At 57.0% G+C, this 115343-nt stretch carries 93 protein-coding genes (1 of these 93 running past the window's edge); 42 read left to right on the forward strand and 51 right to left on the reverse strand.

The window, feature by feature from the left end:
• Positions 1-1410 (forward strand): chromosomal replication initiator protein DnaA (dnaA, locus tag FAES_RS00005; protein ID WP_015329115.1); only part of this gene is annotated, 1410 nt, incomplete at its 5' end.
• A 65-nt stretch (positions 1411-1475) separates the two neighbouring features.
• Positions 1476-2465: a GNAT family N-acetyltransferase gene (locus FAES_RS00010; RefSeq protein ID WP_015329116.1), complete on the forward strand. Its 990-nt coding sequence runs from the start codon at positions 1476-1478 to the stop codon at positions 2463-2465.
• Between the two features lie 26 nt (positions 2466-2491).
• Here the strand turns inward: FAES_RS00010 and FAES_RS00015 are convergent, their stop codons facing one another.
• Both FAES_RS00015 and FAES_RS00020 read right to left on the reverse strand, forming a co-directional pair.
• Positions 2492-3286, reverse strand: a complete 795-nt coding sequence (locus tag FAES_RS00015) for a DUF3108 domain-containing protein (protein ID WP_015329117.1) — start codon at positions 3284-3286, stop codon at positions 2492-2494.
• A gap of 13 nt (positions 3287-3299) precedes the next feature.
• Positions 3300-4349 carry an aminopeptidase gene (locus tag FAES_RS00020; RefSeq protein WP_015329118.1) on the reverse strand — a complete coding sequence of 350 codons (1050 nt, stop codon included), beginning with the start codon at positions 4347-4349 and terminating at the stop codon, positions 3300-3302.
• A gap of 169 nt (positions 4350-4518) precedes the next feature.
• On the opposite strand from FAES_RS00020, the gene FAES_RS00025 reads away from it, so the two are divergent.
• The 3 genes from FAES_RS00025 (at position 4519) to FAES_RS00035 (ending at position 7881) form a co-directional block, all read left to right on the forward strand.
• Positions 4519-4806, forward strand: a complete 288-nt coding sequence (locus tag FAES_RS00025) for a YtxH domain-containing protein (protein WP_015329119.1) — start codon at positions 4519-4521, stop codon at positions 4804-4806.
• A gap of 247 nt (positions 4807-5053) precedes the next feature.
• Positions 5054-6472, forward strand: coding sequence for an inorganic phosphate transporter (locus FAES_RS00030; protein WP_015329120.1), 1419 nt, complete (start codon positions 5054-5056; stop codon positions 6470-6472).
• A 74-nt stretch (positions 6473-6546) separates the two neighbouring features.
• On the forward strand, positions 6547-7881 hold the full coding sequence (locus FAES_RS00035; protein ID WP_015329121.1) for a putative porin: 1335 nt from the start codon (positions 6547-6549) through the stop codon (positions 7879-7881).
• Between the two features lie 100 nt (positions 7882-7981).
• Here FAES_RS00035 and FAES_RS00040 read toward each other — a convergent pair whose 3' ends face one another.
• The 3 genes from FAES_RS00040 to FAES_RS00050 form a co-directional block, all read right to left on the reverse strand.
• Positions 7982-8374, reverse strand: a complete 393-nt coding sequence (locus FAES_RS00040) for an ExbD/TolR family protein (protein ID WP_015329122.1) — start codon at positions 8372-8374, stop codon at positions 7982-7984.
• A 50-nt stretch (positions 8375-8424) separates the two neighbouring features.
• A complete protein-coding gene (locus FAES_RS00045) occupies positions 8425-9378 on the reverse strand; it encodes a nitrilase family protein (RefSeq protein WP_015329123.1) in 954 nt (317 codons plus the stop codon).
• An 87-nt stretch (positions 9379-9465) separates the two neighbouring features.
• Entirely contained in the window at positions 9466-10194 is a 729-nt protein-coding gene (locus FAES_RS00050) for a MotA/TolQ/ExbB proton channel family protein (protein ID WP_015329124.1), read from the reverse strand.
• Between the two features lie 258 nt (positions 10195-10452).
• On the opposite strand from FAES_RS00050, the gene FAES_RS00055 reads away from it, so the two are divergent.
• Positions 10453-11550, forward strand: coding sequence for a mechanosensitive ion channel family protein (locus FAES_RS00055; protein ID WP_015329125.1), 1098 nt, complete (start codon positions 10453-10455; stop codon positions 11548-11550).
• 66 nt (positions 11551-11616) lie between these two features.
• Positions 11617-12555: a fructosamine kinase family protein gene (locus tag FAES_RS00060; RefSeq protein WP_015329126.1), complete on the forward strand. Its 939-nt coding sequence runs from the start codon at positions 11617-11619 to the stop codon at positions 12553-12555.
• Positions 12556-12561: 6 nt separating this feature from the next.
• Here FAES_RS00060 and FAES_RS00065 read toward each other — a convergent pair whose 3' ends face one another.
• Positions 12562-13098: a hypothetical protein gene (locus FAES_RS00065; protein ID WP_015329127.1), complete on the reverse strand. Its 537-nt coding sequence runs from the start codon at positions 13096-13098 to the stop codon at positions 12562-12564.
• Positions 13099-13226: 128 nt separating this feature from the next.
• On the opposite strand from FAES_RS00065, the gene FAES_RS00070 reads away from it, so the two are divergent.
• Positions 13227-14555 carry an alpha-L-fucosidase gene (locus tag FAES_RS00070; RefSeq protein ID WP_015329128.1) on the forward strand — a complete coding sequence of 443 codons (1329 nt, stop codon included), beginning with the start codon at positions 13227-13229 and terminating at the stop codon, positions 14553-14555.
• A 98-nt stretch (positions 14556-14653) separates the two neighbouring features.
• On the opposite strand, the gene FAES_RS00075 is transcribed toward FAES_RS00070, so the two are convergent.
• Positions 14654-15190, reverse strand: coding sequence for a hypothetical protein (locus tag FAES_RS00075; protein WP_015329129.1), 537 nt, complete (start codon positions 15188-15190; stop codon positions 14654-14656).
• A gap of 117 nt (positions 15191-15307) precedes the next feature.
• On the reverse strand, positions 15308-16093 hold the full coding sequence (locus FAES_RS00080) for a YdcF family protein (protein WP_015329130.1): 786 nt from the start codon (positions 16091-16093) through the stop codon (positions 15308-15310).
• 79 nt (positions 16094-16172) lie between these two features.
• Here FAES_RS00080 and FAES_RS00085 point away from each other — a divergent pair, with 79 nt between their 5' ends.
• The 3 genes from FAES_RS00085 (at position 16173) to arfB (ending at position 19282) form a co-directional block, all read left to right on the forward strand.
• Entirely contained in the window at positions 16173-17645 is a 1473-nt protein-coding gene (locus tag FAES_RS00085; protein WP_015329131.1) for a thioredoxin-like domain-containing protein, read from the forward strand.
• A gap of 144 nt (positions 17646-17789) precedes the next feature.
• Positions 17790-18728: a 3-oxoacyl-ACP synthase III family protein gene (locus FAES_RS00090; RefSeq protein WP_015329132.1), complete on the forward strand. Its 939-nt coding sequence runs from the start codon at positions 17790-17792 to the stop codon at positions 18726-18728.
• Between the two features lie 146 nt (positions 18729-18874).
• Positions 18875-19282 carry an alternative ribosome rescue aminoacyl-tRNA hydrolase ArfB gene (arfB, locus tag FAES_RS00095; RefSeq protein WP_015329133.1) on the forward strand — a complete coding sequence of 136 codons (408 nt, stop codon included), beginning with the start codon at positions 18875-18877 and terminating at the stop codon, positions 19280-19282.
• A 49-nt stretch (positions 19283-19331) separates the two neighbouring features.
• Here arfB and FAES_RS00100 read toward each other — a convergent pair whose 3' ends face one another.
• From FAES_RS00100 to gcvT, 9 genes are all read right to left on the reverse strand, one after another.
• Complete coding sequence (locus tag FAES_RS00100) at positions 19332-20252, reverse strand: rhomboid family protein (RefSeq protein ID WP_015329134.1); 921 nt, start codon at positions 20250-20252, stop codon at positions 19332-19334.
• A gap of 2 nt (positions 20253-20254) precedes the next feature.
• Positions 20255-21043: a rhomboid family intramembrane serine protease gene (locus FAES_RS00105; protein ID WP_015329135.1), complete on the reverse strand. Its 789-nt coding sequence runs from the start codon at positions 21041-21043 to the stop codon at positions 20255-20257.
• An 87-nt stretch (positions 21044-21130) separates the two neighbouring features.
• A complete protein-coding gene (gene mutL, locus FAES_RS00110) occupies positions 21131-23152 on the reverse strand; it encodes a DNA mismatch repair endonuclease MutL (protein WP_041258465.1) in 2022 nt (673 codons plus the stop codon).
• Between the two features lie 139 nt (positions 23153-23291).
• On the reverse strand, positions 23292-24110 hold the full coding sequence (locus tag FAES_RS00115) for an enoyl-CoA hydratase-related protein (protein ID WP_015329137.1): 819 nt from the start codon (positions 24108-24110) through the stop codon (positions 23292-23294).
• Between the two features lie 129 nt (positions 24111-24239).
• Positions 24240-24686, reverse strand: coding sequence for a GNAT family N-acetyltransferase (locus tag FAES_RS00120; RefSeq protein ID WP_015329138.1), 447 nt, complete (start codon positions 24684-24686; stop codon positions 24240-24242).
• Positions 24687-24703: 17 nt separating this feature from the next.
• A complete protein-coding gene (locus tag FAES_RS00125) occupies positions 24704-25195 on the reverse strand; it encodes an NADH-quinone oxidoreductase subunit C (protein ID WP_015329139.1) in 492 nt (163 codons plus the stop codon).
• Between the two features lie 124 nt (positions 25196-25319).
• A complete protein-coding gene (locus FAES_RS00130; protein ID WP_015329140.1) occupies positions 25320-26030 on the reverse strand; it encodes a 2-phosphosulfolactate phosphatase in 711 nt (236 codons plus the stop codon).
• A 54-nt stretch (positions 26031-26084) separates the two neighbouring features.
• Complete coding sequence (locus FAES_RS00135; RefSeq protein WP_015329141.1) at positions 26085-26441, reverse strand: four helix bundle protein; 357 nt, start codon at positions 26439-26441, stop codon at positions 26085-26087.
• 58 nt (positions 26442-26499) lie between these two features.
• A complete protein-coding gene (gene gcvT, locus FAES_RS00140; RefSeq protein WP_015329142.1) occupies positions 26500-27633 on the reverse strand; it encodes a glycine cleavage system aminomethyltransferase GcvT in 1134 nt (377 codons plus the stop codon).
• A 417-nt stretch (positions 27634-28050) separates the two neighbouring features.
• On the opposite strand from gcvT, the gene FAES_RS00145 reads away from it, so the two are divergent.
• On the forward strand, positions 28051-28464 hold the full coding sequence (locus FAES_RS00145) for a hypothetical protein (protein ID WP_148289267.1): 414 nt from the start codon (positions 28051-28053) through the stop codon (positions 28462-28464).
• 57 nt (positions 28465-28521) lie between these two features.
• On the opposite strand, the gene FAES_RS00150 is transcribed toward FAES_RS00145, so the two are convergent.
• Entirely contained in the window at positions 28522-29844 is a 1323-nt protein-coding gene (locus FAES_RS00150; RefSeq protein ID WP_051053995.1) for an energy transducer TonB, read from the reverse strand.
• Positions 29845-30117: 273 nt separating this feature from the next.
• On the opposite strand from FAES_RS00150, the gene FAES_RS00155 reads away from it, so the two are divergent.
• Entirely contained in the window at positions 30118-30906 is a 789-nt protein-coding gene (locus tag FAES_RS00155; RefSeq protein WP_041257284.1) for a transglutaminase-like domain-containing protein, read from the forward strand.
• Positions 30907-30909: 3 nt separating this feature from the next.
• Here FAES_RS00155 and FAES_RS00160 read toward each other — a convergent pair whose 3' ends face one another.
• The 4 genes from FAES_RS00160 to FAES_RS00175 form a co-directional block, all read right to left on the reverse strand.
• Positions 30910-31650, reverse strand: a complete 741-nt coding sequence (locus FAES_RS00160) for a dioxygenase family protein (RefSeq protein ID WP_015329146.1) — start codon at positions 31648-31650, stop codon at positions 30910-30912.
• Positions 31651-31685: 35 nt separating this feature from the next.
• Positions 31686-31856, reverse strand: a complete 171-nt coding sequence (tatA, locus tag FAES_RS00165; RefSeq protein ID WP_041257285.1) for a twin-arginine translocase TatA/TatE family subunit — start codon at positions 31854-31856, stop codon at positions 31686-31688.
• 120 nt (positions 31857-31976) lie between these two features.
• On the reverse strand, positions 31977-32699 hold the full coding sequence (locus FAES_RS00170; RefSeq protein WP_015329147.1) for a LytR/AlgR family response regulator transcription factor: 723 nt from the start codon (positions 32697-32699) through the stop codon (positions 31977-31979).
• Positions 32696-33823, reverse strand: coding sequence for a sensor histidine kinase (locus FAES_RS00175; protein ID WP_015329148.1), 1128 nt, complete (start codon positions 33821-33823; stop codon positions 32696-32698). The genes FAES_RS00170 and FAES_RS00175 overlap by 4 nt, the downstream gene beginning before the upstream one ends.
• Positions 33824-33984: 161 nt before the next feature.
• Between FAES_RS00175 and FAES_RS00180 the strand changes: the two genes are divergently transcribed.
• Positions 33985-34815, forward strand: coding sequence for an NAD(P)-binding domain-containing protein (locus tag FAES_RS00180; protein ID WP_310589895.1), 831 nt, complete (start codon positions 33985-33987; stop codon positions 34813-34815).
• Here FAES_RS00180 and FAES_RS00185 read toward each other — a convergent pair.
• From FAES_RS00185 to FAES_RS00195, 3 genes are all read right to left on the reverse strand, one after another.
• Positions 34760-35848 (reverse strand): hypothetical protein, encoded by a 1089-nt coding sequence (locus tag FAES_RS00185; RefSeq protein ID WP_015329150.1) that lies wholly within the window; start codon positions 35846-35848, stop codon positions 34760-34762. The two genes, FAES_RS00180 and FAES_RS00185, sit on opposite strands and share 56 nt — an antisense overlap.
• A 48-nt stretch (positions 35849-35896) precedes the next feature.
• The gene (locus FAES_RS00190) at positions 35897-37345 is read right to left on the reverse strand and encodes an MBOAT family O-acyltransferase (protein WP_015329151.1); all 1449 of its coding nucleotides are present in this window, start codon (positions 37343-37345) and stop codon (positions 35897-35899) included.
• A gap of 387 nt (positions 37346-37732) precedes the next feature.
• Entirely contained in the window at positions 37733-38422 is a 690-nt protein-coding gene (locus FAES_RS00195; protein ID WP_041257286.1) for a lysoplasmalogenase, read from the reverse strand.
• Between the two features lie 239 nt (positions 38423-38661).
• On the opposite strand from FAES_RS00195, the gene FAES_RS00200 reads away from it, so the two are divergent.
• Both FAES_RS00200 and FAES_RS00205 read left to right on the forward strand, forming a co-directional pair.
• Positions 38662-39996 (forward strand): PQQ-dependent sugar dehydrogenase, encoded by a 1335-nt coding sequence (locus tag FAES_RS00200; protein WP_015329153.1) that lies wholly within the window; start codon positions 38662-38664, stop codon positions 39994-39996.
• A 14-nt stretch (positions 39997-40010) separates the two neighbouring features.
• Positions 40011-40616, forward strand: coding sequence for a 2,3-bisphosphoglycerate-dependent phosphoglycerate mutase (locus FAES_RS00205; protein ID WP_015329154.1), 606 nt, complete (start codon positions 40011-40013; stop codon positions 40614-40616).
• Positions 40617-40674: 58 nt separating this feature from the next.
• Here FAES_RS00205 and FAES_RS00210 read toward each other — a convergent pair whose 3' ends face one another.
• Positions 40675-41535, reverse strand: a complete 861-nt coding sequence (locus FAES_RS00210) for a hypothetical protein (RefSeq protein ID WP_015329155.1) — start codon at positions 41533-41535, stop codon at positions 40675-40677.
• Positions 41536-41731: 196 nt separating this feature from the next.
• Positions 41732-44392 (reverse strand): alanine--tRNA ligase, encoded by a 2661-nt coding sequence (alaS, locus tag FAES_RS00215; protein WP_015329156.1) that lies wholly within the window; start codon positions 44390-44392, stop codon positions 41732-41734.
• A gap of 220 nt (positions 44393-44612) precedes the next feature.
• Between alaS and FAES_RS00220 the strand changes: the two genes are divergently transcribed.
• The 3 genes from FAES_RS00220 (at position 44613) to FAES_RS00230 (ending at position 49012) form a co-directional block, all read left to right on the forward strand.
• Complete coding sequence (locus FAES_RS00220) at positions 44613-44942, forward strand: MerR family transcriptional regulator (RefSeq protein WP_041258466.1); 330 nt, start codon at positions 44613-44615, stop codon at positions 44940-44942.
• 588 nt (positions 44943-45530) lie between these two features.
• Positions 45531-48488 (forward strand): TonB-dependent receptor, encoded by a 2958-nt coding sequence (locus FAES_RS00225; RefSeq protein WP_041258467.1) that lies wholly within the window; start codon positions 45531-45533, stop codon positions 48486-48488.
• A 14-nt stretch (positions 48489-48502) separates the two neighbouring features.
• Positions 48503-49012: a hypothetical protein gene (locus FAES_RS00230; RefSeq protein WP_015329160.1), complete on the forward strand. Its 510-nt coding sequence runs from the start codon at positions 48503-48505 to the stop codon at positions 49010-49012.
• Positions 49013-49090: 78 nt separating this feature from the next.
• On the opposite strand, the gene FAES_RS00235 is transcribed toward FAES_RS00230, so the two are convergent.
• Positions 49091-50437 (reverse strand): T9SS type B sorting domain-containing protein, encoded by a 1347-nt coding sequence (locus FAES_RS00235; protein ID WP_015329161.1) that lies wholly within the window; start codon positions 50435-50437, stop codon positions 49091-49093.
• Between the two features lie 162 nt (positions 50438-50599).
• Here FAES_RS00235 and FAES_RS00240 point away from each other — a divergent pair, with 162 nt between their 5' ends.
• Entirely contained in the window at positions 50600-52099 is a 1500-nt protein-coding gene (locus tag FAES_RS00240; protein ID WP_015329162.1) for a pyridoxal phosphate-dependent decarboxylase family protein, read from the forward strand.
• Here the strand turns inward: FAES_RS00240 and FAES_RS00245 are convergent.
• Positions 52082-54181, reverse strand: a complete 2100-nt coding sequence (locus tag FAES_RS00245) for a T9SS type B sorting domain-containing protein (protein ID WP_015329163.1) — start codon at positions 54179-54181, stop codon at positions 52082-52084. The two genes, FAES_RS00240 and FAES_RS00245, sit on opposite strands and share 18 nt — an antisense overlap.
• A gap of 229 nt (positions 54182-54410) precedes the next feature.
• Here FAES_RS00245 and FAES_RS00250 point away from each other — a divergent pair, with 229 nt between their 5' ends.
• From FAES_RS00250 to FAES_RS00270, 5 genes are all read left to right on the forward strand, one after another.
• The gene (locus FAES_RS00250; RefSeq protein WP_041257291.1) at positions 54411-54698 is read left to right on the forward strand and encodes a YciI family protein; all 288 of its coding nucleotides are present in this window, start codon (positions 54411-54413) and stop codon (positions 54696-54698) included.
• 88 nt (positions 54699-54786) lie between these two features.
• Positions 54787-55542 carry a hypothetical protein gene (locus FAES_RS00255; RefSeq protein ID WP_015329165.1) on the forward strand — a complete coding sequence of 252 codons (756 nt, stop codon included), beginning with the start codon at positions 54787-54789 and terminating at the stop codon, positions 55540-55542.
• Entirely contained in the window at positions 55539-56378 is an 840-nt protein-coding gene (locus FAES_RS00260; protein WP_015329166.1) for a PhzF family protein, read from the forward strand. The genes FAES_RS00255 and FAES_RS00260 overlap by 4 nt, the downstream gene beginning before the upstream one ends.
• Positions 56379-56506: 128 nt before the next feature.
• Entirely contained in the window at positions 56507-57370 is an 864-nt protein-coding gene (locus FAES_RS00265; RefSeq protein ID WP_015329167.1) for a TspO-related membrane protein, read from the forward strand.
• Between the two features lie 125 nt (positions 57371-57495).
• Positions 57496-58944 (forward strand): M61 family metallopeptidase, encoded by a 1449-nt coding sequence (locus FAES_RS00270; protein ID WP_015329168.1) that lies wholly within the window; start codon positions 57496-57498, stop codon positions 58942-58944.
• Here the strand turns inward: FAES_RS00270 and FAES_RS00275 are convergent, their stop codons facing one another.
• On the reverse strand, positions 58945-59940 hold the full coding sequence (locus tag FAES_RS00275) for a glycoside hydrolase family 43 protein (protein ID WP_015329169.1): 996 nt from the start codon (positions 59938-59940) through the stop codon (positions 58945-58947).
• A 208-nt stretch (positions 59941-60148) separates the two neighbouring features.
• Between FAES_RS00275 and FAES_RS00280 the strand changes: the two genes are divergently transcribed.
• From FAES_RS00280 to FAES_RS00290, 3 genes are all read left to right on the forward strand, one after another.
• The gene (locus FAES_RS00280; protein WP_041257292.1) at positions 60149-62530 is read left to right on the forward strand and encodes an ABC transporter permease; all 2382 of its coding nucleotides are present in this window, start codon (positions 60149-60151) and stop codon (positions 62528-62530) included.
• 73 nt (positions 62531-62603) lie between these two features.
• Positions 62604-63044 (forward strand): DUF5990 family protein, encoded by a 441-nt coding sequence (locus tag FAES_RS00285; protein ID WP_041257293.1) that lies wholly within the window; start codon positions 62604-62606, stop codon positions 63042-63044.
• 111 nt (positions 63045-63155) lie between these two features.
• Complete coding sequence (locus FAES_RS00290) at positions 63156-64241, forward strand: OmpA family protein (protein WP_041257294.1); 1086 nt, start codon at positions 63156-63158, stop codon at positions 64239-64241.
• Positions 64242-64257: 16 nt separating this feature from the next.
• Here FAES_RS00290 and FAES_RS00295 read toward each other — a convergent pair whose 3' ends face one another.
• The 9 genes from FAES_RS00295 to FAES_RS00335 all read right to left on the reverse strand — a co-directional run bounded on the left by FAES_RS00295 (position 64258) and on the right by FAES_RS00335 (position 75113).
• Positions 64258-65010 (reverse strand): SDR family oxidoreductase, encoded by a 753-nt coding sequence (locus tag FAES_RS00295; protein WP_015329173.1) that lies wholly within the window; start codon positions 65008-65010, stop codon positions 64258-64260.
• A 93-nt stretch (positions 65011-65103) separates the two neighbouring features.
• Positions 65104-66636: a carboxypeptidase-like regulatory domain-containing protein gene (locus FAES_RS00300; RefSeq protein WP_015329174.1), complete on the reverse strand. Its 1533-nt coding sequence runs from the start codon at positions 66634-66636 to the stop codon at positions 65104-65106.
• Positions 66637-66696: 60 nt separating this feature from the next.
• The gene (locus FAES_RS00305; protein ID WP_015329175.1) at positions 66697-68151 is read right to left on the reverse strand and encodes a CsgG/HfaB family protein; all 1455 of its coding nucleotides are present in this window, start codon (positions 68149-68151) and stop codon (positions 66697-66699) included.
• Positions 68152-68172: 21 nt separating this feature from the next.
• Positions 68173-68601: a curli production assembly/transport component CsgF gene (locus FAES_RS00310; protein WP_015329176.1), complete on the reverse strand. Its 429-nt coding sequence runs from the start codon at positions 68599-68601 to the stop codon at positions 68173-68175.
• Between the two features lie 64 nt (positions 68602-68665).
• Positions 68666-69229 (reverse strand): hypothetical protein, encoded by a 564-nt coding sequence (locus FAES_RS00315; RefSeq protein WP_015329177.1) that lies wholly within the window; start codon positions 69227-69229, stop codon positions 68666-68668.
• Positions 69226-69741 carry a hypothetical protein gene (locus FAES_RS00320; RefSeq protein WP_015329178.1) on the reverse strand — a complete coding sequence of 172 codons (516 nt, stop codon included), beginning with the start codon at positions 69739-69741 and terminating at the stop codon, positions 69226-69228. The genes FAES_RS00315 and FAES_RS00320 overlap by 4 nt, the downstream gene beginning before the upstream one ends.
• Positions 69742-69912: 171 nt before the next feature.
• The gene (locus FAES_RS00325) at positions 69913-72258 is read right to left on the reverse strand and encodes a beta strand repeat-containing protein (protein WP_015329179.1); all 2346 of its coding nucleotides are present in this window, start codon (positions 72256-72258) and stop codon (positions 69913-69915) included.
• A gap of 87 nt (positions 72259-72345) precedes the next feature.
• Positions 72346-74763, reverse strand: a complete 2418-nt coding sequence (locus FAES_RS00330) for a beta strand repeat-containing protein (RefSeq protein WP_015329180.1) — start codon at positions 74761-74763, stop codon at positions 72346-72348.
• A 20-nt stretch (positions 74764-74783) separates the two neighbouring features.
• Positions 74784-75113, reverse strand: a complete 330-nt coding sequence (locus FAES_RS00335; protein WP_015329181.1) for a hypothetical protein — start codon at positions 75111-75113, stop codon at positions 74784-74786.
• A gap of 448 nt (positions 75114-75561) precedes the next feature.
• Here FAES_RS00335 and FAES_RS00340 point away from each other — a divergent pair, with 448 nt between their 5' ends.
• The 5 genes from FAES_RS00340 (at position 75562) to FAES_RS00360 (ending at position 83453) form a co-directional block, all read left to right on the forward strand.
• On the forward strand, positions 75562-78018 hold the full coding sequence (locus FAES_RS00340) for an ABC transporter permease (RefSeq protein WP_015329182.1): 2457 nt from the start codon (positions 75562-75564) through the stop codon (positions 78016-78018).
• Between the two features lie 78 nt (positions 78019-78096).
• Complete coding sequence (locus FAES_RS29465) at positions 78097-78459, forward strand: DUF2237 family protein (protein ID WP_015329183.1); 363 nt, start codon at positions 78097-78099, stop codon at positions 78457-78459.
• A 53-nt stretch (positions 78460-78512) separates the two neighbouring features.
• Entirely contained in the window at positions 78513-80078 is a 1566-nt protein-coding gene (locus tag FAES_RS00350) for an ATP-binding protein (protein WP_015329184.1), read from the forward strand.
• 150 nt (positions 80079-80228) lie between these two features.
• Complete coding sequence (locus tag FAES_RS00355; RefSeq protein ID WP_015329185.1) at positions 80229-82589, forward strand: ABC transporter permease; 2361 nt, start codon at positions 80229-80231, stop codon at positions 82587-82589.
• 81 nt (positions 82590-82670) lie between these two features.
• On the forward strand, positions 82671-83453 hold the full coding sequence (locus FAES_RS00360) for an ion transporter (RefSeq protein WP_015329186.1): 783 nt from the start codon (positions 82671-82673) through the stop codon (positions 83451-83453).
• A gap of 93 nt (positions 83454-83546) precedes the next feature.
• Here the strand turns inward: FAES_RS00360 and FAES_RS00365 are convergent, their stop codons facing one another.
• Positions 83547-84704, reverse strand: coding sequence for a pyridoxal phosphate-dependent aminotransferase (locus tag FAES_RS00365; RefSeq protein WP_015329187.1), 1158 nt, complete (start codon positions 84702-84704; stop codon positions 83547-83549).
• 381 nt (positions 84705-85085) lie between these two features.
• Here FAES_RS00365 and FAES_RS00370 point away from each other — a divergent pair, with 381 nt between their 5' ends.
• Positions 85086-86237, forward strand: coding sequence for a zinc-dependent alcohol dehydrogenase (locus FAES_RS00370; RefSeq protein WP_041257299.1), 1152 nt, complete (start codon positions 85086-85088; stop codon positions 86235-86237).
• 11 nt (positions 86238-86248) lie between these two features.
• Positions 86249-86812 (forward strand): hypothetical protein, encoded by a 564-nt coding sequence (locus tag FAES_RS00375; protein WP_015329189.1) that lies wholly within the window; start codon positions 86249-86251, stop codon positions 86810-86812.
• A 180-nt stretch (positions 86813-86992) separates the two neighbouring features.
• On the opposite strand, the gene FAES_RS00380 is transcribed toward FAES_RS00375, so the two are convergent.
• The 6 genes from FAES_RS00380 to FAES_RS00405 form a co-directional block, all read right to left on the reverse strand.
• Positions 86993-87427, reverse strand: a complete 435-nt coding sequence (locus FAES_RS00380) for a putative toxin-antitoxin system toxin component, PIN family (protein WP_015329190.1) — start codon at positions 87425-87427, stop codon at positions 86993-86995.
• Positions 87405-87605 carry a hypothetical protein gene (locus FAES_RS00385; protein ID WP_041257302.1) on the reverse strand — a complete coding sequence of 67 codons (201 nt, stop codon included), beginning with the start codon at positions 87603-87605 and terminating at the stop codon, positions 87405-87407. Before FAES_RS00385 ends, FAES_RS00380 begins: the two co-directional genes overlap by 23 nt.
• Positions 87606-87712: 107 nt before the next feature.
• Positions 87713-90373, reverse strand: a complete 2661-nt coding sequence (gene clpB / locus FAES_RS00390) for an ATP-dependent chaperone ClpB (protein ID WP_015329191.1) — start codon at positions 90371-90373, stop codon at positions 87713-87715.
• A gap of 221 nt (positions 90374-90594) precedes the next feature.
• Positions 90595-91230 carry an LEA/WHy family protein gene (locus FAES_RS00395; protein ID WP_041257303.1) on the reverse strand — a complete coding sequence of 212 codons (636 nt, stop codon included), beginning with the start codon at positions 91228-91230 and terminating at the stop codon, positions 90595-90597.
• Between the two features lie 193 nt (positions 91231-91423).
• Positions 91424-93199 carry a RagB/SusD family nutrient uptake outer membrane protein gene (locus tag FAES_RS00400; protein ID WP_015329193.1) on the reverse strand — a complete coding sequence of 592 codons (1776 nt, stop codon included), beginning with the start codon at positions 93197-93199 and terminating at the stop codon, positions 91424-91426.
• A 64-nt stretch (positions 93200-93263) separates the two neighbouring features.
• Positions 93264-96533 (reverse strand): SusC/RagA family TonB-linked outer membrane protein, encoded by a 3270-nt coding sequence (locus FAES_RS00405; protein WP_015329194.1) that lies wholly within the window; start codon positions 96531-96533, stop codon positions 93264-93266.
• 295 nt (positions 96534-96828) lie between these two features.
• Between FAES_RS00405 and FAES_RS00410 the strand changes: the two genes are divergently transcribed.
• Both FAES_RS00410 and crtD read left to right on the forward strand, forming a co-directional pair.
• Positions 96829-97698 (forward strand): YjiK family protein, encoded by an 870-nt coding sequence (locus FAES_RS00410; RefSeq protein WP_041257305.1) that lies wholly within the window; start codon positions 96829-96831, stop codon positions 97696-97698.
• 109 nt (positions 97699-97807) lie between these two features.
• The gene (gene crtD / locus FAES_RS00415) at positions 97808-99289 is read left to right on the forward strand and encodes a 1-hydroxycarotenoid 3,4-desaturase CrtD (RefSeq protein WP_015329196.1); all 1482 of its coding nucleotides are present in this window, start codon (positions 97808-97810) and stop codon (positions 99287-99289) included.
• 68 nt (positions 99290-99357) lie between these two features.
• Here crtD and moeB read toward each other — a convergent pair whose 3' ends face one another.
• Positions 99358-100497: a molybdopterin-synthase adenylyltransferase MoeB gene (moeB, locus tag FAES_RS00420; protein ID WP_015329197.1), complete on the reverse strand. Its 1140-nt coding sequence runs from the start codon at positions 100495-100497 to the stop codon at positions 99358-99360.
• Between the two features lie 297 nt (positions 100498-100794).
• Between moeB and FAES_RS00425 the strand changes: the two genes are divergently transcribed.
• The 4 genes from FAES_RS00425 (at position 100795) to FAES_RS00440 (ending at position 106032) form a co-directional block, all read left to right on the forward strand.
• Positions 100795-102276, forward strand: a complete 1482-nt coding sequence (locus FAES_RS00425) for a DUF1800 domain-containing protein (RefSeq protein ID WP_310589897.1) — start codon at positions 100795-100797, stop codon at positions 102274-102276.
• 73 nt (positions 102277-102349) lie between these two features.
• Entirely contained in the window at positions 102350-103579 is a 1230-nt protein-coding gene (locus tag FAES_RS00430; RefSeq protein ID WP_015329199.1) for a DUF1501 domain-containing protein, read from the forward strand.
• Positions 103580-103720: 141 nt separating this feature from the next.
• A complete protein-coding gene (locus FAES_RS00435) occupies positions 103721-104626 on the forward strand; it encodes an OstA-like protein (RefSeq protein ID WP_015329200.1) in 906 nt (301 codons plus the stop codon).
• 11 nt (positions 104627-104637) lie between these two features.
• Complete coding sequence (locus FAES_RS00440) at positions 104638-106032, forward strand: tetratricopeptide repeat protein (protein ID WP_015329201.1); 1395 nt, start codon at positions 104638-104640, stop codon at positions 106030-106032.
• A 12-nt stretch (positions 106033-106044) separates the two neighbouring features.
• On the opposite strand, the gene FAES_RS00445 is transcribed toward FAES_RS00440, so the two are convergent.
• The 3 genes from FAES_RS00445 to FAES_RS00455 form a co-directional block, all read right to left on the reverse strand.
• Positions 106045-106338 carry a hypothetical protein gene (locus tag FAES_RS00445; RefSeq protein ID WP_015329202.1) on the reverse strand — a complete coding sequence of 98 codons (294 nt, stop codon included), beginning with the start codon at positions 106336-106338 and terminating at the stop codon, positions 106045-106047.
• Positions 106339-106447: 109 nt separating this feature from the next.
• Positions 106448-108817 carry an ABC transporter permease gene (locus FAES_RS00450; protein WP_015329203.1) on the reverse strand — a complete coding sequence of 790 codons (2370 nt, stop codon included), beginning with the start codon at positions 108815-108817 and terminating at the stop codon, positions 106448-106450.
• A 13-nt stretch (positions 108818-108830) separates the two neighbouring features.
• Positions 108831-111257 carry an ABC transporter permease gene (locus FAES_RS00455; protein WP_015329204.1) on the reverse strand — a complete coding sequence of 809 codons (2427 nt, stop codon included), beginning with the start codon at positions 111255-111257 and terminating at the stop codon, positions 108831-108833.
• Between the two features lie 291 nt (positions 111258-111548).
• On the opposite strand from FAES_RS00455, the gene FAES_RS00460 reads away from it, so the two are divergent.
• Entirely contained in the window at positions 111549-112772 is a 1224-nt protein-coding gene (locus tag FAES_RS00460) for an ABC transporter permease (RefSeq protein ID WP_015329205.1), read from the forward strand.
• A gap of 5 nt (positions 112773-112777) precedes the next feature.
• Here the strand turns inward: FAES_RS00460 and FAES_RS00465 are convergent, their stop codons facing one another.
• Positions 112778-115343: the 3' portion of an ABC transporter permease gene (locus FAES_RS00465; protein ID WP_015329206.1), read on the reverse strand. It continues 50 nt past the right edge of the window; 2566 of the gene's 2616 nt are visible here — the last part of the coding sequence; its start codon lies off the right edge, out of view — the gene reads right to left on this strand; it ends in the stop codon at positions 112778-112780.

Consider the following 115343-nt stretch of genomic DNA (forward strand, 5'->3'; position numbering starts at 1 on the left):
ATGCAACGCGAGGTTCAGCTAGTCTGGGCCAACTGCCTGCGCGTTATCCAGGAAATTGTGCCCGAAGCCAGCTATAAAACCTGGTTCGAGCCCATTGTGCCGCTGCATCTGTACGGGAAGGTGCTCACCATTCAGGTCCCCAGCGTGTTCTTCTACGAATGGCTCGAAGAAAACTTCGTGCATGCCATCCGGAAGGCACTCGACGCCGCCATTGGGCGCGACGGGCAACTCGAATATTCGATTGTGGTGGATCAGGGCGATGAAAAAAACCGCCCCATCGCGGTGAACATGCCCACCACCAAAAGCCCGCAATCGGCCAAACCCGACAACGTCAGCCCCGATATTTTGCGGTCACCCTTTCAGCTTAAAGACCTCGATTCGCTCACGCTCGACTCGTACCTCAATCCGTCGTACACGTTCGACAACTACGTGGAAGGCGACTGCAACCGGCTGGCGCGCAACGCGGGCTATGCGGTGGCGGCCCGGCCCGGCGTGACCTCGTTCAACCCGCTGATGATCTACGGCGGCGTAGGGCTGGGAAAAACGCACCTGGTGCAGGCAATTGGCAACTACATCAAGAATACCAATCAGGACAAGTTTGTGCTGTACGTGACGTCGGAGAAGTTCACGAACCAGTTTCTGAACGCCATTAAAGGCGATTCAATGCGCGATTTCAGCCAGTTCTACATGCAGGTCGATGTGCTGGTGATCGACGACGTGCAGTTTTTGCAGAAGAAAGAGAAAACGCAGGACATCTTTTTCCACATCTTCAACCACCTGCATCAGTCGGGTAAGCAGATCATTATGACGTCGGACCGGCCTCCGCGCGCGCTCGACGGCCTCGACGACCGGTTGCTGTCGCGCTTCAAATGGGGCCTCACCACCGACCTGCAAACGCCCGATCTGGAAACGCGCATCGCCATCATCCAGAAGAAGTTGCAGGCTGAAGGTGTTTATATCGACGACAGCGTGATCGAATACCTGGCGCACAGCATCAACACCAACGTACGCGAGCTGGAAGGCGTAGTGGTGTCGCTGATGGCGCAAGCCTCGCTCAACCGCCGCGAAATCGACCTGGATCTGGCCAAAATGACGCTCCGCAACATCGTGCAGAACGACGAGAAGGAGATCAACATCGACACGGTGCAGGAACTGGTGGCCGATTTCTACAACATTTCCATTGCCGACCTGAAAGCCAAGAGCCGCAAACGTGAGGTGGTCTACCCACGGCAGGTAGCGATGTACCTGGCCAAAGAGCTCACCGAGCTGTCGCTGAAGTCGATTGGTTACCATTTCGGCGGGCGTGACCATAGCACCGTCATCCACGCCATTCAGATCGTTAATGATCTGTTGAAGGAGAAGCCCGACACCAAAGAAGAAATCGCCAAGCTGAAGGCGTATTTCAAGTAAGGCGGTTGACGCCTGCCGTTTCGCGTTGATCATTGGTACGCCTATTCGACTGTGCCTAACCCGATATGGCTCTTGTTTTCCTCAACCGCGACCAAATCAACGTACCTGAGTGGGATCGGTGCGTGGCTGCGGCTCACAACGCGCTGCTCTACGGCCATAGCTGGTACCTCGACGCCGTCACGAACGTACCTGAGGGGCCCCGCTGGTGCTGGGAAGGGCTGGTAGCGGTAGATACCGATGGGCACTATACGGCCGTGTTGCCGGTGCCGCTCCGCCGTCGTTGGGGCCAGTGGGTGGTGTATCAGCCGCTGTTTTGCCAGTTCGTGGCGATTTTCTCAGCGCAGCCCGTCGACCCGGTGCCTTTTCTCGAAGCCCTCCTGAAGCGCTATCGGTATGCCAGCCGTCTTTGCCTGGCATTGACCACCCTACTTCCCAACGTACCTGGCTATGTGCAGCAGCGGCTGTTACAGACGCACGTGCTTGCTCTTGATGGCGCCGTGCCAAACTACACCGCCGACCGCCGCATGAACCTGCGCCGGGCGCATCGACGCGTCGCCCAGACGCCGGGCTGGCGCGTAACGGAATCGACCGACGTGCAACCGTTGCTGACCTTGTTTCGGGAAAACCACGCCGCTGCTATCGGCGTTGGCAAATGGGCTTATCCGCTGTTTACTCGGCTGTTTGTGGCCTTGCAAGCGCGTGGCCTGGGTACGTTGCACTATGCTTACGCGGATAACGTACCTGTAGCGGGCGCGTTCTTTGCCGAACAGCACGGGCGCATGATCTACCTCTTCAATGCAGCCGATGCCGAGGGGCGTCGCCTCAACGCCCGCACGATTTTGATCGACCAGTCCATCCAACGCGCAATAAGCCGGCTGAGTCCAACCGGCTTGTTTGATTTCGAAAGCCCTGATCAACCAGGCGTCGTGCAGTTTTACGAAAGCTTTGGCGCTACGCCTGCCCCCTACCTGCAACTTAGCTGGAACCGGCTGACAGCGGTGGAGCGGTGGACTCGGCTACTTCGCCAGACGATATTCAAACCTTATAGGTTTTGAAAACCTATAGGGTTTACTAGGGCTTATTAGTTGAAGCGCATGGGCTGTTTCAGGCCGCCGTAGCTTCGGATATCCATTTCGAGCGAGCCGATCGCCAGTTCCACTTCTACCTTGAGGGGCACCTTATTGCCATCGTCGGATACCCAGACCAGCAGCGCATCTTCCCCTTTAAAGAAGCCGTTCGTGGCCATAATCGGGCTTAGCTTGATGGAATTGATCTTGCCAAATTTGGTCTTGATCCGCTCTTTTCCCCGGTACCGCACTTTCATGTTATAAACCGTATCGTCGTAGAACGCCGGTACTTCGATCGTCGAGCCGACAGGTAGGCGGTTGAAATCGATGGTGCGCAGGAAATAGTAGCTACTGACCACATCGTGCACATTATCAGGCACTTTGAACAAGTCTTTCTCCGTGCGTTCCTCGGCTTTCACCGTGTTGGCGCTGTGGTTGAAGGTCATGTTTTCCTCCTTCCGGTACTTGTTCTCCTGAATGTTGGTGTAAAACTTCTGCGGCAGAATCGCCGATGTATCAATGTAAGACCGCCAGGTGTCGCGTACCCGTGTAACGAGGTCAAACGCGCCGGTTGTACGCCCAAACACGTTGACCTGATAGCAGGGTCGGCTGTTGACGTTATAGAGCGCCGGCGCCACGTCAACAACGGCTTCGGCGGCATTGATGAATCCGTAGTGGACCCGATATTCGATATGTTCGCCCGGTCCGAAACTTGTGTTCACTACCCGGCGGTAAGTATGGGCCGTCGTGAACGCAACGACGGCCAGTAACAAGGCGGAAAGACTCAGAATGATTCCTGTTTTTTTCATGGCAATCAGTCCGTTACAGCGAAGGATAGGTTTGTTTCAGGTGTCGTAAATAACGCGGAAAGTCGCTGTTAAATTGAGTAACAAACTCTGTTTTGAAGCGGTTCTGCTGTTTTCGATACGTTAAATAACTAACAAAATAAGCGTTGTTGGGCAGTTTGCTTTGTGTAGAGACCCGTCTTTGCGGCAAACGGTTGGCCGATCGTTCGTCGGTAATGGTGTCGGCGGCCGTCACGATTTGCCCGATGGTTTTCCACTTCATTGCTTCTTTGACAGCCACGGGCGTCGTCGGTTTAAACGCTCTATAAATCTTGTCGAGTAGCTGGCTACCCCGCACCACATGTTGCGTATACCGTTCCCAAAAGGCCAGCCCGGCCCGATAATCGCGGTATACAGCCGACGTATCGCCGTACTTGTAGGCCATGAATCGCTCGGCACCGTAGTCACCTACGAAATCTGCGAGGTTTTCGTTGTACTCCAGGTTATCTTTTATGAATAACGTACCGTGCGTTAGCTCATGAATGATCAACTGAGCCAGATCGCCTTCGTTGCGGCTCAGCATGCTCGACAGAATCGGGTCTTTGAAAAAACCGAGCGTTGAGTAGGCCGCGATGCCGCTGATGCGGGTGTCATACCCTTGCTTCCGCAGCAGACTATCAGCTTCCAAAAGTCGGGTTTTATCGAAAAAGCCCCTATAGGCAAACGTGCCAAGCAGCGGAATTGAGAATTGAACTGGCGTTAACGCGTACCGATCCGACCCGACCAGCATCCACATGAGCGGTTTACCTTCCTGATCATGAAAAGTGGTGAAGTTCTCCGACGGGTCAAGGCCGAGCGAATCCTGCGCAAACTGCTTGATTTCGCCAATCAGCCGGATCTTCACTTTGGCCGAGTCAGGTACGTTGGCGTCGGCCAGTACCTCGGCTACGGGGCGGGTGTTGAGCATGATATGCAGTTGCCCTTTGGCCTGCATGTAGCCGTAACTGATGAGTTCGTGTTGCCAGATAGCGAGGCCCAGCAGGGCAACGAGCAAGACCAGGCCAATTCGTTTAAGGATGCGTTTCATGGACACTACCCACAACCGGGGTTCGGCGCAAAGGTCGCAAAGAAGTGATTCAATAACTTTTATGCCACCCAGTGGCCCAATTCCCTCTGTTTGGGGCGACGTCACAGTTAGTCATTGCGACTTTGCCCCGAAACGCCTAGGTTCGTACTAAACTAAACAGGAACACACTATGTCCGTCAACGCCAAACACTTAGCCACGTTCATTTTGGGAGCCGCCGCCGGAGTTGCCCTTAACAAATACCTGCAAACCGAAGAGGGTGAAAAAATGATGAGCGATCTGAAAGCAAAAGGGTCGGAACTGAAGGCTGAAGCGGAAACCGCCATGGACAATGCCCCTGAGTATTTCGACAAGCTCAGAGCACAACTCGCCGAGGTGTTCAAAGCCAACTTCCCCAACGCCGAACAAGCCATTGACGATGTATTGGGCAAAAAGCCCGAAACTGATCAGCCTGTGTAAAGCCAGCTACTTTATTGCCTTACAACGTCCCTGCCACGCCCTATACGACGACGTGGCAGGGATTTTTGCGTTACATCGTATTACTACTCAAGCCTTTGAGTAATCAGCGTACATTATTATCGAAATATTACCCTAATGTTAACAACATAACAATTTCTTAATGCTTCGTGATTTTATAGCCCGACTATTCCCCTGAACTTTGCGGCACAAGTACACCAATATATCATTTAACTAATTGTCAGTCAGTATGTTCGGCTTAGAAACCGGCGTTTTTATTCTGCTTGCTTTCTGTTTTTTAGCAGCCCTCGCATTTGAATTCATTAACGGCTTTCACGACACCGCCAACGCCGTTGCCACCGTCATCTATACCAATTCGCTCCAACCCACGCAGGCCGTTGTGTGGTCGGGCATCGTCAACTTTATCGGTGTAATTACCGGGGGCGTCGGGGTTGGTATGAGCATCGTCAACCTGCTTCCGGTCGAGTTGCTCATCGATCAGAATGTGTATCACAGCATCGCCATGGTGCTGGCGCTGCTCTTCTCAGCCATCATCTGGAACTTCGGCACCTGGTATTTTGGCCTGCCCGCTTCCAGCTCTCACACACTCATCGGCGCCATTCTGGGCGTAGGGTTGGGCTATGCGCTCCTGCCTGAGAACACCACGGGTGTAGCCGCCGTCAACTGGGACAAAGCCAAAGAGATTTTCATGGCGCTGTTTCTGTCGCCGCTGGTTGGCTTCAGTATGGCGGTGGTGCTCATGTTTATGCTGCGCCGCGCCCTCAACAAGCAGGTGCGGAAGCAGATTTTCGACGAACCGGTGCCGGGCGAACAGCCACCGATGTGGATTCGGGGCCTGCTCATTACCACCTGCACGTTGGTTAGCTTCTTCCACGGGCGCAACGACGGCCAGAAAGGCATCGGGCTGGTGATGCTCATCCTGATTGGGGTGCTGCCCGCCTTCTTCGCCATCAACAACAAAATCGACATTGCCGAACTGAAGCCCGATCTGGTCAAGGTACAGCAGATTGTCGCCCGGATTGACACGACCCAGCTCTCGGATAGTGATTTGGAGCGTTTCCAGAAGATCAACACGAGCATCGCCAACCTCACGCCGGTAGTCGAGGCCAACCAGTTCGAGCAAAAAGACGCCCTCCTGATCCGCAAAGCCCTGCTGACCATCAGCAGCAACAGCAAAAAGCTGATCGCCAGCGAAGACGTGAAGCTCAGCGAGGCCGACAAAGAAGCCTTGCAGGCTACGGCGGTTAAGGAAGAAAAAGGCATTCGCCGCTTCACCGACCACGCACCCTTCTGGGTCATTCTGGCCATCTCGCTCTCGCTGGGCTTTGGCACAATGGTGGGCTGGAAACGCATCGTGGTTACGGTGGGGGAGAAGATTGGTAAGTCACACCTTACTTATGCGCAAGGTGCCTCCGCCGAACTCGTGGCGGCAACCACCATCGGTCTGGCGTCGTGGTTTACGTTGCCGGTGAGTACCACGCACGCACTGTCGTCGGGGATTGCCGGGTCAATGGTGGCCAGCAAAGGCATCAAAAATCTACAGGCCAAAACGATCCAGAGCATTCTGCTCGCCTGGGTGCTCACGCTCCCGATGGCCATCCTGATCTCGGCTACGTTGTTCATGCTGTTCCGCTGGCTGCTGGGTTAATCGCCGAACGTACCTGACCCACTGACCGGGCAAGCGGGCGGGGGGCGAGCAGGGACCTCTTTATCTGATTCACTATGATTTTGTCCGGGAAACGTACCTGTTCATACCTGCTTACTGGCTGGTTCTGGCTGCTGACAGCCGGGTACGTAGCGGCCCAACAACGTGGGGGACTCACCGAAAGTCAGATCGACACCACCCAACGGCTGATCGGCCTGCTGCGGCGTTATGAATTCCTGAATATTTCGGGCTATATCCAGCCGCAGTTCCAACTCGGCCAGACTGAGGGGCAGCGCAGCTTCAATGGCGGCGACTTCCCGGCGGGGGTCGATGACCGATTCAGCGTACGGCGGGGGCGGCTCCGACTCGATTACGCCCGCTACACGCCCGAGGGTCAGCCCAAAGTGCTGTTCGTCTTTCAGTTTGACGGCACCGAGCGGGGCATGCAAACCCGCGATTTCTGGGGCCGTCTGTACGACAACCGGTTTAACCTCTTTCATCTGACAGCCGGTCTGTTTGCCCGCCCGTTTGGCTTTGAGGTCAACTACGGCTCGGGTGACCGCGAATCGCCGGAGCGGGGGCGTATGTCGCAACTGCTGATGCGTACCGAACGCGACCTGGGCGCGATGATCAGCTTCGAGCCGCGCGTACCGGGGCATCCACTTCGGCAGTTCAAGCTGGACGTTGGCCTGTTCAACGGTCCCGGTCTGGCCAGCGTATCAGATTATGATACCCGCAAAGACGTCATCACGCGGCTGGCGCTCAAACCCCTGCGTCTCAACAAGTCGGGCACAACACTGGCGGGTAGTGTGTCGGGGTATTTCGGGGGCATTGCCCGGTACACCAACAACTCATACCGGATGGCTAATGTGGAGTCGACAGCCCCTCTTTTCGTGCGTGACACCTCGGCGGTAATCGGGCGGCAGTTTTTGCCGCGTCAGTACTACGGAGCCGATCTGCAACTGCGCATTCCTAACCGGAAGGGGTTTACCGAGTTCAGGGCTGAGTACATTGGCGGCTGGCAAACCAGTACACAGGCCAGCACCGAAACGCCGGGCGTTATTCCTAACCCGGTGTCGGCACCGGGGGCAGCGCCGTTGTATGTGCGCCGGTTCGATGGGGCCTATTTTTACTACCTTCAGCACCTCGGCAGCCTCAAACACCAGCTTGTCGTCAAATATGACTGGTACGACCCCAACAAACAGGTATCGGGTCAACAAATCGACAACAAGTTCAGCTGGGCCGACCTGCGCTACGATACCATCGGCTTCGGGTACCTGTATTACATGAACGAAAACCTCAAGGTTGTCTTCTGGTACGACGTACCTATCAACGAATCGTCGCGCCTGACCGGCTACACGCAGGACGCACCCGACAACCTCCTGACGATTCGAACGCAGTATCGGTTTTAACGAGCGAATGAGTGGACAAGTGACTGGCTGACGCCAGATTGTGTTTGCGTCAGCCAGTCACTCGTCCACTCATTCGCTCGTTCACTCTTTACCCTACTCTTTATTTCGACGTCGCCATCACCATTTTGATGTTGAGCTTGGCGCCGGTTTGCAGTACGTCGACCAGATCCTGCACGGACAGCGTCTTGTCAAACCGAACCACGATGGTGGGTTCATCGATCCCCGTCATGATCGTCTTGAGTTCTTCCTCGAGGTTCTCGCTCGAGACGGGTTGTTTATCGATAAAATACTGCTTGTTGGCATCGACCGACAGCGTTACCTGCTTCTTGCTCAATTGCTGCGACGACGACGCTTTGGGCAATAACAACTTGATCACGTTGGGGTTGGCTACCGTCGAGATGATCAGGAAGAACAGCAGCAGGAAGAACATAATGTCGTTCAGAGACGACGTGGCTACCTCGGCGGCAAATTTGCGTTTCCGGCGGAGTTTCATGGATAATAGAGTCAGTGGCTGCGCATCGTTAACGGGCAGCCGGTTCAATGCTATTCGTTGGCGTCGAGCCAGACAACTCGCTGTTCGGGCCGGTGCTCTTTGCCGATAATATCGCGGTACAGGTCTGGGCGGCGGGCTTTGATGTACCGGTGGCCACCCGCCTGAATCAATTTCTGCGGTATCAGCGTCGCCGTTACAAAACTGTCATCGAAGGTGCGGCACTCGGCCAGAATATCGCCAAACGGGTCGATAATCATCGAGCAGCCGTTTTTCAACTGATCGTCGTCCATCCCGATCGGATTCGAGAATACGGCGTAGATGGCGTTGTCGTAGGCGCGGGCCGGCAGCCACTTCATCAGCCAGTCGCGGCCCTTCATCCCGTCGAATTCGAGCCGTAGCGAGGTAGGGTCAGCTTCGCGGTTTTCCCAAAGCGACGGTTCCACAAACCCTGCGCCCGGCCGGGTCGAGGGCGTGCACATGGTTACGTGGGGCATGAAGATGACCTGCGCACCCAGCAGCTTGGTCGCCCGCACGTTTTCGATCACGTTGTTGTCGTAACAGATCAGTATGCCGCATTTCCAGCCATACAGGTCAAATACGCAGTAGCTGTCGCCGGGCGTGATGTGCGGGTTAATAAACGGATGGAGCTTCCGGTACTTGGCTACCAGCCCGTTTTTATCCACGCAGACATAGGCCTTGTAGATTTTGTCGGCGTCGTCTTTCTCGAACAGCCCGGCCAGCACGGCAATGTTGTGGCGTTTGGCAATGTCCGTCAGCGCTTCGATGCTTTCGCCACCGGGAATAAACTCAGCCAGATCAAGCAGTTGGCGCTTGGTCAACTGCCGGGCAAAGGTATAGCCGGTGATGGAACACTCATGAAACGCGATCACCTGCGAGCCTTCTTTCGACGCCTTCTCGGCCAGCCGATTGATAACCGACAGGTTGTATTTCTTGTCGCCGCTGCGGTGCTCAAACTGCGCGGTCGATACTTTCAGCTTATCCATGTGTCGTTCGGAATAGAATCGCGCTCAGCCTCGGGCCAAGCAACCCGTGACCGTGATCGGTACTGGGTACGTGTCCGAATGAAGCGTTTACCGAACGCGGGCCGTTTCGGTTGGCTTTTGCAACACTTCCATGAAATCGAAAGCGGCCATTTCGAGCTTGAGCGTAAACCGTTCGATGTTCATATTGAGCAGGTGGTAGCCCGTGTAGGCAATAACCCCCACGATCAGACCGCCGCCCGAGGTAATCATTTTTTCGTACAGACCACCGGCGATGATCCCCACGCTGATGTTGTCGGATAACGAAATGTCGTAGAAAATGCGGATAATCCCGGAAATGGTACCGATAAACCCGAGCATCGGCGCGATACCAGCGATAACCCCCAGGTAGCCCAGATTTCGCTCCATGCGCGCGATTTCAATCTGCCCAACGGTTTCGATCGTGCCTTCGATTTCTTTGTTCGACGCGACTCCTACCCGACCAACGGCTTTTTCAAACACGCGCCCAACGGCGTTGCGTTGATTTTTGCAGAACGATTCCGCCGATTTGATATTTCCTTGCAGGAGCATATCCTTGACGTTGTCGACGAAACCCTCATCGATGTGGCTTTGCTTCCGAATCAGGATCAGGCGTTCGATAATCAGGTACAGAGTGGCGAAGAACAGGAAGGCAATCGGGACCATAACCCACCCCCCTTTCGCTACCAGATCAAACAGACCCAGACTTTGTGTAACGGTAGCGGCTCCGTTGGCAGCGTTGGCGGTCGAGTCGGCCACCGCTGAGGCCGAAGTGGTTGGAACCTGAAGCAGGATGGTCATAGACAGAAGATAACGGAAGCGTTTAGTGGAAAACAGTCAGCAATCAGAACGTGTAAGTCGGATTGAATCGTATGCCAAAGATAACAAAGCCCCCGTTGGACGGGTTGGAAAAATGAGTTAGCGACCAGAAGACAACTGGGAATGTGGTCATCTGGCTTCGCTGCCATTGGTGGTCATTCGTCGTAAAACCATCAATGACGGCGAAGCCAGATGACCATGAATGATCACCAACGACCATAAATTTTCCACCTTTACGCTATGCAACAACAAATCGATGTCTGGATACGCGCCGTTATTCGCTGGTTTGGGTACGTACCCAACCGCGACCTATCGGGCTGGATCCTGCTGATCATCTCCGTCATTGCAGGGCTGGCAACCACATTTGTGCTCACGCAGATTATCCGGCTGATTGCCCGGCGCAAGAATAACCAGGTTTTGGTCTTGCTGCGCCGGTATGTCAGAACGGCTTTTTATTTCTGGCTACCCTCTCTGTTTTTCCTCACCGGCACCAACATTCAGCCCGAACGATTCTTGCGGCGGCATCCCGTAGCTGACAAAGCCGCCGAGGTGTTATTTCTGCTCACCAGCACCTGGCTGGCGTTGCGGCTGCTGAAACTGGGCGAACTGCTGATGGTCCGCAGTTACGACATCAGCAGCGACACCAACCTCTCGCAGCGCAAGTTTGTTACGCAGGTGCAGTTTATCCGGCGGATCATCTCGACGATTCTGGTGCTGGTCAGTTTCTCGCTGCTGCTGCTCAATTTCCAGGGAAGCCGTAAACTCGGGGCCAGCGTGCTCACCTCAGCCGGTATCGTATCGGTGGTGGTGGGCTTTGCCGCCCAGAAATCGCTCGGCAACCTGCTGGCGGGCATCCAGATCGCCTTCACGCAGCAAATCCGGCTCGACGACGCCGTGGTGGTCGAAAACGAGTGGGGGCGGGTGGAAGAAATCAACCTGACCAACGTGGTGGTTCGGCTCTGGGACCGACGACGGCTCATTCTGCCGATCACGTATTTCGTGGAAAACCCGTTTCAGAACTGGACCCGCTCCGACGCCAGCATTACCGGGGCGATTCTGCTCTACCTCGACTACAATACCCCGATCGACAAAGTGCGCGACAAAGCGAAGCAGATTGCCGAAGCCGACCCGCTCTGGAACGAACAGGTGTTTGTGGTGCAGATCACCGACACCACCCCGACGGGCATTGTGCTCCGCGTGCTGGTGTCGGCCAACGATGCTCCGTCGGCCTTTGACCTGCGCTGTCACCTGCGCGAGGCGCTCATCACGTACCTGCGCGACGAACATCCGCAAAGCCTGCCTCAGGTACGTATCCAGAGCGGAGCCGGGCTGGCTTAGTGGCACCATCGCCCCTGTTCAGGCCCTACGAGGCCACAGCTAACCATTCATCCGTCACACTAACCTATGTTTTGGGGTAACGAGCAAGCCGATTTTTTCGAGACCATTCTGTATCAGCACCTGGGCCAATCCGTGGAAGTGCTCGATACGCAGTTTCTGAGTGGCGGCGATATCAACACGGCAGCGCGGGTGTTTTCGTCGGAAGGCACCTTCTTCGTGAAGTGGAATCACGCCCGAAGCAGCGACCTGGGCCGCCAAACACCCGACGGGCAGTCGGTAGAAGGGAGTGACCTGTTTGGGGCCGAAGCCGAAGGGCTTGAGCGCCTGCGCCAGACGCATACCCTACGCGTCCCGAACCTGATCGGGTATGGCCAACAAGGCGACAAAGCGTATCTGATTCTTGAGTTTATTGAGTCGGATGGGGCCGGGCTGCGCAACGCCAGCGCCGCCTACTGGACGCAGTTGGGGCAGCAACTGGCCGAGCTACACGCCCACACGCAGCCACTGTTTGGCCTCGACCACGACAACTACATCGGCTCGTTGCCCCAACGCAACACGCTTACCGAAAACGGCCACACCTTCTTTTTCGAGCAGCGGCTGCTGCCGCAAGCTGGTCAGGCGCTCTACAACGGCCTGCTCGACAAACAGACCTACGAAGCGCTGTTTCGGCTCCGCGATCGCCTGCCCGACCTGCTACCACCTGACCGGCCGGCCTTGCTTCACGGCGACCTTTGGACAGGCAACGTGCTCCTAACGGAAGAAGGCCAGCCGGCGCTGGTCGATCCGGCGGTGTACTATGGCTTTCGCGAAGCCGAACTGGCTTTCACGCACCTGTTCGGTGGATTCGACACCCGTTTTTACGAAGCCTACGACGCGCTTTTTCCGCTTGAGCCGGGCTTTGCCGATCGCATCGCCATTTATAATTTATACCCCCTGCTGGTACACGTCAACCTGTTTGGGGCCGGGTACGTCCCCGGCGTCGAACGGGTACTGAATCGGTTTTAAGCGCGATTACTGTTTTGTCAGCGTCATGGTATAGGTCGTCTGAACGCCCTGATTGCTGAGGTCCTGGTCTTTCCACTGTAGTGTGACCAGATTACCCGGCGCATACGCTTTTGTCAGAAGCAGGCTAGTCAAATTACCGGCTCCGATCAGTTTCAGTTGGTTGGCCGATTCAACGTACGTCCCGTTCGGGTCGACCAGGTAATCGACAATAAACGTCGAGTTAGGGCCGTTGGCGCCGCAGGTGGGCAGGCTTTCCTTGTTGGTGGTGTAGCGGCCGTCCTGCGCAAACGTCCAGGTTACATCGGTCAGACAGGTCTCGTTGATGCGCTTAAGGTATTGGAGGTAATCGGTAAATTGCTCGGGGGAGCCGTTCACCACTTTTGGCCAGGCAGGGTCCAGCTTGAAAGCCGTCACCTTCCAGTTACCCACCAACGATGTGGGGGTTGTGTCGGTGGTTCCCGAGCCAGGGTCATCGGTCTTTTTACAGCCCATGACAAAGACCAGACTCAAACCAACCAGCGCCGAAAGCATTCGTGTTACCATATTGTTGAAGCAAATAAGTAAAGGTTTCTATATAGACTTTATATGTTTTGAAAAGTAACTCCCGCTGCGGTGTTAAAAGTAAGTCGAACCGCGCGCCGGCTTTTCAGCGCAAAGCCAATCCCATTGTTATGCGCACGTTACTTGTCCTGCTAAGCCTGTGGTCGCTGTCGGCCGCCGCCCAATCCTACCAGCCTACGGCCGATAATCTGGCCGCCCGTAAGGCCTTTCAAGACGACAAATTTGGCCTCTTCATTCACTGGGGCGTCTACAGTCAGCTCGGTGATGGCGAGTGGGTTATGAACAACCAGCAGATTCCGATCAAAGACTACGAGAAGTTACCCACCTTTTTCAACCCGACGCAATTTGATCCTAAAGCCTGGGTAAGTATGGCCAAAAATGCGGGCATGCGCTACATCACCATCACCAGCAAACACCACGACGGCTTTGCTATGTGGCACTCCAAAGTGAGCCCGTACAACATCGTCGACGCTACGCCCTACAAGAAAGACGCCCTGAAGATGCTGGCCGATGAGTGCAAGGCCCAGGGCATCAAGTTGTTCTTTTACCACTCCCACCTCGACTGGCACCACCCCGACTATTTCCCCCGTGGTAAAACCGGCGGCACCTGGACTGGCCGCCCCGAAAAAGGCAATTTCGACACGTACCTGCGCTACATGGACGCCCAGCTGACCGAGCTGCTAAGTGGCGACTATGGTCCCATTGCCGGTATTTGGTTCGATGGCTGGTGGGATCAGGCGAGAGACGAGATGAACAAAAGCACCCGCGACACCAAAGTCGACTGGCAATTACGACGTACCTACGACCTCATTCACAAGCTGCAACCCGCCGCCCTGATCGGCAACAACCACCACGTGGCCCCGTTTGACGGCGAAGATTTCCAGATGTTTGAGCGCGACCTGCCCGGCCAGAATACCTTCGGCTACAACACCAACGAAGTGAGCCAGCTTCCCCTCGAAACCTGCGAGACCCTCAACGGGGCCTGGGGCTTTAACCTGCGGGACAACCATTATAAGTCGCCCAAAGAGCTGGTTCGGTACCTGGTGAAAGCCGCTGGGCGTAACGCCAATTTCCTGCTCAACGTGGGCCCGATGCCCAACGGCAAAATTCAGCCGGAGTTTGTCAACGCGCTGGCCGAAGTGGGTAAATGGACGCAGCAGTTTGGCGAAACCGTCTATGGCACCCGCGGCGGGCCGGTTGGTCCACGTCCCTGGGGCGTCACAACGGCCAACGGTAAGCGGGTCTTCGTGCACATCCTCGATTGGAACGACGCCCAACTGACGCTGCCCACCCTGCCAACCCGGGTCAAATCAGCCCGGATTTTCGGGAGTAAACAGGCCGTGAAAGTAAGCCAAACCGCCGACGGCGTGCTCCTGACCATGCCCACCGCCCCCGCCGCCAACGCTATTGACACCATCGTCGAGTTGGAAACGGAATAGCCCTGCTAGTAAACAGTGCGTGGTGCGGGATGAACGATACATTGGCTTTTAGGGGCCTTGTTTATTCATCCCGCACCACGCACTGTTTACCACACAGTCTATTGCTGCTTCGTCAGCACCATCGTGTAGGACGTTGGTGTTGGCTGGCCTAGCGGGTCTACATTCAATTGGGTTACAAGTGTCGCCGTGTTCGTTCCCAACGTTTTGGTAGCGGTCACCGTTTGGGTTCCTTTAAGCACCACCTGGGTTTCAGTCTCCGTGTACGTAGTTGAGGGGCCGAAAAAAGTGTTAAATAGCAGTTTCGACTGAGTCGCGTTGGCGCAGGCCGATACTGATGCGGCGTTACTCGTCACGGTATTGTTATTGAACGATAACGTAGTGTTGGCCACACAGCCACCCTCCAACCCATTCAACCCACTAACCAACTCTGATATCGGAAATCCCTGATAGATTAAAGCAGGGTTAATGTTGAGCGCCGTCAGGCGCCAGTTACCTTGTATCGTGGTCAGGTTAGAAGAGCCGCCGGTGCCGGGGTCTTCGGTTTTCTTACAGCTCACCACCAGCGCGAAAACGAGCGAAAGAGCAATAGCATTGGTTAGCAAAAAAACAAGAATTGGACGTTTCGAGGCGATCATATACAGGTAGTTTTTAGTCGAACAGACAACGGCAAAAATGCGTCAAATTGTCTAAATCGCCTGTTTTGAGGCAATTTTGTAATTAAGCGGTTTTGCTCCGTCCCACTCAGCACTGATTCAGACGTACCCCATCGCGGCGTATGTAACGTACCCAACCCATTCTTTGAGCAGGTGCATGGCGTCGGCAAAGGCCTGCTCGTGGGGCACCAGCACGTCGGCCAGCACCAACTGCCCCGGCTGCTGCATGTAGGCCCCGGCAAAGGGCGTAGCCGTAATGCCTTCCCGCGCAAAGCAGGCCAATGCCCGCCGCATATGAAACGCTGACGTAACCACCACGCATTGGCCCGTTTTGTAGTGCTGGCGAAGCAGCCGGGCCGAAAAGAGCGCATTTTCCTGTGTGTTGCGGGAGCGCGTTTCCCAGAGCAGATCGCGGGTGGGTACGCCCGCCAGGTGCAAAAACTGCATGGCCGCTCGCCCTTCCTGCACGGCACCGGTTCCGTAGAAAAACAGACCGCTCTCGCCCCCGCTGATCAGAATCTTCTGCACCCGCCCGGTTTTGTACAGATAGAGCGCCTGCGCCAGCCGGTCGGCCTGCTGCCCCAGCAGCGGACGAGCGGGCGTAACCGTCAGTTTGGTGTTGATCATCCCTCCCGTCAGTACCACGGCAACGGTTGGGCTGCCTTCGACTGGCTGGGGCACCGGTTGAATCGGGCCAACTTCCCAGCGAGGAGCCAGTTGATTATAGACTAAATAGCTGTTTCCCAACACACAAAACAGCAACAGCGACGTACCTACGAGCCGACGGCGATACCGGGGCAGCAGCCACGCACCCACCAACGTACCCAGCAACCACCCCGCCGGTGTCAGAAAATAACCAATCGATTTGGAGAGAATGTAAAACATGGAATGAATATTGACGACTGGTCACTTACGGCAGGGTACTCTTCAATATACAGCGCCCAATATCCGTTAACTTTGTGCTATGAACGTACGTAACTACTGCATGCTGTTGCTAGGGCTGGGCCTGGGGGTTGTCTCCCTGTTGGCGTCGGCCCAATCACCCGAGGGGCATCGGATCGCTGGCCGCATTCGGGGCCTGAAAGATACCACCGTTGTGTTGGCGCATTACCAGTATGATGCGACTCACTACGTGCCGAAAGATACCGCCCGCGTCGATGCCGGTGGCAATTTCGTGTTCCAAAGCCGCAAGAAGCTTCCCGAAGGCCTCTATCTGGTTGTTCTGCCCAAAGGCCGATACTTCGACCTGATGCTGGCCGAGCAGCAATTCAGCTTCGAGACCGACACGACGGACCTGATCGGTAGCCTGAAAAGTGCCGGCTCCGTCGAGAATGCAGCGTTTTATGGGTATCAGCATAAGCTCAAAAGTATTTTCGACCAGATGGGTAAGCTCGATAAGCTACCCAAATCGGACGTAACGGCGCAGCAGATGAAAGCCCTGCAAACGGAAGCAGCTACGTATCGAAAAGAGTTTCTGGCCAAGAACCCCAAACTCCTGACCAGCAAAATTCTGCTCGCCTCGGCCGACCCCGACGTACCTGCGCCGCCCAAAGCCGCCAACGGCCGCCCCGATTCGATCTGGCAGTTCAACTACTACAAGAATCACTTCTGGGATAACTTCGACCTCACCGACGATCGGATGCTGCGCACCTCGCTGTTGCAGCCCCGCATCGATCGCTACATCAAAGAGCTGACCTTCCAGCAGGTAGACTCGCTCACCAAGGAGGCCGACATGCTCATCAAGCGGGCAGGCCCCAGCAAAGACATGCGTAATTACCTCATCTGGTACCTGACCAGCCAGTATGAGCGCCCCAAAGTGCTGGGCACCGACGGCCTGTTTATTCACCTCGTGGAGAATTACTGGCTGAAAGGGCAGTTTGATAACCTCGACTCCACCACGCGCAAAACCCTAACCGAGCGCGTCGCCATCCTGAAGCCGTTGCAAGTGGGTAAGCCGTTCCAGATGCCCGTCGTAGGCGATACGCTCACCCGGCCCATCAACCTGGCGCAGGCTACCACCGGAGCCGACTACACGGTGATGTTCTTCTACGCCCCTCATTGCGGTCACTGCCGCGAAGCTGCCCCTAAGGTGAAGCAGTTTACCGACTCGCCCGCGGGCAAGGGCGTGAAGGTCGTAGCGGTGGCCATCGAGGACTCGGCCGACGACTGGAAGAAGTTTATCCGCGAGTTCAAGCTGACCAATTGGGTCAACGGTTATGATCACAGCCAGCGCATCGACTTCCGCCGCCAGTATGACGTATACAGTACTCCGACGGTTTATGTATTGGATAAGAACCGGAAAATTATTGCCCGCGCCCTGCCCGCCGAAGACATTGGCAACTTTATCGAGTTCAGCCGGAAGCAGGCAGCCAGCAAAGCACCGGCGGCCAGCGCCACCACCAAGCCTGCGCCTAAGCAAAAGGTAAGTGGCCGGTAACGAATGGACCGCTCAATCGGATTGATGGCATTTTACCTATTCCTTATAGGACAATACCTATTATACATACCACGTTTTCTTAGAAGCCTTTAACTTTCGCTTTCAATTCAGTTGTTGGCTTTGTAGGCCAAGTTAAATCGGCTCATGTTTATTCACGCAGTTAGCCACTATTTGCCTGCTCAAGTAGTTGGTAACGATCATTTTACCCGGCTCAACGGGCTATCAGACGAATGGATTACTACCCGAACAGGTATTAGTGAACGCCGGAAAGCCGCACCGGGCGAGAACACGAATACAATGTCGATCGAGGTGGTCAACCACCTCATGGCCAAAGCCGACTTAAGTACCGTTGATCTGATTGTAGGCGCGACGTACACCCCGCATGATACCATCGTGACGCTGGCTCACGTGGTGCAGAACCACCTCAACATTGCCGATATCCCGACGGTCTCGGTGTCATCGGCCTGCTCGTCGCTGCTCAATGCCATCGAGATCGTAGAAGGCTATTTTGCGTTGAACAAAGCTACCCGGGCGCTGGTGGTCGTTTCGGAACACAACACCGGCTATTACAACGAAGACGATACGGTGTCGGGCCACCTGTGGGGCGATGGCGCGGCGGCTCTGCTAATCACGCGGGAACGGCAGTCGGACCGGGATCTGACGATCAAAGGTCTGCTCACCGGGGGCGCGGCGCATGCCGGTAAAGCCGTCGAAGCGGTTGTGTTGCAGCCGCTGGAACGGGGCGTGATCATGCCCTATGGCCGCGACGTCTTCCAGAATGCCTGTGTCTATATGCCCAAAGCCAGCCTCCAGATTCTGGCCAAATTCGGCCTAACCGCCGCCGATGTCGATTATGTGTTGCCGCATCAGGCCAACCTGCGCATCAGCCGGAACGTGATGCAGACACTGGGCCTACCCGAAGAAAAACTCATTTCAAACATTCAATACCTCGGCAATACGGGCTGCGCCGGTTGCGCCATCGCCCTGTCTGAGCGTTGGGACTCGTTCCAGCCCGGTGAACGCATCGTGGTTACGGTCTTCGGTGGAGGCTATTCCTACGGCGCGATGCTGGTAGAGGTATAATTTTTTAATGAGCACGCGGATGACGTGGATTTTGGCGATGATCGCGGATTTAAAAGAAGTCTGAACCGCAAAGCCTGTTCGTTCTAATCAATCAAAAAATTCGCGACTATCCCAGGAAATCTGCGTCATCCGCGTGCCAAAAAACCATGCTTTTCGATCCCCGCAGTTTACATTCCGATCTTCGCTTTCAGTTTGCGCGCAGTGGCGGTGCGGGCGGGCAGAACGTCAACAAAGTAGCCACTAAGGCCGAACTCCGCTTCAGCGTGCGCGAATCGACCTTGCTGACCGACGAGCAGCGCGCCACCCTACTCGATAAACTGGCCAACAAACTCACCACCGAGGGCGAGCTCGTCCTGACGCACCAGACCGAACGTACCCAGCTTGCCAACCGCGAGAAGGTGATCAAGAAGTTCGACCGGTTAATCGCCAAGGCCTTCGAGGTACCCAAGCCCCGCAAAGCAACTAAGCCCAGCGCCGGCATGATTGCCCAGCGGCTCGACCAAAAAAAACGCCGGAGCGAGGTTAAAGCCTCACGCCGGCGCATTGATGATTGATTCTTCTATAAACCTTATAGGTTTTCAAAACCTATAAGGTTTGCTGTCTTCATGACTTCTGGCTTGCCCGGAACAGTTTCTGTTTCTCTTCGCGGGTGAGGCTTTCGTAGCCTGAGCGGCCAATCTTATCCAGAATTGCATCGACTTCGTCCTGATCGGGAATCCCGACGTGCGTGGCGGAACTGCCCGCAGCCGCATAGGCGCTGGGCGTCGTTTGCGCGCTACGCTGGCGCTGCGACACCTTCACCGGTGGTTTTGCCCGGAACAAATTGCTCCAGATGTCCATCACCCAATAGACTGGGCGGCCCATGTCGCTGCCGTTTTGCAGCAGCTTGATGTAAACAAACCCAACCAGCGCCCCGCCAATGTGAGCCAAGTTGCCACCAGCGTTGTTACCAACCGAGTTGAAGAAGGACAGTACCACGAAAAACAGCACGATGTATTTGATGCGCACTGGCCCGATGAAGAGCAGGTGGAACGTGTAGTTCGGCAACAGCGTAGCCGCACCCACGGCTACCGACAACGCCGCGCCCGACGCGCCCAGCAGCACCTGCCCGCCAACCTGATTATTGAAATACGGCACCAGGTTATAGGCTACGAAATAGCAGAGCCCGCCGCCCAACGCACCCATGATATACAACCCAACCAGCCGACGGCTGCCGAGGTATTCTTCGATGAGGCGGCCAAACCAATACAGGAAGACCATGTTCCACAGAATATGGAACGGATCGTAATGCGTGAAGGAATAGGTCAGCACGGTCCACGGTTTGCGCAGTAGCGCACCCGGTTGCCAGGGCATCATGAGCTGGTCAAGCGTCCACTGGTAGTATTCGGTGTGGTTGGTGAGTTTCGAGACGACCAGCACCAGAATCACAGCCAGGAAAATGACCGTGTTAATCAAAATCAACTGCACCAACGTGTTGTTGGGCTTGTTGAATTCGGACTTGAAATCATCTAGTAGTCCGCTCATTGTTAGTAAAATGTTTTTCGTTGAGATTCCCAGACCTTAATGATGATATAAGCGAAAAGCATACCACCAATGTGCGCAAAATGGGCCACCCCGTCGGCCTGCGCCCGATACACGCCCGTGTAAATCTCCCAGAGGGCATAGGCCCCTACGAGGTACTTGGCTTTGATCGGGATAGGGGGAAACAGCAGGAACAATTGCGTGTTCGGGAACAATAGGCCAAACGCCATTAACACCCCGAAAATTGCCCCCGAAGCCCCCACCATCGGCGTGTTGACCTGCGTGGCTACATAAGCGGTTAAAATCTTGCGCCCTCCCTCAATATACGCCGGATTTTCCGGGTCAGCATCGAATTTCTGAATAAACGGCTCGATGTTATCGTAGATCGAAGAAGCGTACCCATTGATAAACCCAATAAACTCACCGTTGGTTGGGTTGGCCCGGTAAGTTTCGAACGCCTGCACCAGCCCGGCGGTCTCGTAATAGTTCACAGCGAGGTATAACGCCGCTGCGCCCAGGCCCGTGAGCAGGTAAAAAGTTAGGAAACGGCTCGCGCCCCACGTCTTTTCGAGCAGCGGCCCGAAGACCAGCAACCCCAGCATGTTACTGAACAAATGGCTAAAGTTGCCATGCATGAACATGTGGGTGATGAGTTGAATAATGTTGAACTGTTGCGACAGCAGGGAGTGCAGCGCAAACTGATCGATCACCTCTTCGCGCACCGACGAGGTTAAAAAATAGACCAGTACGTTAACCAGCAACAGCGTGCGAACGGCAGGAGTAAACGAAAACATAAGTTGTAGACCGAAGCTGACACCCCGGCGGGTCACTCGTAGTGGGGCAATACGTATCGAAGCGGGTGCCTCAACATACCTAACTCATTACGGTTTAAATAATTCAGCTAATTTATCCAATGTCAATACCGTGGTGATCGCCTCACCACCCGGCGTGTAACTAGGGCTGGCCGATCCAAACAGTTGATCGACGAGCGCCCGCCGTTCGGCCTGCGTCATCGGTTTCAGATGGCGACTTGCCGACCGACGCGCCAGCGAACGAGCCAGCGCTTCGAGCCGGTCCAGTTTAAGCCGACCCGTATCTTCCCGCAGTTGCGCCAATAAATTGGCAAATAATTCTTCCTCGCGTTCCTCGCCGATCTGCACCGGCACGCCCCGGATCAGGAACGTGTTGGGGCCCGCCTCGTCGAACTGAAAGCCGACGCTCTCCAACTCCTCGCGTACGTCGAGCGCCAACTGAAAATCAACGGCCGACACAGTGACGGTTTTGGGGAACAACAGTTGCTGCGACGACCCACTCCGCTTGGTCAGCGCTGAATGAAACTGATCGTACAGGATGCGTTCGTAGGCGCCGCGTTGATCGATGAGCAGCACCCCCGATTTGACGGTCGTCAGCAGGTAGCGGTTCTTCACCTGAATCACGGCCGTTTCTACGTCGTCGGGAATGGCCTGTCCAGGTACGTCGCCACTCAGCTGGTTGGCCCGGCTGCCCATCTTCGTCACCATATCCGTAACTACGTCGGCAACGGGCGGTTGGCTTTCCGTAGCGCCAGCAACCGGGTTTGACACGACCGGCTGGGGCGTAGGCGCTACGCTGGGCTCGATCCAGCTGACATCGTGCGTCAGCGGTTTGTCGGGCTTTGGTTTGGCTTTGGCTGGTGCACCGGCGCCTTCAAAAAGCGCCTGCCAGTTTTGGGGTGTTGGCTTCCGGTACGCCTCAGCGGGTGGCGGCGTTGGGTTGCTACGTGGCGTGTCGGCCGCTGGGGTCGCCGGTTTGGCCCAGGAAGGCGTAACCGGTTTAGGGGCACTAGCCGCCTGAGCGGCCGCAATCGACAGGGCATCGCGCCCACCCCGATTCAGGAAATTAACGTCTGACTCAAAGTTGAGCGACGGCGACAAGTTATACACCCCCATCGCCTTCCTGACGGCGGCCATTACAATGGCGTACACCGACCGTTCGTCGTCGAACTTGATCTCGGTTTTGGTGGGGTGAATATTGATGTCGATATGCGACGGGTCGATTTCGATGAACAGCACGTAAAATGGGTGGTGTCCTTCAGGAATCATGCCCTCGTAGGCCCCCACCACGGCATGGTGGAGGTAGTTGTGCTTAATGTAGCGATTGTTGACAAAGAAATACTGCTCGTTGCGCGTCTTGCGGGCCGATTCGGGCTTGCCGATATAGCCGTGCACCGACACGTAGGGCGTTTCTTCGTCGCACGACGCCAGTTGCTCGCGGTAGGCCTTGCCAAACATGTCTACGATGCGGCGGCTCAGCTTGCCCGCGGGCAGGTTGAACACCTCCTGATCGTTGTGAAAGAGCGAAAAGGCCACTTCAGGGTTGGCCAGCGCAATGCGCTGAAACTCGTCGATGATGTGGCGCATCTCGACGGAGTTGGATTTGAGGAAGTTACGTCGAGCCGGTACGTTAAAAAACAGGTTCTTGACGAGCAGATTCGTCCCCGGCAGGCACGAGACCGCCTCCTGCGCCTTTATTTCCGAGCCTTCAATGCGCACCAACGTACCCAGCTCGTCGTCGGCGCGGCGGGTACGCATTTCCACTTGCGCCACGGCGGCAATCGACGCCAGCGCCTCGCCCCGGAAGCCCATCGTCCGGATCTTGAACAGATCGTCGGAGGTGCGGATCTTGGACGTGGCGTGCCGTTCAAAACTCATCCGGGCATCGGTCTCGGTCATGCCCTTTCCGTCGTCGATCACCTGTACCAACGTCCGGCCGGCATCCCGCACCACCAGTTGCACCGATTTGGCACCCGCATCGACGGCGTTTTCCAGCAACTCCTTCACCACCGACGCCGGGCGTTGCACTACCTCACCAGCGGCAATCTGGTTGGCAATCGAATCGGGTAGGAGTTGAATGATATTCTGCATACTAAAAGGGCGTTCGTCAGTAGCCATCTAGCAATAGTGGCGTCAGCCGAAAGAGCCGGATGGCGTATCCGGTGCGGTTGAGGCAAGGCAAATGACTACTGACCTAACAGCAAAAAGCCCAAAATAGTGGCCTGCAACCCTACTGATTTCGCCAGTTTGGCGCGCGTTTTTCCAGAAAAGCAGCCATGCCTTCGCGGGCGTCGTCGGTTTGTTGGATCTGCCCAAACTGATCGTGCAAAAAAGCCTGCTGCTGGCTCTGAGGCAGGTTTTTGAGTTGCTCGTAGGCCTTCAGCCCAAACCGCAAAGCCGTGGGTGAAACGGCCGTCAGGTCGGCCACGAGGGTCGCTACCGTCTGGTCAATTTCTGCCGCAGGCACGGCATGTGTAACCAGCCCGTTGGCCAGCGCCTCGGCCGCGCTCAGCGACTGCCCGCGCAGGCACAGATCGAGTGCCTTGCGGGCGGGCATGAGGTCGAGCAGAATCGCCAGCACCTGAAACGGAAACAGGCCTCGCTTCACTTCGGGCAACGCAAACACCGCCGACTCGGCCGCGACGGCATAAGTAGCGCCCCCCACCAGCAGAAAGCCACCGGCGTAGACACTCCCCTGCACCCGCACGATACTTGGTTTGTGCAAACCCACCATCAGCTCCCCCAGCCGAACCGGCCCGGCGGGCAGCGGCACTGTATCGCCCCTGGTCTCGCCCGCCTGCAACGCTTTCAGGTCCATCCCCGCGCAGAACGTGTCGCCCGCCGCGGCCAGTACCACCACCCAAACGGCGGGCGTATGGTGCGCGTAGGCGAGCGCGTAGGCCAGTTCGTTGAGCAGCGTGGGATTGAGGGCGTTCTTTTTCTCAGGCCGGTTGAGGGTCAGCGTGAGCACGTGGTCGCGCTCGTCGACCAGCAAATGCCGCAGCGGGCGCGTGCGCAAATTAGCAACCTGATCGGGTGTGTAGAGCATAGGAGCTTGGTAATGAATAATGGACGATGTACAATGAATGATGTATAGTGCGGTCCGCCGCTGCGGTATAATGAGCCGAGTTACGGGCCCGCATCATTTATTGTACATTGTACATCATTCATTATACATTCATAAACTTTTCCGAAAGCAGATACTATCGGGCATACCGACGTACTGGCCGTAATTAGGTGTGCGTTCGTAGCCCCACTTTGTGTAGAGTTGAACGGCGCCGGGCAGTTTCACGCTCGTTTCGAGCACACAGGCCGTGTATCCTTCTTCGTGGCTCCACCCTTCCAGTTCAGCCAGGATGGCTTGGGCGATACCCTGCCCGCGGTGGGCGGGATCAACGAACATTCGTTTGATTTCGGTTGCCTGTTGGTCAAACGGTTTAAAAGCCCCGCACCCCACAGGTACGTCGTTTACGTAGGCCACGACCACGTACCTGAGCGCATCGATGGTGTTGAACTGCCGGTAATACGCGTCGTCGCTCCCGTTCACGCCCGTCAGGTACGTGTCGAGCGCCAGCACGAGCCTCTGAAAATCAGTATGATCCGACGTGGTTCGTAGCAACGTCATGGCGAAGGGGGCAGTCGTTATTTGGTTGAAATGCCGTGGTACCGGTCGGGTTCTTGGTAGTCGGTGCGGAGCGGGTGGCCCTCCCAGTCGGTGGGGAGCAGGATGCGGCGCAGGTCGGGGTGGCCGGTGAAGTGAATACCGACCAGGTCGAAGGCTTCGCGCTCGTGCCAGTCGGCGGTGCGCCAGACGCCCGACAGGCTGGGTACGTTCGGCAGGGCTTGGGCATCCGCCGGATTCTGACGCGGGATGGTCAGCTTCAGCATCAGATCGTGCCCGTAGGGAATCGACGTCAGGTTGTAGATGACCTCCATTGTGTTCTTTTCCAAGCCGTTATCGATGGCGGTTACGCAGGCGAGCAAGTCGAAGAACAGGCGTTCATCATTCCGCAGAAACTGGCCGAGCGCCACCAGTTCCTCGGCCTGCACGGTCAGGTAAGGCAGGAAGTTGGCCGTGACGGCCTCCACCGTGAAGCGTTCGGCCAGGTACGTATGGAGTTCGGAAAACGTCATAGGGCGTAATCGATTGGCACGCAGATGAAACGAATTTAGGGGATGATCGCGGCTTACAGAACGTTAATCGACGTGCTATGGGCGTCAGTGCTTTGAATCCGTTTCATCCGCGTTCCTACCTTCTTTACACGTCCATTCGCACGAGCGCGCTACCGCGCAGGACGGGCACAACATCGTACAGATCGTGCTGGAGACAGTAAGCAATGTCTTTCTGGATACCCAGCCGCTGCAACCGCCGGATGTGCGACGCATTGGCCAAGTAGTTGATCAGGTTGTCTTTACCATCGACATACAGGCGGTGGGCCATCAGGGCACCGTCTTCGTTCAGTGCGTATTCATCGCGGAGCCGGTCGGCGAGAGCACCGGCGAAGAGCGTATCCTCGAGGTTCACGCGCCCTTTCCAGCCTGCACACAGCACGAGCACGTCGTAGGGCTGGGTACGTAGGTACCGGGCCACCGCTTCCAGGTTCAGAAATGACCCAACAAGCACCTTCACCGCCGCCCGCGACTTGGTGATGGCGAGTGTACCGTTGGTGGTGGTCATGGCAATATCGGCTCCCTGCAACCGCTCGTCCATGTAGCTGAAGGGCGAGTTGTCGAGGTCGAAGCCTTCGACCGTGCGGGCGTTGCGCTCGGCGGCAGCCAGGTAGCCTCGCTGTTGCAGGTCGCGACACTCGTCGACGGTGGCGACGGGGATGATGCTGCCTACACCATAGGCAAAGGCCGTCACCATGCAGCTCGTCGCCCGGAATACGTCGGCCACCACGACAATGGTGTTATCAACGGTATGGAGATGCAGTAAATCAGGCGTTAAGCAAACGTCAAGGTTATTCATACAAAAAGTCTGGAAAGTCGTTCAGGAGCAGTCCAGAGTCTGGAAAGTCGTTAGTTAATAAGCTTTGTTAAGTTTATTGATCAACCCGGAAAGTATCCGCTTGATCTCTGTGCATAAAAGCAGTGCTTCGTTGAGGCTTTGATCATCCATAAAATTCAGACGATACGCTAAGTAGAGCATTGATTTTACCTCTGCGTTCGAGCCTTTGGCAATGTAAAGAAACCGGCAAAAATCGGCGTCTGAGCCTCGCTCAAATCCCTCAGCTATGTTATTCGATACCGAAACAGCCGCCCGGCAGATTTGATCCTTGAAGCTATAATCCTTCAACAGGTGAAACTTATCGTAGACCAAAACGGCTAACCCCTGCGCTTTCTGCCAGGCAATAATATCCTCAAACTGGTTGATAGTCAAATGTGTAGGTGGATACCCGAACCAACGAACATACGACTTTCCAGACTTCGACTATCACCTAAACCGACTTTCCAGACTTTAGGAATGGCATTTTAACAACCTCGGCTTTGAGGAGCTTGTCGCGGACTTTCACGAAGATTTCGGTGCCAGGCTTGCTCAGGTCGGTGGGTACGTAGCCCATGCCGATGCCCTTGCCCAGCGTCGGCGATTGGGTGCCCGAGGTTACCTCGCCCACCACGGTACCGTCGGCGGTGCAGAGCTCGTAGTGGCTGCGCGGAATGCCCCGGTCGATCATCGAAAAACCAACCAGCTTGCGCGTCAGGCCGGCCTCTTTCTGCGCTTTCAGGGCGGGGGCGTTCACAAAATCATGCGAGCCCGAACCGGTGGTAAATTTAGTAACCCAACCCAGCCCGGCTTCGAGCGGCGAGATGTCGTCGGTGATGTCGTTGCCGTAGAGACAGAAACCCGCTTCGAGGCGGAGGGTGTCGCGGGCACCGAGGCCAATGGGCTTGATGCCATAGGGCTTACCAGCCTCCAGAATGGCGTTCCAGACGGCTTCAGCCTGATGGTTGGACACGTAGATTTCAAAGCCCCCCGCGCCGGTGTAGCCCGTTGCCGACACGATCACGTTGGCCATCCCGGCAAAATCGGTTTTCTCGAAGGTGTAGTAGCTCATCGAGTCGAGCAGGACGTTGGTCAGCGGCTGTAACGCCTTGGCGGCCAACGGCCCCTGCACGGCAAAGAGGCACATGTCGTCGGAGACGTTGACCATCTCCAGCGGGGCGCCGGGCCGGTCATACTCGGCGGCGTACTGGCTGATCCAGTTCCAGTCTTTTTCGATGTTCGAGGCGTTGACCACGAGCATGTATTCAGTGGCTGAAATCCGGTACACGAGTAGGTCATCGACGGCACCGCCACGGTCGTTGGGCAGGTACGAATACTGCACCTTCCCATCATAGAGCGCGCTGGCGTCGTTGGCCGACACGCGCTGAATGAGGTCGAGCGCGCCTTCACCTTTCAGGATGAACTCACCCATGTGCGAGACGTCGAAAATACCGACGGCGTTGCGGACGGTGTTGTGCTCGTCGAGATCAGAGCTATAACGAACGGGCATTTCATAGCCCGCAAAGGGAACGATCTTGGCTCCCAACGCCCGATGAACGGCGTCGAGCGGTACGGTTTTCAGCGACATGTTGACGGTTTTGATGCCGCAAAAGTACGGGAAAGCGGGTGAGGATGGATGCTGAGTTTACGTAAACAAAAACAAAGCAAATGGTCGCTTTATAAAAATACAGACACATCAAGTGCCGTTATTTCGAGTAAAGCTTACTTATTCAGCTTATCATCTCCGCTTACCAAACGTCTCTCAGTCGTGCTCAACGGTCCTTCATACAAAACAGCGCTTATGCTGCTGATACTATTTCTGGCATCATCTCAGGCCAAAAGCGCTGCTCCATGGGCTGTTAAACAGAACCGTTCTGACCACGGGCGGGCTTTATCCGCCCACTCTACCGACACGCTTAGCCGTCATGGCATGCGGGAAGAATCAAGCAGACGACAGTTAGCCATCATGAGATTAGATATCCCTTTTGCCGTAAATGGCCAACTTATGACCTTATGCGGCCAGATCGTGTGCAATGTTACTTCGCAGACGATCGTCTCATCGGAGTTGTTCCTGTATGGCCCGGGCGCTCCCGACAAACAGACAAACTATGTACCTCCCGTCGCGGCTTACAATCCCGACGGTTCTATCGAGTTTATCGGGAACCTGGGTTTTCAGTACAAGGCAACGCTTGAGCGAAAACTGGTCGACCATGCCGGTGCAGCGATCACCCTCGGTACAGGGTCTCCAGCTCAGTTAGTCAGTGAGCATAGTCGGGAACAAGCCTATACGCTTTATCCGGCCGACATTCTCTACATCCGCTTTACGATCGATGACAAGGCTGGGCGTGGTCAGGGTGAAGTCCAACTGGGTGGAACGAAGGGGGCCGTTTACCGGTATCGGATCATCCCCCGCAAATAAGGGGGCGGCGGCTATCCAGTTAACTCTACGTCATCCGCGTTCCCAGATGGTTCCCAACTAGCCCAGCTGAAACGCAATGGGCAGGCTGTATTTTACCCGAATGGGTTTGCCACGCTGACTGCCGGGCTTCCACAGCTTATTCATGCGCTTCACCACCCGCAATGCCTCCCGGTCGAGCGACTTGTGTACGCCACGCAACAGCTTGAAATCGCACAGCGACCCGTCGGTACAAACGGTGAAGCTGACAAACACTTTACCCATAATACCTGCCCGTTGCGCATCGACTGGGTACGTTATGTTCTGCGCCAGAAAGGCATACATCTCTTTCTGTCCCCCCTCGAATTCGGGGCTTTTCAGTGCTTCGCTATACGTCGTTGTTTGTCCGTTGATCGTGGTTTTACCGCCCAAACACTGGCCCTGCTCATAACGCTCTTCGTACTGGTAGGAACCGTCGGCGGTCTGCCCTTTCCATACGCCGTGCTGAAAGCCGTTCAGGTAATCCCCTTCTTCGGTCAGCAGGGTTTGTTTAGCCTTATCCTGCGAAGAGGCGACCCACTGATGATTGATCGAATGGCCGTTTCCGTTGGTTACCAGTTGCCGGCCGGTGCTGTCCCACTCCATATCAACCCGGTACGAGCCAACCATCTTATCGTTCGGGTCATCGATGACCCACTGCTGCGTTCGTTTCAGTAAACCACTTGAGAAGTAGGCCACGCGGCGCTTCGTCATATTATCTTCCTGCAAAGCCACTTGCCCGTTCCGGTGGTAGTAGGTAGTCGGGCTTTCATTCCGGTCGGCCGATTCGGTTTTCAAGAGGCTACCGTCCAGCCGTAGTGTGTAGATCATGCCGATCCAATCGCCGTCGGGCTGTTTGTGGCCGATCATAACCGTCGAGTCCATGTCTTCCGATTCGGAATGAACGCGCGTGAACGGAAAACGAGCTACTTCTTTGCCAGGCACCCCTTTGCTGGCCTTGCAGATGCGCAGATCGCCAGTTGGGAGGCCGGTGGTTGTATCAACGGGCAGAATAATCACTTTATCAGCCGTGGCGGGGTCGGCCGAAAGAACATCATCTTTATAATACATCATCGAATTGCCCTGCGCGTAATAGACGGGGGCATTCGCCTGAAACGTGACCGGGTACGTCACCGCCTGCCGAACTGGTTTGCCGCCTTTCAGGGCAGGGCGCCAGAAATTGGCGTGGCGCATTACCCGAAGAGCTTCCTGATCGCAATCGGGCCGCAGGCCACGCAGAATTTGTACGTCGGAAAGCCGACCGTCTGTCTCAACGATCCCTTTGACCGTCACCCGCCCCGTTGCATTGGCAACGCGGGCCATAAATGGCTTGTCGAGATGCGTTTTCAGGAATGAATTGAGCATCGGCAGCCCACCGCGGGGCGCGGCTACGGAGTCTACCTCAAACGGTTGATATACAGGTTCCTGCGCCCAGGCACTGAAAAAACATGAGCTAGTAAGGAATAAGGTTAGGCAGCTTGATACGATAGAACGCAACCACATAGCGAATCAGGACTCGTTTTTTGTAGCCCAATATAGCCAATAAGACGACAGTAGCTAACAATTTTCAGTTACATCAAGTTGAGCACAGTTGTTATCTTTGATGTGGTTCATCCCATTCACTTCCCCAAAAACACTATGAAATTGTCGGCTGGCTGCGATTTACAGTTCGATGTAGAGGCTGAAACGCCTATGGTCCTGATGCTACGCCCCCGGTCGGGTGCCGGGCAATGGGTGATCAGCGAAGAATACACCATCGTGCCACCCGTACCTGTTACTGAGTTTACCGATTTGTATGGTAATCTGTGCCAGCGCCTGATGGCCCCCGCCGGTCCGCTTCAGGTACGTACCCAGATGGTCGTTCAAACCGACGACGGCATTGATGTGCAGCCCGGCGCGCCACTGACACTGGTGCAGGATCTGCCCGATGATGTACTGCATTTTCTGCTGCCCAGCCGCTATTGCCCCGCCGATCAGCCCGAGATTAGCCAACAGGCCAGCTCGATTATCGAGGGCGTGGAGCCCGGCTACGATCAGGCCGAAGCCATCCGCCACTGGATCAACACCAACCTGACGTATCAGTATGGCACCAGCGATGCTACCACGTCGGCACTGGAAACCCTGCAAAAACGCATTGGTGTTTGCCGCGATTTCACCCACCTGGGCATTTCGCTGTGCCGCAGCCTGAATATCCCGGCCCGGATGGTGGTGGGGTATCTGCACGAACTGAAGCCCATGGACCTGCACGCCTGGTTTGAGGCCTATGTGGACGGCCGCTGGTTTACGTTCGACGCTACCCAAACAACGCCAAAAGGCAACCGGATTACGGTTGCCTATGGTCGTGATGCGGCCGATGTGGCCTTTGTGACTCAGTTTGGCCCGGCTACGCTCCAGAATATGAGTGTCTGGGTCGATACCGCGTCCTAGCGGCTAGGCGCTTACCACGATGGTGTGAGTCAGCGTATACCCCGCCGACACACTGCCCGACAGCGTAGCGAGTTCGTTCGTGTAGCCATCGCTGAAGACATTGTCGCGCTCGTTGAGCGTATCCTGCGCCCCTTTGGTATAGCCCTGCGCGGTGGCTGTGGTGTAGACCGTATTCGTCACGTCGTAGGGGAAAGCAATCTGGGTCACCAGCAGCGATTTACCCGCCGAGTTGTAGATGTGCACGTGAATGTGGGGGGCCCGACCCGAATACCAGCCGGGGAAGATGGAGGTGAAACTCACCAGCCCGTTGGTGTCGGTGGTCTGACGACCGCGCAGGAAATCCACGCTCTGAAAGTTGACGCTCTGCATGCCGGTGCCGCCATATTCTGAATAGTAGCCGTCTTTATCGCAATGCCAGATATCGACCAGCGCGCCCGACAGCGCCGCACAACTGGCATTGCCATTCTTGATCGTGATATTTATGGCCAAGGCCACGCCGGTACGGTCATCGCGAATATCTTTCCGCAAGAAGTTGGCCGGTACTTTGGTTGGGAAAGGCCCTTCCGTTTCGGAAGGCGTTACTGAGCAGTTGGTCGATGAGCTGCCGTTGGTGGAGCCACCCGACGTGGTGCTCCCTCCCGTTGTGGTAGTCGGATCGACCGAGGTGGTATTTTTGCAGGCGACTACAGCGGCAAGGCCAATCAGGCTACCAAAACCGCGCTTCAGAAATTCGTTACGTTCCATATAGAGTTAAGTTGACAATTGAGGTGAGGCTGCGTTTACCGGGTGGATGCGTCTTCGATCGTTGACTGGATAGCCTGGGTGGCGTCTTTAAACTCGCGAATGCCTTTACCCAGTCCACGAGCCAGATCGGGTAGCTTTTTTGCACCGAAGAGCAGCAGAACAACTGCCAGAATCAGGACGATTTCAGCTGTACCTAGACCAACCATAGGGGCGTGCTTCAACCTCTTTTCTGTGTATATGTACTTATAACGCAGCCTTAGCCACCCACCGTTGCAGCCCCTATACACTTTGCGGTAAAGGCCCTGATTGTGTCGGTAAACGACTAGCTAGGGCCGGAAGCGGCTCATCAGCGCGGCCTCGTAGCTGGCTCCAACTGGAATGTCGCGCCCGGCGAGCCGGATGGTTTTGTTCCGAATGCCTTCAATTCGGCTGAACGGCACGATGAAGGAGCGGTGCACCCGAATAAACTGACTGTCGGGCAGCTTATCCAACAGGGCTTTCATGGTCATTCGGGCCACGATCGGGCGGGGCTCCGAGGCGAGGTGTATTTTGAGGTAATCGTCCAGCCCTTCAATCAGCACAATGTCGGCCAGGGCTACCTTATAGACGGTATAATCGGCCCGAACAAACAAGTACTCATCGGCGGGTTGGCTGGGTACGTTGGGCTGGGTACGTTGCTGCCAGATAGCGTATTCATTGGCCTTGGTTACGGCCTGCGTAAATCGTTCGAACGTAAATGGTTTGAGCAGGTAATCGACGGCATTGAGCGTAAATCCCTCGACGGCATACTCGGCATAAGCGGTGGTGAAAATGACCATCGGTGCCGTGCCCGTTTCGGCCTGGATCGTCCGGTAAAAATCCGTGCCGATCATAAAGGGCATGTTGATATCCAGAAAGAGCAGATCGGCCCCCTCCTTGATCAGAAAGTGGTGCGCTTCGTCGGTACGCGTGAAGGTTTGCCGCAGATCGACGAATGGCGTTTGCTGGCAGAAATGCGTCAGCACACGCAGCGCAAGCGGTTCATCGTCCAGGGCAATGGCGCGGATCATAACAGGTTCATCTCGAGTTCGACGGCAAACGTATCGGGTTCATCGCGAATCACCAATTCATGCCGACCGGGGTAGAGCAGTTGCAGACGAGCCTGCGTGTTGCTCAGCCCGATGCCGCTCCCCACGGCTGTCGGGTCGGCTACGCGTACTTTCTGATTGGCTACGTGCAGGTGCAACCGCCCGCCCGTCGCCAGTTCGATGCGGACGTCGATCCGCGACGGCTCCTGCGGGCTGACGCCGTATTTGAAGGCATTTTCGATGAATGATATCAGCAACAGCGGCGCAATCTGATACCCGTTTACGGCCGTGGGTGCCTGGTAGGAAACCTGCACCGTATCGACCATCCGGAGTCGTTGCAGTGCGATGTAATGGCCAATATAGGCCAGTTCGTGGCTCAGTGCCACGCGATCCTGCCGCCCTTCGGTAATGACATAGCGCAGAAACGACGAGAGCTGCACTACGGCGTCGGCTGTGGATGGCGACTGTTCAATGGCCAGCGAGTAAATGCTGTTGAGCGTATTGAACAGAAAGTGCGGGTTGATCTGGGCCTTCAGGTAGCGTAGCTCAGTCTGGATGCGTTCGCGCTCAGTTTCACGCCAGCGATTGTTGATCCGGATAGCCAGTGACAGCAGCAGGCCCGCCAGAAAAAGGAAAAACGTATGATTGATTTCAGACGGCAGGCCCGGTGGCTGCGCCCTCGCCTTGGGCCACGGGGCGGCAGTACCGGGCGGCGGTGCGGCCCCGTCGGCGGAGACAGGGGGCGGGCCACCCCGATGCCCATCGGGTGGAGGCATTGGCCTCACTGCGCCATCGAACCGCGGGGGCGATCCTGCCTGCTGATTGACAATTGATAAGGTGGTTTGAACGAGCAGAAACGACCCCACCACGCTTACCGCGTACAACCCATAATGGCGCCCGAAAAAAAGCCGAGGAATCAGGTAATAATAGTTGACGTAGAAAAAGGTAATCGTCAGCCCATACGACAGCAGGTTGCGTCGCTCGTGAGGGTTGGTGGGCAGTTCGGCCAGCTTGGCAAACCCATTCTCGGCAAATAGATAGGGCAGCGACAGAAAGAGCAAGCAACCCAGCAGGTGAATCAGAATCAGGGCAATACGGCGGCTCATACAAGGCAGTAAAGGCGAAAAGTTACGCTACAGAGCAGCGCCGAGACACACAATCGAGGCAAAGCAGCCGAAATTGCCGGTAAATGGGGATTGGGACTTAAAGGAGGCCGGTTTTCGTAGTGTAGTTCCTTATTTCATCCGATTTTTGCCACTGATTCATGATGAACACGTCAAAACGTACCTGCAGCCTTATTGGACTTGGCTGGTTGGGGCTGCCCCTCGCCGAACGGTTGCTGACGCTCGGCTACCGGGTTTCAGGCAGTACGACTACGCCCGACAAAGTGGCCACGCTACGCCATAAAGGCATCCATGCGATTGAGTTGCGGCTCTCGCCCGCTCCCGAGGGCGACCTGCCGACGCTGCTCGATACCGACGTGCTGGTCGTCAACGTGCCACCCCGCGCCGGGCAGTTTGGTGATCAGTACCACCCTGAGCAGATGCGCTTACTGGCCGAGGCCGTTCGTGGGTCACGCATTCAGCATATCATCTATGTCAGTTCGACCTCTGTTTATCCAGAGCTTAGCCGCGATGTTTACGAGGAGGATGTACAGTCGCCGGCTCAATCAGCAGCACCAGCGCTGGCGACTGCCGAGCAATACTGGCTGGCGCTGGCTCCTGAACGCGCCGTTACGGTGGTTCGTTGTGCCGGGCTGATGGGCGGCAGCCGCATTCCGGGCAAATACGTGGCGGGGCGCACGGTTGAATCAGGTACGTTGCCGGTCAACTACCTGCATCAGGTCGACGCCGTTGGGCTGCTATCGGCCGTAATTGAACAAGGCCTGGCCGGTACCTTTAACGCTGTGGCGCCGCAACACCCCACCCGCGAGGCCGTTTATCGCCAGAGTTGCGCGGCCTTTGGCTACGCCGAACCCACGTTTGTCACCCCCGATAAGCCATTGCCGTTTAAGCGCATCAATGGCGATAGACTGACGCAGGCTACTGCCTACCGGTTTGTTTATCCAGACCCGTTGTCGTTCCCCTATCAGCCATAAGGCAGGTGGGTGTTCTTACAAGGTTGTTGACGATGCCCAACCAGTAACGGCGACCCTGTTTATTCCAGTGGCCGTCGCCAAGGTGGTACCAGTCGGGGTGCTGCCGGATGGTGTTGATCGTGCTGATCACGGTCGGTTGCAGATCGGGGTGGCGCTCGATCCGTTCGATCTGATGGTTGTACACGCCCAGCGTAGGTGCCAGTACGGTCGACTTGTTCGGAATCAGGGTAAGGTAAATTTCCTGGAAACCCAGTTTCCGATAATAGTCCGTCACATAATTCAGGTGTTTGACCACCGCGTCGATATCCTGTTCCCGGATGTGACGAAACGAACTCAACTGCTGCGTCGTATCGGTTTCGGCATCGTAAAAAGCATGTTGCTTGTTGGCCGATAAGCGGGCGCCGGCCGTCCGGTCAAACCAGTCGAGCATAAAACCAGCCTTCAATTCCTTGGCCTTCAACGCGATGTTGTTGTTGAACAGCATAAACTCCAGGCGGCTGTTGAGATCGGAGCCAAAGCGGGTGTTCAGTAGGTTACCGACCCAGGTTGTCGGTTTGGGCGCGGGCGGTTTGATGCGGCTCGAATCGACCAGCGCGTTGGTGGCGTACAGCTGCCAGGAATGATCGCGGAACCGTTCCTGCAACACCCGTTCGATGATCTGAATAACCAGCACGTTGCGCTTGGTTGAGTCGAGTTTGATCGCCTGTCGCCCGTTGCCAATCCAGACGTGCACGTTTTTCTCCGCCGGATAAAAGGCCGTGTCGATGTCGGTGAAGCTATCGCCAATGGTATACAGGTGTACACCCGCCTCTTTGACGGCGGGCAGGTCGGTCGAATCCAACTGGTCGGTTTCTTTGAATGTATGCTCCTTAAACCGCGCAATGTTGGTCATGTTGTACAGGTCACCAAACCGGTATTGATCGGCAATCCAGCCGCGCCGGGCCAACGCCCGCTCCCACGACGGGATGAAACCCACCAGCACAATGAGTGAGACGATTCCGATACCAATCCAACGCAAGGCAAACGAACGCATAGAAACAAGAGGATGGTTACTGACTGATTTGCCGAAACCAACGACAAATCAGAATTGAAAATAAATGAACTGATTGCTAGTAAAGACGCCGAAGAAGTAACAAACTACGGCCAACAACGGAAAGGCAACCCAGAACACCCGCGCACTCACTCTGTCTACAAGTTCAATCCAATAAGGCTCAAAGCGTAGCAGCAACACCAGCCCACCGGCAAACAGCAGTTCGGTCTGGCTCAGCGCCATTCGGATAGGCTCCTGATGGTCGGTTGCTATTTTCTTGATGATCAAACCCGCATCGGCAAAGGAATTAGCCCGGAAGAAAATCCAGGCCAGCGTAACGAAGGCAAACGTCAGAATAGGTGCGATAAGCGACGTTGAGGCCCCCTGTAGCGCATACTCAGCCTGCTCGACCTTGGTAAGGTGCGCTTGTTTGTCGCGCCGATACCGCCGCCATCGCTGCTCGATAATGAGCATAAATCCGTGCAACAGGCCCCAGAAGACAAACTTCCAGCTTGCTCCGTGCCAGAGGCCACTCAGCCCAAAAATAGTCAGCGTGTTCAGGTACGTTCGGGCGGGCGATTTCCGGTTACCACCCAGCGGAATGTAGACGTAATCCCGAAACCAGGTCGACAGCGAGATGTGCCAGCGCCGCCAGAAGTCGGTAACCGACGTGGCCAGGTAGGGCGTTCGGAAATTCTCCATCATGCGCACGCCCATCACGCGCCCCGCCCCAATGGCAATGTCGGAGTAGCCCGAAAAGTCGCAGTAGATTTGAATGGAATAGGCTACGGCCGCGATCAACAGCGAGGTGCCGTTGGTGTTGTTTACGTGCCCGAAAGCCGGGTCAACAAGCAGGGCAAGCCGGTCAGCAATGACCACTTTCTTGAACATACCCCCGGCCATCATCAACAACCCCGACCGGACCCGCGCCCAGTTGAAGCCGGGCAAGTCGTGCAGTTGCGGCAACACGTTCTGCGGCCGTTCGATCGGCCCGGCAACTAATTGCGGATAGAACAACACATACAGCGCGTAGTGCGCCAGACTCCGTTCGGCTTTCTGGTTCCCCCGGTACACCTCAATGGTGTAGCTCATCGACTGAAACGTGTGGAATGATAAGCCAATGGGCAGCACAATTCCCGGCGCCAGCAAGGACAGCGACGGCAATGGATTCACGTACCCGATCCGTTCGAGCAGGTACGTTATGTTATCGTTGGCAAAATCGTAGTATTTGAAAAAGGCCAACAGCGCCACGTTGGCCACCAAACTGGCAATTAACCAATTTCGTCGTTTCTTCCCCTCGGATGCCTCAATCCAGAGGCCTGCCTGATAGTCAATGGCTATGACCAGAAACAGAATCAGCAGGTAAGCCGGAATGTAGGCGGCGTAGAAATAGCAGCTCGCCAGCAACAATAGCCCCACGCGCTTTCGCCCCGACAAGCTGAAAAACAGCAGGGTCACGAGCGTGAAAAAAAGCAAAAAATGAAGCGAATTAAACAGCATGCAATAACGGCTAGTTGGTCTCTGCCACTTTTTTATCTGCCCTCGTCGCCTTGTCGATCAGGCTCAGGAAGGCGGGTATAGCGTTGAGTGGCTCTGACACGCGTAACGAACTGTGCTGTTCTAAAAAGCGCAACAAAGCAAGCCTTTCAGAGCGGATTTGGCTAGCTACGGTACAGAATCACCGACAAATATAGCCGATCGAGGATACGTTCGCTAGATCGAATTATGTTAACGGACGCCGAAACGCCCAAAAAACTACCATACCGGGCTGTAAGGAGGCTTTTTTAGCGATAAATTCTATCGTGAATATAGATTACTCACTACGCAGAGAGGCCTATTCTAAACGGTGATTCAGGCCTAAAAAGGGGATACTGGTGGGTACGTCTGTCAGCGCAGCATGCCAAGGACAATCAGGTACTGGGCCGCTGCATACGCACTCATGATGAGTACTGTCGCGCCGGGAATGGGCATCAGAAATTTGTCGATGGCAATGGCCGAGTCGGACAGGATGAAGAGTAAGGCGCCGATCGTTACCCAGCTGGCACCCGCCTTTGGGCCGCGCTGACTCGCCAGAAAACCCATTGTGCACAGGCAAATGGCATAAACGACCACCGGCCACCAGAGCGGCTTAAGGGCAGGGGTGCCCAAAAAAGCGGGGTAAAGCATCCCCAGAAAAGCGACCAGGTAGCCCGCAAACAGCAGAGCCTGTTGCCAACGGAGGTGGATAAGCCGGGTTGTCTGTCGGCGGATCGATTGCCAGAAGGCCGCGCTATAGCTCAATTGCATCAGCAGAAAGGCCCCTAGCCCAACGGCAAACAAATCCACTTCCCGGATCATGAGCAACACGTCGCCCAGCAGCGCGAAGACCATCCCGACCCCCATCCAGGCCGACGGCCGACGAGACGTACCCAGTTGACTATACACCATCAATGACCCCATAATGAGCGGCTTGAAGCCATAATGCAGCCAGCGGACAGCCAACTCGTCGCCCAGCATCTCGAGTACCGTAATCGATATAAACAGGGCGGTGAAGCGGTAGGTGCGCCTGTCGGTTTGTGAGGGATGGGGTTGGTGCATAACAGGAAAGCTAGGCCGTTGAGGTGCGTCTGAAGCTACGCGTAGATCGCCGGTCATTTCCCAACTGGCTTGTCTGTGATGGGTCAGACCGTTCTTACCCAAATCAGTTGTCGGTCCAAACAGACGGCTAGCGGGTTCTGGCGAAAGGCGGGGGCATAACCAAACTACCGGCAGGCGGGTTATCTCGTTGTATAAGCGACAAACAACCTACGCATTTTGCTTCTTACACTCAACGATTTATGACTTTCCATAACCGATTACCCCTGCTGCTAAGCCTTTGTCTGCTGGCGGCCTGCTCGCAGAAGAAGGAAGACAACAGCGACAAAAGCACCAACACGAGCCCGACCACCGTTGAAACGGCCATCGGTCCACTCGAACTGCCCGCCCCTTACGCCACTAAATCAGCGAAAACTTTCAGTAAGGTGATTGGCTGGCCCGACGGTCAAACCCCTGTGGCCCCGGCTGGTTTTGCGGTGACCGAGTATGCCCGCGATCTCATCAATCCACGCTGGATTTATATTGCTCCCAACGGCGACGTGTTTGTATCGGAAGCCAACACGGAAAAGAAAGGCGTTAAAAAAGCAGCTGCTGAAGTGATTGGCCAAGCCGATTCACAACGGTTCGACGCCAGCGCCAACCGCATCACCCTCCTGCGGGATACCAACGGCGACGGCAAACCCGATCAGCGCTCGGTATTCCTTACGGGCCTGAACCAGCCGTTTGGTATGCTGGTGATGGGCAACCATTTCTACGTGGCCAACACCGACGCCCTGTTGCGCTTCCCGTATACACCCGGTGCCACGAAGCTGGCCGCAACCAGCAAGCCCGACACCATTCTGAAACTACCCGCCGGTGGCTACAACAACCACTGGACCCGCAACCTACTGGCTGGCCCCGACGGCAAGAAGATTTACGTATCGGTAGGGTCGGGTAGTAACGTGGGCGAGCATGGGATCGAACATGAGGTGCGCCGCGCCAACGTGCTGGAAATTAATCCCGATGGGTCAGGCGAGCGTGTCTACGCCAGTGGGCTGCGCAACCCGGTAGGAATCGATTGGCAACCAGGCACCAACAAACTTTACGCGGCGGTTAACGAACGCGATGAACTGGGCGATGGCCTCGTGCCCGACTACCTGACGAGCGTGCAGGAAGGCGGTTTTTACGGTTGGCCGTTCAGCTATTACGGACAAATCGAAGATCCGCGCCGGGCGGGCGAAAGCCCCTCGTCGGTCAAGAAAGCGATTGTACCCGATGTGCCACTGGGAGCGCATACTGCCTCACTTGGCCTTACCTTCTACGATCAGACCAAATTTCCGGCCAAATACCACAATGGTGCCTTTGTGGCTCAGCACGGCTCCTGGAACCGGTCTAGTCTGTCGGGGTACAAAGTAGTCTTTGTCCCGTTTGCGAACGGCAAACCTGGCAAACCCGAAGATTTCCTGACGGGCTTCGTCGCCAAAAATGACGGGCAGGATGTGTATGGCCGACCGGTGGGTGCGTTCACCATGCCCGACGGCTCGCTGCTCGTTACCGACGACTCAGGCAACCGCATCTGGCGCGTAGCGGCGCAGTAAACCCATTCGCTGCTATGTCGCTTCTTGTCATCGTCCGCCACGGTCAATCGCAGTACAACGTAGAGAATCGGTTTACGGGCACCATCGACACCCCATTGACTGATCTGGGCAGGCACGAAGCCCAGCAGGCCGGCGCTCTACTCAGAGCTGATCGCTTTCAGATCGGGTTTACGTCGGTACTCCAGCGGGCTATCGACACCATGGCGATCATTTTACAGACAATCGGCCAGACCGACCTTCCGGTGGAACGGAGCGAGGCACTGAACGAACGCATGTATGGGCAACTGCAGGGCTTGAACAAACTGGAGGTAGCCGAGCGGTTTGGGGCTGATCAGCTCTTCCGCTGGCGGCGGGGGTATGCCGATCAACCACCTGGTGGCGAGAGCCTGGCCGATACATATAATCGCGTGGTTCCTTACTTCGAGTCGACCATCCTGCCGCATCTGCAAGCCAACCAGCCTGTGCTGGTGGTGGCGCATGGCAACAGCCTTCGCGCCTTACTGATGCGACTGGAAGGCATTACGCCCAAAGGCATCGAGCAAATTGAACTAGCGACGGGCGTGCCCCGACAATACCATTTCGATACCCAGTCAGGTACGTTCAGTTTGTTGGAGAAGTAAGCTTGGTTGCATCCTGCCCAACGCCTGCGGGTACATCGCCCAACTGACGTGCCAACCGTTAGTAAGCTTCGTACTCGAATAGTATGCGCGACGAGGTATTGGAGGTTTGCGCTGTGATCGGCAATCCCTGCTCGTTGTAGGTATAACTGATTGTGTACGTTCGTACGCTACCGCTGGAATACCTGACCGTAGCTTCTGTAACGTTGTTGCGGCTGTAGCGACGCACAGGCGTAACATCGGGGCCAAACAGGCCGAAAAATGGGTTGGGTTTATCGTCGAACGTAAAGTTTTCGATCTGATCTGGCCCACTGACTGCTCTTATGGCCGTTAAATTTCCGGACTCAATCGTGTACTGATCGGTTGTAGCTGCCGACCCCGCGGTGGTGGCTTCGGTCCGCACCGTGCTGACCAGGCCGTTGACCAGTGTTGATGTGGTATGCTTCAATAGCTGATACGTACCATCTGACTTCACGAAATCAGTTTGTGCAAAAAGAATCTCTACCGTTGGCCCACCCGAACCGCTGCTTTGAGGACGATAGCTAAAAGCCGTACGCTCACCCAACGTACCCTGGCCATCCACATACGGATATTGATAGGTATAGGTTAAAAGCTGGTTACCGGCGTTGTAGGCAAATAATCCTTTCGGTGCACCCCGTCCAACATCCTGCCCAACGTAGGTAGCCTGATTTACTTTTCCGTTGTTGCCGTACGTAAACTCGGTAGTAGCTCCTGCAGCCCAATCGCCTTCGTATACAATCCGTTTGATGCGATAGCCCTTCAGCGTTTTCTCCGGTTCTTTTTCGGGTTGTGGTTTCTGTTGCGGGGGCACTTTGTCGGACAAAATCGAGTAGTCAGTCCCGCAGCCAGGCAGGAAAGCACTCCAGATCAGTAAGGAAACTGTTCGTAGTATTGCTCGCATGGCGGTTGCTGTTTTTGCACTAACTTACTGAACAGACAAAGGGTTGTAACAAACCAACTCTACCTATCAGGGTCACTGTTTCGCGAAAAAGCCCTTTACCTGAACGTGGCTTCCAGGTAAAGGGCTTTTTCGCGAAACAAACCGACAAGGTAGTCTATTCGAGACCTTATCGGTTTGGGGAAACAGGGTAAAATCCCTACCCCAGCAACTCGCGACCCTGGGCCAGGGCGGCGTCGAGGCCGGAGGCGTCGGAGCCACCGGCAGTGGCGAAGAAGGGTTGCCCACCACCACCACCTTTGATGTTTTTGGCGAGATCTTTCACCACCTGCCCGGCGTTGAGGCCACGGCCGCTGATAAGGCTGTCGGGTAGCATCACGGCGAGTTGGGGTTTGCCGTTGATGTCGGCACCCAGCACGAGGGCGAGGTTATCGACTTTGGCTTTCAGATCGTAGGCCAGTTGCTTCAGGGCGTCGGCGCTGGGTACGTTCACCCGCTCGATGACCACGCTGTGCCCATTTACGGCTTCGACTTTGGCGAGCAGTTGCTCTTTCAACTGCTGCACCTTCTCGTTCTCCAGCGTCTCAAGTTTTTTCTGGAGGGCGTTGCGCTCGTCGATGAGCGACTGCACCGCTTTCACCACGTCTTTCGGGGCTTTGAGTATGTCCTTCAACGCGTTAAGGGTGGTTTCCTGCTCGTTCAGCAGGGCCAACGCACCTTCCGACGTTTTGGCTTCGATCCGCCGCACACCCGTCGACACCGACCCTTCCGACGTCAGTTTGAACAGCCCGATCTGACCCGTAGCGGGTACGTGGGTACCACCGCAGAGTTCGACCGAGTAGTTGGGGTCAAAGGTGATGACGCGGACGAAATCGCCGTATTTCTCGCCGAACAACGCCGTGGCTCCCATAGCCCGCGCCTGTTCGATGGGTACGTTCCGTTTTTCGTCGAGCGGAATATTCTGCCGTATTTTCTCGTTGACGATGGTCTCGACGCGGCTAATCTCTTCGTCGGTCATCTTGCCGAAGTGGCTGAAGTCGAACCGGAGCGCGTCAGGACCAACGTATGAGCCTTTCTGCGCCACGTGCGTACCCAGTACCTCGCGCAGGGCCGAATGCAGCAGGTGCGTGGCCGAGTGATTGTCTTCGGTCAGTTCGCGGCGGTGCGTGTCGATTTTGGCAAACACCAGATCGGTCGACTGCAACAGCTCATCGAGATCGGGACGATCAGCCACGAGGTGGATGCTCAGGTCGTTTTCTTTGCGCGTATCCAGCACCGTCAGCGTAGCCTTGGGTACGTTGCTTTCGAACAACTCCAACGTACCGGTATCACCAATCTGCCCGCCCGATTCGGCATAGAACGGCGTACGGTCGAGCACGATTTGCACCTGCGTACCTTGCTTGTTCTGCACACGACGGTACTTCACGATCTGAGCGTAGGCTTCGGTTTCGTCGTAGCCCACAAACTCAACCTTATCAATATCCTGCAACTCCACCCAGTCGCCAGCCGACGAAGCGGCATCTTTGCGGGAACGGGCTTTCTGCTGAGCCAGAGCGGCTTTGAACCCTTCCTCGTCAATTTGCAGGTGCTGCTCGCGGGCAATCAGCGCCGTCAGGTCAGCCGGGAAACCGAAGGTATCGTTTAGTTCAAACACCGTTTCGCCGGGGATCTCGGTTTTGCCTTCACCCGTCAACTGCCCGATGATCTGGTCGAGCCGCGTCAGGCCGGTGCCCAGCGTGCGCAGGAAAGCGATTTCTTCTTCCCGAATCACGGTGGCAACAAACTCCTGCTGCGCTTTCAGTTCGGGGAACACGTCGGCAAACTGATTGGCCAGCAAGGGCACGAGCTTGGTCATAAACGGCTCCATGAAACCCAGATACGAATACCCGTAGCGGATGGCGCGGCGCAGAATGCGGCGGATCACGTACCCAGCCTTGGCGTTGCTCGGCACCAGCCCGTCGGCGATGGCGAAGCTCACGGCCCGGATGTGGTCGGCGATAACGCGCATGGCCACGTCTGACTTCTCCATCTGGCCGGTGTAGGTACGTCCCGACAGTTGCTCGATGAGGTTGATCGTGCCCGAGAACACGTCGGTGTCGTAGTTGCTCTGCTTGCCCTGAATGGCCATGCACAGCCGCTCGAAACCCATACCCGTGTCGACGTGACGGGCAGGCAGTCCTTCCAGCGAGCCATCGGCTTTCCGGTTAAACTGCATAAATACGTTGTTCCAGATCTCAACGACCTGCGGGTGGTCGGCGTTGACCAGCTCTTTGCCCGACTGCTTGGCTACCTCTTCGGGCGAGCGCAGATCGATGTGTATCTCTGAGCAGGGACCGCAGGGGCCAGTGGCGCCCATCTCCCAGAAATTGTCTTTCTTATTGCCCAGGATAATCCGGTCTTCGCTACCGATGATGCCTTTCCAGATGTCCCACGCTTCCTGATCGAAGGGCACGCCGTCGGCCTCGTCACCTTTGAACACCGACACGTAGATGCGGTCTTTCGGCAGCTTGTAGACGCCCGTGAGCAATTCCCACGACCACTCGAGCGCTTCTTTTTTGAAGTAATCGCCAAACGACCAGTTGCCCAGCATCTCGAACATGGTGTGGTGGTAGGTGTCGAACCCAACGTCTTCGAGGTCGTTGTGCTTACCCGACACGCGCAGGCATTTCTGCGTATCGGCCACGCGCGGCGCGGGGGGCGTTCCATTGCCCAGGAAGAAGTCTTTAAACTGAGCCATCCCCGAGTTATTAAACATCAGGGTGGGGTCATTTTTGGCAACCAACGGAGCCGACGGCACGATCAGGTGCCCTTTGCTGCGGAAGAAGTCCAGAAACTGGCGGCGTATTTCGGAAGAAGTCATGATGCTGCGGTTTACCCCACCCCCGGCCCCTCCCCTCAACTAGAGGGGAGGGGGGCCAGCTACAGTAGCTGCGCGGTTGGTGGCAGCGGAGCATTACCCCCCTCCCTTGTTTTTCAGAGGAGGGGCCGGGGGGTGGGGTCCCGCAAAATTACGCTATTTTCGCGGGAGGGTATTGGTCATAAGGCAACTAATGACCAACAACAACCCACCAACTACCAGTATGGATACGGGCGAAAAGCGGTACTACAGCGTTCGGGAAGTGGCCGATATGTTTAACGTCAACATATCGAAGCTGCGCTATTATGAGAAGGAATTTCCGACGCTCAGCCCCAAAAAGAACCGATCCGGCGACCGTATCTACACCAAAGCAGAGATCGATCACCTGCGCGAAATCCTGGATCTGGTCGAAAACCGGGGCTTTAAACTACAGGGCGCTCGCGAGTTCATCAACAAGAAACAAACGGCCCAACAGGAGAGCCATAAATTACTCGACCGGCTCCGCGAAATCCGGGAGTTTATGGTCGACCTGCGCGACAAACTCGATCAATAACCTACTACCAAACCTATGAGGTCTCGAACGGGGGCGCCCAGCCCTTATAGGTTTTTAAAGATTGAAACCACTGATTTACAGGTAATTTTCACTAGAAATTGACAAAAATCTATTTTATTTTTAATTATATCAATAAACTAACATAATATTCTGCATAGACACTTGACAGCGATATAATCGTTGGTATATTTGATCAAGTACAACAAATCACATCGCTTCTCAGCCTACCGCTAGCCTTCGTTTAGCGCGCTGACGAAAGCAGGTTCTGCCGACCGCTATTGCCCGTCTTCGGGGTAGTCTGTCGCATCCGTTAGCCAGCCATCCTGTCACCTGCGTAAGCCGTCAAACCGGCTGTCAGGCTTGGCGTTGCCTCTTGCGTATTACTCGATCAATGCGTACCCAGTGCTGTACTAACCCAAACAAACTCGACTCGCTATGCTCGTATCCGCCCCGTAACCGATCGCCTGGCTGCTTTTCCGGCACAACCTACCCGCCGACCCGTTGGCAATGGCCGTTTGTTTTTGGGCCATCTGCATGCTGTATCTGTACGCACTCCTTTCGACTCCTTACACACATACACGTCTGATGATGAAACGTCTACAACCTGATCGTACTGTTATTTCGGTGTTTATCCTGCTTGTCGTTCTGCTCTTGCTGCTACCGATTATTCCGTCGTTGGCCCAGGCCAGGCGCATTACGGGCAAAGTAGTGACGGGTACCCAGGCCGAGCCGCTGCAAGGCGTCAACGTCCTGATCAAGGGCAATTCGCGCAAAGGCGCCATTACCAACAACCTCGGCGAATTTTCGCTCGAAGCCAGCCCAACCGATGTGCTGATCGTGAGCTTTATCGGTTTCAAATCGAAAGAAGTACCGGTGGGAAGCAGTACCACCCTATCGGTATCGCTCGACGATGAGGTAAGCCTGTTCAACGAACTGGTTGTAACGGGCACACGAAACGTGGGCCGGACCACACTGGAAACACCCGTGCCGGTCGACGTCATTTCGATCAAAGACATTATGGGCAACCTGCCGCAGATCGATCTGGCGCAGATGCTCGCGTACGTCGCGCCCAGCTTCAACGCCGTGCGTTCCCAAGGCGGTGACCTTGATTCGCACGTCGATCCGGTGCAGTTGCGCAACATGGCGCCCAACCAGATTCTGGTGCTCATCAATGGCAAACGGCGGCACACCTCGGCCCTGCTGATTACGGGCACAGCGGTGGGTAGCCCGTCGACCTCGGTGGATCTGATGACGATTCCGGCGGCGGCCATCGACCGGGTCGAAATTCTGCGCGACGGGGCGGCGGCGCAATATGGCTCCGATGCGGTGGCGGGGGTGGTGAACATCATCCTGAAAAAGGGCACCAACAAGCTCACGGCTAACCTCACGGGTGGTGGCTACCAGAACTCGGGCGGCAGCGCGGGCGACCTCACCAAAGCGGGCAAACCCGACGGCTTCAACTACCAATTCGACGCCAATTATGGCTTCAAAATTGGCGATCGGGGCTTCTTCAACGTGTCGGGGCAGGTGACCCAACGTCGCCCTACCCTGCGCCCGTTCGTCAACGACTGGGAAATCTACGACAAGACGTACCTGAGCAACCTGCGCACCGACAAATCCGGCAAACCCGTCATTACTAACCCCGAACTGATCAACGCGCAGGCCGCTGGAAACGCACCCCTGACGGCCGCCCTGCAAACCGAAGATGGCCTCTTGACGGCCCGGGGCCTGAGCCGGTCTGACTTCGCCGTGTATGCCGGGATGCCGGGGATTACGATGGGCAGCACGTTTTACAACGCCGGCTACGAGATCAACCCTACCACCACGATTTACAGCTTCGGGGGGGCGTCGTACAAATACCTGCGCGGCTACTCGTGCTACTACCGCCGTCCCTCGCAGACCGACCGGTTCAACTTCCTGCTCTACCCCAACGGCTTCCGCCCGCAGATGACCTCCAACACCTCGGATATCTCTAATACCATCGGGATTCGGAGCCGCGTAGGTGAGTTCAGCGTCGATTTCAGCAACACCTACGGCAGCAATAGCATGCGGCTGGGCATGGTGAACACCATGAACGCCTCCTACGGCTCCAACTCGCCGGTCAACATGTATCTGGGCACGCATGAGTTCACTCAGAACTCGACCAACCTCGATTTTTCGCGTTACTTCAAAGACATCATGAGTGGCCTGAACATCGCGTTTGGGGCCGAAATGCGGGTCGAGAATTACAAGATCATGCGCGGGCAGGATGAGAGCTACACCTACGGCGACGCTGGCACGCTCACCGTGGCGCAGAGTGGCCTACTCGTCGGCCCCGACGGCAAACCGCTACAGGATGCCAGCAGCCAGCCGATTGTCGACGCCAAGGGCAACCCCGTTCAGGTAACGGCCGGGCAGCAGGTGGTGGTTAAATCGCTGTCATCGAACTGCCAGTGTTTTGCCGGTTTCGGGCCGAAAAACGAGCGCAACGAATACCGCACCACGATGGCCGCCTACCTCGACGCCGAGTTGGAACTGACCCGGAAGTTTCTGGTAGCGGGTGCCGTGCGGTTCGAAAACTACTCCGACTTTGGCGGGGTGTCGATCGGCAAACTGGCTGCCCGGTATCTGCTGACCAAAACCCTGACGATTCGTGGTTCGATCGCCACCGGTTTCCGGGCACCGTCGTTGCAGGAACTGAACTACACGCATACCGCCACGGCCTTCGTGCCCGACGCCAACGGAATTCCGCAACCGCTCGACGTGACTACGTACCCAACCAACAGCACGGCCGCGCGGGTACTGGGCATCCGGGGGCTGCAACAGGAGAATTCACGTACCTACGGCCTGGGGCTCACCTACCAGCCCCTGCCGGGCTTCGAAGTCACGCTCGACGCCTACCAGATCGACGTGGACAACCGCATTTTCCGCACCAGCTACTTCAACGCGTCGGAGGTGGGTAACAACTACAATGAGGTGATTGGCGGGGGCGAAGCGCAGTTCTTTGTCAACGGGGCCAACGTGCGGTCACGCGGGCTGGAGGCGGTCGGCAACTACACCCACAACATGGGCCGCAACCGCAGCCTGACGTTTAGCCTGGCTACCATTTTCAGCAAGAACACGATCCTGACCCGCAAGACACTCAACCTGAACGTGGCCAACCTGACGCCGGATCAGGTCGTGGAAAAGTACCTGAGCCGCGACGTAATCGGGCAGTTTGAAACGGGCACGCCCCGCACCAAGCTGATCGGGTCGGTGATGTACCACGTCAACAAGTTCGACCTGATGCTGCGCGGTACCTATTTTGGCTCGGTAACGGAGCGGTCGATATCGACGGACGACAAAGGCAATTACTACGATCAGTCGTTCGCCCCGCAAACGGTTTTCGACCTGAGCGTGGGCTACGCCCTGTCGAACAGCCTGAAGCTTTCGATCGGAGGCAGCAACATCCTCGACCAGTACCCCGAGATGCTGCGGTCTGAAAACCGGGGCTTCTACCTCTACTCAAATAACCAGCAAGGCTCAAACGGCGCCTATTACTACGGCCGGCTGACGCTCAACCTCTAACCGCAACTGACCCCATGAAGCGCACGCTCCTCCAAACCAGTTTCCCGATCCTGAGTCTGTTTGTTGGCCTGCTGGGCCTGCTACTGACCGGCTGCGAACAGCAGAACTACGAGCCCGCCAGCAGTGTAGCCCCCGGCGGCGGCACCGTATCGACGTTCAAATCGTATACGCTCACATCGGCCGACAGCAAGAACATCTACGGTCGGATTGTCTTCTACAAATACAATTCGACCACCACGCTGGTGCAGATGGGCCTCTACAACACGGCGGCCGGCGCCACCTACGCCGCCTCGATCTATCAGGGCACGGTAGCGACCAGTGCCGCGACGCCCCTGAAAACGCTCGACGCCGTCAGTGGGGCCACGGGGGCCTTTGCGACCAACAAGTACTTCACCATCAGCGAAGCCGGTTTCTACGATAAACTGAGCACCTACAACGCCAGCGTGAAAGTCATGGCCAGCAATGCCGTCGTTGCCAGCGGCAACATTGGGGCTAACGCCGCGCCGGTAGCCGAGTCGAATTGAGTAGATGGTGTTTCATTCATAAACCAAAGGCCCCGGATCTGCATCCGGGGCCTTTGTCATTTCAGCCAGGTACGTTCTTCAGCGCACCAGCCACAACGTACCCCGCCACTCGGCCTGTCGGCTGGGGAGGTTGAGCCGGTAAGCGTAGGCGCCGCTGGGCAGGGGTTCACCGTTGAGCTGGCCATCAAACGCCGCCTGACCCGCTTTCGTCGAGAACACCAATTCGCCCGATCGGGTAAAAATCCAAAGCTCGGCGTCGGGGTATTCCGTCCAGTTAACTGGCGCCCAGGTATCGTTTTGCCCGTCGCCATTAGGGGAAAAGGCCGTCGGGAAATGAATGCGGTACCGAACCGGCACGAAGAGCGTGTCGGCATACGGACAACCCGCTTCGCTCGTGATCTGAAGCGTATACAACGTAGATCGAAGCGGACTAAAAACAGGCCGGGCAATGGTCGGGTCCGATACCCCTTCGGTGGGTGTCCACCGGTACCGATACGCCGGGTTCTCGGGGGCGTTACTCGCCGACACGCCGGGTGGCAGATCGCCGGGCGGCACAGTCGCCAGCCTGAACATGGGCAACGGATTGATAGTCGGCGCAAAGATGTAATTGACGGTCTTGTAGCAGCCGCCGGGCCGCGTCGCCGTCAGGCTGAACGTAGCCGTGGTGTTGGCCGTGAGGCTACGTACTGCGCCCAGATCGACGCCGTCCCGTAGCCAGCGGATGGCATTGTCGGTGTCGGTTTGCACGTTGATTTGGGCAACCTCGCCTTCGCAGAACGTCAGGCTGCTGGGCTCAATACTCGCCGTTGGCAACGGGTTGATCTGCACCACTGGCTGGTTTTCGACCGAAATGCAGGTGGAGGCAATCCCGCCGAGCGTATACGTACCTGGCTCCTTCACCACCAGCACCGACCGGTTCTGCGAGTTGGGTACGTTGGTGCCGTTGCGCGTCCAGTTGTAGCCCGTATACGTACCAGCGTCGGCAGTGAGCGTCACCGATTCTCCTTCACAAACCGTCGCCGACGTGGGCTGAAGCGTGATCGTGCGGGATTCGGCTCCGCTCAGGGTCAGCGTCAGCGCTTTCGGACCCGTGAAGCAGATGTCGCGTTCCCAGTCGCCGCCCAGGGAATACACACCCGCGGTTTCAACGTTCAGAAACGTTTGCTGATCATAGCCCAGCTTTCGCCCGTTGAGGGTCCAGTACCAGTTACCGAAGGGTAGGCCAGGCACCAGTGCTTTCAGGGTCACCGGCTTGCCCGCGCAGAGCGCCGCGTTATCAACTACAGCAATCCCCAGCGTGGTGGAACAACTCAGGGACGTAATGGCCTTGGGCACGGCAGGCGTTTCGGCCCGTACCAGACCCGCCACGAGCAGCAAGCCACTTACCATTAGTCCCAAAAGCACATACCGTATTCGTTGAGTCATAACGTGCGTCGCCCGAATGGGCTCATTTGCCCCATCGACGGCCAATAAACGATACAATCCAGTCTGTTGATTAACTTAACCTATCAGGTGGCCTTCTATCTATTCGCTCGTCAAGTCTCCGCAGTTGGGCGTAACTTCCGCTTCCTCTTTGCTTCAGGTATTATGAATCCAACGCTTGCCCAGGCCTATTCGCCCGATGCCTTTCGGCAGATGGGCCACGCGCTGATCGATCAACTGGCCGATCAGTTGGAGGCTACCCTATCGCGCCAGACCGGGCAGGCGATCCCGTATCACGACCCCGACACCGCCTTCGCACACTGGCAGGCCGACAGTCAGCAGCCGCTGCTGGATGACCCCATGCCGCTGTTTGCCGACATCATCGCCCGGTCGACTCGGCTGCATCACCCGCGCTACATGGGGCATCAGGTGAGCCCGGTGGCGCCGGCCGCGGCCCTTGGTGGTCTGCTGACGGAGTTTCTCAACAACGGCTCGGCGGTGTATGAAATGGGTATGGCAGGCAACGCCATCGAACGGATCGTGATCGAGCACACAGCCCGGCACATTGGGTATGTACCGACCGATGCGGCAACCCCGGCCGAACAGCCGGGCGGTATCATCACGTCGGGCGGTACGCTGGGCAACCTGACGGCCCTGCTGACAGCGCGAGCCCGGCTGCCGCAGGACGTCTGGCATGAGGGAAACGGTAGCCAGAAACTGGCCATCATGGTGTCGGCCGAAGCGCACTATTGCATTGATCGGGCCGCGCGAATCATGGGGTTAGGCGAGATGGGCATTCTGAAAATCCCGACCGACGAGCAGTTCAAACTGCGCACCGATTTGCTGGAAGCAACGTACCTGAACGCCAGGGCGGCGGGCCTCACCGTCTTTGCCATCGTGGGCAGCGGCTGCACGACCTCCACCGGCTCCCACGACGATCTGACGGCGATCGGTGCGTTTGCTCGCCAACACAACCTCTGGTTTCATGTCGATGCCGCGCATGGCGGCGGGGCTTTCTTTTCGCCCACGTACCGGCACCTGCTGGCGGGCAGCGAACAGGCTGATTCGGTCGTGATCGATTACCACAAAATGCTGATGGTGCCCGCCCTCGCTACGGTGGTCGTATACAAACGAGCCGCCGACAGCCACCGCACGTTTCAGCAACGGGCGCAGTACCTCTGGGACAACCACACTACCGGCGCCGCCGACTGGTACAACACGGGCAAGCGCACCTTCGAATGCACCAAATTCATGGCGGCGGTGAAAGTCTACACGCTAATGCGCCTGTATGGCGACGAGTTGTTTCGGGCCAATGTCGATACGCTCTACGGCCTCGGCCACACCTTCGCCCGGCTGGTGCGGCAGCGACTCACGTTTGACCTTCCGGGCGAGCCCGAATGCAACCTGGTCTGCTTCCGGTACGTTGGTGCGGCCCGTTTTTCCGACGAGCAGCTCAACAACCTGAACCAGCAGTTACGAACCGATTCGCTCAACGATGGGCGTTTTTACATTGTTCAGACTACCCTCCGCCATCAAACGTACCTGCGCGTATCGCTCATGAACCCATTCACGACGGAAACCGACCTGACCGAGCTACTCGACTGGCTGGAACAACGGGCAGACGCCCTGCTGGCCCAAACCGACCCGCTACCGAATCAACCGTAACGTACCCCGCGACTCGATCTGCTGAATGTTCAGCCGGATCCGGTAGGTATAAATTCCACCCGGCAGGGGTTCGCCACGCAGCGTACCATCAAACGGCGCTTCACCCGATCGGCCCGCGTAAACCAACGTGCCCCACCGGTCGTAGATAGATAGTTCGGCATTGGGATAACGATCGATGTTCACCGGTGCCCAGGTGTCGTTTTGCCCGTCGCCGTTGGGCGAAAACGCCGTGGGTGTCAGCAATTGTGTAAACAACGTCAGCGTGAGCCTGTCGCTGAACTGGCACCCGTGCTGATCGGTGATGGTCAGTGTATAGCTGGTCGCCACCGCCGGGTTCAGCAGCGGCCGGGCGATCGTCGGGTCCGACACACCGGCGGGGGGTAGCCACTGGTAGCGGTAACCGGGGTTTTCAGGTACGTTGTCGGGCTGCACCAACGTGTTCTGCCAGACGGGTTCGGGTTGGTCAAGCTTGAAATCGGGCAGTGAAACCAGCTGTGGGTTAAAGGCATAGACGGCCGTTTGCTGGCACCCGGCCGGGGTCGTGACGGTCAGGCTGAAGGTGGTGCTGGCGCCGGCGGTCTGGCGGGGCGCCGTGCCAGCCTCGACGCCATCGCGCAACCAATGAAGCGTATTCGCCGCGTCGGTCTGCGCCACAATGGTTGTTTGCTGCCCGGCACAGAGCGTGAGGCTCCCGGCCACTAAACTCACCGCCGGAGGTGGCGTCACGGCTATTACGGGTTTGTCGGGTGCATTTACACAGGTAGGGAACGCGCCGTCGAGGGCATACACGCCCGCCTGATTTACCGGCAGTGACGCAAGCCCATCGCTACCGGGTATTGGCATTCCATTGCGGGTCCAGACATAGCCCGACACGTCGCCGCCCGATACGGTCAATGTGGTTGACTTATCCTGGCAGATGCTCAGCGAACCAGCGGGGGCAATGTGTAGCGTCGTCTGGGGTATAAACTGCACCAGCCCGTCACTGCTGATGAGCAGCGTGCAGCCCGTTGGCGTGCTGATGCGCAGGCGGTACGGCGTTTCGTCGGCAACCGTAAGCCGGGGAACGTTGAACGAGTTGACCACCTTTCCCGCCTGATTCAGCCATACATAGCCGTTGGCCGGGTCGGCGGGCTGCACGGCGAGTTCATACGTATTGCCCCGGCACACCACCGACTGACTGGCAACCAACTGCGCCGTCGGCCGGGTCCCCACCGTCACGGAAAGCGGCGGCGGAAACTGTATGCACCCCGCCCCGTCGCCCCGAACGTTGTAGATACCTTCGTCAGCGACGGTCAGGGTAGCCGAGAACGGAGCAGTCAGCGCCTGCCCGTTGCGGATCCAGACCGGGTTGATAAGGTCGCCCCCGCCCTGCACCAGCCGTACCGAGCCGCCTTCGCAAAACGCCATTGGGCCGTCGGCCTGCAAGGTAATGGTCTGGCTGGCGTAGGCCGTCACGAGCGGCGCCGTAGCCACGTAGGTGCAGGCCGATGGACTCACCACCACCAGCGAATACGCATCGGGGCTATTGGTGGCCAGTACCGGCCCCGCCACGATAAACCGATGCTGACTGTCGACCCATTGATACTGATTGGTGGATGAACTGAGCTCGGCGGCCAACGTGAACGATTGCCCCGCGCACACCGACGTAGCCGACGCATTAACGGCTGTAACGGGTAAATCGATGATCGTGAGCGTAAACACGCCGTTCACCGTCACAGTCGGGTCGGTTTCCCACTCGCCGCCGAGTGTATACGTACCTGGCTCGTTGACCGTAATCGACATGTCGCGATCCTGACTGAACTTCACCCCATCTTTGGTCCAATACCAGTTGGGCGTAAAATCAGCGGGAACGCTGGCCTGAATCTGCGTAAAGCTGCCCCGGCAGAGCGTCAGCGGGCGCGCGGGCGTAATCACCAGCGTCGTGCTGGCAGCGCGGGCAAGCTGCGCCGCCGACAGAGAAGCCGCCTGCCCCCTGGCCTGGCCCAGCAGACAGAGCAGCACCGCCCACATCCAGCATGACCAACCACCCCAAAAGCGTAGGAAAGCAGCCCACTGACTGGTCTTGGTTGGATGACGATTCATGCGTTTATGTGCGCTGCTGACACGCGTTGGTGGTGGGTGCCTGTAGACGAGTGGCCCACCATAAAATACGGACAGAGGGCCCTAATTCGTGTGCGCAGCAGGCCATAATTAGCCAGTAGTGCCTAGGGTTAACCCCTGAATGAGCCCGTTAGCCCATTGCAAAGTTTGCGCCAGTACTGTATCAGGTTGCCGAAACGCTTATATTGCGGTATCCCTAAATCTTAGCTTTGTGCTCTACGTCGTTCATGCCTACGATCATTCCGATGCCGAGGCACTCAACCGCCGCATGGCCGTACGCCCTGCGCATTTTGAAGGTGCCCAACGCCTGAAAGAGGCGGGTCATTTTATCCTGGGCGGGGCGCTGCTCAACCCCGACGGCCAGATGATCGGCTCCATGATGCTCCTCGATTTTGCCGACGAAACGCAGTTGCAGGAGTGGCTTTCCTGGGAACCCTACGTTCAACAGGGCATCTGGGAAACCATTGACATCAAGCCCTTCCGGCAGGCTGCCATCTGACGGCCTCGCCACTGTCCCCATCGCCTATTAGTGCTAGCCTATCCCACTTCTACCTTTTAACCGAAACGGTTTACCGTTTACGCATGCCTTGAAAAAACAGTTCGTACTGGTTGCGCTGGCGACGTCGGCCATCGCCTGCCAAACCAAACAGGAGACCTCGACGACGTTGACCAGCCCCGACAGCACGACCGTGGCATCGACCACCGTTGCGGAGGGCCCGGGGGAGTCGCCCGACAACTTTGTGGTTATCCCCGGCAGGCAGGTGGGGGTGGTGCGGGCCAATTCGACGGAGGCGGGCCTGCGCGAGTTGCTCGGGGCGGCCAACGTCGTGCGCGATACCATCTACATGGCTGAAGGCGAGTTTGACATCGGCACGACGCTCTTCAAAAACACGGCCGATCAGGCGCAGATTATCTGGAAAGACAAAAAACGGTTTGCCCGCCCCGAAATCGTCCTGCTCCGGCCCGAGTACGACGAAAACAACGAACTCCTGACCGGAACCGGCGGCAAAACCGTGCAGTGGACAGTTCCGATCGGCACGGCCGGTAGCCTCAGCCTGGGTACGTCGCTGCGGGAAGTCGAGCGGCTGAACGGAAAACCGTTTAAGCTGTATGGCTTCGGCTGGGACTACGGCGGGCTGTCGTCGGACTGGCAACGGGGAAAACTTCAGGATACCGACGGGAAAACGTACCTGTCGGCTGCTTTTGGTGTTGGGGCGGAATTTACCGGCTCCGAAAGCAAAATGTACGATTCGGTGCTGGGCGACGGTGAATTTCTGTCGAGCAACGCCGCCATGCAAGCGCTTAATCCAACGATCAAAACCTTGACTATTTCCTTCCGATGACCACAACTCCTTCCCTACGCATTTACCAGCTCGATGCGTTCACCGATACCCTCTACAAGGGTAATCCGGCGGCGGTCGTGCCGCTGACCGACCAGAACCAATGGCTCACCGACGTGCAGATGCAGACCATCGCCGCCGAGAACAACCTGGCCGAAACCGCTTTCTACGTCCGCACCGACACCGGCTATCACATCCGCTGGTTTACGCCCACCGTGGAAATCGACCTCTGCGGGCACGCCACGCTGGCGACTGGGTACGTTATCTTTTTCCTGGAAAACCAGCCCGACAGCACCACCACCGATGCCATGACCTTCGACTCGCGCTCGGGCCCGTTGAAAGTGTGCCGCAGCGATGACGGCTGGCTTACGCTCGATTTCCCGGCCGATGTGTTGCAAAAAGCCGCGGTGCAGCCCCCTGCGTTGCTGGCGGGCCTCGGCGGCCCCAAGCCGTTGGAAATCCACAAAGGCAAAACGGATTTTATGGTGGTGTACGCCACGCAGGCCGACATTGAAAGCCTGGAACCCGATTTTCGCGAGCTGGTGACGGTGCCCGCCCGAGGCGTGATCGTGACAGCCCCCGGCACCGACGTCGATTTTGTTTCGCGCTTTTTCGGCCCTCAGTCGGGTATCGACGAAGACCCCGTTACGGGCTCGGCCCACACGACACTAGCCCCATACTGGGCCAACCGGCTGGGCAAGACCGAACTGGTTGCCCGGCAGCTCTCGGCCCGGGGCGGCTACCTCCGCTGCAAGCTCCACGGCACCGAAGAGACCGGCCGGCGCGTCGACATCAGCGGGCAGGTGCAGGTGTACCTGAAGGGCGAAATCTGGCTGTAGGTCAGCGCTGGCGAGCGTTGCGTTTGGGTCATGCCCACGGGTGTCAAGGTCGCGTGTTTTGGGTTAACCAAATCGTTCCTGCGTAGTTGTTTGGGTAGTCAATCAACTGTTGCCCCTGGGGCTTACGTATGGAAAACACAAAAATCAGTCGCCTCGCCACTGCCGCACTGGTTGTGGGGAGCATCGTTGGCACGTACTTTTTTGCCGGACCCCGTAACAAAAAACGCCGGACCGACGTCGTGCCGGAATACAACGACGAACTGGACACCAACCTGATTACCCCCGCCGGACCAACCTTTGCAGCCGTGTGGCCCGTCATTTACACCGGTACGTTAGGGCTGGCCGTGCATCAGGCACTCCCCTCGCAGGTCGAGAACCCACGCTACGAAAAAGCAGCCCCCTGGCTGGTGGTGAACTACCTGCTCAACGGGCTGTTCGGGATCTTCTTCTCGCGGGGCGAAAAAGCGGCGCGCATGGCAGCCAACGCCGTTACGGTTACGCAGCTTCCCACGGTGCTGGCGCTGCATCAGGCGCTGGGCGTGGGCCAAACCGACGTACCTGAACCCGAGCGCACTTTCCACCGGGCCACGGGTATCTATGCGGGCTGGATCACCGTAGCGACGGGCGTAGCCACGACCAACCTGCTGATCGAAAACGGCTGGCGTGAACCCCGCTCGCGGGCGGTGCCCTACGCGATTGGGCTGCTCAACGTGCTGGGCGCGATCGGGCTAACGGTATCGAAACGCCTCAACGACCCCTATTACCTGCTGCCCTTCATAGCGGGCTTTACGGGCGTAGCCGCCAAGCAGTATGGCCGCAACAATGCCGTGGCGGGAGTAGCCGGTACGCTGGCGCTGGTGGCAGCGGGAGCGTTCATTGACAGCGTCCGTAAGACGTCACCAACGCCTGAAGCCGAACAGGTCGATCAGGAAGCGGCCGAAACGATGCGCGCCGACATGGCCGAAGAGCCGTACTACATCGACCTGGACTAGTCGATAGGTCTCTGAACGACTGACGCGTCGCGTTTAACGGAGCCCCGATTGCGGTACTGAACGAATCGGAGCTCCGTTTTTGTCATTCTTCCGTCAGCCATCAACCGCAAAACATTATTCTACGCTTGCAGTACGCACTCACCGTTACCAGCCCCCACGTTATCGACATTACGTGCCGGATCGATCAGATTACGGGCAAAACCCTCGACCTGCAACTGCCCGCCTGGCGACCGGGCCGCTATGAGTTGCAGCATTTTGCCAAGAACGTTCGCCGCTTTGCCGTGTTCGATCAGGACGATCGGCCACTGCCGGTGCGCAAGGTGACCAGAGACCGCTGGCGGGTGCAGCTCAACGGCGCAACCAGCCTGCGGGTCGACTACGATTATTTTGCGTTGGTGGCGGGCGAACATCGGCTCGATGCAGGCAGCAGCTACGCTGACCCCACGCATTTCTGGTATGTTAACCCCATTAACCTGTGCATCTACGCCGACGGGCGGCTCAACGAACCCTGCTCACTGACGCTCGATATTCCCGACCACTGGGACATTGCCTGCGGCTTACCCCGCGAGGGCAGAACGTTACTAGCCTCCGATTACCACGCGCTGGTCGATAGCCCGTTCATCGCTTCCGATACACTACAGGCCATTCGGTATGAGGCGCGGGGCGTAGCCTGCACCGTCTGGATACAGGGCTGGCATTATTACCTGCCCCCCTCGTTCGACCGGGAGCAGATCATTCGCGATTTTACCCGCTTTTCGGAAGCCCAAATCGACTTGTTTGGCGAGTTTCCGCAGCCCGACTATCATTTTCTGACCATCGTGCTACCGGTGGCGTATTACCACGGCGTTGAACACCGCAACAGCACGGTGCTGGTTCTGGGGCCGGAGGTGGAAACGATCGACGCCGATGGCAACAAGACTGCCGATGCCGCGGGGCTGTACACCGACCTGCTGGGGGTAGCGTCGCACGAATTGTTTCATACCTGGAACGTCTGCCGCATCCGTCCCGCCGAACTGCTGCCTTACGATTATACCCGCGAGAATTACTTCACCACCTGTTTCGTGGCCGAGGGCATCACCACCTACTACGGTGATCTGATGCTCCACCGGTCGGGCGTGTTCGATGATGTTGCTTACCAGAAAGAGTTGCTGGTGATCCTGAAACGCCATTTCGAGGTAGCCGGGCGGGCGGCCTTGTCGCTCACCGAATCGTCGTGGGATCTTTGGCTCGATGGCTACGTGCGCGGCGTGCCCGACCGCAAAGTGTCAGTCTATCACAAAGGGGCTATTGTGTCGATGATGCTGGATCTGTACCTGCGCCGTAAGTTTGCCAACGCCCGCTCGCTCGACGATGTGATGCGACTGTTGTGGCAACGTTTCGGCAAACCGTTTATCGGCTATACCTACGACGACTACCGCGCCATTGTGGCCGAAGTAGCCGAGGAACCGATGGACTGGTATTTCGATACCTGCATCACGGGCAATGCCCCCCTCGAAGCACCACTCAACGAACTGTTGGCCTTCATCGGCCTGCACATCACGCGCGACGCCGACGGGCTGATCGTCCTGAGCTGATTACTCACCGGTCTCCAACACCACCTCGGTCACAGGCACGCCAAAATCGGGCATCCCGTCGGGCAGCCATCCGATGGGTTGCAGGCGTGGGGTCCGTTCGTTTTCGCAGCCCAGATTGGGGCGGGGGTTGGCGTGGTAGAGCAACCAGGTCTGGCCCGTTTCGGTCTTGAAAAAACACCCATGCCCCGGCCCATACGTATCTGTTTCGGGCGAAGTGCTGAAGACCGGTTCCTGGCATTTCGTCCATGAGGCGGCGGCCATCAGGTCACTGTCGGTGCGGGCGTGCAACAGGCCAAACGCGTACTCATCCGTCCAGCAGCCACTGGCTGAGTACGCTACAAAGAGGTGGTCGCCGTGGTGCAGAAAGGCCGGAGCCTCGTTCACCAGAATCCGATTCCGAACACTCGCCGGATCGGCGTCGCGATTGTGCCGCTCCCAGGGCAGGTGGGGCTCAGACAGCAGCAGCCGGTCGCCCACACAGGTCCAGGGGTTGCTCATGCGGCAGAGGTAGATGTTCTGCTGTTCGTTCTGATCCCCCGCCCAGCCCGACCACGCGAAGTACAACTGACCGTTCAGGTCGATCACCGTTCCGTCGATACCCCATTTGTTATCGGGTGTCACCAGTTCGTTCTTCACCGTCCAACGCCCGTCGATAGGATCGCAGGCATCGTTTTCCAGCACCCAGATTCGTTGCCTGTCGGGCGTTTCCCGGTTAGCCGCGCTCAGGTAGGCATACCAGCATTTGTGGCCCTGCCCGTTGTCGAGGTAATGCATCTCGGGGGCCCACACACTGCCCGAAAAAGGCCCGGATGCCGGCGCTTCCCAAACCACTTTCCCTTCGCTTTGAGCCAGATCGGCCAGGCTTTTCACCTTCCAGATCGTCAGGTTGCTGTTGGTTGAATGGGTATAATAGAAATAGCCGTCGTGGCAGAGCGCCCAGGGATCGGGGCCGTAGTTCAGCAGCGGATTAACGACGGCGGCAGGTTGTGCGGTCATGGTTGTAGTAGCCTAAAGGGACTTACGTATACGCACAACTCGCCAATGTCAGGTTGGTTATCGAAAGCTTAGGCACGGACCCGGCGTGTCCGGCCCGCTGTCCAGTTTCGGACAACGTACCCAGCATCCGTGCCGCAATCGGGACCAGAAGCGGCCTTTAGCGCATATGGCACGGGCCTTGAGCGTCCTTCGTAAACACGCAACGGGCATGTTCCGAACCTATCTTCTTCTAGCGCTACGTCAGTTTGGGCGCAACCGACTGTATTCAGCCCTCAACATCGGCGGTCTGGCGGTGGGCCTGGCGGTCAGCGCCTACATCAGCCTGTATGTGTGGCACGAATTTCACTACGACCAGTTTCATCCGCTGGCCGAACGTACCTACCGGGCACTGTCTGTCTCGAACTACGACGGGCAGGAAATGACCATGACCAACATGCACGAGTCGTTTGGCCGGGAAGCGAAACGGCAATTGCCCGAGGTCGAACAGGTCGTGCGTTTTTCGGCGGGAATGGGCCCCGTCTGGGTGCAGGCAGATGCTGACCACCAGCAAAAACCGGCCAACGTGGGCTTTGCCGATCCATCGCTACTAACGGTCATGGGCTTCAGCCTGGCTGAGGGTGACCCCCGAATGGCACTGACCGAGCCGGGGAAGATTGTGCTGACACAGCCGCTGGCCGAGCAGCTATTTGGCCGTCAGAACCCGGTGGGCAAGACCGTCACCTACGACAAAAACTACCCATTGACCGTCAGCGGCGTGTTCGCGGATCTGCCCACCAACACTATTTTCCAGTTCGACGCGCTGGTATCGCTGGCCTCTATGCCAATGCTGGGCGAGCGAAAAAAGCAGAGTTGGGAATATGCCGGTTTCCTGGACACGTACCTGGTGCTACGCCCCGGAACAGAGGTGGCTAAAACGGCCGAAAAGCTGAAGTTGATCAATAAGGGCGTCAAGTTTATGGATGCCAAAGCGTCGTTCCTGCTCGAAGCCCTGCCTGATCTTCACCTGCACAGTCATTCGGTTTCGCCCGACACACGCCAGAACCTGTACATTTTTCTGGGTATTGCGCTGCTCATTCTGGCCCTGGCCACTACCAACTACGTCAGCCTGACTACGGCTCGCGCCACGCAACGCGCCCGTGAAGTGGGCGTTCGGAAAGCCATTGGCGGGCAACGGCGCGAGTTGGTCATGCAATTCTATACCGAATCGTTTCTGACCACCACGCTGGCGGTTGGGCTAGGCCTTGGCCTGCTGGCGCTGTTCTTTCCGTGGATAAACCAGTTGCTGGGAATTCGTATGAATGGTCGCGTTTTCGATGACGCCAGCTACTGGCTGGTACTGGCTGGCCTGTGGCTTGGCTGTTCGTTGCTGGCCGGAGGTTATCCCGCTTTTCTGCTGTCTGGTTTTCGGCCGCAGGATGCGCTCAAAAGCACGGTATCGGGCGGCAAACGGGGCGCAGGTATGCGCCGTGTGTTGACCACGGGTCAGTTCACGGCATCGGCTGGTTTGCTCATGTGCAGCCTGATCTTCTTCGCCCAGATGCGCTTTCTGCGGACAAAAAATATTGGCCTCGACCGGGCACAGGTAGTGGCTGTTGCCATTGACAAAGAGATGGCTCCACAATACGCGGCGTTTCGTGATGCTGTCCGACAATGGAATGGTGCCGATCGGGTTGCCGCTACCAATACGCGCCTGTTTACTCCGTTCGTGTCTATTTATTTTTTGACGGTAAAAAAGACCCAAAAACAATCGATGGTCAACGTGCTGACGGTTGATAAATCGTTTTTCAGGACGCTCGGTATCGGCTGGAACCTGCCACCCGCTGGATGGAGCGATAAAGCTATTACTAAAGAGTTACAGGTGTATAATCAGCAGGCGATGAAAGAGGCGGGCGAGACGGTCCGCGTGGTGCCGCACCCTGACCCGTTTGGTTTTAGTAATCAGGGGCTGCAAGGCGTCGTGGCAGACTTCAAGCTCTTCGGATTAAAGCATGAACAGTCGCCGGTGATGCTCTCGGTGGTGAGTGATACCAGCCGGGCCGTGGTAGAGAATGGCGGTTACCTGCTGGTGAAATTGAACCCGAACCAGGACGTACCTGTGGCGCTGGGGCAGCTTAAACTCCTGTACGAACAAGCCAACCCACCCGCCCCATTCGATTATTATTTCCTCGACGATGCCTACAACAAGCTGTACGAAAAAGAGCAGCAGTTGGCTACCCTTGTCAATGGCTTCACGGGCCTGACTTTGCTGGTGGCCTGCCTCGGCTTGCTGGGGCTGATGACGTTTACAGTCGAGGCCCGTACCAAAGAGATCGGCATCCGAAAAGTGCTCGGGGCCAGTGTGGCTAGCATCGTCGGGTTGCTGAGCCGGGAGCTGGTGCTGCTGGTGTCGATTGCCGTGTTGCTCGCCTCACCGTTGGCCTGGTGGGCCATGACGAAGTGGCTGGCCGATTTCGCCCATCACATCGACATCCGCTGGTGGGTATTTGCCGCCGCGGGGGCTGGCTCCCTACTCATTGCGCTGCTCACGATTGGCGTGCAAAGCATCCGGGCCGCGTTGGCCAACCCCGTGGAGTCGCTGCGCAGCGAGTGACAGGGCTAGTTCAGGCTGTAGAATAGCCTTTAATTGCCTTACGTTTAACGGTATAACGTTCTCAAAAAAGGAGATGACTGAAGCGGTGTTTGCTTTCCGAATTAATGTTGAGAAACCCGTTGCTGGTGCCGTTTATGGTTTGCAAAAAGGCAGCGGGAACGACTACGAAACCGTTCAACAGCAAACCGCTAGCTCCGAGGCACTCACGTTTACCATTGCCCTTTCTGCGAAGAGAACCAAAGAGGGCGACCTGGTTTTGTACGGGCCTTTTTGCCAGGGACCGCCCCATAACCGGTTTCTCTATCTGGACATTGGCAGCTATGCGGGCCAGGGGAATGCCCCTTTCAGCGGCCGGCTGAAAATTCCTCTCCCCAAACTTGCTGACGAGCTCAGTAGCGCAGCCGTAGCTGGTCGCACCTTGGTAGCCACCGTCTACGGCACCAATGAAAAGACGGGCCGCCCTGTTGGGGGCACGGGGAAACCAGTTGATGGCTGGAAGCCTGACAGACGCTAAGCCTAATTACTCTGCTCGCACACAGGCCCGGTCGCTCACAATTACGGCGCGTTTTATGGAATGTCAGGACTAACTGAATCCATTGAAACACGACGAAATGACGCAATTAGTATGCTACGGGGGCTGTTGTTGGTGGGTGGATGGCTAGCGGCCACTACTGGTTGGGGGCAAGTCGCGAAAAATGCGCCCGCTGGTGGCAACGGTCTGGTTGGGGAGTACTATGCTGGTTCAGGCTTCAACCGGAAAGTGCTAGTGCGCACCGACCCTCAGGTTGATTTTAGCTGGGACGGCTACACATTGCCCGCTCCCGGCGTGACGCCCAACTCGTTTTCTGTTCGCTGGACGGGGAAAGTGTATGCACCCGTGAGTGGCCCTTACAAATTCACGGCTGTGGTTGATGACGGGATTCGGATCTGGGTAGATGGCAAGCTGGCGATGGACGAATGGCACTACCGGAAACAGAAGTTGTCCGGGCAGTCGGTGACGCTACAGGCCGGCAAGTTTTACGACCTGAAAATCGAGTACTACAACGCCCGTAACGGTGGGTACGTACAGCTGAACTGGAACTTGGTGAATGAGGCTGGGAAATCGCCCGCTTTCGAGAACGCTCCGCAACAGAAAGTATCCGGTCAGTTCTTGTACAATGGCCCCCCATCGAAGGCGATGCCGTTACCGACAACCAAGCCTGTATCCGCCACCAAGCCGAAACCCGCCCCGCCTGTCGTTGTCCCGAAAGTGGCCATCAAAGCAAAGCAGGTCGCTAGTCAGCCCGCCCGCCCGCGAACGCCAGCCGTCAGCTCGGTGCCGGTATCACCATCAGTGAGTAGCGCCACGACACAGTCGGTTGTAACACCAGCTAGCCCGCCAGCCGTAAAGCCGATCGCTTTCGCGCAGAGCGATTATCAGCTACTGCCTTCCTCCTACGAAGCACTGAATGAGTGGGCCGCCACCTTGCGGCGCGATACCACGGCCAAGTTAACCATTACCGGCCACACCGACCACGTAGGCGATCCCCGACTCAATCAGCTCTTATCAGAAAACCGGGCGAAAGTGGTCCGCTATTACTTTGTCCGGCAAGGTATTGCCGAGCACCGGCTGACGATTGCGGGCTTGGGAGGTGCCCAACCGCTTGCCAGCAACGAAACAGAGGCGGGACGGGCGCAGAACCGGCGCGTTGAACTAAGCCTTAAGCCGTAGCGCCAACACAGTCCTGCTAGACGTAGATCATCTTCCGGGTCATGCCGCCATCGACCACGAAGTTTTGTCCGGTGATAAAATCGTTGGCTTCATCGAGCAGGAACAGAATCATCCGGGCGATGTCGTCGGGGCGGCCCACGCGTCCGGCGGGGTGCTGCTTGTGATCGGCAGGCCGTAGCTTTTCGGGGTCGGGGTGGCCCTTTTTCAAACCCGACACGTCGATCCAGCCGGGACTGATGCAATTGGCACGTACCTGCGGCCCAAGGCTCATCGCCAACGAATGAGTGAGGGCGAAAATACCGCCTTTGCTGGCCGAGTAACCGAAGGTATCAGGCTCCGATTGGAAGGCCCGCGTCGAGCAAAGGCTGATGATGGTGCCGTGCTGCTCGCGCAGGTGAGGCGCGACGTATTTGGCGCACAAAAACGGACCGGTCAGGTTCACGCCGATGGCCGCCTTCCACTCGTCGGCGGTCAGTTCGTCGATCGATTTTTCCTGCATAATGGCGGCGTTGTTGATCAGCGCGTCGATGCGGCCAAACTGCCTGGCGGTCTGGCTAATGGCCTGCTGCACGGCCTTTTCGTCGGCCACATCACAAACCACAAATTGAGCGTTGGGGTGGGCAGCACCCAGTTCGGCCTCCGCCTCGGCAAGGGCTTCGGCATCGGCCTCCCAGAGCGACACCGCGTAGTCGTGATTCAGTAGAAACTCCGCCGTAAACCGGCCAATGCCCTGGCCCGCGCCGGTAATGATGACTGTTTTGGTTGACATAGTGCGTAAAAAAAGCGTCTCAACCCTTAACCCGTTTTTACCGATCAAGGGTTGAGACGCCTTAGCCAACGTACCTGCGTCGTTAGGCCACGCCTAGCGCCAGTACGGCATTTCGCCGGGGTTGATGAGGACCGTCCGGGTACGTCCGTCGAGTTCGAGCGTATTGATGCTGCGCGTTCCCGTGCCGGTGTTGGGTGTGTTCGTAAAAATCAGTTTCGAGCCGGTTGGGTCGAGGCGTGGTTCGAGGTCGTTGGTGCCCGATGGCTTGCTCGTGCTGTTGCCACCCTGGTTGGTCGACGCCGTGATTTCAACCAGCGCGTTGTTGTTCAGCAAATCGATCCGGTGCAGGCGGGCGTCGAGCTGACGGCCCTGTTCGTTTTGCAACGCACCCAGATCGACAGACAGATACAACTGCCGCCCATCCGGCGAGAACACGGGGTTGCTCAGCCGGTTGTTGAGGCGGCTCAGAACCAGGAATGCATCGCCGCCGCCCTGCGGGATAATCACGATTTCGTTGTTGTAATACCCCTGCGTAGTCCTGACCACGATCCGGTTGGTGGCGGCGTTCCAGTCGGCCGAGGCATATTGACGACCAAACGGAGCCGTCGCCACCGTGCGTAGCCCCGTACCATCGGTGCGCACCGCATACAGTCGCTCGTTGGACGGATAGACCAGTTGCGTGCCATCGGGCGACCAGCCAAACGACAATTCGGTCGCGGCATAGCCCGCCACAGGTACCGTGGTAACCCGCCGGGTACCCGACCCGTCGAGGTTCATCGTATACAGGTGCATATCGCCATCGACGTTCGAGATATACGCAATCTGCTGTCGGTTCGGGCTGGCAATTGGGCGCCAGTTGTTGCCGCTAAAGGTCAGTTGGCGTTCGTCGGCTACGGTTGTGGTCGTATTCGACGTTGGCCCCGACGACGCAAAGATCTGGTACTGCCCATTGACCCGTTTCGTATACAGATACGGGTAGTCGGGGAAGGCGCCCGTCCGGAACGAGAACAGCGCACTGTTTACCGTGTTGACACCATCGCGGGCCGTTACCTGCCAGTAATACGTCGTGTTGAAGTCCAGCCCGCTTACCACCACCGAATCAGCCAGAATATTGGTAAATGACTGGGATGGAGTGGTGTTGCCCTGCCGGGTCAGAAACACATCGTAGCGCAGCGTATCGAGGCCGGGGTCGGTCGAGGACCACTTCAGCGTCACGGTGCCGGGCTGGTTGGTCGTGCCCGAAATGGGTTTCACGGCCGTTGGCGCGGATGGTGGGCGGTTCTGGCTATTGTCGGTCACCAGCAGAATCGTTGGCTGCGACACTATCGACGTGCTGGCATCGATGGAGATGGCCTCGGTGCGGTAGTTGGCCAGCGACGCCGTGATGGTGTACTTACCGACTTCGAGGCTGTCAAACCTGAAGTTACCGGCTGCGTCGGTTTCGGTGATGCGGCTGCCGGGCGTAATCCGAACCAGTACGCCCCGCAGTGGTTGACGGTTGCTGTTGGCTAAGACCTGCCCGCGAATGCTGGCGAAGGTAATGGGGTCGACGAAGGTTTCTTCGGTACAGGCCCACAGGCCCAAAATGAGCGTAAATAGAGCCAGTAATCTGAATTTGTATGACATGAAGACGATGGGTTTATCGGCAGGCGTCGGCTGTTTAGAGCCAGCCAGCCCGACCACTGACTATTTCGTTTGAGTGGGAGTTGGCGGCGGTGTGGGAGCCGTTATGGGGGTGGCGGTGACCGTTTTGGCGCGGCCGAATCGACCGAAGTTGACCGTAACGCCCAACGTACCCCGCAGGTAATAATCGTTGTAAGCGCCCGCCTTGCGGCCGTCGAGTTCATCGCTGAACGGCATATGCGCTTCCAGCATCGACCGCACGCCGATGTAGCGGTTTGCCGTATACTGCACACCAACCCCGCCCGTTACTTCGGCAAAGCGGCGAGTCTGGTTGCCAAATAACCGCCCGATGGACTGTTGCCCCATGATGCCGCCCCCAACAGCCAGCAACGGCGAGAACTTCTGATAGGGCAGCGTTCGGAACAGCACGCTGGCATTCAGGCTGCTGAATGTCTGATTAACATCGTTGATGCTCAGCTGCCCCGTTCCGGCGTTTAGCTGAATGCCGACACCGGGCGTGATGTAGCCTTCTACCGACAGGCCATAGCCGGGTTGCAGGCTACGCTGGGCAAAATCGCCGTAGAATCGTTGTGCTACGGCATAGGGCTGCACCGAGAAACGCGTGGCGGGTTGTTGCATCATGTTCATCCCGTACACGTTGATCTGGCTCATCTCGGTTTTCTCTTTCGCGTAGCCATCGAGCAGGGGCTTGGTCTGGGCCGTTGCCTTCTCCGATACCGCCCACAACCCATCCTGAATGCCTTCCACGATAAGCGAATACACGGCTTTTTCGATGGCCTCCGTAACGGCCATTTGGCCTGGTTCGGTGGTCGTGAACCCTGTTTCGGCTTCCAGCAGCCGTTTGAAGCTAACGTACCTGAACAGGCCCGCGTCGATCGTCTGCGACAGAATCGTTTTTGAGGTATACACCGTTTTCAGAATCTTGCCGGAGCGCGTCGCCACCGCCCGCAGGTACACCGTCACGCGGTCTTGCCGGTATTGCGTGGAGCCACCGGCCGAGAAGTAGCGCAGGCCGCCACCACCCGTGATGATGTTGGCGTCGTAGCTTACGATACCGCCTTCCAGGATAATCCCGGCAAACAGCAGCGGCGGCAGGTTTTCCCCTTCCTTATACTGCGCCACACTCGACCGCACAATCTTGCGCTCGTTGAGCAGGTTGGCCACGTTTTCGCGCTCGATGGGCGTAAACCAGTTGCTCTCCTCCAGCGCTTTCAACAGAATGTTGGTCGTACCCTGCGAAATGGCGGTCGAGAAGCTTGTCCCTACGTCGCTTTGCTTGTATTGCCCCGTCTGATCGCGGAATTTGTAGACCGCCGCCACAATTTTGTCGCGGGCGGGTGGCAGACTGCGCAGGTTGGCCGTAATGGCCGTTTCTTCGCCGAGCCGCGCTTGCCGCGGGCCGGTAGGTTGATGAAAGTAGGCCGTGCAGCCGGTTGCTAGCCACAGCAGCGTACCAACGGCCAGTGGACTGGCCAGTACCCGGTAATTCAGTTTCATTGTCGGTTAGAGCCAGCTAGCTCAGAAGTACGGAATCGTTACGGTAGTTTCGCCGCCTTTGCCATCCACAATGCGGATCAGCACGCCATCGGTAGCGTTGGTGATGGTCACCTGAAAATCCCCAAACTGGTAGGTGCCTTCCTTCAGGGTATCTTCTGAAAACTGATTGCCAATGACTTTCTGGCTGAGTCGGTTCAGGATCTGGCGCTGCAAACTAGTCGAGAAATCGTCGAGCGACGAGGTGCTGGTGCGGTTGGTCAGGCTCGATGAGCTGCGCTGGGCGGGGTCTTTGGTTTTGTCCTGCGCCTGCGCCGAACTCAGCATCCACTGATAGTTGAACGTATTGCCACCAAACGCGGGGTTGTAGGGGTGATACACAAAGGCCTGCGCTTTGGCCCCTACGGTAAGCAGCCCCAGCAGGGTCATTGTTAAGAGTAATCGTTTAGTCATAAGAGGTTTGGTGCCAGGTCACTGGCCAACTAGTTAGATAAGCGATCGCCGCCGTGGCTGGGGGCTAGTACACGCCCGAACCGCGCAGGTCTTCATTCTCCAGATCTCGTTGCGTGGCCGCATAATTATCGACGTACTCCCGAACCGCCTGAGCAACGTACCCAGCCAGCTCTTCGATCGTGTCGATCCGGTTTTGGACGACCTGCTGAAAAATCAGTTCGTCATTGATCGACACCGACATGATGCTGCCAATACCCGAGTTGGCGGGCAGTTCATCGACCGAGATCAGGAATAGATTCAGTTCAAATTCAAGGGGCTTCTGGAGCTTCACCTGAGCCGTATCACTGGGGTTGAGGAGGGTAGCGTTGGGCGCCAGCTGCCCCGACAATTGATCGCCGGTGGGCGTCAGTTCCTGATAGGCCCGGTAAAAGGCGTCGTAAAAATCACGGCCAACCTTGCTGCGGGTGTTGTCGAGCAACAGGCTCTCGGTGCCGGCCCCCTGCTCGTTCAGGGCTTCTTCGCGAAGCGCACCTTCCAGGTCGATCATCCCGTACACGTCGGGGTCCTGCGCCAGAGTGGGCAGCGCCAAAAACGTCAGCAGCCAAATGAGTACATACAGGTGCTTCATTGCGCCGAGAAGTAAGAACTGGTGATCACGGCCCGCGCCCCGCCCGTCTGCTCGATCCGGATCGGGCTGGCGGTACTGCCAACGTTGATGAGTGAATTTTCGGTTAGCCGAAGGTCATTACCATTACCCGCCTGACGTACCTGCACGTTGAGCTTATCGCCCTGCATCCCGTCGAGTGTCAGTGTGTTGCCGTTGCCCCGTTGTTCGAGCAGGTAGTTGTTCAGATTGCCGTTGAGCGACAGGTTCAGCAAATTGCCATCGCCATCCTGAATCATGGCCACCTGATTACCGGCCGGTGCCCGGTAATACGCCTGATTCCCCGAGCCGCGTTGCGACAGCGTTACCAGATCAGCGCTCGCTCCTGTTGCCGCCTGGCTGGCCAGAACCGCCTGCTGCTGCGTAACGGTCGAGGGCAGCGCCCCGCCCCAGAACGCCTCCGACGTGGGTGCTGTCTGGGCCTGTGACACGAGAGCCAGCAAGCCAAACCAGCTTGAAAAGATCAATTTTTTCATCCGATAAATCTACTAGTTTGGCCGATTAAAAGCCAGCCTTCTGCCGGTATGTTCAGGGGGTTTTTTACTAGAAGGCAGGTAACGTACCTGAACGCGTGAATCGCCCCGCCGACATCTTACCTGCGTAAGCGGCCAACGGGGCGATCTGCTAATTCCGACGATACGCGCTTACTAATTATTGGTCTGCGTGATCGTCGTCGTGTTGTTGTTACCAGCCTGATAAACGCTGGCCGTCTGACCAGGGCCAGCCGCATCGCTCACCTGCGTAATGGTCAGCGTATTGCCGTTGCCATACTGACCAGCGTAACCGCTAAATGGCGACGTACCTGCGACGCCACGGATCAGGTTACCCCGGCCCGTTTGCGACATGGTAGCTGTGTTATTATCACCGATCAAATCGAACCGGACTGTATTGAACGTGCCGCGTTGCGTGACCGTCGTCGTGTTGAAATCCGATCCATCCGGAGCGAAACTATCATCACCCTGATAGATTTCGGCGTAGTTGTTTGTTCCGGTCGTCAGTTGGTCAATCACGACCGAGTTGCCGGTACCTTGGTATTGGTAGATCTGGGCGTTGTTGGTCGTTCCTGATTGCAGAATCGTGGCGTTGGCCTGATCCGATCCGTAGATCTGCTGAATGGCCGCAATGCCAGTTGTACCACTCTGCTCGACCGTCGCCGTGTTGCTGGTTACGCCGGCTACCTGATAGAGCTGAGCGCTGTTGCTGTTCCCCGATTGGGTCAGGGTAATCACACCATCCTGAGCAGCATCCGTCTGGTACAGGTCGGCGAAGTTCGACGTACCTGACTGCGTCACAACCGCCTGATTGCCCAAGCTACCCGCTGCTATCCCAAAAGCTACCCCCGATTGATTGACGAAAGCCTGCTGGCTCGTTCCTGACTGGTCGACTGTGATCTGGTTGAAGCCGCTGGCATCGCTTTGGCTTACTTCAGCGTTGTGCGCTCCAGTCACGCCCACCTGTGTGATCGTGATCTGGTTGTTAATGCTGCCGCCGTTACCACCCGCATTTTGTTCGGCAAACACCGTGTGGAAATCGCCTGTCTGCGTCACCGTTGCTGAGTTGCCAGAGCTAGTGAAGCCACCCGTGATCCCGTTTTGCTCCACGTTGGCAAACAGATTCGTTCCCGCCTGCGTAACCAACGCCGTTTGGCCAAGGCTCAGGTCATTCTGCTTGATCGATGCGTTATTCGCTACGCCCGACGCGCTGCCCGATTGCAGGATAGTAGCGTTGTTACTCACAGAGGCATTGTTCTGTGAGATGGTTGCCGTGTTCTCCACCTCTGACTGCGTAATCGTAGCCGTGTTAAGGGCTGACGATCCATCCGCCCCTGGTTGCTGGTAGATAGTAGCCGTTTGCGTCTGGCCGGTTTGGGTTACCGTCGCCGTATTAGCTTCCGACGAGAACGTACCGCCGCCGGTACCATCACCCTGGTAGACGGTGGCCGTGTGCTGATCGCCGTCCTGGCTCACCGTGGCCTGGTTGCCCGCACTCAAACCCGCTACGCCGCCGTTCTGGTACACACTCGCCGTGTTGCCCCCGCCAATCAGCGTCGGCACCTCGCCGCCCGTCGAGCCCTGCTGGGTCACACTCGCCGTGTTGCCCTCGCTACGACCGTTCTGCTCCACCGTCGCCTGGTTGGTGAACGCCGACTGTACCACCGTCGCCGTGTTGCCCGTCGAACTGCCGTTGGCCGTCCCGTTCTGCTGAACGCTTGCTGTCTGGCCAAAACCCGACTGGTCCACGCTCACCGTGTTACCGATGCTGCTGCCACCGCTGCCCCCATTTTGCTGAGTGGTACTCACATGCTGCTCTCCCAACTGACGAACGTCGGCCCGGTTGCCGCTGCTGCTGCCTGCCAGCGTCCCGTCTCCGTTCTGCTCCACCGTCGCCTGGTTGTTGCTGCTAACCTGACTCGCTACGTCCCGGCTGGTGAAGCCCTGTAGAATCATACTTTGGTTGCCCACCGAGTTATTGCTCTGGCTGATGGTGGTGTTGGCGTTGTTGTCGCCGTTCTGGTAGATCTCTCCCGTATTCCGCTGGCTGAGGTTATTTTGGTTGATGATTACCCCCGTGTTGGTGTTACCTAACTGCAGGATACCCCCGAAGTTACCATCCCCCACGGCCTGATCGAAGCCGGCACCCGGTGGAGGGGTAGCCCCGCCGCTGAGGCCCAGCGCCCCCCCGTTCTGGTTGATGGTGCCCACGTTGCCCGAGCCGCCCACCATGCCGACTGCAGCCCGGTTGCCCTGCGAGCCCGTCCGCTGGTTGATGGTGGCCGTGTTAGTCACCGTCCCCGTCTGGAAAGTGCCCGCCCAGTTGCCCGTGTTCACCCCGGCCCCCTGGTTCTGGTTGATGGTCGACACCTGGTTGTTGCCGCTCTGCTGCTGGACGGCTGTCTGGTAGGTGCCGCTCTGGTTGAGGGTGGCTGAGTTCTGGGCCCAGGCCGCCCCCACAAACGCCAGCAGAGCGCTGCCGGTAAGGATAACTTTTTTCATTGTAAACGCCGATTTATATATCCGAAATGTGATTAGGATTAGAAGGTAAAGGCATACTCAACCGCCAGAACTAGCAGTTGACGGTACTCAGTTATTGGTTTGAATGATCACGTTGACGTTGTTGTTGCCCACCTGCTCGATATTCTGAATGTAGCCACCTGTACCCGGTGCATTCGTTTGAATAATGGTCAGCGAGTTATTGTTACCAATCTGTTTGGCTACGTTATCCTCGCCATAGATACTACCGGCCAGCCCCCGAACTTCGTTGTTGCTGCCGGTCTGCGTGGCCGTGAACGTATTTCCGCTTCCGAGCTGCCAGATTCGGGTGGTATTGTTGTCGCCGCGTTGCGTGATCGTGGCCGTATTGTCATTGTAAATCCCGCCGCCCAACTGGTCACCCTGCCGGATCGAGGCATAGTTCAGCATACCTGAGGTAAGTTGGTCGATGGTCGCCCGATTCCCCGTACCACTGGCATCTCCGTCGCCACCCCGCTCTTGCAGGATGTAGGCTTCGTTTTGCAGCCCGCTTTGTAGAATGGTGGCCTGTGAATAGTGCAGCCCGTTGTTCTGGCTGATGTTGGCGACTCCCTGAACACCGCTTTGCGTAACTGTCGCTGTGTTGTAGGTGGCGTCATTTTGCTGCTCGACCCGGCTATTGTTCCCGTCATTCGATTGCGTAACGGTAGCCGTGTTATGCTGACTGTAATTAGCCTGAACGATGGCGTTGATCTGGTTTGTGCCCGATTGGTTGACCAACACTTGGTTGTCGGCGCTGCTGCCGATTTCACCACCCGACTGGTTCACCTCACTTTGCTGCCCCGAGCCACGCTGCTCAATGGTCGCGCTGTTGTTGCTGCTAAAATTCGTCTGCGTGATGAAGGCCTGGTTAGTGGCGTCTATTTGGGTGATGGTGGCCGAATTCTCAGCACTGGCACCAAGCGTACCGCCAACCTGTAAAATAGTTGCCTGTTGAGACGAACCGCTCTGGCTGATACCGGCGTCGTTACTCTGGCTGTTGTTACCCTGGCTGACCGACGCCGTGTGGTCGCCGGCTAACTGATTTATATCGGCTGTATTGTTACTACTGGCGCCTTGTGCGCCGCCAGACTGATCGATAGTGGCCAGATTACCGGTCGGTGCAAACCCACGTTCACTACCGGTAAACCCAGGAAGGCTACCTGTGCCGCTCTGTGTAATGGTAGCCGCGTTGGCTGAGCTATTATTAGTTTGATTGACAATCGCCTGATTGCCGCCGATAGTCTGTTCAACCGTAACCTCGTTGGTTGTGCTGGCTCCTAGCGTACCGCCATTCTGCATGACCATAGCACTATTGGACGTTCCATCCTGCGTAATCGATAACTGGTTCTGGCGGCTGTCATTGCTCTGCTCACTAGTTGCCAAGTTCCCTGAGCCATTCTGGCTGATCGTCACCGTATTTTCGCCGCTGCTACCCTGAGCGCCTCCGTTCTGCACGCTGGTAGCCTGTTGGCTATCACCTTGCTGATCGAGAGTGGCTTTGTTCTGGCGGCTGTTGTCGTTCTGGGAAATAGAGGCCTGATGGCCTACACCTGTATTGGCTTGGGTTATGGCCGCCTCGTTGGTTGAACTGCTTCCATTACTACCACCGTTCTGCTGCACAGCAGCCTGGTTCCCATTAGCTGTCTGATTGATTAAGGCAGCGTTGGTTTCCGAGTCGTTGGTGGGACCGCCTAACTGCTGGACCGTAGCCACGTTGGTGTTGCCTGACTGATCGGTTCCGGCCTGGTTCAACCGGCTGCTCCCGCCTGCTGCCGTCGCGCTCTGATCGATGGTGCTTTGGTTACTATTACCTGTCTGCCGAATAGCGGCTTCGTTGAACGAACTGCCGGCCGCCGCCGAATTACCCTGCTGCGTAATCGAGGCCTGATTACCGTTACTGGCTGTTCCAACCCCACCGGCCGACGTGAATCCCTGCAAGATGAGGGCCTCATTACTAACTGAGTTATTACTTTGGGTAATGCTGGTGTTAGTATTGTTATCCCCATTCTGCCAGACTTCACCCTGGTTTTTCTGACTGAGGTTGTTTTGGCTAACCGTACCTGTGTTGGTGTTACCGGCTTGCAGCACACCAGCGAAGTTGCCGTCACCCACGGCGTTGGTCATGCCCGCCTGAATGCCCGTGCTTGTTCCGCCGCTAAGGCCCAGCGCCCCCCCGTTCTGGTTGATGGTGCCCACGTTGCCCGAGCCGCCCACCATGCCGACTGCAGCCCGGTTGCCCTGCGAGCCCGTCCGCTGGTTGATGGTGGCCGTGTTAGTCACCGTCCCCGTCTGGAAAGTGCCCGCCCAGTTGCCCGTGTTCACCCCGGCCCCCTGGTTCTGGTTGATGGTCGACACCTGGTTGTTGCCGCTCTGCTGCTGGACGGCTGTCTGGTAGGTGCCGCTCTGGTTGAGGGTGGCTGAGTTCTGGGCCCAGGCCGCCCCCACAAACGCCAGCAGAGCGCTGCCGGTAAGTACAATTTTCTTCATAGAGAGGTTGGCTAGCGCGGTTAGTCGTTCAGTTTACGGGGTTTGGCTTTCCGTTTGTCCGACTCACGTTGGGTGTCGTTATCTCCCTGCTGATCGATCGTTACGCTTGACTGACCATCGTGTTGCACAGTCGTGGTGTTGGTCCCATTCGTATTGACGATTGTGGTAGTGGTTTGCCCGTTGCCTGACTGAATAACCGTTGCCGAATTACCCTGACCCGACTGCCGTATCACGACCGTTGAACGGCGCGTGGGCAAACTATCGCCCGGGCTGGCAGCTTGTGCGTACACTAGCCCGGATCCGGTCAGGAAGAGGCCAAGTGCTGAAAAGAAAGCTGGATATGGATTCATAACTTGAGACGAGATAACGCTTACCGAACAGACACTTGCTTTGCGCTTCTAAGGTGCTCAAAACAAATGGGCCTGTTCGTAAAAAAGGCACTTAATATACTAGACGGTTACCCTGACCGGACTCAGTAAACCTATAAATGCCGGCCGAGAATACTAGAATTCATGCGATAGTACGAATCAATGACACAATAAAAATAAAATGAGACATAAATGTATCAATCAATTAATAGTAGATTAATTAGAATATACTGAGCGGTAGCTCAAAGTAACCAAGTGGGAACGCGGTCAGGCCGGACAGTCGTTGTCCGCTTTCGGACATGCAAAAGCGGCGCGGTTGGTTTATCTTGGCCAAACACACGGTTAAGTAAGTTGGCACAGTGGTTGTCTATCCTACCTCGTCTGCCACCGCTCCTCCTACAAACGTTTACCCCGGCCAGCCGCCAAGCCTATGTTCCGCCATTACCTAACCATCGCTCTACGTAACCTGCGCAAGAACCGCACCTTCGCAATCATCAACGCGGCGGGGCTGGGCCTGGGCATCGCTGCCTTCGGGATTATCTGGGAATATGTTGCTTTTGAGCGCAGTGTCGATCAGTTTCACACCAACCTGCCCCGCCTCTATCGGGTGCTGCTCCAGGAAAAAACCGGCCCAACGTCGGAGTTTAGCCCCGGCGGGTTTACGGTTGATGCACAGGCGGCTTTACCCGATATTGAACGTACCTGTCGGGTGGTTACGGGGGCGGCCAGCGGTATCGTAAGCGTTCAACAGCCTCGCGCTGGCACCCCCAGTGTTTTTCGGGAAAGCAACGCGGCGATGGTCGACGGCAGCTTTTTTCAGCTGTTCTCATTCCCGGTCCTGAGTGGCAACCCGGCTAGCCTCGGCCAGCCCAACGTAGTGTTTTTGTCGGAAAGCACCGCCCGTAACTACTTCGGTACCGCTTCGGCGCTGGGTCAGACCATCACATTGAGCAGCCAGTTTGGCAAATTGCTGTTTACGGTCGGGGGCGTTTATACCGATATGCCCGACAACTCCGATATCCGCTACGACCTGCTTTATTCGTTGCAGACGCTGGCCAACCCCGCTAACCGAAACGGCAACGACTGGGCCGACCCCACGGCCTACAACGCCAATTTCTTGCAGGCGGTGGTGCTGCTCAAACCCAACACCAACCCGGAAGCGCTGGAGAAAAAGCTGAACGACTTTTACCACAGCAAAAAGCCCGACGACGATGCCGTGACGGTGCGCCTGCAATCGTCGGCCTACGTACACCTCGGGCGCTCGCTCAACGACCCACTCACCACAATTGGCAGCCTTGGGTTTGTGTACTTACTGAGTGCGCTGGCGCTGTTAATCATGCTGATTGCGTGGCTCAACTACGTCAACTTAAGCACCACCACCGCCCTGACCCGCGCCAAAGAAGTGGGCGTCCGGAAAGTGGTGGGCGCCACGCAGGGCCAGCTGGCGGCGCAGTTACTGGCCGAATCCCTGCTGATCAATGCGCTGGGCCTGGGGCTGGGTATGCTGTTGCTATCGCTGGTGCAGCCGCTGTTCAACCAGTTTATTGGCAAACAGCTGAGCCTGGGTACGTTGCTGCTGGGGCGGCAAGGCGACGTAGGGCTTTGGTTCTGGGGGCTAGCCGCACTCCTGTCGGGCGCCCTGGTCAGCGGTGGGTACGTTGCCTTTGCGCTCACCCGACTTCGCCCGGTTGATATGATGCGCGGCAATGGCCACACACCGGGGCGTAGCGCCTGGCTGCGGCAGTCGTTGGTGGTGGTGCAGTTTGGCATTGCCGTTGCCTTGATCGTGGTTACGTTGGTGATGTTTCAGCAGGTACGTTTCCTGCAACAACGCCCACTGGGACTGACCCTCGACCGGTTGCTGACTATTCGCGGACCCGAGGTAGGCAAAGAGCAGCCCGACTTCAAGGCGCGCCGAACAGCCTTTCAGCAACAGGTGGCCCAGCTGGCCTTTGTGGAAGCCTGGAGCAATACGGGCAGTGTACCCGGCAACTTTTACAACTTCAACTCGTCGGGGATCACGCGGCAGAACCCTCGCCCCGATGATGGCAAGAAGACTTACAATGTAATTTTTGCGGATGACCATTTCCTGCCTACGTTCGGGATCAACCTACTGGCTGGGCAGAACTTCACCCCGACTCACCTGGCGGCCGACTATGAAAAAGGCAGCCCGACCCTGATCAATGAGAAAGCCGCGCTCGATCTTGGGTTTGCGTCGGCCAAGGCAGCGGTGGGGCAGTTGCTGGTCTGGGGCGACAATACTTATGAGGTTGTTGGCGTCGTGGGCAACTACCGGCACCAGTCGCCCAAAACGCCGATTGATCCATTGATCCTGTTTCCGAGGGCGTACAACAACTACCTAACGGTCAGGCTGGCGGCTGGCAACGTACCTGAGCAGCTGAGCCAGTTGGAGCGCCTTTACAAAGCGAGCTTTCCGGGCAACCCGTTCGATTATTTCTTCGTGCCAGAACGCTACAACGAACAATACCAGACCGAACAGCAATACAGCCAGCTATTCAGTCTGGCGGCGGGGCTGGCCATTTTTATCGCCTGTTTGGGGCTGTTTGGGCTGGCGGCGTTTACGGCCCAGCGCCGCACCAAGGAGATCGGCGTGCGGAAAGTGCTGGGGGCCAGTGAGGCCGGTATTGTGGCCATGCTCAGCAAAGAGTTTATGCAGTTGGTTGGCGTCGCGTTTCTCATAGCTACACCCGTGGCCTGGTGGATTATGGAGCGCTGGTTGCAGGGGTTTGCCGAAAAAACGCCCCTCCACTGGTGGCTATTCGCCGGAGCCGGGGCATTGGCCGCACTCGTCGCCCTGCTGACGGTTTCGTACCAGACCTTGCGGGCCGCCCGCGCCAACCCGGTAGTGAGCTTACGGGCCGATTGATGGCCGCGCGCAGGGCTGAATCTGGCCAGCCAACCGCTTTTTTTGGTACCTTATCCACCCATTAACCTACATTCGGCTATGCCTAAAAATGTACTGGGTGGTCCCCTTACCTGCTGCTGTACCCGCCCACTCACGGGATTTTACCGCGATGGTTTCTGTCGTACCGACGATCAGGACGAAGGGCGCCATGTCGTCTGCGCCATCATGACCGAGGCTTTTCTGGACTTTACCCGGTCGCGGGGCAATGACCTGACCACGCCCCGGCCCGCCTTTCAGTTTCCGGGCCTTAAACCCGGCGACCGCTGGTGCCTGTGTGCGCTCCGTTGGCGCGAAGCCCACGACGCTGGTGTGGCACCGCCCGTGCTCCTGTCCTGCACGCATGAGCGTGCTTTGCAATATATCCATCTGGATGCACTACGGAAGTTGGCGTTTGAGGAATAATCGGGAACTCAAATTGTGTATCTTTACCTACTTCCGTAACTTCTTCTTTTGTCATGAATGCATCTGTTGACTACGCCTCTCCGCCCGGAACAACGCCAGCCCAATCGGGTAACGCAACTCAGATTGAGCTACTTAGGGCTATTGTCGAGCATACGGCTTCGGCTAATTCGCTCTGGGAGCCCGTCTGGGACGAGTTTGGTCAGCTTGTCGATTTCCGGTATGTGTTTATCAATCCCGCCACGGCTCGTTACCTCAATAAGACGGCCGATCAACTGGTAGGGAAACTGGTTAGCGACGAAGTGCCGGGCTTCAAGACCGATAAGCATTTTGACTTATTTGCCCAGGTTTTTCTGACGAATACGCCCCTTCGCCGGGAGGTTCTGCACCCCTCGCTCAAACGGTGGATGGATGTCTCGGTCTCGCGCGTGGGCAACAACCTGCTGATGTCGTTTTATGACACGCACGAGATTCATCTGGCGGCCGAACGGAATCAGGCGCAGGCCGAACTCCTTCAGCGGGTTGTTGATCATTCGCCATCGGGTATGATTTTGATGGAGGCCGTGCGCGATGAAGCCGGTACGATCGTCGATTTCCGGTACTTGCTGACCAACCAGATGAACGCCACCCTGACCAACCGGTCGGTGGACGAGATGACGGGGCAGCTGGTATCGACGCTCTTTCCGAATTACCAGACGCTGGACCTGTTTCGTACGCTCGTACACGTAACCAACACGGGCGAGACCGTCGAAAACACCTTCGATTATGATCAGTTTGGCGTCAAAGGCACGTTCGACGGGTATTATGTAAAACAGGACGATGGCGTGCTGTTCACGTTCGTCAACATAACGCGGCTGCGCGATCAGCAACAGCAGCTGGAGCAGATGAACCGCGAGCTGACCCGCTCCAACGAGAGCCTGCAACAGTTTGCCTACATTGCCAGCCATGATTTGCAGGAGCCGCTTCGGAAAGTGCAGTCGTTTGGGCAAATGCTTGCTGATCAGTACGGTACGCAGCTCGACACCAACGCGATCGATTTGCTGGCGCGGATGCAGGGCGCCGCCAAGCGCATGTCGGGACTTATTCATGACCTGCTCAATTATGCCCGGCTATCAACCGAAAAAGAACCGTTCGTCTCCGTTTCCCTAAGTCGGCTGGTCGACGAAGCTCTCAATGACCTCAACCTCCGTATCCAGTCGACGCAGCCAACCATCGCAATCGACCCGCTGCCAACGGTGCAGGGGCGGCCGGTGCAGTTGCTACAGGTTTTCCAGAACCTGCTGAATAACGCGCTGAAGTTTCAGCCGGCCGGTCAGCATCCGCACATCAAAATCAGCTGTCGGCCCGCCGACCCGGCCCACCTTCCCGCCCATCTGGCCCAAAACCAGCCTTATTGGCAAATCGACGTGCAGGATAATGGCATCGGATTCGATCAGCAGCATGCCGAACGGATTTTTGAGGTGTTCCAGCGGCTACACGGCAAAAACAAGTTTGTGGGTACCGGCATTGGGCTCTCGGTGTGTCGGCGCGTGGCTGAAAATCACGGCGGTACTATTACTGCCACCAGTGAGTTGGGAAAAGGGGCTACGTTCTCGGTGTTCCTGCCCCAAACGAGCGCGTAACGCCGGACGTGGTCTGTGGGCGTGCGGGCAGGCAACCCGTGTATTGTCCAAAATCGGACACGCCGCCCGCAACGCCCGTTTGAGCCTCAACAGGTTATCAATATGGCCTGTATCTTGTGCGCGGCTTAAGACACGTACCCTGTTTCGTTTATGCTTCGTTCGTACCTAACCATCGCCCTCCGAACGCTGTGGCGCAATCGCACGCAGAGTTTTATTAATGTATTGGGGTTGTCCCTTGGCATGGCCTGTGCCTTGCTGATGGCCCTCATGATTGTGGATGAGCTCAGCTACGAGCAGTTCCACACCAAAGGCGACCGTATCTACAAAGCCTATAACCGCAACACCTTCGAAGGCAGTGTCCATTGCTGGTACACAACGCCTGCGCCACTAGGCCCAACCCTGAAAGCCGAATACCCGGAGATTGCCGCCACGACCCGCGTTAGCTGGGCCGACACGTACCTAACCGCCCACGGCGATAAAAAGGTATCGTTGAAAACGCCGTTCGTCGATCCCGATTTCCTGACGATCTTCAGCTTCCCACTCCTTCGCGGCGATGCGAAGAAAGCCCTCAGCACGCCCAAATCGGCGGTACTGACCCAGTCGTCGGCCCAGAAACTGTTTGGCAACGCCGACCCGATGGGTAAGCTCATTCGTATCAACAACCAGTTTGACTTCATCGTGGGCGGCATCATTCAGGACCCACCCACCAACACCGAGCTGGCGTTCGAGATGCTGCTGCCCTGGACCTTCATCAAAACGGCCTACGGCTACGACGATATTTACTGGGGAAATAACTCCTACCGCACCTATGTCGAGCTGGCGCCGTCGGCTTCGCTGGAGGCGGTAAACAAGAAAATCCGCGACGTTACGATCCGGCATTCGAAGGGCGACGAAGACAACGAAGTGTTTCTGTACCCGTCGGCGCGGTGGCGGCTCTACGGCAACTTCACCAACGGAGTCGAGGCGGGCGGGGCCATCGTCTATGTGCGGCTGGCGGGCTACATCGCCTTGTTTATTCTGCTGCTGGCCTGCATCAACTTCATGAACCTCAGTACGGCCCGTTCCGAAAAACGCGGCCGCGAAGTGGGAATCCGAAAAGTGGTGGGCGCCAACCGCTCGGCGCTGGTGGGGCAGTTCCTGGGCGAGTCGCTCCTGCTCACGCTGGGGGCATTTGTGCTGGCGATTGTACTGGCCCAGCTGGCACTGCCCGGCCTTAATCTGCTTATCGACAAGCAGCTGAGCATTCCGTACGGTAGCGTCTCGTTCTGGCTGGGCTGCCTCACCCTCGTCTTACTGACGGGTACGTTGGCCGGTAGCTACCCCGCCTTTTTCCTATCGGCAATGCAGCCGATCCGGGTGCTGAAAGGGCGCATCAATCTGGGCCGTGGCAACCTTACGCCCCGGCAGATGCTGGTGGTCTTTCAGTTTGTGATTACGGTGACGCTGCTCATCTGCACGGTGGTGGTGAAACGGCAACTCCGCTACACGCAGGAGCGCGATATGGGGTATAACCGCAACCAGCTCGTTTACACACCGATAGTGGGCGATATCGGCAAAAACTACGATGTCATTCGGGCCGAACTGTTGCAGCAGAATGTGGCCACAGCCGTTTGCAAAGCGAGTGGGCATATCGCCCAGAATTCGAGCAACACCTGGGGGCTAAGCTGGCGCGGCAAACCTGAAGGCAGCAAAATCACCTTCGACCAGATTGGCTCCCCCGCCGACTACGTCAAAACGATGGGTCTGACGCTCACGGCCGGCCGTGACCTCGACAGCCGAACGTACCCAGCCGACTCAAACGCCTGCCTTATCAACGAAACCGCCGCCAAGATTATGGGCTTTAAAGATCCACTGGGCGAGGAAATTCGGAATGGCGACCGCTCCTATCGGATTGTGGGCGTTTTCAAGGATTTTATCTGGGGGTCTCCGTTCTACGAAATCCCGCCCATGTTTGTCAAAGGCAACTACGGGTCTGATTACCTGCATTACCGGCTTAACCCCAATCTGCCCACGCAGGTGGCTATTCAAAAATCCCGCGCCATTTTTCAACGACACAATCCGGCTTTCCCGTTTGAGCTGACCTTTGTCGATCAGGAGTTTGAGCGCAAGTTTGATCGGGTGAAGTCCATTGGGCGTATGGCCGACGTGTTTGCCGTCCTGGCCATTGTCATTGCCTGCCTGGGCCTGTTTGGGTTGGCGACGTTTATGGCCGAACGCCGCACCAAAGAGATTGGCGTCAGAAAAGCGATGGGCGCCAGCATCCCCAGCCTGGTCAGCCTGCTCAACCGCGATTTCCTGAAGCTGGTCGTAATCGCCATCCTGATTGCGATGCCGCTAGCGTGGTGGATGATGGACCGCTGGCTGCAAGATTATCATTACCGCACCGCACTCGACTGGTGGCTCTTTGCCGTGGCGGGTGGGCTGGCCGTGCTGGTTGCCCTGCTGACGGTCAGCTACCAGAGCATCAAAGCCGCCCTGACTAACCCGGTCGAGGCCCTGCGAGCCGAGTAAGGGAATGGCTGAAGGAGTGCCCGACAACCTCCCCGACGCTGTCTCGTACTCCTTCAGCCGTTCACTCCTTATTTTTGCCTCATGCGCCGTACACTGTATCGTATTCTGGAAACTTCGGCCGGCAACCGGCGGGGCGTGAGCCTGGTGTTCAACATCGTCCTGATCACGATCATTACGCTCAATGCCATTGCCATTATCCTGCATACGGTACCGGCCATCAACGAGAAATACGCCCGGCTGTTCATCGACTTCGAGCTGTTTTCGGTCTTGTTTTTCACCGTCGAATACGTGCTGCGCGTGTGGGTATGCGTCGAGAACGACCGCTACCACCACTGGTTTTGGGGGCGAATCCAGTACATGCTGTCGGTTAGCGCGCTGATCGATCTGCTGGCCATTGCGCCGTTCTACGTCACGCTGTTTGCCACCGATCTGGCCATCGTCCGTATCCTGCGGCTCTTTCGGATTTTCCGGCTGTTTCGCGTCTCGAAATACTCTCACGCCTACCGGATGATCCTGAGCGTTGTGCGCGACAAGAAAGAAGAACTGCTGCTGAGCCTCGCCATGATCGTGTTCATGCTCATTATCCTATCGAGCATCATGTATTACGTGGAGCACCCGGCTCAACCCACGGTGTTTTCCAGCATCCCGGCGACGATGTGGTGGGCGATCAACGCCATGGCTACGGTCGGGTATGGCGACATTCACCCGGTTACGGCACTGGGCAAGACGCTGGCAAGCGTTTCGGCCGTGATGGGCATTGCCCTGTTCGCCCTGCCGACGAGTATTCTGGTATCGGGCTTCAACGAGCACATCCGTTACCGCAAAATGCCCCCCCGCTGCCCCCATTGCGGCAAGGAGCTTTAATGTGTTTGGCGTTTTGAGTGTACAGTTTTGAGTTGGCTGACGCACGTAGTTGCTCAAGCGCTAACAAACTCAAAACTGTACACTCGAAACGAATCACGATATCGTTTTCAGCGCGTCGGCGAAGGCCTGCATCTGTGGCAACGTACCCAGACTGACGCGGCACCAGTATTGGCCGTCGAATTTCCACTGCCGGATACCTACGCCCTGATCCATCATTTTGGCGACGAAGTCTTCGCCCTTCATCCGAATCGGGAACATCATGAAGTTGGCGTCGGACGGTAGCGGCGTGTAGCCTTCTTTTTTGAGCGTCTGCTCCAGAAAAGCTTTCGATTCGGCGGTTTTCCCCAGCGACCACTTGATAAACTCCGGGTCGTTGAAGCTCACCATCGCGGCCCGCAACGATGTCATGCTCAGCCCCCCACCGTTGGGCGAGAACGGCGCGATCTGCGCAATCATCTCGGGCTTGGCAAGCAGGTAGCCAATGCGCAAGCCCGCAAAGCCGTGCACTTTCGAGAACGTCCGGCTGATGATTACGTTCTTGCCAGCCCGCACCAGATCGACCATGCTGGCCGCTACAGGGTCTTTCACATAGTCGATGTAGGCTTCGTCAACAAACACCGGCGTCTTGTCGGCCGTGGCCGAGATGAAGCTGCGGAGCTTGGCCGGATCGGTCAGGATGGCCGTAGGGTTATTGGGGTTGCAGAGATAAACCAGGCTGGTTTTGCCCGAAATCCGCTCGCTGATTTTCTGTAGATTCTGGTCGTAGCCATCAGCCGCTACGAGGGGTACTTTTTCGGCCACCATACCGTGCTTGATCGCCGCACGGGGCAGCGCGTCGAACGTCGGGTCGGGGTAAACGAGGTTGTTACCCGCCGGGGTTTTGTAGGCGAAATACATGGCGGTTGCGCTCAGCAACTCACCCGAACCGGCCCCCAGCAGCACGCATTCTTCAGGTACGTTCTCCCGCTGCGCCACCATCGCCCGGAAGGTTCTGGCGTGTTCCATGGCGTAGAGATAGCCATCAGGTGCCGCTTCGGTGATGGTTTTCAACACCTTGGGCGACGGGCCGTAGGGGTTTTCGTTGGCCAGCAAACGGGCTTTCAGGGCGGGTTTGCCACCGGGTGGCACAACGCCCGGCGGCAGGGTAACCGGGCTGTCAAGCCAGGGTTCGCAATAGGCAGCAGGGGCCGAGGCAATGCCTAAGCCCGACAACAGACCAGCCCGGAGCCAGTCGCGGCGATTGAGTTGCATACGGAATGTTGACGTGTAAAAAAGAACAGGTTGTATTCTGATTATCCGTGAAGCAGGCTGATACTGACGGTCTTGTTGTGGTTTCAATCTACAACAGAAAAAGCTTTTTCCAGCTAGTTTATTCGGCGTTTACTGAAATTCAACAAACCTTATTTGGATAATTATAAAAACAACCAATACATCGCTTATTATCTGACCAAAGCAGGGCAAGAAAAACAGTAACGGGCTGTCAGACAAGGCACGCAGGCTGTACGCGCACGCAGACTCGGCAGCGGGGCCATATTCTCAGTAAAGGAGAATCAGCTCAAACAGAAAAAAGCCTATAGGGTTAGTCTATTAATTGTCAGTAGTTACCAGAAAGCACAATAAACGAACTTCCCTATGTTAGCCATGAATTATCGGGGACCACGGCGGGTCCGAATGGATCAGAAGCCGATGCCCGAAATCCTACACCCGGAGGACGCCATCGTCCGGGTAACGCGCTCCTGCATCTGCGGGTCTGACCTGCACCTCTACAACGGCAACGTACCTGACACCCGCGTGGGCACCACCTTTGGCCACGAGTTTACAGGGATCGTGGAAGAAGTCGGCTCCGAGGTGCACAAGCTCAAGGTCGGTGATCACGTGCTGGTGCCCTTCAACATTGCTTGTGGCAAGTGTTCGTTCTGCCAGCAGGGCCTTTACGGCAACTGCCACGAATCGAACCCCGAGGCCACGGCAGTAGGCGGCATTTTCGGGTACTCGCATACGGCGGGCGGCTACGACGGCGGGCAGGCCGAATACGTGCGGGTGCCCTACGCCAACGTCAGCCCGACGGTGATTCCACCCGGCATGGACGTGGAAGACGCCGTGATGCTCTGCGACGTGGTGCCGACGGGCTATCAGGCCGCCGAAATGGGTGGTATTCAGCCGGGCGACACAGTCGTGGTTTTCGGCGCGGGGCCGGTTGGCATTATGGCGGCGCGGTGTGCGTGGCTGTTCGGAGCTGGCCGCGTGATTGTCATCGACAATGTTGACTACCGGCTGGAGTTCGTTAAAAATTACGCGCCCGCCGAGGTGTACAATTTCGACGAGATCGGTGATGTGGTACTGTTCATGAAAAAAGCCACCGATTGGCTGGGCGCCGACGTTTGCATTGACGCCGTGGGCGCCGAAGCCAGCGGTAGCATCATGCACAAGCTGACGGGGCAGGCACTGCTCCAGGCGGGCGCAGCCACGGCACTACACTGGGCCATCAATTCCGTGAAAAAAGGAGGGATTGTGTCGATCGTGGGTGTATACGGCCCCACCGGCAACATGGTGCCTATTGGCAACGTCGTGAACAAAGGCATCACCATCCGGGCCAACCAAACGGGTGTCAAACGCCTGCTGCCCCGGCTGATCGAACACGTGCAGAGTGGTGTACTGAACCCTAAAGCCCTGATCACGCATCGCCTCCCGCTGGAGGAAGTGGCCGAGGGCTACCACATTTTCTCGGATAAACTAGACAACTGCATCAAACCGGTGCTCATTCCGCCCAAAGCTGGCATCTAAACACAAACAGTATGGAAAGCGTAGCAGAAAAGAAGCAGCAGGCCGAAGAAAACAACGCGGCTCGTGGGCGCGACATGGCGGCCAAATTTGCGCATATCAACGGCTGGGGTGTCGACATAAACCCCAAAAATGACCCAACGTACCCGATCAAAGATCCCCGTACGGATGTGGAGCAGGAAGGATATACCTGGCAGCGGCCCACACAACAGGCTGATACCGTGGAGATTCTCCATTCCAACGAGCGCCCGAATTTAAGTGCCGTCTACGGCACCGTTGCGCCGCCCTCGGGCCTGAGCGGTATGTTGCGCCGGTATGCCTTCACGCACAGTGAATCGCGGCTGATGCACTGGATCCCGCTGGTTGTCGCCGACCGGATCAACGTGGTGGAAGGCATCATCGACGACCTGATGCGCGGCACAGTGCCGAACATCCCGAAAGAGAAAGGCATGAAAGCCGATCTGGAGGTAAACCCAACAGGTCTGGCTACCAAAGTGCTTGTGACAGCTCTCGTCGCCACGGCGGTCATTGGCCTGTTTGCCTACAGCCGCAACGATCGGAGTTTACGTAGAGGCTAGTTTAAAGATTGGTTTAAAGACAAACCGCCCGACCAGCATGCTGGTCGGGCGGTTTGTCTTTCAGGTACGTTATTCCAGAATGGGGACCTCCTTGCTGAGGCTGTAGAACAAGACTCACCGAACCGACATCGCTTTTTCAGTGACTTCAATTACAGCTATTGCAGCCCTCTGTCACACTACTTATTCGAGCAATGACAGAGTTTGCAAAAACTGGCCCATGCTCAGGATCACCGTTTGCTCGAACGTACCTAGCGTTAATAGGTCATCATCACCTGTAATCAAAAAGTCGGCGTTACTAGCTTTACAGATTCCCAACAGGTAGTCGTCTTTTGCATCACGAGACGTAGCCGGAATTGCTGCGGGCGTTACCTTGGTCATGAATAGCAACGCCAACACTCGAAAACGGGCCACTTGAGCCGGGGCGATGTATTTCGCAAACTTGGGCCGACTCATGACACCATCAAACTCATCGATCAACTCGGGCGAATAGTACGCCCGTATTCGCTTATTACGCAACACATGGTAATAAACCGTTCGGCGTGACTTGCGGCTTAGACAGGCAGATATAAACCAATTGGCATCGAGCACAACCCTAATCGTCCTTCTTGAGGGCATGCCGATGAGCTTTTACTTCGCTTGCGATATCGGTCATGCTAATTGCCACATCAGGCAACTCACGATCCAGTTCTTCGAAAAGTTCGTCAGCCATTTTGGCCTGTATTTTTTTTGCTATCAGCACTTGTTCCCTCTTGGGAAACGCGTCGAAAGCCTTTATAAATTCAGTTCGTGTCATAGCAGAATCCTAATGCCATCCATGTACGAATATACATCATACCCACTCATGAACGCAAAACGCCCGACCATCATGGTCGGGCGTTTTGTCTTTATAGCTCAGGTACGTTAGTCGAGCACCGGCACCACCTTGTCGAGGTTGTAGAAGATGATGTCGTCTTTGCCGTCTTCGGTTTCGTTCATCATCATGCCGACGATGGCGTTCTTCTGGATCCGGCCCGACAGAATCTCTTTCGACAGGGCGTTGAGAATGCGGCGTTGCAGCACCCGCTTCAGCGGACGAGCGCCAAACTGCGGGTCGAAGCCTTCGCGAGCGATGAAATCCAGCACTTCGGTGTCGGCTTCGAGGGCAATACCCTGCTCGGCCAACCGGTGCTGAATCTGCCGGAACTGGATCTCCATGATCTTCCGCACTTCGCGGCGCGTCAGCGGCTGGAACATCACCAGTTCGTCGATCCGGTTCAGGAACTCGGGGCGAACGGTTTGCTTCAGTAGTTCGAATACATCGGCTTTGGTGTCCTCGATCACCTGATCGCTGTTCAGATCCGTCATGTCGGCAAAGCGCTCGCGGATGATATGCGAGCCGATGTTCGACGTCATGATGATAATCGTGTTTTTGAAGTTGGCGACCCGTCCTTTGTTGTCGGTCAGGCGGCCATCATCAAGCACCTGCAACAGGATGTTGAACACATCCGGGTGCGCTTTTTCGATCTCATCGAGCAGAATCACGCTGTAGGGTTTGCGGCGAACGGCCTCGGTCAGTTGCCCGCCTTCGTCGTAACCCACGTAGCCCGGAGGCGCACCGATGAGGCGACTAGCGGCGTGGCGCTCCTGGTACTCGCTCATGTCGATACGGACCAACGCGTTTTCGTCGTTGAACAGGAATTCGGCCAGCGCTTTCGCCAACTCGGTTTTACCAACGCCTGTAGTGCCCAGGAACAGGAACGAACCGATGGGGCGTTTGGGGTCCTGCATACCGGCGCGGCTACGACGCACAGCATCGGCTACCACCTGAATGGCTTCTTCCTGCCCGGCTACGCGCTTGCCCAGTTCAGCCTCAAGGAACAGCAGTTTATCGCGCTCCGACTGCAACATGCGGCTGACGGGAATGCCCGTCCATTTGGCAACCACTTCGGCGATGTCTTCCGACGTAACTTCCTCCTGAAGCATGCGATCCGCCGGGGCCGCGCCCTGTTCGGTAGCGCTGGCATCCTGCAAGTCGTTCAGGCGTTTTTCGAGTTCGGGGATGCGTCCATAGCGAATCTCGGCCACCTTCCCGTAGTCGCCCGCCCGTTCAGCCTGCTCGGCTTCGATGCGCAGTTGGTCGAGTTGCTCTTTCAGCGTACGCCCTTCGTTGACCGATGCTTTTTCGGTTTCCCAACGGGCCTGCAATTCGGTACGTTGCTCGTTCAGATCGGCAATCTGTTTGCTCAGCAGCGACTCTTTGTCTTTATCGTTCTCCCGCCGGATAGCTTCGCGCTCAATTTCCAACTGCATGATCCGCCGGTTCAACTCGTCGAGCTCTTCGGGCACCGAGTCGATCTCGAGCCGCAGCTTGGCCGCCGCTTCGTCCATCAGGTCGATGGCTTTGTCGGGCAGGAAACGGTCGGAGATATAGCGGTTCGACAGCTCAACGGCGGCAATGACGGCGTCGTCTTTGATCCGCACGCCGTGGTGCAGTTCGTAGCGTTCCTTAATGCCCCGCAAAATCGAGATGGCATCAGCCACGTCGGGTTCGTCGACCAGAACGGCCTGGAACCGGCGTTCGAGCGCCTTATCTTTCTCGATGTATTTCTGGTATTCTTTGAGCGTAGTGGCCCCAATGGCGTGCAGTTCGCCGCGCGCCAGTGCCGGTTTCAGCAGGTTGGCCGCATCCATGGCGCCTTCGCCACCGCCACCCGCGCCAATGAGCGTGTGAATCTCGTCGATGAACAGCACGATCTCACCGTCGGAGTCGGTTACTTCCTTGATCACCGCTTTGAGGCGCTCTTCAAATTCCCCTTTGTATTTGGCACCGGCCACCAGCAGCCCCATATCGAGCGACATGATGATCTTCGACTTCAGGTTTTCAGGTACGTCGCCCTGCACGATGCGCTGGGCCAGCCCTTCCACAATGGCGGTTTTACCCACGCCGGGTTCACCCAGCAGCATGGGGTTGTTTTTGGTCCGGCGGCTCAGAATCTGGAGCACCCGCCGGATCTCTTCGTCGCGGCCAATAACGGGGTCAATTTTACCGTTCCGGGCGCGTTCGTTCAGGTTTATCCCGTACCGCTCCAGCGATTGGTACGTTGCTTCCGCGTTTTGGTCTTTCACAGGGTTGTTCTTGCCACGCAGTTCCCTGATGGCATCTTTTAAGGTCTTTTCGGTAAAACCGACATCGTTGAGTAAAGTAGCTACGGCATCTTTGCCACCCACGAGGCCCAGCAGCATCATTTCGACGCTGACGTACTCGTCGCCAAAATCTTTCATCTGGGCCTGCGCCCGTTGCAACGCGGCGTTCAGGTCGTTGCCTAGGTATATGCCTTGCTGTTGCCCACCCGACACGGATACTTTTGGGTAACCGTTGACGATGGCGTCGAGCGCCAAGGTGAGGCGTTTGCTATCGGTACCGAGTTTCTTGGCTAGAAACCCGACGGTATTCGGATCTTCTTCTAAAATGGCTTTCAGCACGTGGCCCGTTTCAACGGTTTGCTGCTGATTGCCCTGCGCCATCTGGGCCGCATGTTGTACGACCTCCTGCGCCTTGATGGTGTAGTTATTGACGTTCATGGCTTAGGACCGGGCTTCCGGTTAATTGCTTACGACGTAGTCTAAACAAATCCCGAGCCGATGCTGTTTTCCAGCCATTTTGGCGCATTTTAGATCAAAAAACCGGCAAACCACGACAAAATGACAAGCTGGGTACGTTAAACAGCGAGGGCGCCGCCGAACCATCGGATAGATGATCTGGCAGCGCCCTCGCTGTTTCTGATTCGTCTATTGAGCGGTTCTTACCGCACGTTACCATTCAGCAGCATTTTGCCGGTCAGGTCCTGCTCGATGGTGATGTAGCCGGGGTAGTTCACGGCCTTGTTGAACAAGTCGAGCGTGGGTTTGATCTTGATCGTCACCTTTGAGGGAGCCGTCGTCTGGTCGCCGCTCAGGTTACGGAACAGGTTGGTGAACGCCTCACGCGTAGCGGGGTCGGTGAGCAATTCGTAGGCGTTGGTTTGCAGGCGAACCGGCACCACCGTGCGGCCACCGGCGGGCGACACCTCGATGCGCTGGTTGATAAAGCCATTGGCAAATTCCTTCCCGGCCAGCAATACTTTGTATTCCAGCTGGTTCAGGGCGGCCAGTTTGTTGGTTGGGTTCATCACCTCCAGGTTTACCCGCGCGCTGAACGGAATGGTACGCGCCAGCAGGCCCGCCGCCAGACGGGGGTATTTCAATGGGTTGATGTCTTCCAGCTTACTGATGCTGCGGAACTCGCGGACATCATAGCCGGCCACGAACATGCTGTCGGCCGACAGCACATTGTACTTGCAATCGCCGAGCGCTTTAGCTTCGCCAATCTGACGACTGACACCACATTGATAGAAGAGCGCGGGCAGGGCCAACAGCGCTATCAGAAGGATCTTTTTCATACAGTAAATGGAACGGATTTGGAACCGCGTTTGGGCAATTCCCATCAAAACAACACCAGTTTGACGAAAATGGCTGGCTTAGGTTTAATTTTTGAGAAAATACAACGTCTGGCCCCGTGTTCATGAGCTACCCAGCCCCTACAAACAAAAAAGCCGTGACAGGGCTGTCACGGCTTTTAAGCGGTTAGCTAGCTTAATACCCCGGATTCTGTTTCAGCACACTCGCACCCTGAATGTCAATCTGAGATTGCGGAATGGGCAGGTACTCGTCCCGGTTGGCCTTAAACTTGGCACCGCCCAACGTTGTGGGCAATTTGGCGCCTTCGTAGGTCAGATAAGCATTGATGGTTGGCTCGGCAATGCCCCAACGGACCAGATCGAAGAAACGGTGACCTTCGTCGCCCAGTTCGAGGCGACGCTCGAAGCGTACGGCAGTCCGGGCCGCTTCTTTCGTGGCAAACTGCGACGCCGGGTATTCACTGATCACGTACTTAGCCGCCGGGTCTTTTCCAAAACCACCTTCGGGTTTGGCCGGATCGGCGAACGCCTTCACGAACCCATCGGGGTTGGCCGCCCGCTTCCGAACCATGTTGGTGTATTCGAGCGCTTTTGTCAGCGAACCCACTTCGATCTCGCACTCAGCCGCCATCAGCAGCACGTCGGCAAACCGAATCAGGGGTACGTTCAGCGCCGTGTAGCCGGGCGTCCATGAGCTGTTGTCCTGGAGTGAGCCTTTGTCTGCCTTGTAGTAGGTAAACTTCTTGGGCGAGTAAGGACCACCGTTGGGTTGGTTCCGGATCCAGTCGTTGCCGGGGTGGTTCTGCCAGTCGAGGTACGGGATGCCGCGGCGGCCAACCGTGTGATCGAGACGGGGGTCAAGGTTACCGGCGTCGGTCGTGAAGGGATCTTTCGACAGTACGCCCATATCGTTTTTCACCTGGTTAGCACCCGTGTTGTACGAGCCATCGAGCAGCGGCAAACCGTTGGCCGTCGTACGGAAGGCGTTCACGTATTCGAAGCTGGGCTGGTTGAAACCGCAGCAGTTACCCGGCCCGTTAGCCCCCGTGTTGTAGGGGTAGTTCAGGTCGAATTCCGGGTTGGCGTTGTTAACGCTGCCCGTATTGGCCGCCGCCTGAATCGCGAACAGGCTTTCTTCGTTGTTATCGTTCGAGGCTTTGAACAGGTCAGCGTATTTGGGCACAAGGCCGAGTTTCTTCCCGTTCGCGGTTTTTCCGTTGGCTATCACCAGGTCGAACAAGGCTTTGGCTTCGGCGTATTTTTTCTGATACAGATACACCTTGGCCAGCATCGCGGCCGCTCCCCACTTGTTGATCCGCCCGGCAGCGCTCTGTGTTTCAGGCAGGTTGTCGTAGGCGTACTTCAGGTCGGCTTCGATTTTGGGGTACAGCTCGACGTTGTTGGCTACTTTTTCGATGCCCGTGCCGTAGTCGACGCTTTCATCAATGTAAGGCGTATTATTGAACAACCGTTTCAGTTCGAAATAATTGAAGCCCCGAAGGAAGCGAGCCTCAGCCGTAATCCGCGTCTTGTCGGCGGCCGTTACGTCGGGCCCAGCGCTGGCCAGCAGCCGAAGCGTAGCGTTAACCCGGCTGATCGCCTCGTATTTGCGCTGCCATGTCCCACCAATTTCGCCCGAGGTCGAAATGGTCTCAAAACGTTGCAGGGGGTTGATGGTCGAGAAGTCACCGGGGTCGGTTCCTTTGTTGGCATCGCCACCCCGAATGCCGCCCCACACCCAGTTGGACGCCGACGCCAGCCGGTCGCCCCGGCCGTTTAGCATCGAATAGGCACCGATCAGCGAGCCTTCTATCCCGGCTTTTGAGTTCAACTGAATATTACTCAACTGACCCGTTACCGGCACTTCCAGAAACGTGTCCTTACAGGCTACCACCATCAGCGAGATGGCCGTGGTTAGCCCAACGATAGCATGTTTGTTTGTGTATTTCATTGTATTGACTTGAATGGGCCGGCAAACAGCGGTACCGTCGTTAGCCAGCCGTCGATGAGTTTGATTAGAAGCCGATGCTGACACCACCGGTGAAGCTGCGGGTGATGGGGTAGTTGCCCACGTCGATACCGAAGTTGGTGTCGGCGCTACCACCTACGCTGGGGTCGAGACCCTGGTATTTGGTGATGGTGAACAGGTTATTGGTCGAGGCAAATACCCGCAGACGCTGCAACTTCAGCCGATCCAGCAGACCCGACCGGAAGTTGTAGCCGATCGACAGGTTCTGGAGTCGGAAATACGAGCCATCTTCTACATAGTAGGAATTTGACTGGGTATTGGTGCTGAAGTTCGACGCCGATTCGAAGATGGGAATCGTCGCGTTGACGTTTTGCGGCGTCCACGAATTTTTCACACGGGCACTGATCGCCGCACCGGCAAACGACGGGTAGAAATCGGTGAACCACTTCGACTGGTTAAAAATCTTGTTGCCGATCGAGGTATAGCCGTAGACGTTGATGTCGAAGCCCCGGTAGTTGAGGCCCAGGTTCACACCACCCGTAAATTTCGGAACGGGGCTGCCCAGGTACGTCCGGTCGTTCGCATCAATTTTTCCATTTCCGTCGACATCGACGTAGCGGAAACGGCCCGGAGCGGCACCATCCTGCGTAGCGGCCGAAGCGACCTCTTCCTTGCTCTTAAACAGGCCCGCTACCTGGTAGCCATAGAAAGACGAGATGGAGTAGCCCAGTTGGTTACGGATGGGATTGATACCCCGGAAACCGGGGTTCACCGTCGTCAGGTACGTTAGCCCCGGCGCCAGGTACGTAATTTCGTTCTTCAGGAAGCTCGCCGTTACGTTGGCTTCGTAGCCGACTTCAGTACCGATTTTACCACGGGTAATCAACTGAATATCAAGGCCCTGATTCAGCATTTTACCGATATTAACCGATGGCGCCGAGGCGTAGGTACCAATTACGTCGGGAATGGGTACGGCAAACAGCAGGTCCTTTGTGTCTTTCCGCCAGAGGTCAAAAATAACTTCCAGGCGGTTGTTGAAGAACGACCCGTCGAAACCGATGTTGCTGGTGATAGACGTCTCCCATTTCGCGTCGACGTTACCGATCCGTGAGCGGTAGTAGCCATCTACCGTGCTTGAGTTCGTACCGGCGATATCGTAGGCCGAGTTGCCCAGGTTAGCGGCATAAAGGCTAAACTGGTTGTTCGGGTCTACGTTGTTGGAGTTACCCATCAACCCGTAACCACCCCGAATTTTCAGATCGGTTACCCAACCTACGTTTTTCATGAAATCTTCGGCCGAAATCCGCCACGCCGCTGAGGCCGCCGGGAACACACCATACCGGTTGTTGGCCCCAAACCGGCTCGAGCCGTCACGGCGAATCAGCCCCGTTACGATGTACTTATCGTTGTAGATGTAGTTGAGCCGACCGAAGTAAGAGTTAAAGTTGACGCCCAGTCCGTAGCCGCTCGTAACCGTCCGGCCAGTAGCCGATACGGTCGCCAGCGTGATGTAGTTGGGATCGAACGAGAACGGATTCTGACCGTTACCGCTCATATTACGCCCGATGCCCGTATTAAGGGCTTCCTGGCCAGCCAGCACGTCAACGCTGTGGAAACCAAACTTACGCTTGTAGTTGGCCGTGTTAGTCAGCACCCAGCTAAATGCGTAGTTGCTGAATTCGTTGTAGCTGGTTGCCGAGTTATTTTCCGAGTTTTCATACTGCAACCGGCCATAACCGACGCCGTACTGCCCGTTGTACTGCCCACCGATGCTACTACGGAGCGTTAGGTTATCGATTGGGTCAACTTCAACGTAGAGGTTGCCGAATGCCTGAGCCTGGAAATTCGTGTTGTTGAATTGACCGTCACGGCTGGCAACCGGGTTACGTGGGTTATTAAACCCTTTGGCCGCCGTGCCCGCATACCCACCAAATTCGTCATAGACCGGTATGATCGAGGGCATCCGGAACGCCGCCAGAATGTCGTTTTCATTGGCGGCCACACCCTGACCACCGTTGTCCCCATCCTGGCCACGTACCGACCGATAAGTGAACTGAAGGTTCTCGCCAATCCTAATCCGCTTCGACAAATCAAACTCCGTGTTAGCCCGGAACGTATAGCGTTTGAAGTCGTTGTTCAGCAGAATACCCTGTTGGGTCTGCGCACCCAGACCAATGTAGAAGCGGCTGGTTTCGGTGCCGCCTGAAAAGCCCAGCGCATGGCGTTGCAGAGGGGCTACCCGCGTTACGGCCTTATACCAGTCGGTGCCCGCCTTGTTGGCCCGAACCGTCTGATACACCGTACCGGCGGCCGGGTTAACGTTGTAATTCTGACGGGCAAAGTTGAGGTCAACGTTACCCGAAACACCATAAGAGATGGCGGGGGCACCACCTGTACCCGGCACTGTGGCAATCAGATAATCGGGAATAACCGGCGAGGCACCCGTACCGAATTGTGGGTGGTTGTAGACAGGCGCTGTACCTGCCTGTGTGCCCGTGTTGCGGAAGGCGTTCCAGGTCCACTCCGCAAATTCGGTTGGGTTCAACATAGCCTGCCCGTTACCCGGATCCGTCACCCCATACTGGCCATCATAAGAGATTGAGAGCTTGCGGGCTTTCCGTGAGCCTTTCTTGGTCGTATAAACGATTACACCGTTGGCGGCGCGGGCGCCATAAATCGATGCCGAAGCGGCATCTTTCAGGACCGTGGTTGTCTCAATATCGTCTGGTGAGAGAAAGTCGGTCGAAGCGACCGGCACACCATCCACTACGTTCAGCGGCGCATTACCCCCAAAAGCGCCAAAGCCACGGACACGTACCTGGCTGGCCGTTCCCGGCTGACCGTTCGAAATGACCGTCAGGCCCGATACGCGACCCTGAAGCTGCTGCTCGACGTTACCCGACGGAACTGCCGTGAGCGCTTTCGACTTGACGGTAGCGACGGCGCCGGTCGTGTTACGGCGATCATCAGTCGTATACCCCGTTACGATTACCTCGGTCAGCGTCGTAGCGTCGTCAGCCAGCTTTATATTCAGCACAGACTGATTGCCCACTGCGGCTTCCTGAGACGCATAGCCGATGAACGAGAACACCAGTACCGCCTCTCGGTTGGGTACGTTGATTGTGTAATTACCCCCACCGTCGGTTGTTACCCCGCGTGAAGTCCCCTTCACCACCACGTTTACTCCTGGTAAACCTGCTCCTGTGTTATCACTCACTTTGCCGCTAACGCGCACATCCTGAGCGAACAGGGATAACGGTAAAAGAAAGAGAAGAAAGGCAAACCTGCACTTTCCGACCCATGAGTAGTTATTCATCACACCTTATTGGTTTAAGTAAGCACTATTGCTACGCGATGTTAAGCATATTCCCTAAGCATATACTCCCTTAAATGCAATTTTTTCTTACCATTGCCTTATTTATACTTTCATAACCGGGAAAGGTGTTAACCCAAGATCAAAATCGTACATATTCCGAAATGGCTAAGCGGTAACTTGTGAGACGCTCACTGAGTAGACTTTGGCGATTTGGCTAGCATTTAGCCAACTTTTTGATGTAACTATGCGTCTTACTAGTACTCCACCATTGGGGCCTCATCAATCCCTACAGCCAATGAGCGTTCGTCTTCTGTGTCTTTCTTTACTTGCTGGGCTAGCACTAGCCTGCGATACCACGACGCCATCGCCCGTCAATTTTGTGACCGAGCCGACCATGACGGCGATCGATCCGAACCAGATCGACGAGGCATCGGGGATTACCGAAAGCCGAAGCCAAGCGGGTGCGTTGTGGGTTGAACAGGATGGCGGTAGCCCGGCCGAACTGGCTCTGCTGGGTCACGATGGTAAGATTCGGGGGAAGCTGGCGATCCCGAACGCCACTAACCGCGACTGGGAAGACCTCACGAGCGGACCCGGCCCACAAAGTGGTTTGAACTACTTATACATTGCCGATATTGGTGATAACAACGGGCAGTATGGGCAATACACGATCTACCGTCTGCCCGAACCCGCTTCGGTAACCGACGTACCCAAGTCTGTTGAGCGCATTACCTATCGCTATCCTGATGGCGCACGCGATGCCGAAACGCTCATGCTTGATCCACAAACGAAAGATTTATACGTGGTATCGAAGCGTGAGGCGAAAGTCCACTTATACCGCCTGCCCTACCCACAGAGCACGACAGAAATGATTACAGCTGAGTTGCTGGGCGAGTTGCCGTTTACCTACGTAACGGGCGGCGCGTTCTCGTCGGATGGCTCTGAAGTTTTGCTACGTACCTACACCAACGTGTTTTACTGGAGTCGTAAGAGCGGCCAATCCGTTGCCGACCTGCTGCAATTGACCGACGCCCGCTCGCTTTCGTATCGCATTGAACCACAGGGCGAGGCAATTTGCTTCGAGCGCGACAACAAAGGCTTTTTTACGCTGAGCGAAAAAGCCAACGGCATCCAGCCAACCCTGAATTATTACGGCAAACGGTAAACAAATGCACCATGAATAAGGTACGATGTACAATGGAATGAGGGCGCATTGGTGATCCTGTTCAGTGTACATCGTACCTTATTCATGGTGCATTTGCTGTGATTTTACTATGAAAGCGGCCATTATTGGGGCGGGTATTGCGGGCATTGCCTCATCGATTAGACTGGCGATTCAAGGCTACGATGTCGAGGTATTCGAGGCCAACGCCTACCCCGGCGGCAAACTTTCGTCATTTGAGCAGATAGCACCCGATGGCGGCGTTTATCGCTTCGACGCTGGCCCGTCGCTGTTCACGATGCCGCAGCTGGTCGATGAACTGTTTAAGCTGGCGGGCCGCAACCCGGCCGATTATTTCCAGTACAGCCGACTCGACGAGACCTGCCGCTATTTCTGGGACGATCACACCCGCCTGACCGCCTGGGCCGACCACGCCCGTTTTGCGGCCGAAATCGAATCAGTATTGGGCGAACCGGGGCAACACCTGCTCGACCATTTGCAGGACAGCGCTTTCAAATACGACGTCACGGAAAAGTTGTTCCTGCACAAGTCGCTACACCGGCTGGGTACGTGGTTGGGGCGCGATGCTTGGCGTGGGTACGCTAGCCTGCCCAAACTGGGCGTATTTGGCACGATGAACAAGGCCAATGAACGGCGCTTCCGCCATCCCAAACTGGTGCAGTTGTTCAACCGTTACGCCACCTACAATGGCTCCGATCCGTATCAGACACCGGCCACGCTCAACATCATTCCGCACCTCGAATACAACATCGGCGCTTTTTTCCCGACCGGCGGCATGGTGAACATCACCAACAGCTTAGTGCGGCTGGCACAGGACCTGGGCGTGCAATTCCGGTTCAACACAAAGGTTGAGGAAGTTATCACTGATGGTAAACGAGTGGTTGGATTGCGCGTTCCAACGGCGGATGGATTGGTGAAAGCCGATCTGCTCGTCTCGAACATGGACGTAGTGAATACGTTCCGAAAGCTGTTGCCCAACGCCAAGCAGCCGGAGCGAATTCTGCGCCAGCCCAAATCAAGTTCGGGACTAATCTTTTACTGGGGGATCAACCGCACGTTCGACGAACTAGGGCTGCACAATATCTTGTTCAGCAACAACTACCGGGAAGAATTCGCGCAGTTGTTTGGGCAAAACCAACTTTACGACGACCCGACGATCTACCTGAATATTACCAGCAAACTCAAGCCCGACGATGCACCACCGGGCCGGGAGAACTGGTTTATCCTGCTCAACGCGCCAAACAACACGGGGCAGGATTGGGACGCGATCATCAACCGGGCCCGGCAGAACGTCATTCGTAAGCTGAGCCACACGTTGGGCGTGGATGTGGGTACGTTGATCGAAACGGAAAGCATTCTGGACCCGCGCAGTATCGAAGCCCGAACCTCAAGCTCGCAGGGTGCCCTGTACGGCAACAGCAGCAATAACCGCTTTGCGGCCTTTCTGCGCCACGCCAACTTTTCCCACGAGTTCGATAATCTCTATTTCGTCGGGGGTAGTGTACACCCCGGCGGCGGCATTCCACTCTGCCTGCTATCCGCCAAGATCATGAGTGATCTGGTGAATGAATAATGTATAATGCACGATGTACAGTGTCTGCGTTCGGTCACATTGTACATCGTGCATTATACATTATTCATTCAATACGTCACCATATCAGGCTCTACCTGCTGGGCCCAGGCGTGAATACCGCCTTCGAGGTTATAGAGGTTATTGTAGCCGGCCTGTGCGTATAGGTAGTTAGCTACGTTGGCCGAGCGGATGCCGTGATGGCAGTACACCACCACCGGTCGGTCGGTTGGGATGCGGCTGTGGCCCTTGCCCGCTTCCGTCGGGATCAGGCTGACGGGGATCAGGACGGCACCGTCGAGGTGGCAGAAATCGTATTCTTCCCGTTCGCGCACATCCAGCAGAAAAATATTTTCGCCACTAGCCAGGCGATCGGCCAGTTCGCGCGGGGCCAGCTTCTGCGGTTTGCCCGTCGTGGGTTTGGTCGATTGCAGGCGGGCGGCCAACGCCTGCCGCGCCTGTTCGTCGGCATCGGCCCGGCGGCGAATGCGTACCGTACGGGTGGTATAGGTAAGCAGATCGGTCATAAGCAGGCGGTCGGTGAGGGGTTCGCCGATGCCCGTCAGCAGTTTCAGCACTTCGCTAGCCTGGTACGTCCCGATAACGCCCGGCAATACGCCCAGAACGCCTGTTTCAGCGCAGTTCGGAATCTCCATCTGGCTCGGGCTTTCCGGAAACACGCAGCGGTAGGTGGGGCCGCGCTGCCCGTCGGGCAGGAGCGCGTTGAAAATGGCCACCTGCCCCTCGAACCGGTGAATGGCGCCATAGACAAACGGCTTACCCAAGGTTACACACACATCGTTGACCAAATACCGCACGCTGAAGTTATCGGTGCAGTCGACCACGATATCGTAGGCGTCGATCAGCGCCCGGGCGTTGTTGAGATCAAGGGCCTGCACGTGCGCATCCAGCCGCAATTCGGGGTTGAGACGCTGAAGGCGCGCCACCGCTACTTTGGCTTTGGGCTGCCCCACGTCGCCGGTCGTATACAGCACCTGTCGTTGGAGATTGCTCAAATCAACCACGTCGGGGTCGACCACGCCGATCCGTCCAACGCCGGCCGCCGTCAGGTATTGCAAGACGGGGCAACCCAATCCGCCCGCGCCCACGACGAGTACGCGGGCTTGCTTAACGAGGAGTTGCCCCTCGGTACCCCATTCGGGCAGGTTCAGGTGTTTTTGATAGCGGGCTTGTTCAGATGGTGTTAGCATGGTGTCGGGGTTGTGGAAAATAGCCGATTCATAAACGTTAAAGGCAACCGTTTTTTATCCACAGCGCAAAAGTTTTTTAGCCGGTAGCTGACTGGGTAGTCATTAGCCTTCAGCATCATTCGTTGTCATTTGCTTCGCGGCATTGATAGTCATTCGTCGTAAAAGCAAACAATGACCATCGATGACGCGAAGCAAATGACAACGAATGACACCGAAGGCTAATGACCATCAATGACCAACACGCACCACTAAACCTTTCTGTTCGTTGTTACTCTAACGGAAATAGCCCAATCAATGATGGAACGGATCACCCAACCGCAACTACGTCATTTGTTTGCCCGTGCGGCGTTTGGTGCCACACCCGCTCAGCTTCAGGAAACTCACCGGCAGCCCGTTCGGAAGGTAGTCCGGCAGTTGCTGGCCGACAGCCAGGCCTTCGAACCGTTGCAAATGCCCCTTGGCACCGACGACGCCAACCCCGGGCAGCCCGTGATGAATAAGAACGAGGCCAAACAACTGATGCGCGACGGCGTGATTAACCGCGAGCAACTGAGGGCTAAAATCAAGATGGCAGCCGTGGCGCAGCGCGACATCAACGTGCAGTGGATCAACCACATGGCCACCAGCCGGGCCGCGATGCGCGAAAAAATGGCCCTGTTCTGGCACAATCACTTTGCCTGCCGGATCAACCAGAAGCCGAAGCAGATGCTCGACTACGTGAATGTGCTGCGGCAACACGCGCTGGGCAATTTCGGGGAGATGCTGCTGGCCGTTTCCAAAACGCCTGCCATGCTGCAATTCCTGAACAACCAGCAGAACCGGAAAAACGCCCCCAACGAGAACTTTGCCCGCGAGGTGATGGAGTTGTTTACGCTGGGCAAATCCACGACCGGCACGCCCCACTACACCGAACACGACGTGAAAGAAGCCGCCCGCGCTTTTACGGGCTGGCAATATACGCCCGAAGGCGAGTTTGTGTTCCGTGAGCGCGTGCACGACGACGGCCCCAAAACGATATTCGGCCAGACAGGTACGTTCCGGGGCGACGATGTGCTGCAATTGCTGTTGAAAAATCCGCAGACGGCCCGGCACGTAACGATCAAACTGTACCGGGAGTTTGTCAACGAAACAATTAACAACCAACACGTTGACGAACTAAGCCGCCGTTTTTACAAATCGAATTACGACATCGCCGATCTGATGGAAGCGATCTTCACGGCCGACTGGTTTTTCGACCCGGCCAACGTGGGGGCACACATCAAATCGCCGGTCGAACTGCTGATTGGCATGCGCCACACCTTCGGGATGGTCTTCAGCGATCCGCAGCCGCAGGTTTTTATTCAACGGACGCTGGGGCAGTTGCTGCTCTATCCGCCCAACGTGGCGGGCTGGCCCGGCGGCCGCAACTGGATCGATTCGTCGAGTCTGCTGTTTAGGATGCGCCTGCCCGACTACGTGTTCAAGAATGTGAACGTACCCATCCGGCCCAAAGACGACGGCGACGTGAACCTGCAACCGCTCGACCGCAAAGGCGCGGCGCAGTTTACGACGCTGGTGGATTGGGCCGGTTTCCAGCGCCCCTATCTGGAGTTGGCCAACGAGCCCGTTGCCAGTAGCCAACTGCCCGAAGCGCTGGCCGCCTGCCTGCTGCCCTGGCCGCTGCGCCCCGATCAGAAAGCGCTGCTGTTACGTCAGTTGAAGCCGGGTCAGTCGGGGCCCGATCAGATCCGCACGCTGGCCACCGCCATGATGACCTTACCCGAATATCAACTCTGTTAACCGGCTTAGGGCCTGGCACTCGGCGCATTTAACTACCCCATGCCCCCCGCCCCAGGCCCCCTGCTTCTCCCCCATGAAACGACGCGATTTTCTCCAACATTCGGGTCTCGCTGCGGCAGGCACCCTGCTGATTCCCTCCTTCCTGAAAGCGTTTGAAGCCCAGGCTATGGCAAACCGGCAGTTGGGGCTTAGTCCCCAGTCGGGCAAGGTGCTGGTCGTGGTGCAGCTATCGGGCGGCAACGACGGGTTGAACACGGTTATTCCCTACCGCAACGACATCTATTACCGCGAACGGCCCGGCATTGCTATTCCGCGCGAAAACGTATTGACTCTCAACGACGAAGTGGGCCTCAACCCCGCCCTCGAACCGCTGCGGGCGCTGTATGACGACGGGCTGCTCACGGTGATCAATAACGTGGGGTACCCCAACCCCGATCGCTCGCATTTTCGGTCGATGGACATCTGGCATACGGCCAGCAATTCGGACCAGTACCTGAACTCAGGCTGGCTGGGGCGTTACCTCGACGCGTCCTGCTCGGGCAAAGCACAGCCCGGTGCGCCCTCCATTGGCCCGCATCAGGCCATCGAAGTAGACGACACACTGAGCCTGGCCATGAAGGGTGATACACTCAACGCGCTGGCCGTGCTCGACCCGAAAAAGCTCTACAACCAAACGCGCGGGCCGCTGATCGACGCGTTGGCGCACGCGCACGACGACGAGCATCAGCAGGCGGCTTACCTGTACAAAACCCTGGCCGAAACAACCTCGTCGGCAGCCTATGTGTTTGACAAAACCAAGACCGTCAGCCCCAACACATCGTACCCCAACCACGAATTGGGCAACCGCCTCCGCACGGTATCGCAGTTGATCCGAGCGGGCGTCGATACGAGCGTATATTACATCTCGCTCAGCGGGTTCGATACGCACATCAACCAGTTGGGCCAACAGGAGCGGCTCCTGCGCCAGTATGGCGAGGCCGTGGGTACGTTCATGCGCGACATGAAAGAGGCGGGCCGCCTTCAGGATGTGCTACTGATGACCTTCTCGGAATTTGGCCGACGCGTGAAGCAGAACGCCAGTAATGGCACCGACCACGGCACGGCCAACAACGTCTTCCTGATTGGTGGTACGGGCAACCGGCGCGTATTTAACCCCGCCCCGACTCTTATCAATCTCGACGAAGGAGATTTGCGCTATTCGGTCGACTTCCGAAGCATTTACGCCACCCTGCTCCATGACTGGCTCAACGTAGACGACACGGCCATCCTGGGTCGTCGGTTTGATCGGCTGGGCGTGGTGTAGGCCGTTCCAGGCGCTATGCTGTTGGTACCAAGCCGATGCGGTACCGTCGAAAAAGATGGGCGGCGGAGCAATCCGCGGCTGGTATTTCTACGTACCTCCGTTGGGTAACTCAACGGTTACGGCCCACGGAATAGCGCGGATATGGTTAAATTTTGGCTGGTAGCATCGCTGATAAGCGTGTCGGGTAGTGCGTTGGCTCAGCAGCCGTCTGTTGCAGCCACCGTTCGGCGCGATACCATTGCGATTGCGGCTGTTCCCGGCGAAACCGACGTGAGTTCACCCAGTAAGGGCATCCGCCGGTATGCCAACAACGTGCGGCTGCATCACCGGGGCACGCAGTTCTTCTGCGACGAAGCCATCCATCAGCTCGCTACCGATCGCATCATCGCCTACGGCCATATCCGGGTTGTTCAGGGCGATTCCATTACCAGTAGCAGTGATTCGCTGCGCTACGACGGCACTACCCGAAAAGCGACCTTTGCTGGCAACGTGATTTTCGAGCACAACAGTGCCGAGCTGACCACCAACCACCTCGATTACAACCTGACCACGGGCGCGGTTGAGTACAAGGGCGAGAGTCGTTTCTCCGACGGCCCCAACATCCTCACCAGTCTACAGGGCCAGTACGATACGCAAACAAAGCAGTTGAAGGCTGCTCAGCGAGTGGCGCTGGCAACCCCCCACACCACGCTACGCTACGATACCCTACAGTATGTGCTGACCGACAAGCCGGTGCCGACCATTGATTTTGCCGAGGCAACACAGCTCGACGCATCGGATATCGTCCGCCAGCGCACAGCCAACCAGAATCGGATCAGTAAAGCTGTTAGGGTCGATAAACCCGCGCCCAAACCGGTGGTCGCTCAGGTGCAGTCCCCTACCGATTCGGCTCAATTGGCAGGAGCGTCAACCAGCTTGCGCATTGCCAATGAGACAAAGCGGCCATCACGCCCAATTCCACCGGCAACGGCATCCGCGGTGGCCGACCCAGCCGGCGGCGAAAGCGAACTGGAGCGCCTCCTCAACAAGCCCCGGCAGACGCGTTAATCTGTTTTCTTATGTCTTCAATCAAATACTTCTTCAGCGCCCTCATTCTGTTGTGTACCTCGGTTGGGATGGCGCAAAACGCCCGCTCGGTTACCCAGGCGATTCATTACATCAAGCTCGCCAACACGTTGCGGGCGGTTAATAAATCGGACGAGTCGATCAACCTGCTGAAACGCGCCTTGCCAGCCGTCAACAAGAATCTGTATTGGAAAGCCGTGGCCAATGAATTGCTGGGCCTTTCCTATAACGACCTGCGGGATTCAGAACCGGCCCTGCGCTACCTAACCCGCTCACGGGCGCAATACGCGCAGCTCAAATACGTAGCCAGTGCCTGGGGCGTCAACGAGGTGATCCGGGACATTTCGGGCAAAAACCTGTATGCTGGCATTCAGATTGGCACGTCGGGCATGAAGCTCGCTATTTTCAAAACGCAGTACGAAAGCGATTTCTACGAAAAAGACATTCGGTCGGTGATCAACCTCCCCGACGTGTCGCTGGTAGCCGACGCAGCCAACTCGTTCGGGAAAGAGCGACTGGCTTTGCAGGAATGCCTCGACTCGATTCGCCGGTATAACATCCCCAACGAGCGGGTGTTTATCGTGTTCGACAACGACGTGCGGGGCAGCGCTGTCAACCGCGACCGGCTTTACAGCCAGTTGGTAGCGGCCATGCCCAACGGTACCAACCTGCGTATTGATACCACGCTCAACGCCGCTCGCGAGGCCGAACTCTTCACGGTTGGGGCCATTCCGCGCAAAGTGTGGCCATCAACCTCAGCCCTCAATATCGGCAGCGATAACATCATGGGCGGTTATTTCGACGACAAAAAGACGTTCCATCAGGTGACGGTGCCCATCGGCGTCAACGCACTGGTGAGCCAGATCGATCCGAAACGCTCGTTGGGTATCGAGGCCTACAAACGGGAAGCGCAGCGCGTCATCCGGGCGTTGCCACCCATCAACGTACCGGCGGGCATCATGGAGCGCCCCACGGTGGGCGTGGGCGGGGCAACGGCGCTGGCGCTGGTAACGTACCTGCACCCTGAAAAAGCGCAGACCACCGCTGTGCCCATCAGCCCGACTGATATTGCCCGGTTCAAAAAGCTGGTCATGGACGACTACGCGACGCTGGTTAAGCCCGACCTGTCGGTGGTGAGCGACGCCGCCACCCGCGAAAAAGCTACCCAGGACATTGTGCAGGTGCAGAACCAGCTGACGCAAAAGCAGTTGATCGCTGGCATTGCGCTGCTGGAAGCCACGATCAACGCCTACAATGGCAACGGCACGCCCAAGCGCTTCGTTTTTATCCGAAACGCCGACATCGGCTGGGTGACAGGCAAATTCCTGGAAACGATCAATTACGAGTACGAATCGACCATCGCCAAAGGGGCGCTGTACACCCGCTAGCCTATTGGTCGCCTAGGCCATCTGCCGCAGTCGCCGCTGTTTGGCCAAGTCTTCTTTGCGCACGAATGTGACGGGCACAAACTCATCGGTAGGCGCGCCAATATAATAGAGCGACCAGTCCTGATCGTAGGTAGCCAGGAGCTGCTGAATGCATTCGACCCGGTCGAAGCTGGGTACGGCGCAGTCGGCCCAGTAAAACAGCTCAACGCGGTAGTGCAGTGCCTGCCGCTGCCCGTTGATTGTAACCTCAATTTCGATGTCCTGCTTGCCAGGTACGTTGGGAATTGGTATAGCGATGTACGACATAAGAGAGGAGGTTTAGTTGAATGGACAATGCACGATGTATAATGTACAATGGTGGTCAGTCGGCGGATCGCTAATGCGACATAATTGTACATTATGCATTATACATTATTTACTCACTTCGTAAACTCTTCACGGGACTCATCAGAGCGGCTTTGATGCTTTGAAAACTGACCGTCAGGAAGGCGATACCCACGGCTAGCAAGCCCGCCAGCGCGAAAAGCCACCAGGATAGCTCGATGCGATAGGCGAACTTGGCCAGCCAGTTCGACGTAGCCCACCATGCCAGCGGCGAGGCCAGCCCAATGGCAATCAGCACCGGCTTGAGGAAGTCCCTGCTCAGCAAGGCGACGATGCTGCTCACGCTGGCGCCCAGCACCTTGCGCACACCGATCTCTTTCGTTCGCTGTTCGGCCGTGAAGGCAGCCAGTCCAAACAACCCCAGGCAGGCGATGAAAATAGCCAGACCTGCAAACAGCGTGGCCAAACGACTGACCACCGTTTCACTCCGATACTGCGTCGCGAAATCAGCATCGACAAACGAATAGGCGAAGGGAAACGCCGGGTTCAGCCGGCGGCAGACAGCCTCCAGACTCGCAATCGCCTGCTGCGTTTGCCCTGGCTGAGCCCGCACCAGCACCACTCCGGCATCACCTTTTTGCTGAAAGCGAATGACGAGCGGTCGAATGGCCTTGTGCAGGGAGTTGAAGTGGTAGTCGTTCAGCACTCCGATGATGGTGCCCGCTTTGCCCCATACTGTGAGCGGTTTACCGACGGGATCTTTGTAGCCAATCCGGTTGGCCGCCGCCTGATTGATCAGGTAGTTGGCGGTATCAGCCCTGAACTCAGGCGAATAATCGCGCCCCTGACTCACCCGCACGCCCATTGTTTTCGTGAAATCGTAGCCCACCGCCGTCATGGTAAACTGAATGGCAGCTGTGGGGTCTTTACCGGGCCAGCTAACTCCATCACTCGTGTTGTTGTTACCCAAAGGCCCGGACTTTCCGTACGTGACCGACTGTATGCCGGGCAGTTGACGCAGTTGTTCTCTAAAGGCCGAATAGTTAGGCACCAGGGCCCCTTCCAGCGGAAGCTGAATCAGGCCCGCCCGATTAAAGCCCAGGTTTTTTCGCTGTATGTATTGCAGTTGCTGGTAGATCACGAGCGTTCCCACAATCAGCAGCATAGACAGGGCAAACTGCACGATCACCAGCGCGCGCCGTACCGATTGCGCACCGCCCCCCACGCGGAAGCTACTCTTCAAAACCTGCACCGGATTGAGCGACGACAGGAAGAAAGCGGGGTAGCTACCCGCCAGCAGCCCCATCGCCAGCAGTATACCGACCATCGTCGCCCAGGTCGACGGCTGACCCAATGGCAGCGCGAGTTGCTTGCCGGTTAACTGATTAAAGCCAGGCAGGAGCAGGTTAACCAACAGAATGGCCACCAGCAAGGCAAGGGTCGTCAGCAGGATTGCCTCGCTCAGAAACTGCCCGATCAGCGAGGATCGTTCGGCACCAATGGCCTTCCGCACGCCCACTTCCCGGGCCCGCTTCACCGACCGGGCTGTTGCCAGATTCATGAAGTTGACACCCGCAATCAGCAGCAGAAACAACGCCACGACAACAAACAACCGGACATACTCAATGCGCCCCCCATCGCGGTGCCCGTCGGTAAAGTGCGAATACAGGTACGCTTCCGTTTCGGGTTGCAAAAACAAGTCGATCGAAAAGTAGGGACCAAAGTCTTTGTTACGTCCTTTCAGAAATGTCCGGAGCTTATTGCCTACTTTTTCGGGGTCGGCGTCGGCCCGCAGTTGCAGGTGGGTGCCGGGGCCGGCATTTTCCCAAACGGTAAGCCAGGGCTCACGCGCCAGATAGGCCTGCCAGTTGATCAGAAACTCGTAGGGCTCAGCCGTGTGCGGCGACAGGTTCTCGAAAACGGCCGTTACCTGATATGATTGCCAGTTGTCGATACGCAGGGTTTTGCCAACAGCCTGCTGCGGCGATCCGAAATAAAGAACGGCGAGCTTTCGGGAAATGGTGATGCTGTTGGGATCGGTAAGCGCCGATTGGGGCGAACCCGCCAGCAGCGGCAGGCTGCACATGCGAAACCAGTCGGCGCCAGCAAAACGCCCCTGCTGCCGGGCGGTCTTTTGGCCACCCTGCAACACGTGCTCTTCGGGACCAGAAAAACCGGCCGCATAGCGCACCTCGGGCAGAACGCGCTTCAGTTCGTCGGCCAGGATACCGGGCGTGTCTTCGTCGGTGACGATGCGCCCGTCGGCCTTTTCGTGTTCCATCACCCGGTAGAGGTGCCGGGCATTGGGGTAATGGGTGCCGATACGCCGTTCGTCCTGTACCCACAATAGAATGAGGATGCTGCTAGCCAGCCCCAGCGCCAACCCAACGATGTTGATCGCCGAGAACATCTTGTTCCGAATCAGATTGCGCCAGGCAATTTTGAGGTAGCTGCTCCACATAATCAGCTGCGGGTTATTCGGTTCGTAAACTCTTCACGGGGTTCATCAGGGCAGCTTTGATGCTCTGGAAACTCACCGTCAGGAAGGCGATGCCCACAGCCAACAGGCCAGCCAGCGCGAAAACCCACCAGCTGATCGGCGTGCGGTAGGCAAAATCAGCCAGCCAACTCGACATGGCCCACCACGCCAGCGGTGAGGCCAGCGCCACGGCCAGCAGCACCAGTTTAAGGAAATCCTGATTCAGCAGCGACACGATACTGAACACGCTGGCACCCAACACCTTGCGCACACCGATTTCCTTCGTCCGCTGCTCGATGCGGAGCACGGCGATGGCAAACAGGCCCATGCACGACAGGAAGATGGCTATGCTGGCGGCGGTGGTGAAGAGGTGGCTCAGGCGGGCTTCCCGGCGGTACCAGCGGTCGGTGTTTTCGTCGAGAAACGAGCCCAGGAATTCCTGTTTGGGCGCAATGGCTTTCCAGACGGCTTTCACCGTCTCCATCGATCCCGGCAGATTCGTCGGCCTTACGCGCACCAGCAGGTAGCGAACGGGCGCGCTGCGGGGGTCCATGTGCAGCACAATGGGTTGCGCTTTCTGGTGCAGTGAATACAGGTTGAAATCGGCAACGACGCCCACCACCTGAAATTTACCTTTTGACGAATCGGGCAGAATGAACTTGCCCACGGGGTTCTTCTCCCCCATCTGCTTGGCCATACTCTGCGAGATCAGCACCGACTGGCTCGAATCGCTGCCGTAGGCCGGATCAAAATCACGACCCTGTAACAACTTGATGCCAAGCGCCTTGAGGTAGTCCGTATCGACCCGCACCCAGTCGCAGCCGACTTCCCGTTTGCCATACAAAAAGCCGTACATATGCCGCGACGACGAGCCATCCAGCCCGTTACCAATGTTGACGCCGGTGCCACTCACCGCCAGTACGTTGGGTTGGCTGGCCAGCCGGTCGCGCAGCAGGCGCAGGCTCGTGGTGCCGTCCAGATCGCTGCCAACCGGGATGCTGATCACCTGTTCGGTGGTGTAGCCCATCGGCATTTCGCGCAGGTACGTTAGCTGCTGATTCATCACCAGCGTGCAGACAATGAGCAGGCTGGCAATCACGAACTGCACCACAATCAGCCCGTTGCGCAACAGACCGGGGCGGCCCGTCTGCAATTTTCCTTTCAGCACCGATACGGCGTTGAACCGCGCAATGATCCACGACGGATAACCACCCGCTAGCAGCATGATGAGCAGAAACGCCACCCCGACGCCCAGCCAGGTACGTGGTTGCGACAGGTCGGCGGTGGTCAGGTTGGCCCGGAACAACGTATTGAACTGCGGCCGGGCGACGTAAGCCAACCCGATCCCCAGCAGGACAGCGACGCCGCAGAGCAGTGCCGTTTCGCCCCAAATCTGGGCGAAAAGTTGCCCACGCCCGGCCCCCAGCGACTTCCGCACGCCCACTTCGCGCGCCCGGGTGAAGGCCTGCGCCACCGTCAGGTTCACGAAGTTGATGCCGGCGATAAAGACCATAAACGCCGCAATCAGCAGCAGCGTGTAGATGTACGTTTTGTTGACACCCTGCCCGCCCACGGTTTCCGTATCGAAGTGCACGTCGCGCATGGGCAGCAGCAGCAGGCTTTGTTGTTGGCCCCGCTCATTTTTGGCATAGCCCTGCTCGTTGCGCTCTTTGATGTTTTTGGCCATGTACTTCTGCAAAAACGCTTCGAGCCGTTTCTCAACGCCCGCCTGCGTGGCCGACGCGGCCAGCTTCACGTAGACCTCATGGTCGCCGTGGTTCCAGTTGGTGCGTTCCTGCGCGTAAGCACCGGCGTTTTCAATGCGCATCAGCGCGTCGTAGTCGACAGATGAGTTGTCGGGGAAATCGGCAATGACTCCCGTGACGACGACGTTGGTAAAGGTGCCGTTGAGGTTCACCTGCATCGATTTGCCTATCGGGTTGGCCGCGCCGAACACGCTTTTCGCCATGTTTTCGCTGATGACAATGTTGCTCTTGTCGGCCAGCGCCGTTTTGGCATCACCTTTTTTGAGGGCAAACGAAAACAGCTTCAGGAAATCAGGATCACAGAAGCGGACCATCTTATTGAGGGCTTTGTCGCCGTAGCGCACCCCGCCCGAGCCTGTCATCCAAGTCGTGGCCGCTTCGATCTCGGGGAATTCGGCTCGCAGTGCCGGAATCAGCGGGTAAGGCATCGACGCGCTATGGTTCAGCTTCCCTTCCCGGTCGGTCGATGAGAAATAGAGCTTAAACATACGCTCATGATCGGCGTGAAACCGGTCGAACGAGAGCTCGAAGGCGGAAGTCAGCCCCAGCAACAACGCCGACCCGAAGGCCACGGCGAGGCCCAGCCCGTTGATGAGCGTGTGAACCCGGTGTTTCCAGAGTGTTCGGAGCGCGATAGTCAAGTAGTTACGAAACATAATTGATCAACGTGACAGAGTTGAGTAGACCACTTTGGGCAGCACACGCCAACCGGTTGGCCAGTAAGGTGTTAGCCTCAGCCGTTGGCTGACCAAACCCCGTGCCTTTTTTACAAGTACCTGATAAACAGCGGCCTATTTGCCCGCTTCTGTCCGTTTACGGACGAGGGCGGCCAACGTCGGACAGTGCGCGTTCCGGCAACACCCGACCGCCCATCCAATAAGCATTGTACTAGCTACCCTACCTGCCTACTTTGGTTCACCAACCCTGCTACTGGTTAGCGCCTTCTAATGAAAAAGATCGTCTTTTCGTTTGCAACCGCCCTGCACCACATCCGCACCCATTTTTTCCACACGATCCTCTCGATTTTGGGGATTGTCATTGGCGTGGCGGCGCTGGTGGCCATTCTGTCGCTGATCGACGGGATGGAACAGTATGCGCAGGAGCAAATCACCAAGACGACCGACCTGAAGGCCGTGCTGATCCAGCCCAATCTGTACAAATCGGTGAACGACGTGCAGGTGCGCAAAGACGACTATGCCTACTTCACGCCCGCCCGGTTCGACAGCCTGCGGGCGTCGCTACGGGCACCGGTAGGGGCTTACCTCTACAGTCGGCAAAACGGCGAGGTGACGTTAAAGGCCGATGGGCGTAAAGCGGGCACGCTCATCAGCGCGGTGACCTGGCCCCTGCACCCCGACCTCACCCTGTTGCACGGCCGGACCTTTACCCAAGCCGAACTGATTGGTCGGCAACCGGTGGCGTTTATCAACCAACGGCTGGCCAAACAACTCGTGGGCAAACGCCCCGAACAAACGGCTATTGGCCAGCAAGTCACCTACCAGCACCTGACGCTGACGATCGTCGGGATTGCGGCGGATAAAGATGCGCGCTCCGGGCAGTTGCTTATGCCCCTGACCCTGCTCCCCGACAGTGCCCTGCGCGCCAGCCCGCCGATGGGTGTCGTTGAAGCCGGGCACGTGGAGGACGTACCTGCGCTGAAAACGCAGCTCGAAACCTGGCTCAAAGCCAACATGCCGCATCAACTGGCCGATTTTTCGGTCATCACCAACGAGTTGCGCGTCAGTCAGGCGGCCAAAGGGTTTATGCTGTTTCGCCTTGTGATGGGGTTGATCGTGGGCATTTCGGTGCTGGTGGGCGGTATCGGCGTGATGAACGTGCTGCTGATTTCGGTGACTGAGCGCACCGTCGAAATCGGCGTCAGAAAAGCGCTGGGTGCTAAAAAGCGGGATATTCTCTGGCAATTCCTGTCGGAGTCGATCACCATCTCGACCTTCGGCAGTATGCTGGGGCTGATGCTGGGGATCCTGAGCACGCTGGCCTTCGTCCCGATTATTTCAGCCGTAACCAACGTACCCTTTCAGGCCGCCTATACCTGGAACACCCTGCTGATTATCGTGGGCGTTGCCATGGTGATCGGCATTCTGTTCGGCACGTACCCGGCCATGCGCGCCGCCCGCCTCGACCCCGTCGAAGCGATCCGGCGCGAGTAAGCCAGTTATTCGCTTCGTAACGACTGCACGGGATTCATCAGCGCCGCTTTGACGCTCTGGAAGCTGACCGTCAGCAGGGCGATACCCAGTGCCAGCAGCCCCGCCAGCGCGAAGATCCACCAGCCTAGGTCAATTTTGTAAGCGAACGTACCCAGCCACGTCGATACGGCCCACCACGCCAACGGCGTCGCCAACACCAGCGCGATCAGTACCAGCCGCACAAAATCGACCGACAGCAGCCGCACGATAGCCAGCACACTGGCTCCCAGCACTTTGCGCACGCCGATTTCTTTGGTCCGTTGCTCGGCGGTGAAGGTCGCCAAGCCAAACAGACCCAGGCAGGAGATCAGAATAGCCAGCACGCCGAAGTAGTTGATGAGCGTGCTCACCTGCTGCTCCCGGTCGTACAGTTTTTCGTAGGCTTCGTCGAGGAAGTGATAGGCAAACGGGTAGTTGGGGTTGAATTGCTTCGTCAGCCGTTCCAGATCGGCCAGTGCCTGCTTCGCTTGCCCGGCGCGGGGTTTCACCAGCAGGTATTGCACATTCGGCGGCATGAACGCCACCACCAGCGGCCCGATCGGCTGATGCAGCGAGCCAAGGTGAAAATCCTTCATCAACCCGATGATGGGCCCCTTGCCAAACCAGAACGTGATTTGCTGGCCAACGGGCTTATCCATCCCCATCAGCTTGGCGGCGGCTTCGTTGACCAGGTAGCAGGCCGTGTCGGCAATAGCGTTGGGCCGGAAATCGCGCCCATCGAGCAGTTGGATGCCCGCCGTTTTGATAAAATCGTTGCCTACCGACATGGCCGACACATCCACCAGTTGCTTTGCTGGCTGACCCGCCCAGTGCAGGTCGGTGGTGCTGCTCTGAATGTTCAGCGGCAGGTGCGCGGTGGTCGTAGCCGACGCTACCGATGGACGCTGAAGCAATTCTTGCCTGAACGCTTCGGTCTTTTCGTAGTCATTGAACGTGCCTTCCAGCCGCATGTACACCACGTCGGTGCGGTCGAGGCCCAGGTGCTTGGTGCGCAGGTACGTCATCTGCCGCCCCACCGCCAGCATGCCGATGATGAGGAAAATGGACAGCGAAAACTGCACCACCACCAGCAACCGCCGAAACTGAGCCGGCCCCCGAAACGCCGATCCCGGCCCGAACGACAACCCCGCCCCGCGCAGGATACGGATGGGCCGCAGTCCCGACAGAAACAGGGCCGGGTAGCTCCCCGCCAGCACACCCGTGAGCAGCACCAGCCCGCCGATACCCAGCCAGTATAACGGGTTGGTGAGGTCGAGCGCGAGGTGTTTGTCGAAAACGGCGTTGAAGGTGGGCAACGTCAGCCACACGAGCAGGAGCGCCAGCACCACGCCCAGCAAGCTCATCAGCATCGACTCGCTCAGGTATTGGCCAATGAGCGCCAACCGCCCCGCGCCCACGACCTTCCGCACGCCGACTTCCTTGGCCCGCAGCGCCGACCGCGCCGTGCTGAGGTTCATGAAGTTGATGCAGGCAATCAGCAGGATAAACAGGGCCACTACCGCGAAAATGCGCACGTATTCGACCTGCCCGCCCACGGCCACCCCATTCTCGTAGGTACTCCAAAGGTGCATGTCGGTGAGGGGTTGCAGGATAATCTCCTCCTTATTGTTGAAGGTGGTGTAGCGCCGAAAAAGGCCTTTCATGGCGGCTTCGGCCTGTTGAGCGGTGGCGGTGGGTTTCAGCCGCAGGTACGTCTGCACGGAATTAAAACCCCATTCGGTTTGCCAGACCTGCTCCTGCGCGTTGAAATTGGCCAGCCAGTCGAACCGGAGCGTCGAATTGTGAGGCAGGTCGTTCAGCACTGCGCCCACCACAAACACCTTGTTATTGTCGAACTGAAGCGTTTGCCCTACGGCTTTCCCGGACGGAAAGTAGCACCGGGCCAGCGTCTGACTGATCACGATCTGATTGGGATTGGCCAGCGCCGTTTTGGGGTTGCCTTCCACGGCTGGTAAAGCAAACACGTCGAAGAAACCCGCCGACGCGTATTGGCCCGTTTCTTTCGCCACTTTGTCGCCCACCCGCACCAGCCGTTCCGATGGCCACGTCAGTTTGGTCGTCATGGCCACCTGCGGCACGTCGCGGGCAATGGCATCGCTCAGGGGGCCGGGTGTGGCCGTAGCCGTTTGGGTGTCGCCGCCCCGTATGCTGAAATTAACCCGGACGTAGTGGACCTGCTCGTGGTTGGGCACAAACCGATCGTAGCTCAGTTCATCGTAGACCCACAGGCCGATGAGCAGGCTACACGCCATACCCAGCGCCAGGCCAACCAGGTTGATGAATGAATAGGTGGCGTTCTTGGTGAGGTTGCGCCACGCCACAAGCACGTAGTTGCGGATCATATCAGGGTGGAAAACGAAAAAGGGTTGATGGTCAGGTACGTGTTTCGACTGGGCAAACGGCCGCAGCAGCCGCAAGGCGCTCAGGGCATAGCGCCAGTTGGCGCGGCGGGGGCCCTGGGTACGTACCCAATGCGGGTAGAGTTCGAGCAGATCGCCCTCGACCTCTTCGCGGGTGTCGGGGTGGCCCCAC

It is taken from the genome of Fibrella aestuarina BUZ 2 (assembly GCF_000331105.1).
In the GTDB taxonomy this organism is placed as follows: Bacteria; Bacteroidota; Bacteroidia; order Cytophagales; family Spirosomataceae; genus Fibrella; species Fibrella aestuarina.

Excerpts from the sequence above, each read along its gene's own strand:
- FAES_RS00010 (WP_015329116.1), top strand. The coding sequence starts at position 1,476 with ATGGCTCTTGTTTTCCTCAACCGCGACCAAATCAACGTACCTGAGTGG.
- FAES_RS00015 (WP_015329117.1), bottom strand. The coding sequence starts at position 3,286 with ATGAAAAAAACAGGAATCATTCTGAGTCTTTCCGCCTTGTTACTGGCC.
- FAES_RS00020 (WP_015329118.1), bottom strand. The coding sequence starts at position 4,349 with ATGAAACGCATCCTTAAACGAATTGGCCTGGTCTTGCTCGTTGCCCTG.
- FAES_RS00025 (WP_015329119.1), top strand. The coding sequence starts at position 4,519 with ATGTCCGTCAACGCCAAACACTTAGCCACGTTCATTTTGGGAGCCGCC.
- FAES_RS00030 (WP_015329120.1), top strand. The coding sequence starts at position 5,054 with ATGTTCGGCTTAGAAACCGGCGTTTTTATTCTGCTTGCTTTCTGTTTT.
- FAES_RS00035 (WP_015329121.1), top strand. The coding sequence starts at position 6,547 with ATGATTTTGTCCGGGAAACGTACCTGTTCATACCTGCTTACTGGCTGG.
- FAES_RS00040 (WP_015329122.1), bottom strand. The coding sequence starts at position 8,374 with ATGAAACTCCGCCGGAAACGCAAATTTGCCGCCGAGGTAGCCACGTCG.
- FAES_RS00045 (WP_015329123.1), bottom strand. The coding sequence starts at position 9,378 with ATGGATAAGCTGAAAGTATCGACCGCGCAGTTTGAGCACCGCAGCGGC.
- FAES_RS00050 (WP_015329124.1), bottom strand. The coding sequence starts at position 10,194 with ATGACCATCCTGCTTCAGGTTCCAACCACTTCGGCCTCAGCGGTGGCC.
- FAES_RS00055 (WP_015329125.1), top strand. The coding sequence starts at position 10,453 with ATGCAACAACAAATCGATGTCTGGATACGCGCCGTTATTCGCTGGTTT.
- FAES_RS00060 (WP_015329126.1), top strand. The coding sequence starts at position 11,617 with ATGTTTTGGGGTAACGAGCAAGCCGATTTTTTCGAGACCATTCTGTAT.
- FAES_RS00065 (WP_015329127.1), bottom strand. The coding sequence starts at position 13,098 with ATGGTAACACGAATGCTTTCGGCGCTGGTTGGTTTGAGTCTGGTCTTT.
- FAES_RS00070 (WP_015329128.1), top strand. The coding sequence starts at position 13,227 with ATGCGCACGTTACTTGTCCTGCTAAGCCTGTGGTCGCTGTCGGCCGCC.
- FAES_RS00075 (WP_015329129.1), bottom strand. The coding sequence starts at position 15,190 with ATGATCGCCTCGAAACGTCCAATTCTTGTTTTTTTGCTAACCAATGCT.
- FAES_RS00080 (WP_015329130.1), bottom strand. The coding sequence starts at position 16,093 with ATGTTTTACATTCTCTCCAAATCGATTGGTTATTTTCTGACACCGGCG.
- FAES_RS00085 (WP_015329131.1), top strand. The coding sequence starts at position 16,173 with ATGAACGTACGTAACTACTGCATGCTGTTGCTAGGGCTGGGCCTGGGG.
- FAES_RS00090 (WP_015329132.1), top strand. The coding sequence starts at position 17,790 with ATGTTTATTCACGCAGTTAGCCACTATTTGCCTGCTCAAGTAGTTGGT.
- arfB (WP_015329133.1), top strand. The coding sequence starts at position 18,875 with ATGCTTTTCGATCCCCGCAGTTTACATTCCGATCTTCGCTTTCAGTTT.
- FAES_RS00100 (WP_015329134.1), bottom strand. The coding sequence starts at position 20,252 with ATGAGCGGACTACTAGATGATTTCAAGTCCGAATTCAACAAGCCCAAC.
- FAES_RS00105 (WP_015329135.1), bottom strand. The coding sequence starts at position 21,043 with ATGTTTTCGTTTACTCCTGCCGTTCGCACGCTGTTGCTGGTTAACGTA.
- mutL (WP_041258465.1), bottom strand. The coding sequence starts at position 23,152 with ATGCAGAATATCATTCAACTCCTACCCGATTCGATTGCCAACCAGATT.
- FAES_RS00115 (WP_015329137.1), bottom strand. The coding sequence starts at position 24,110 with ATGCTCTACACACCCGATCAGGTTGCTAATTTGCGCACGCGCCCGCTG.
- FAES_RS00120 (WP_015329138.1), bottom strand. The coding sequence starts at position 24,686 with ATGACGTTGCTACGAACCACGTCGGATCATACTGATTTTCAGAGGCTC.
- FAES_RS00125 (WP_015329139.1), bottom strand. The coding sequence starts at position 25,195 with ATGACGTTTTCCGAACTCCATACGTACCTGGCCGAACGCTTCACGGTG.
- FAES_RS00130 (WP_015329140.1), bottom strand. The coding sequence starts at position 26,030 with ATGAATAACCTTGACGTTTGCTTAACGCCTGATTTACTGCATCTCCAT.
- gcvT (WP_015329142.1), bottom strand. The coding sequence starts at position 27,633 with ATGTCGCTGAAAACCGTACCGCTCGACGCCGTTCATCGGGCGTTGGGA.
- FAES_RS00145 (WP_148289267.1), top strand. The coding sequence starts at position 28,051 with ATGACCTTATGCGGCCAGATCGTGTGCAATGTTACTTCGCAGACGATC.
- FAES_RS00150 (WP_051053995.1), bottom strand. The coding sequence starts at position 29,844 with ATGCTCAATTCATTCCTGAAAACGCATCTCGACAAGCCATTTATGGCC.
- FAES_RS00155 (WP_041257284.1), top strand. The coding sequence starts at position 30,118 with ATGAAATTGTCGGCTGGCTGCGATTTACAGTTCGATGTAGAGGCTGAA.
- FAES_RS00160 (WP_015329146.1), bottom strand. The coding sequence starts at position 31,650 with ATGGAACGTAACGAATTTCTGAAGCGCGGTTTTGGTAGCCTGATTGGC.
- tatA (WP_041257285.1), bottom strand. The coding sequence starts at position 31,856 with ATGGTTGGTCTAGGTACAGCTGAAATCGTCCTGATTCTGGCAGTTGTT.
- FAES_RS00170 (WP_015329147.1), bottom strand. The coding sequence starts at position 32,699 with ATGATCCGCGCCATTGCCCTGGACGATGAACCGCTTGCGCTGCGTGTG.
- FAES_RS00175 (WP_015329148.1), bottom strand. The coding sequence starts at position 33,823 with ATGAGCCGCCGTATTGCCCTGATTCTGATTCACCTGCTGGGTTGCTTG.
- FAES_RS00180 (WP_310589895.1), top strand. The coding sequence starts at position 33,985 with ATGAACACGTCAAAACGTACCTGCAGCCTTATTGGACTTGGCTGGTTG.
- FAES_RS00185 (WP_015329150.1), bottom strand. The coding sequence starts at position 35,848 with ATGCGTTCGTTTGCCTTGCGTTGGATTGGTATCGGAATCGTCTCACTC.
- FAES_RS00190 (WP_015329151.1), bottom strand. The coding sequence starts at position 37,345 with ATGCTGTTTAATTCGCTTCATTTTTTGCTTTTTTTCACGCTCGTGACC.
- FAES_RS00195 (WP_041257286.1), bottom strand. The coding sequence starts at position 38,422 with ATGCACCAACCCCATCCCTCACAAACCGACAGGCGCACCTACCGCTTC.
- FAES_RS00200 (WP_015329153.1), top strand. The coding sequence starts at position 38,662 with ATGACTTTCCATAACCGATTACCCCTGCTGCTAAGCCTTTGTCTGCTG.
- FAES_RS00205 (WP_015329154.1), top strand. The coding sequence starts at position 40,011 with ATGTCGCTTCTTGTCATCGTCCGCCACGGTCAATCGCAGTACAACGTA.
- FAES_RS00210 (WP_015329155.1), bottom strand. The coding sequence starts at position 41,535 with ATGCGAGCAATACTACGAACAGTTTCCTTACTGATCTGGAGTGCTTTC.
- alaS (WP_015329156.1), bottom strand. The coding sequence starts at position 44,392 with ATGACTTCTTCCGAAATACGCCGCCAGTTTCTGGACTTCTTCCGCAGC.
- FAES_RS00220 (WP_041258466.1), top strand. The coding sequence starts at position 44,613 with ATGGATACGGGCGAAAAGCGGTACTACAGCGTTCGGGAAGTGGCCGAT.
- FAES_RS00225 (WP_041258467.1), top strand. The coding sequence starts at position 45,531 with ATGAAACGTCTACAACCTGATCGTACTGTTATTTCGGTGTTTATCCTG.
- FAES_RS00230 (WP_015329160.1), top strand. The coding sequence starts at position 48,503 with ATGAAGCGCACGCTCCTCCAAACCAGTTTCCCGATCCTGAGTCTGTTT.
- FAES_RS00235 (WP_015329161.1), bottom strand. The coding sequence starts at position 50,437 with ATGACTCAACGAATACGGTATGTGCTTTTGGGACTAATGGTAAGTGGC.
- FAES_RS00240 (WP_015329162.1), top strand. The coding sequence starts at position 50,600 with ATGAATCCAACGCTTGCCCAGGCCTATTCGCCCGATGCCTTTCGGCAG.
- FAES_RS00245 (WP_015329163.1), bottom strand. The coding sequence starts at position 54,181 with ATGAATCGTCATCCAACCAAGACCAGTCAGTGGGCTGCTTTCCTACGC.
- FAES_RS00260 (WP_015329166.1), top strand. The coding sequence starts at position 55,539 with ATGACCACAACTCCTTCCCTACGCATTTACCAGCTCGATGCGTTCACC.
- FAES_RS00265 (WP_015329167.1), top strand. The coding sequence starts at position 56,507 with ATGGAAAACACAAAAATCAGTCGCCTCGCCACTGCCGCACTGGTTGTG.
- FAES_RS00275 (WP_015329169.1), bottom strand. The coding sequence starts at position 59,940 with ATGACCGCACAACCTGCCGCCGTCGTTAATCCGCTGCTGAACTACGGC.
- FAES_RS00280 (WP_041257292.1), top strand. The coding sequence starts at position 60,149 with ATGTTCCGAACCTATCTTCTTCTAGCGCTACGTCAGTTTGGGCGCAAC.
- FAES_RS00285 (WP_041257293.1), top strand. The coding sequence starts at position 62,604 with ATGACTGAAGCGGTGTTTGCTTTCCGAATTAATGTTGAGAAACCCGTT.
- FAES_RS00290 (WP_041257294.1), top strand. The coding sequence starts at position 63,156 with ATGCTACGGGGGCTGTTGTTGGTGGGTGGATGGCTAGCGGCCACTACT.
- FAES_RS00295 (WP_015329173.1), bottom strand. The coding sequence starts at position 65,010 with ATGTCAACCAAAACAGTCATCATTACCGGCGCGGGCCAGGGCATTGGC.
- FAES_RS00300 (WP_015329174.1), bottom strand. The coding sequence starts at position 66,636 with ATGTCATACAAATTCAGATTACTGGCTCTATTTACGCTCATTTTGGGC.
- FAES_RS00305 (WP_015329175.1), bottom strand. The coding sequence starts at position 68,151 with ATGAAACTGAATTACCGGGTACTGGCCAGTCCACTGGCCGTTGGTACG.
- FAES_RS00310 (WP_015329176.1), bottom strand. The coding sequence starts at position 68,601 with ATGACTAAACGATTACTCTTAACAATGACCCTGCTGGGGCTGCTTACC.
- FAES_RS00315 (WP_015329177.1), bottom strand. The coding sequence starts at position 69,229 with ATGAAGCACCTGTATGTACTCATTTGGCTGCTGACGTTTTTGGCGCTG.
- FAES_RS00320 (WP_015329178.1), bottom strand. The coding sequence starts at position 69,741 with ATGAAAAAATTGATCTTTTCAAGCTGGTTTGGCTTGCTGGCTCTCGTG.
- FAES_RS00325 (WP_015329179.1), bottom strand. The coding sequence starts at position 72,258 with ATGAAAAAAGTTATCCTTACCGGCAGCGCTCTGCTGGCGTTTGTGGGG.
- FAES_RS00330 (WP_015329180.1), bottom strand. The coding sequence starts at position 74,763 with ATGAAGAAAATTGTACTTACCGGCAGCGCTCTGCTGGCGTTTGTGGGG.
- FAES_RS00335 (WP_015329181.1), bottom strand. The coding sequence starts at position 75,113 with ATGAATCCATATCCAGCTTTCTTTTCAGCACTTGGCCTCTTCCTGACC.
- FAES_RS00340 (WP_015329182.1), top strand. The coding sequence starts at position 75,562 with ATGTTCCGCCATTACCTAACCATCGCTCTACGTAACCTGCGCAAGAAC.
- FAES_RS29465 (WP_015329183.1), top strand. The coding sequence starts at position 78,097 with ATGCCTAAAAATGTACTGGGTGGTCCCCTTACCTGCTGCTGTACCCGC.
- FAES_RS00350 (WP_015329184.1), top strand. The coding sequence starts at position 78,513 with ATGAATGCATCTGTTGACTACGCCTCTCCGCCCGGAACAACGCCAGCC.
- FAES_RS00355 (WP_015329185.1), top strand. The coding sequence starts at position 80,229 with ATGCTTCGTTCGTACCTAACCATCGCCCTCCGAACGCTGTGGCGCAAT.
- FAES_RS00360 (WP_015329186.1), top strand. The coding sequence starts at position 82,671 with ATGCGCCGTACACTGTATCGTATTCTGGAAACTTCGGCCGGCAACCGG.
- FAES_RS00365 (WP_015329187.1), bottom strand. The coding sequence starts at position 84,704 with ATGCAACTCAATCGCCGCGACTGGCTCCGGGCTGGTCTGTTGTCGGGC.
- FAES_RS00370 (WP_041257299.1), top strand. The coding sequence starts at position 85,086 with ATGTTAGCCATGAATTATCGGGGACCACGGCGGGTCCGAATGGATCAG.
- FAES_RS00375 (WP_015329189.1), top strand. The coding sequence starts at position 86,249 with ATGGAAAGCGTAGCAGAAAAGAAGCAGCAGGCCGAAGAAAACAACGCG.
- FAES_RS00380 (WP_015329190.1), bottom strand. The coding sequence starts at position 87,427 with ATGCCCTCAAGAAGGACGATTAGGGTTGTGCTCGATGCCAATTGGTTT.
- FAES_RS00385 (WP_041257302.1), bottom strand. The coding sequence starts at position 87,605 with ATGACACGAACTGAATTTATAAAGGCTTTCGACGCGTTTCCCAAGAGG.
- clpB (WP_015329191.1), bottom strand. The coding sequence starts at position 90,373 with ATGAACGTCAATAACTACACCATCAAGGCGCAGGAGGTCGTACAACAT.
- FAES_RS00395 (WP_041257303.1), bottom strand. The coding sequence starts at position 91,230 with ATGAAAAAGATCCTTCTGATAGCGCTGTTGGCCCTGCCCGCGCTCTTC.
- FAES_RS00400 (WP_015329193.1), bottom strand. The coding sequence starts at position 93,199 with ATGAAATACACAAACAAACATGCTATCGTTGGGCTAACCACGGCCATC.
- FAES_RS00405 (WP_015329194.1), bottom strand. The coding sequence starts at position 96,533 with ATGAATAACTACTCATGGGTCGGAAAGTGCAGGTTTGCCTTTCTTCTC.
- FAES_RS00410 (WP_041257305.1), top strand. The coding sequence starts at position 96,829 with ATGAGCGTTCGTCTTCTGTGTCTTTCTTTACTTGCTGGGCTAGCACTA.
- crtD (WP_015329196.1), top strand. The coding sequence starts at position 97,808 with ATGAAAGCGGCCATTATTGGGGCGGGTATTGCGGGCATTGCCTCATCG.
- moeB (WP_015329197.1), bottom strand. The coding sequence starts at position 100,497 with ATGCTAACACCATCTGAACAAGCCCGCTATCAAAAACACCTGAACCTG.
- FAES_RS00425 (WP_310589897.1), top strand. The coding sequence starts at position 100,795 with ATGGAACGGATCACCCAACCGCAACTACGTCATTTGTTTGCCCGTGCG.
- FAES_RS00430 (WP_015329199.1), top strand. The coding sequence starts at position 102,350 with ATGAAACGACGCGATTTTCTCCAACATTCGGGTCTCGCTGCGGCAGGC.
- FAES_RS00435 (WP_015329200.1), top strand. The coding sequence starts at position 103,721 with ATGGTTAAATTTTGGCTGGTAGCATCGCTGATAAGCGTGTCGGGTAGT.
- FAES_RS00440 (WP_015329201.1), top strand. The coding sequence starts at position 104,638 with ATGTCTTCAATCAAATACTTCTTCAGCGCCCTCATTCTGTTGTGTACC.
- FAES_RS00445 (WP_015329202.1), bottom strand. The coding sequence starts at position 106,338 with ATGTCGTACATCGCTATACCAATTCCCAACGTACCTGGCAAGCAGGAC.
- FAES_RS00450 (WP_015329203.1), bottom strand. The coding sequence starts at position 108,817 with ATGTGGAGCAGCTACCTCAAAATTGCCTGGCGCAATCTGATTCGGAAC.
- FAES_RS00455 (WP_015329204.1), bottom strand. The coding sequence starts at position 111,257 with ATGTTTCGTAACTACTTGACTATCGCGCTCCGAACACTCTGGAAACAC.
- FAES_RS00460 (WP_015329205.1), top strand. The coding sequence starts at position 111,549 with ATGAAAAAGATCGTCTTTTCGTTTGCAACCGCCCTGCACCACATCCGC.